This window comes from Devosia sp., assembly GCF_014860165.1.
GTDB lineage: Bacteria > Pseudomonadota > Alphaproteobacteria > Rhizobiales > Devosiaceae > Devosia.
In genome coordinates this window covers 1-106,847 of sequence record NZ_JACZKG010000063.1, presented here as the reverse complement: position 1 = coordinate 106,847, position 106,847 = coordinate 1, and the positions used below count along the sequence as shown (strand labels likewise).

The window sequence follows — 106,847 nt, the reverse complement described above, 5'->3', positions numbered from 1 at the left end:
GCCCACCCCCTACGCCCGACAAAGCCCCTACTTTCCGAGAGCGCCTCGACAATCTCCGCCATCTTGGACGCCTGGTGGCCCAGATCTGGCGCACCAGCAAGCCGCTCACATCGGCCAGCGTCGGCCTCCGCCTCGTCGCCTCGCTGCAGCCCATCGCCATGCTCTATGTGGGCAAGCTGATCATCGATGAGGTTGTGCGCCTGACGACCATTGCCGCGCCCGGCCCGGGGTTTGCCGATTGGTGGGCCAGCGGCGCGCTCTCGACGGTGCTGGTGCTGATGGCGGTGGAACTGGCACTCGTTGTCGCTTCGGACCTGCTGGCCCGCGCCACCGGACTGGTCGATTCGGTGCTGTCGGAACTCCATTCCAACACGGTCAGCGTTGAGCTGATGGCGCATGCGGCACGGCTCGACCTCATGCATTTCGAATCGGCGGAATATCAGGATCGCCTCGAACGGGCTCGCCGACAGGCGGCCGGCCGCAATGCGCTCTTGAGCCAGATGTTCGGGCAGGCGCAGGACATGATCACCGTGGTGACGCTCGCCGCGGGCCTCTTCGTCTATGCGCCGTGGCTGATCCTGCTACTGCCGCTGAGCTTCGTGCCCGCCATCTGGGGCGAGACGCGGTTCAATACGCTCGCCTATTTCATGAGCCGCTGGCGCACGCCAGAGCGGCGCGAGCTCGAATATATCCGCTATATCGGCGCCAGCGCCGAGACGGCGAAAGAACTCAAGCTGTTCGGGCTGGGCTATTTTCTCATTGCCCGCTTCAAGCAGCTGGCCCACACGATCTACCTGGAAAACCGCGCGCTCTCGACGCAGCGGGCGCTGTGGGGAGCTCTGTTCTCGGCGATTTCGACACTGACCTATTATGGCGCCTATGGCTTCATCGTCTGGCGGACGATCAGCGGTGACTTCACCATTGGTGACCTGGCCTTTCTTTCGGGCTCGTTCCTGCGGCTCAACGGGCTGTTCCAGAAGATCCTGCTCGGCTTCACCCAGATTGCCGGGCAATCGATGTATCTGGATGACCTGTTCAGTTTTTTCGAGATCGAGCCGACGATCCTGTCGCCAGCCAATCCCCAGCCGTTCCCGCAGCCGATCCGCGAGGGCATCGTGTTCGAGGATGTCGGCTTCCGCTATCCCGACACCGATGGCTGGGCCATCCGGCACCTCAGCTTTACCCTCAAGGCGGGCGAGACGCTGGCGCTGGTGGGCGAGAATGGCGCGGGCAAGACCACCATCGTCAAGCTGCTGACCCGCCTCTACGACCCCGATGAGGGACGGATCACCATCGACGGCATCGACCTGAAGGCGCTCAGCGTCGCCGATATCCACGCCCATATCGGGGTGATCTTCCAGGACTTCATCCGCTACAGCCTCAGCGCGCGCGAGAATATCGGGGTCGGCCGCATGGAGGACCAGGGCGACATGGCGCGCATCGAGAATGCCGCTGCGCTGAGCCTTGCCGATGCCGTGATCGCCAAGCTGCCCCTGGGTTATGAGCAACAGTTGGGTCGCCTGTTCAAGAAGGGGCGCGACCTCTCCGGCGGCGAGTGGCAGAAGGTGGCCATTGCCCGTGCCTATATGCGCGATGCCGACCTTATCGTGCTGGACGAACCGACGGCGGCGCTCGACGCCAAGGCCGAGGCGGAGGTGTTCAGCCGCTTCAAGAGCCTGGCTGCCGGAAAGACTGCGGTCATCATCTCGCACCGCTTCTCGACGGTTCGGATGGCCGACCGGATCCTGGTGCTGGAAAATGGAGCGATCCTCGAATCGGGCTCGCATGAAGAGCTGCTGGCCCTCAGGGGACACTATGCCGAACTGTTCGAGCTGCAGGCGGCGGGGTATCGGTGAGGCGATCTACCAATACCCCCACCACGCGTCACGACAGCCCCGGCCTCACAATCACCCTGCCCCGCACCTCACCCGCCAGGATTTCCGTCGCGGCCACCGGCAGCTCCTCCAGTCCCATCTCGCGCACCAGGCCGGCATAGGCCGCGATGTCGAAGGTTTCGGCGATCCGCTTCCACGCGGCGACCCGGGTGGCATAAGGCTGCATGACGCTGTCGATGCCGATGAGGGTCACGCCCCGGAGGATGAAGGGCAGGACGGTGGTTTCGAGGGCGATGCCGCCCGCATTGCCCAAGCTGGCAACGGCGCCGCCATATTTGACCTGCTTGAGCAGCTTCCCCAGCACCTCGCCGCCGACGCTGTCGATGGCGCCATCCCAGCGCGCCGATTCCAGCGGCTTGTCGGGCTGCGCGAGGAAGTCATTCCGATCGATGATGCTGGCGGCGCCGAGGGCCCTGAGCGCGTCGCCATGCTGCGGCCGGCCCGAAAGCGCGGCGACCTGATAGCCCAGCCTGCTCAAGAGCGCCGTGGCGATGCTGCCGACGCCGCCCGCCGCGCCCGTCACCAGCACCTCGCCGGCGCCAGGCTTCAATCCCGCACCTTCCAACCGATCGATGGCGAGCATGGCCGTCAGGCCCGCTGTGCCGACAACCATGGCGTCGCGCGTGCTCAGCCCGGCAGGCAGTGGCACCAGCCAGTCGGCATTGACGCGCGCGCGTTCGGCATAGCCGCCCCAATGGGTCTCACCGACGCGCCAGCCGGTCAGCACCACCTGGTCGCCTATCGCGTAGCGCCCATCCCGGCTTTCGCGCACCGTGCCGGCAAAGTCGATGCCTGCGACATGCGGATAGGCCCGCACGAGGCCGCCACCACCGGTGAGGCAGAGGCCGTCCTTGTAGTTGAGACCGGCCCATTCAATGTCGACCGAGACATCGCCCTCGGGCAGACGCTCTTCCTCCAGGACCTGCACGGACGAGGTGACTTTGCCGGCCGCATCCTTGTCGGTGATCAGCGCGCGGAAGCCCATGGTCGATCCCTCCATTGTTTTGGACAGCTTGGCAGAATGCGCCCGATGGGGCCACCCTCTGGCGCGCAAAGCCGAAGCGCCTTACCTCTGGGTCAGCAAGCCCCGTCGAGTCCGTTACCGTGAACAGTCCCAGCGACGCCCAGATATCCGTCATAGCAGAGACCTATCGCCTGCTGGGCGATCCAACCCGGCTACGGGTGCTGCTGGCCTGCCTGAGCGCGCCGATCGCCGTGGGCGATATTGCGAGGGCCGTCAACGCCTCGCCATCTCTGGTCAGCCATCACCTCCGGCTGCTGCGGGCAGCGCGGCTGGTGCGCGGCACGCGGCGCAACCGCCAGGTGTTCTACGAGACGGCAGACGAGCATATCGCCCGGATGCTGGCCGACATGATCGAGCACGCTATGGAAGAGCATGGCGAGGACAGCGACACCTGACCGCAGGAGGTGTGCCGCAATTGCCTTGATCCTCACATATGAATATGTATTCATATGTTAGTATCCGACGGAGAGGCGTGATGGCTTACGGCAGCAAGGAACAGGGCCCCATGGGCCACGGGCACGATCATGCGGGCCATGACCATGCCGATCTTGAGCACCCCGATCAGGATCATGCTGACCAGCCGCAATCGGGCCACGCCGATGACCACGACGATCATGACCATAGCCACGCTCCCGCGGTGAATGCCGCCAATGAACGCGTGGTCCTGATCGGTTTTCTGCTGACGGCCGGCTTCATGCTGGCCGAAATCGTCGCGGGCCTGCTGTCGGGCTCGCTGGCGCTGATCGCCGATGCCGGCCACATGCTGACCGATGCGGCGGCATTGCTGCTGGCCTGGGCGGCATTCCGCTTCGGGCGTCGCGTCTCCGATGGCAAGCGCACCTTTGGCTATATGCGGCTGGAGGTGGTGGCCGGGCTGATCAATGCGGTCACGCTCTTCGCGCTGGTCGGCTGGATCGTCTACGAGGCTATCCAGCGCTTCATGACGCCACACGAGGTGCTGGCCGGGCCGATGTTCGTCGTCGCCGTGCTGGGCCTCGTCGTCAACATCGTGGTGTTCCTGGTGCTGGCGCGCGGCGACAAGGAGCATGTCAACATCCGCGGCGCCATGGTGCATGTGCTGGGCGACCTGCTCGGCTCGGTCGCCGCGATTGCCGCGGCCGTTACCATCTGGCTGACCGGCTGGATGCCTGTTGATCCCATCCTGTCGGTGCTAGTGAGCCTGCTCATCCTGCGCAGTGCCTGGACGCTGTTCCGCAACTCGCTGCATATCCTGATGGAGGGCACGCCGGGCAATGTGGTGATCGAGGATTTGAGCAAGGCGCTGGTCGCCCAGGTGCCGGGGCTCGAGGCGGTTCGCCACGTCCATGTCTGGTCGATCACCTCGGGCAAGCCGGTGGCGACGCTGGAGATTGCACTGGCACCGGGCGGCGATGTGGCGGTTGTCACCCGCGCCGTCAAGCGCACCCTGCGGGCCGACTATGGCATTACCCACTCGACAGTCGAGATCGTCTGGGGCGCGGACGGCGCCAGCTGTGCGCTGACGCCGGATGAAGTTCCCTAGCCCTTCACCGCGCCGCCGGTCAGGCCGGAGATGATGTAGCGCTGGGCCAGGAGGAAGAAGCCGATGGCCGGCAGTATGGACAGCGTCAGGAAGGCCAGGATGCGCGGCCAGTCGGAACCGAATTGTCCCTGGAACTGCATGATGCCGAGCGGCCAAGTGTATTTGTCTTCCGAGTTCAGCACGATCAGCGGCAGCAGGAAGCTGTTCCAGCTGCCGACGAAGTTGAACACGCCGACCGTGGCGATGATCGGCAGGCTGAGCGGCAGGGTCACATACCAGTAGATCTTGACGTAGCCGCAATTGTCCATGCGCGCGGCGTCGATCAGCTCCTTTGGCAGCTCCTTGAAGAAATTGTGGAACAGCAGCACCGAGAAGGACACGCTGAACGCCACCTGCACGATGATGATGCCCCAGTGGCTGTCGAGCATGCCCAGGTCGCGCATCTTGATGAAGAGCGGCAGGATGCCGGTGGCGGTGGGGAACAGCAGGCCCAGCATGAGATAGCCCAGGATGAACTTGCTGCCGAAAAACTTGATATGGGCCAACGCAAAGGCCGTCATGGACGCCACGAGCGTGGACAGCACGACCGTGCCGGCTGCGATCAGGAACGAGTTCCACAGCGAGGAGAAATAGCGGGGTCCGCCCAGGATCTCGACGAAGCGCACCGGATCCCAGCTGGCGGGCAGCCCGAACGGATTGACCCGCAATTCGCCGATCTCTTTGAAGCCACCAAGAGCCGTGGTGTAGAAGGGCACGATAACGAAGGCGGCGACGATGGCCAGCGTCACCCATTGGATGGGCGAGATGACCGACTGGCGTTTCCTGGATGCGTCGACCATCAGTTCTGCTCCACCCTGAAGAGAATGCGACGATAGGCGAGAGCCACGATCACGCAGGCGATGAACAGGATCACGCTGACGGCACCGCCAAAGCCCAGCTTCATGCGCAGAATGCCGAACTGGTAGAGGAAGGTGACGATGGTGTGGCTCGAATGCGATGGGCCGCCATTGGACAGCGGGATGATCAGGTCGAACAGCTGCAGCGCGCCGGTGATGGCGAAGAAGACCGAGATGACGATGGCCGAGCGGATCATCGGGATCTTGATGTGCCGGACGATCTGCCATTTCCTGACGCCATCGAGGCGCGCTGCCTCGATGACTTCTGTCGGGATCGACTGCAGCCCGGCGATGAAGATCATCATGTGGAAGCCGAAATATTTCCAGGTGATGACCAGCATGATGGCGGGGATGACCCAGAGCTTGTCGCCCAGCACGAAGGGCATATCGACGCCAATGCCATCGCCGATGGCCGGCAGCAGCCCGTAATTGCCATCATAGACGAATTTCCAGATGAGGCCCGCGGCCACTTCGGCAAGCATGAAGGGCAGGAAGAACAGGGTGCGCAGCACATTGATATGGACGCCGCGCTCGGACAGAGCGATGGCGCACCACATTGCCAGCGGCAGCTGGATAACCAGGGACACCGCCACCACGATCAGGCTGTTGCGAACGGCAGTGCCGAAATTGCGGTGGGTGAGGACGTCGGCGTAATTCTCGAAGCCGACGAAATCGGTAATGGGGCCGTAGCCGTTCCAGTCGAAGAACGAGAAGGTCGCCGCATCGACCATCGGCAGCACGATAAAGAGCGTGAACAGGATCAGCGCGGGCGGCAGGAAGAGCAGCAACGCGAGCAGGCTCTTGCGCTCCATGAAGCGGCGGCGGCGCAGGCCGACTGATGTCGCTATGTCTGCACCGGTGGCGACACTGGCCATATATCGGTCCTCCCCGACCAAACGAGCCCTGCCGGAGGCGGGCATTCCTGCCTGTTGGCAGAACCTTGATGGCGACCCGGCGGACGGAAGGGATGAACCGTCCGCCGGTGCCGTCCGTGTCGAACTCAGAGCGAGTCGTCGACGGCTTCCTTGATGAGCTCGGCAGCTTCCTGCGCGCTCATGGCACTACCCGCCAGCTCAGCCGAAACGTCGTTGACGACGCCGCCGACATTGGGGCCCAGGGCCTGATCGAAGAAGTTGGCATGCCAGTGGGCATTGCCGATGTTCTGGGCGATCTGCGCCTTGAACGGGTTGGTCATGACATCGGCCGCGCCCTTGGCGATCGGGATGTAATAGGCATCCTTGGCGTATTTGGCCTGGTTCTCGACGCTGTTGAAGAACTCGATCCACTTGACGGCAGCATCGGACGCGTTCCTGGAGAACAGGACGCCACCCAGGCCACCCAGCGTGTCGGTCGGGTCGCCCTTGCCGCCTTCGATGGTCGGGAAGGGGAGAATACCGAGCTCTTCGTCGGGGATACCCAGCTTGTCGGCCGAGTTGTCCTTCATGGCGCCGTAGTCCCAGTCACCCATCAGGTGCATGGCGGCGAGGCCGTCGCCGAACTGGCCGGAGGCATCGCCATAGGTGGCGGCGAGGAAGCCTTCCTGCCAGGGATCGAGTTCGGCAAGCTGGAGGAAGTATTCGCCAGCCTTGACGAAATCCTCGCCGGCAAAGCCGTCACCCTCGCCGCGTGCAGCGGCTTCAAAGCCTTCCTGGCCGGCCAGGCGGATCACCAGCTTGGACCACCAGAAGTGGGCCGGCCACTTGTCCTTGGCGCCGATGGCAATCGGGGTGATGCCGGCATCCTTGAACGCCTGCACGCCAGCCAGGAAACCTTCCCAGGTTGCCATGCTGGCCGGATCGACACCGGCCTGCTCGAACAGGGCCTTGTTGTACCACAGCACGACTTCGCTGACGTCGCGGGCGACGCCATAGAGATGGCCATCGGGTGCGGTGAAGGCGGAAACGCCGGCGGTGCCGACATTGGCCTTGGCCTCTTCGCTCAGGACGTCCTCGATCGGACGCAGCACGCCAGCGGCGGCCTGTTCGTAGAAGACGCCGCCACCCCAGGAATGGAACACGTCAGGTGCATCGGCCGACTGCAGCAGCGTCGTCAACTTGGCCTTGAAGGCTTCGTTTTCGAGGAATGGCAGTTCCACCTTGATGTCCGGATTGGCCGCCATGAAATCGGCGGCGATGGAATTCATCAGTTCCACTTCGGCAGGGATGGAAGTGATGTGCAGATGTTTGACCACAGTCTGGGCCTGGACAGGCATGGCCAAGGCCAGTCCCAGCATTGCGGCAAGCGCAAGACGCTTCATTGGTTTCTCCTCATGTCCTCACGACAGCTTTCGAGGTGCTCTGCGGACCTTCCTGGCTGCAACAGGGAAGCGCATCCTCCGCACACTCCCCGCTTGATACTTTCTACGCATTCCGTAAAAGATAGGCAAGAGGTACGTGCCTCACTGCTAGGTCAGCAGCGCTGTCCAAACTCGAAATCATCTTTTCTTGTTTGTTATCAGAATGATGACGGGTGGCAGTGGCGAGGTGCCAGATGTTGAACGGCAAATAGACCTTGCCTTTTAGTTTTGATGGCTCACTAAATGCGGGCGAGGACGGGCAGTGCCCGAACGCCGCGCCAGGTGGCCCAGACCATCGGCGCAGACGAACTGGAGGAGACTTGATATGGCCGAGCTGAGACTGCGCGGAATCAACAAGAGCTTTGGCGCAGTGCCGGTGCTGCACGGCATCAATCTCGATATTGCCGATGGCGAGTTCGTGGTGTTTGTCGGCCCTTCGGGCTGCGGCAAGTCCACGCTGCTGCGCACCATTTCCGGCCTTGAGGAGCCCAGCGCCGGGCAGGTGCTGATCGGGGGCGAGGATGTTACCGACTTCGACCCGTCAGAACGCGGCGTCGCCATGGTGTTCCAGAGCTATGCCCTCTATCCCCACATGACGGTCGAGCAGAATCTCGGCTTTGGCCTGCGCATGGGCGGCATGCCGCGCGACCAGGTCGCGGCCCGGGTGGCGGAAGCCGCGCGCACCCTCGAACTCAACGACCTGCTCGACCGCAAGCCGCGCCAGCTCTCTGGCGGCCAGCGGCAGCGCGTCGCCATCGGCCGCGCCATCGTGCGCCAGCCCAAGGCATTCCTGTTCGACGAGCCGCTCTCCAACCTCGATGCCGAATTGCGCGTGCAGATGCGCATCGAAATCGCCAAGCTGCACCAGGAGCTGGGCGCCACCATGGTCTATGTGACGCATGACCAGGTGGAAGCCATGACGCTGGCCGACAAAATCGTGGTGCTGCGCGCCGGCCGGATCGAGCAGCAGGGCACGCCGATCGATCTCTACGACAATCCCGACAATATCTTCGTGGCCGGATTCATCGGTTCGCCGCGCATGAATTTCCTGGCCGCCAGCGTGGTCGCCACCGACGGAAAGACTGCCACGCTGCAGCCCGATGATTTCGACGGCAGCCCGGTCGTGGTGCGAACCCGCGGCACATCGGCCAAGGTCGGCGACAGGGTGACCCTGGGCATCCGCCCCGAGCATTTCCTCGAAACCGGCGGCACGGCCCTGACCGCCACCGCGCAGGTGGTCGAGCAGCTTGGCGGGGTGTCCTATGTCTATGCAACCGGCCGCAACGACGCCAAGATCACCATCCAGCAGAAGGGCCATTCGGCCATTCCGGCGGGTGCGGTGGTCAATGTCGGCATCGATCCGGCCGCATGCCTGGCCTTCGATGCGGCCGGGCAGCGGCTGTAGCGGTCCGTAGGCCAGGCTAACGGTGGATCGGCTCCTTGCGGTGCCAGTTGTCGAGTTTGCGCGCGCCCGAATGAGGCCGCATGGCCCATTCGATGCCGTTGCCGATGACGTGCTGCACCATGGGATGGTGATAGATCGGGAAGGTCTCGTGGCCGGGTGAGAAATAGAAGATGCGCCCCAGCCCGCGATAGAAGGTGAGGCCGGAGCGGAACACTTCGCCTCCCTTGTACCAGCTCATGAAGACGATCTCGTCGGCGGCGGGGATGTCGAAGGGCTCGCCATACATTTCGGACTGCGGAATCTCGAAAAAGGGTGGCACGCCCTCGGCGATGGGATGACTGGGATTGGTCACCCAGACGCGTTCCAGGTCGCCCTCGGGCAGTTCGCGCCAGGCCAGGTTACAATTAGTGCCCATCATGCGCCGGAACATCTTGGAATGGTGCCCGGAATGCAGCACCACCAGCCCCATGCCGGCAAGGATGCGCTGCTGCACCCGGTCGATGATGTCGTCCCTCACCTCATCATGAGCGACATGGCCCCACCAGGTGAGGACGTCGGTCCGATCGAGCAGTTCCTGGCTCAGCCCCTGCTCCGGGTCGTCGATGCAACGGCGCTCTATGATAAAGTCGCGATCGCTAAGGCCACCAGCAATGGCGCCGTCCATGCCATCGGGATAGATCCTGGCCACATCAGCATCGCGCTTCTCGTGGCGACCTTCGTTCCAGATGGTTAGGCGGATAGTCACTTCACTTTCTCCCTGATCGGCGCGGTCAGCGACCTTGACGCGGCTGAATGTACACGCTTACATTTTGCTGGCAAGTAGCGGTTGAATGAGTTTGTTTCATTAGCTATCCGCCATGGCTGCGTGTTCATTGGGAGGGATTATGGTTCTGCGTCTGGGTGTGATCGGGGCCGGGCTCAAGGCGGCGGACTATGCGCGGGGCTGGGCGGCAATGGACGATGTTCGCATTGTCGCAACGGCCGAGGTCAGCGATGTGTCGCGCAGGCGCTTCGCCGATACCTGTGAGGCGGCAGGCGCGGCGCGACCAGCCGAATATGGCGATGCCGATGCGATGCTCGCGGCCATGCAGGGGCAGATGGACGCCGTCTATGTCTCCACCCCGCATGTGTTCCACGGCGCCAATGCGCTGGCCGTGATCGAAGCCGGCTATGACCTGTTGCTGGAAAAGCCGATGGTCACCACGGTCGAAGAGGCGCTGGCGCTGGTCGAGGCGGAAAAGCGCACCGGCCGGACAGTGGTCGTCGCCTTCCAGGGCGGGTTGTCCCCCCTTGTCCATGATACGCGCGACCGGGCCCGGCGCGGCGAGTTCGGCGAGCTGGTCAGCGTCAATGCCTCGATCTGGGAAGGCTGGAAGGACAATTATGCCGGACAGTGGAAGCAGAACCCCGCGATTTCGGGCGGCGGTTTCATGTTCGATACAGGCGCCCACATGATGAACACCGTATGCGTGCTGGCCGACGCCGAATTCGCCCGCCTCTCCGCCTATGCCAACAATCGCGGCATTGCCGTCGACCTGGCGACGGCAGTGGCGGCGCGCCTCACCAACGGGGCGGTGGTGACGTTCAATGCCGCTGGCGAAGGTCCGCCCGGCTGCGCCTCGGCAATCACCTTGTTCTACAGCAGGGCGATCGTGCGCATCGACGCCTGGGGCAAGTGGCGCGAGGTGAGCATCGACGGCGTAGCAGAGCCATGCGAGGAAGGCGAGACGCGCGACACGCCGATGCATACATTCCAGGCGGTGCGCGACGGGCGGATGGCCAATCCGTCCACCGTGGCCAATGGACTGCGCTTTGCCAGGCTGTGGGATGCCATCAAGCTTTCGGCCTCTCGCGACGGCGAGGCGATTGCGCTAGAGGTGACCGGACCCTGACCGGGGGCGACGAGAGCGGGGCAGGATGCGGCGCAAGAGCATGACATCGGTGGAACTGGCCAGGCTCGCAGGTGTCTCCTCGGCCACTGTGTCGCGCGCCTTTGCGGCGGGCTCCAGTATGAAGCCGGCCACCCGCGCCCGCATCCTGGCGCTGGCCGACGAACATGGTTTCCGGCCCAATGCCATGGCGCGGGTGCTCAACAACAGCCAGTCACGGCTGGTGGCGCTGGTGGTCAATACCGTCGCCAACCCGGCCGAGGCCGAGGGGCTGGACCAGCTCATCATGCGCCTCCAGGAACAGGAGCGCCTGCCGCTGGTGCTGCGCTGCGCCGACCACGAGGATCGCAACCGGCTGATGCGCATCGCCTCGACCTACCAGGTCGATCATGTGGTGCTCTATTCGGACGCCGTTTCCATCGATGACGCCATCGCCATATTCCACTCGGCCGTGCCCATTATCGCCTCATCCGAGCCGCTTGCCGGCCGCGATGTGTCCGATGTGCGGCTCGACGCCCGCGCAGCCACGGTCGAGGTGGTGAGCCACCTGGTGGCGCAGGGACGGCGGCGCTTCGTTTATCTCTGCGGGCGCGCCTCGAGTCATGTCGACAAGCAACGCAGGGGCTGGTTTTCGGCGGCCCTCGAAGCGCATGGCCTCGCCTTCGACATCGTCGAGCACGGCGATTACTCGTATGATTCCGGCTACAAGGAAGCCGCCCTGCTGCTACGGCGGACTAGGCCCGATGCGGTCATCTGCGCCAATGACCTGATGGCCATCGGTGTCAAGGATGCGGCCGCGGCGCTGGGCTTTGCAGTCCCCACCGATCTCGCCATTGTCGGGCATGACGGGGTGGCGCTGGCCAGTTGGGACAGCCACGCCATCACGACCATCGCGCCGCGCCCCGGCGTGGTCAGTGCCGCGCTGGCTGATATCATCGACGAGCCCAATGACGCGCCGCCGGTGCGACGCGTCATCGAGTGCATGGTGCGCTGGGGCCGCAGCACGGGCGACCTGCCGCGCAGCTAGGCCAGGGCCAATCCCGGCGCGGCCTTGGCGCCGGTCATGAAGGCCACCGCATCGGACATGGTATAGTCCTTGGGGTCGATGACGCAGAGCCGCTTGCCCAGCCGGTGCACATGGATGCGATCGGCCACTTCGAAGACATGGGGCATGTTGTGGCTGATCAGGATGATCGGAATGCCACGCGCGCGCACGTCCTGGATCAGCTCCAGCACGCGCCGCGATTCCTTGACGCCGAGCGCAGCGGTGGGTTCGTCCAGGATGATGACCTTGCTGCCAAAGGCGGCGGCCCGGGCCACGGCCACGCCCTGGCGCTGACCACCGGACAGGGTTTCCACGGCCTGATTGATGTTCTGGATGGTCATCAGCCCCAGGTCGCTCAGCTTCTCGCGGGCGATCCGCTCCATGGCCGGGCGGTCAAGCTGGCGCAGGACCTTGCCCATGAAGCCGGGTTTGCGGAGTTCACGGCCCATGAACATGTTGTCGGCGATCGACAGAGCCGGCGACATGGCGAGGGTCTGGTAGACCGTCTCGACCCCGGCCAGACGGGCCGCGATGGGCGAGTTGAAGCTGACCGGCTGTCCATCCAGGAAGATCTCGCCGCTATCGGGCGTAATGGCGCCCGACAGGGCCTTGATCAGCGAGGACTTTCCGGCACCATTGTCGCCGATGACCGCCAGGATCTCGCCCGGCATCAGGTCGAAGTCGCAATTGTCGAGCGCGGTCACCTTGCCGTAGCGCTTGGAGAGGCCACGAGCCTTGAGAATGGGTTCCATCAGACCGATACCTTTCTGATCCACTGGTCTACCGCCACAGCGGCAATGATGAGCGCGCCGATCAGCAGGTAAGTCCATTGCGCATCGGCGCCGAGCAGGCGCAGGCCGAGCGAGAAGACGCCGACGATGAGCGCGCCAAACAGCATGCCTAGGATCGAGCCGCGTCCGCCGAACAGTGAGATGCCCCCGATCACCACGGCGGTGATGCTCTCGATATTGGCCGACTGGCCCGAGGTCGGCGACACAGAGCCGATACGGCCGATCAGGGCCCAGCCGGCAAAGGCGCAGATGAGGCCCGAGAGCATATAGACCGAGATCAGCACTTTCCTGGTGTTGACGCCCGAGAGTTCGGCCGCGTCGGCGTCATCGCCCACGGCATAGACATGGCGGCCCCAGGCGGTGTGGCGCAGCACATAGGCCAGGAGCAACACCAGCAGCACGAAGAAGATCACGCCATAGGTGAAGACCGCGCCGCCGAAATTGATGGTCTGCCCGAAAAACTGCAGCAGCGGGGCGTTGGTCTCGATTTCCTGGGCGCGGATGGTCTCGTTGCCGGAATAGAGGAAATTGGCGGCCAGCGCTATCTGCCACACGCCCAGGGTCACGATGAAAGGCGGCAGCTTGATGCGCGCGATCAGCCAGCCATTGATGAAGCCGACCATCGTGCCCACGGCCAGGCCGATGGCAATGGCCACAGCCGGCGGCAAGCCGTAGCGGAAGGTGAACTGGCCCATGATGACCGAGCTCAGCACCATGATGGCGCCGACCGACAGGTCGATGCCGGCGGTCAGGATGACCAGCGATTGCGCTGCGCCCACGATGCCGACAATGGCCACCTGCTGCAGGATCAGCGTCAGCGCGAAGGTGGAAAAGAACTTGCCGCCGAGCAGCGCACCAAAAATGGCAACCGACAGCACCAGGACGATCAAAGGCACCAGCGAGGGCGAGCTATGCAGCGCATGCTGGAGCCGCGACAGCGGGCCTGTCGGCTCATGATCGAAAGTGGCGACGGTTTCTGAGCGCGCGACATTGGCCGCGTCCAGATCGGATTCGCTCGACATGGGTTCTCCTCCCAGTTGCTAAGCGAGGGGCGAACGCGCGGTCCGCCCCTCATGTCTGTCAGACAAGCCGGACCTTAGCCCCAGCAGAGCTCCGTGCCCTTGGCGGTGTCAATGGACTCCACGCCATCGACCGGCGCGTCGGTCACCAGCCTGACTCCGGTGTCGAAGAAATCCTTGCCTTCGGTCGGGCTCGGCTTGCTGCCGTTATCAGCCCAGGTCTTGATAGCCTCGACGCCCAGCGCCGCCATGTCGAGCGGGTATTGCTGGGAAGTCGCACCGATGACGCCATCCTTGACGTTGGCGACGCCGGGGCAGCCGCCGTCGACCGAAACGATCAGCACGTCATTCTCGCGACCGATTGACTTGAGCGCTTCATAAGCGCCCGCCGCGGCCGGCTCATTGATCGTGTAGACCACGTTGATCATGGGATCCTTGGCGAGCAGGTTTTCCATGGCCTTGCGGCCGCCTTCCTCATTGCCGGCAGTGACGTCATGGCCAACGATACGCGGATCGCTTTCGTCGCCCCACTTGTTGGGGTCGCCCAGGTCGATGCCGAAGCCCTGCAGGAACCCCTGGTCGCGCAGCACGTCGACGGTCGGCTGGCTGACGGCGAGGTCGAGCATGGCGATCTTGGCATTGGCGGCTTCGGCGCCCAGCGTGCCGGCGGCCCACTTGCCGATCAGTTCACCGGCAATGAAATTGTCGGTGGCGAAGGTGGCGTCGGCGGCATCGCCGGGGGTCAGCGGCGTATCGAGCGCGATGACAAGCAGGCCAGCATCACGCGCCTGCTGCACGGCCTGGACAATGGCTGACGTGTCCGATGCGGTGATCAGGATACCCTTGGCGCCATCGGCAATGCAGGTTTCGATAGCGGCAACCTGGGTTTCATGGTCGCCATCCACCTTGCCAGCGAAGGACTTGAGCGCCACGCCGAGTTCGGCGGCCTTGGCTTCGGCGCCTTCGCGCATCTTGACGAAGAAGGGGTTGGTGTCGGTCTTGGTGATCAGGCAGGCCGAGACCTCCTGCGCCATGGCGGGAACCGAAAGGACGGCAAGGCACAGTGCCGTGCTCAGAAGCAGCTTGTTCATTTTCTCTCCCTTTGGCCGACGTGGAACTGGGCTCCTCCCCGCTCTCTCGCTGGCCTATCGCTGATTGGACGCCCCTATGGTGGCCAGTTCAAACCCCCTCGTCAATATATAAATCTACTTTATTTATTTATCTGCCTTCCGCCTCGTCGAAGCTCCCACTATGTTGCCCGCATGGGCCCAACAATCATCCGATCCCTCAGCAGCGGTGTGAACCAGAGTGGCGTTCGCGACTATAACGAACGGCTGCTGCTCACCTTGCTGCAGCGCAACGGCCCCACCGCTGGCAGCGATCTGGCGCGCATGGCCAATCTCTCGCCGCAGACGGTGTCGATCATCCTGCGCGAGATGGAATCAGAGGGCCTGCTCAGCCGCGGCATGCCGATCAAGGGCAAGGTCGGCAAGCCATCGGTACCGATGAGCCTGGCCGAAGGCGGTGTGCTGTCCTTTGGCTGCAAGATCGGCCGGCGCAGCACCGTGCTGCTGCTCACCGATTTTCGCGGCACGGTCCGCGACCAGTTGCAGCTGCACTACAAATATCCCATGCCCGAGCCCATTCTGCGCTTTGTCGAAGACGGCATGGCATCGATCCTGACCCGCTGTACACCGGCCGAAATCGGCCGCATCTGCGGCGTCGGCATCGCCACCCCGTTCGAGCTGTGGAAATGGAATGACCTGGTCGGCGCTACAACCGAGGAGTTCATTTCCTGGAAGGACGTGGATTTCCACGCCGAACTGGCGCGCTTCACCGACTTGCCGGTCAGCGTCGTCAACGATGCCACGGCGGGCTGCCAGGCCGAGCACATCTATGGTCGCGGCAAGGAATTCCGCGACTACGCCTATTTCTTCGTCGGCGCCTTTATTGGCGGTGGCGTGGTGCTCAATCACTCGGTCTATCAGGGGCACCAGGGCAATGCCGGCGCCCTGGGCTCATTGCGCAGCTTTGGTCCACATGGCGAAAGCCAGCAACTGATCGACACCGCCTCGATCCACCTGTTGGAGACGCGCCTCGCCGAATTCGGCATCGACCCGCAGGAGCTGTGGAGCCAGCCGCAAGATTGGAGCCGGCTCAGCCGCTTTGTCGAGCCCTGGCTGGGCCAGACCGCGCAGGAACTGGCCAAGGCGAGCCTGTCGGTCTGTGCGGTCATCGATTTCGAGGCAATCCTGATTGACGGCGCCTTCCCCGAGCCAGTCAAGCAGGCGCTGGTCGAGCGCACGCGGCGCTACCTGGTCAACCAGGATATGCGCGGACTGATCGCGCCCCGCATCGAAGCGGGCGTGGTCGGGGGCAATGCGCGCGCCATCGGCGCCGCGACCAGCCCGCTGTTTGATCGCTACTTCATGAATGGCAGCCAGGCCCTGTCCGCCGTCCGGGGGGGAAATGCCCGCTAGCGCCTTCCGCTGTCCAGCGCGGGCTCTGGACGGGACGCTTGCGGCATGGCACCGCTGGTGGGCAGCATGGGATTTGTGGCGGGGTCGGCATTGACGGAACAGCAAGAAATCATCGAGAGCCTGGGTGTCAGCGCCGTTTTCGACGCGGCGCTCGAGGCGCGTCGGCGCACCGAATTCCTTGGGACCTATCTGCGGGATTCGGGTCTCACAACCTATGTGCTCGGCATCAGCGGCGGCGTGGATTCGCTCACAGCGGCGCTCTTGGCACAACGCGCCGTCGGGGAGCTTCGCCAGTCCGGATACGAGGCCAGGTTCATCGCCGTGCGACTGCCCTATGGCGTGCAGGCCGATGAAAGCGACGCGCAGCGGGCCCTGGACACCATTGGCGCCGACCAGGTGCTCACTGTCGACATCAAGCCGGCCGCCGACGCCATGCTCGCGGCGCTCAAGCTGGGGGGCCTCATGATCGGCGATGCGGGCCGGGAGGACTTCATCCTGGGCAATATCAAGGCGCGGCAGCGCATGATCGCCCAATTCGCCATAGCGGGCGCCACGCGGGGGCTGGTCATCGGCACCGATCACGCGGCCGAGGCGCTGATGGGCTTCTTCACCAAGTTCGGCGACGGCGCGGCCGATATCCTGCCGCTGTCCGGTCTCAACAAGCGGCGCGTTCGCGCGCTGGCTTCCCATCTGGGTGCGCCGCCCGACCTGGTCGGCAAGGTCCCAACAGCCGATCTCGAGAACCTGGCGCCGCTCCGTCCCGACGAAGACGCCTATGGCGTCACCTACGAGCAGATCGACGATTTTCTTGAGGGCCGCCCGATCGACGAAGCGGCGCGCGCACGCATCCTGCAGGTCCATGCAGGCACCATGCACAAGCGCGCGCTGCCGGTGGTTCCCCTGCCCTAGGCGGGTGCGCGAGCAGCCCCGGTTGGTGCCAAGCTAGGCCGTCAGCACGGGAGCGAAGCCGCCACCCGGGGTCCGGAAATTGGTCGTCTGCCCTTGATAGAGGCGTGCGGCGGCCAGCAGCACCTGCCCGCCATAGGTGTAGAGGCGAACGTCCATCTTGCGTGCGACCTGCACACCGTCGACCTCGATCATCCGCTCCCCGGGCGCCGCGAAGGACTGCGCGACGTAGTCCCCTTGCACAATCTGCGCCCAGACCCCCTTGGTGACCTTGTCGCCACGGTAGACCGCCTTGCTGCCATGGCCCGAAGTGGGCTTGAAGAACAGGCCATTGCGTTGGGCCCAGAACATGTCGGCATTCTCAAGCGTGACCAGCCGGGTGTTGGGAACGCCGGCGAGAGCTTCGACATGCTTGGCTTCAAGGCCCCAGCGGGCAAGCGCCTCGCGGTCGGACAGCAAGATCAGGTTGCGCTTGTCCGCCAGGAGCGCGTGGTTGTGCGGGTTGGGCGTAACGACAACAGTGCCATCCTCATAGGCCTGCCGCATCGCCAGATGCTCGGGCAGCTGGAGCGAGAAATCCACGAGCCGGTTGTAGACGAGATCGATATCCAGGCCGTCAAATTTGATGACACCATCGGCGTAGATCAGGTCCGCCGGATCTGCGATGACGGCATCGATTCCAGCGCGGAGCAAGAGCTGCCGGGCGAGGATGAATTCGGGGTAAAGATACTGGTCCTGCGGTCGGTCATCGACGATCGCGATGCGCCGCAACACCGCTTCGCCGCGCTGCCGCTGCCATTCGCCCTGGAACATCCCGACAACAGCAGCTTCGAAGGTGTCGGGCCGGCGCAGATCAAAACCCCGCTCGACTTCGGCACAGCAGGCCCGTTGTGCCCTGGCCAGAATGGCGTTGAGGAATGCACCGCCGGCGTTGGTATTGACCTCGATCAGCTTTGGGCCGTCTGAACCCAGGTGGAAGTCGTAGCCCATGAGCGCACCGACCGGTCCGTGGTCGGGGATGGCTATAGGGGGAGCCCAGCCGAGCGATACCCTCTGGTATTCGGGGAGACCGGCGGCGGCCTCGATGGCGGAGACGATACTGGCCATCAAGGCCAGATCCTCGGGCGGCAGAAAAACCGGGACGTTGGAGAAGAGGTGCGGGCGCGTCTTGACGAAATCGTCCCAGAACCCGCCGCCGCCCACCTCGCGCGCCGCGGCATCCCGCAGGGCCTCGCGGTCGAGCGTTATGCAGAAGCAAGAGCGATTAAGGCGGTCCGACTGCAGTCGAGAGGGCTGTGGCAGTCCGGCGATTGTGGCCGTTTCCATGCGATCGTATCCAGCGTTTGGTGCGCCGGCCCTTGTTCCGCGGCCAGACGGCGCGGAACAGTGGAGCTCGGTATTCATAGATCACATTGTTGGGTCGGTTCCCAAGACCCCATCCTGCCGCAGGTCGCCAAGCATTTGCAGGTCGGTTGCCGGGCAGCCCATCGCGGGCGGCTATCGGCCGAAAGAACGCAGCATGGTCATTCTGGCGGAAGACAGGTGCCGATTGCACGCCGCCCTCACCTGGTCGCGGTCACGGCTGAACAGGGCGGCGATGTAGGCCAGATGCTCGTTGATGGCGACTTCGTTGCGATGCCGCTCGTCGCGCTTGTTCCACTGGTAGTGGTAGTGAAAGATGAAGGTGATGATGTCGTAGAAATCGTCGATGAAGCGGTTCGGCACGGCCGAGTTCACCAGCCGGTGGAAGCGATTGTCCAGGTCGGAGAAGTCGTGGAACCGCTCGTCGATCTCGCCCAGCAGTTCGTGGTGCTCCCGTTCGATGGCCCTGAGGCGGGACCAGATTGGTGCTGCAGGGCGCAGTTCCGCAAAGGCGAGGGCAGAGCGCATCTCGAACATCTCGCGGATCTCGAACAGCTCGATGGCGAAGTCCTCGGTGAAGCCCTTGAACAGCCAGCCGGCATTGGGACGTCTCTCGATGAGTCCGAAGCGCTGGAAGCGATTGAGGAATTCGCGAATGCCCGTGGTGCCCACGCCGAACAGTCGGGCCAGCTCGAGTTCGTTGATGAGCGTGCCCGGCTTGGTATCGCCCCGCAGCATCCACTCCATGAACTGCCGCTCAACCTGGCTGGACGTGGACTGCGTCTCGGCATCGGAAAAACGCGCCGATTCCGGCGGCATATGCGCAAGGGTCCGACTACGCCCCTCGCCGGCCACGAATCCGCGCGCAGCCATTTCCAGGAGCACCTTGCGGACCGTCGTCCGGCTGACCCCCAGATGGCGGCTCAGGTCGTGTTCAGGCGGCAGGGCGACGCCGACGCTGGACGTGGCCAGCAATTGCAGCATGTCGTTGAACGCAGCCTTGTAAACCGTGTCACTCTTCATGGCACACCTGTTTCGCGTGCTAATATAGCGCGCCGCGCCTGTCGACCATACCTGCGCGACGCCTCCCGGCGGCGATGGTGGGGCAGCGGGAGGCGCCTCAGAGTTCGATGAGGGCCTTGACGAGCCCCTGCTTCTGGACCGCCCAGCGCGGGAGGTTGTCGGCGGCGTCGGCAAGGGAGGTGCGGTGCGTAATCAATGCATCGACGGGAATTGCCCCTGCCCTGATGGCAGCGATGACGGCAGAGAAGTCCTCGGCCATCGCGTTCCTGCTGCCCAGCAGCGACATTTCCCGGCGGTGGAATTCGGCATCGGTGAAGCTGACGTCGCCCTTGACCACGCTGATCAGGACATAGGTTCCGCCATGAGCGACGCTGCTGAAACCAGCCTGGATGGACTGCAGGTTGCCCGTGGCGTCCAACACGATATCGTAGCCGTCCCCGCCAGTCAGTTCGGCAATCCGGGCGTCGGCATCGGAATCGGCGACGACGGCCGTGACACTGCCAAGCATGGCGGTGGCTGCCGCCAGCCGCTCGGGATCGCGATCCATGATTGTCAGGGAAGCGCCGCTGCGCGCCGCGAACAAGGCAGCGCCAAGTCCGATCGGTCCGGCGCCGACGACCAGCGCATGGTCGCCCGCCTGCATCCGGGACCGACGCACGGCATGCGCGCCGATGGCGAGGAATTCCACGGCCGCGCAGGCGTCGAGGCTCAGCCCTTCGGAGCGCACCAGGTTGACGGCTGGCAAGCTGAGCAGCTCGGTCATGCCCCCGTCGCGATGGACGCCCAGCACCTCGATCCGGGTGCAGCAATTGGGTTTGCCGCGGCGGCAGGCAATGCAGGTGCCGCAGGACAGGTATGGATTGACCACGGCAATATCGCCGGACGAAAAGTCCGAATCTTCGGGGGCCTCGACAACCTCCACCGCCAGTTCATGCCCCATGACACGGGGATAGTTGAGGAAGGGGTGCTTGCCCTCGAAGATGTGATAGTCCGTGCCGCAAATGCCGACCCGGCGCGGACGGACGAGGATTTCCCCTGGGCCCCTGACCGGCGCCGGACGGCGCACCAGCCGCAAGGTCCCTGGTTCGCTGCATTCTAGCGCGTCAACAAAGCTCATCTTGCATGTCCTGAAGTGGCGACGGGGGGCCGAGCCGGCCCCCCGCGATTGGCTACTGGAAGTCGGCGACGTTGTCGGCGGTGACGAGACCAGCGCCGGTGTCGACCAGCACCTCGACCTCTTCGCCGCGGATGGCACGGACCAGTGCATCGACGCCGAGTTCACCCATCTTGGCCGGGAACTGGGCCACGGTGGCGTCTTCCTGGCCGGACACGATCTTGTCGAGCTCGCCGCAGCAGGCGTCGAAGCCGACCAGCACGATGGCGTCATTGGCGATGCCGGCATTCTCGATCGCCTGGGCGGCGCCGACAGCCGGCGGGCCGCAGGCGGCATAGATGGCCTTGAGATCAGGGTTGGCCGTCAGCAGATCCTCGGCGGCGGAAACGCCGAGTTCCTGGGTGCAGTTGGTGGCACCCTTGCCGACGATCTGGACGTCAGGTCCGCCGGCAAGACCCTTGAGCATGCCGGTGACGCGATCATCCAGGGCCGGAACCCCGGGCACGCCCTCCAGAATGCCGAGCGTGTCGCCATCCTTGAGCACTGTCTTGAGATATTCGCCCGCGATCTTGCCGGCATTGTAGTTGTCGGTGGTGGCAAGGGCCGTCTTGCCCAGCCAGTCGGGAATGTCGTTGTCCATGAGGACGATCTTGACGCCCGCTTCGATGGCCCGGTCGAGTGCCGGGGCGACGGTTGGATCGACCGGGGTCAGGGCGATGCCCTGCACACCCTGGGTGACCATGGATTCGATAAGGGCAATCTGCCCCTCGATATCGGTGCCCGAAGCGCCCTGACCGTAGATGATTTCTACGTCAGGATTGGCAATGGCATAGGCCTTGGCCGCCTCCTCCATGGTGGAGAAGAACTCCACCGGGAACTTGGTGATGAAGCCGATCTTGATGGGGTCGGCCGACAGGGCGGGGCCGGCCAGCGCCAAGGCAAGCGCCATCCCTCCCACGATGATTGGTCGCAGTTTCATGTCTTCCTCCGATGAATGGGATGGGCTCCGGCGGAGCCTCCCTTTATCGACGTCCCTCCCGGTGCGTCGAATGTCGTGTCACGCCCCGACGATCATCGAGACGAGCTCCTGTTGGTTGGTCCTGCTGGGGATGATCTCCCCCACCTTTCGTCCCTGCCGCAGCACCACGGCGCGGCTGGCCAGTTCGGTCACATGTTCCATGTTGTGGGTGATCAGGATCACCGCATTGCCCTCGTCGCGCAGCTGGGCCACCAGATCGAGCACCTTGCGCGACTCTCGCAGGCCAAGCGCGGCGGTCGGCTCGTCGAGAATCACCACCTTGCGGGCAAAGACACTGGCGCGGGCCACCGCGACCGCCTGCCGCTGGCCGCCCGACATCAGCGCCACCGTGGCGTCTTTCCTGGGCAGGATGACCTTGAGCCGGTCGAGGACGCGGCTGGTTTCCTGGTCCATCTGGCGCGAATGGAGAAATCGCAGCCCGAGGGGAAGCCAGGACGGCCCGGCGAGCTCGCGCCCGGCATAGAAGTTCTGCGCAGGGGTCAGGTTGTCGAACAGCGCGAGGTCCTGGTAGACCGTCTCGATGCCGGCGGCGCGTGCATCGGCCGGCGAGCGTATCGCGGTGACCACGCCGTCGATGGTGATTTCCCCTTCATCGATCCGGTGCACGCCGCTGATGCATTTGATCAGCGTCGACTTGCCGGCACCATTGTCGCCCAGCAGGGCCAGCACTTCGCCGCGCCGGGCGTCCAGGCTGATGTCGTTGAGGGCCAGGACTGGCCCGAAGCGCTTGGTGGCATTGCGGATGCTGAGGATGACGTCGTTGTTCATTGCAGCCTCGCCGCGCGCAGGGTCCGCACACGCCCTTCGAGATAGGTCCGCAGCACATCTGCCTCGACCGCCAGCACGATGACGACACCGATGGCGATGAGCTGGAAGAAGATGTCGACATTGAGCAGGTTCAGCGCATTGCGGATAACGCCGATCATCACCGCGCCCACCAGGGCATGGCCGATATGGCCGCGGCCGCCCAGGAAACTGGCGCCGCCGATGATCACCGCAGCGATCGTATCGAGCTCAAGCAGGTTGCCGAACAGGGGAGAGCCGGCATCGGTGCGTCCGGCCAGCAGCACGGCGCCAATCCCGGCACACAGCCCGGAAATGATGTAGGTCGAAACCAGTACGCCACGCGTAGGAATGCCCATCCGCACGGCGGCCTCTGGCTTGCCGCCCACCGCATAGATCCAACGCCCCCAGACCATGGTCTTGGCCATCACCAGGATCAGGGCCGCGACCCCTGCCACCACGAAGAAAGAGGCGGGAATACCAAATACCGCGTCGCCGCCGATGAACCGGATCGCTTCGGGCATGCCGGGGATGGCGCGACCGTCAGCAAGCTCCAGCGCGGTGCCCTTGGCAATGCTGAGGGTAGCGAGGGTGATCACGAAGGGATGCGGCAGGCGGCCGAACACATAGACGATGCCGTTGATGGCGCCGACAGCGGCACCGCTCATCAGCATCGTCAGGATGGTCAGAATGGTGGAGCCGGTGGCCTGATAGACCAGCGCGCCGGTGACGGTGGCGAGAGCCAGGTTGGAGCCGACGGACAGATCGATGCCCCGTGTAAGGATCACCAGGTGCTGCCCCATGGCGACCACCGAGATCACCGCTGTCTGGGCCAGGATATTGGAGATGTTGCGCGGCGTCAGGAAGTGCGGCGAGGCCATGCTCAGCAGTATAATGAGGGCGAGCAGAATGGCGATCGGTCCGACGCTGAGCAGGCTCAGCCAGAGCGAAAGTACACTCGCCGGCTCGCGATGAGCCGCTGCCAGGTCCGGGTCTGCGTTGTTCATCGTGGCCAAGTGGGTTGTCGCTCCTGTGTTCTTTTATAGATAAAGAGCACCCATAACGGTGGCAAACTGTTTTTTATGAATAATAAAACCGAGCATCATAAGATAATATCATCATCATCAAAGCGCTGCTGTTCTGGGGATGCCGAGCTGAGCGCCCGGTCGGAACAGTGCGCGGCCGACCGACGGCCAGAGAGGAAAATCAAGGGATAACGGCGCCGGGAGGAAAATTGCCAAACTTGGTCATGGTGTCTGGTGACGCTGGCAAACGAGGTCGCTATGGTGGCCGAAATGCCACCTGGGCCGCAGACGCGGCACACTCGCACCCCTTCCACTTCGCCGTCCGGTGGCACCGGATGGACACCATCGACAAGGACATAAGCCCGTGACGACTTCCAAGCGACGCTCACCAACGGGGCGACCGACGATGATGGATGTCGCTGCGGCCGCGGGCGTTTCGCAGGCGACCGTGTCGCTCGTGCTCAGCGGTGGCAAGAGTGGCCGGCTGGCCGACGAGACGCGCCGGAAGGTGGTCGAGGCGGCACGGACGCTGGGCTACAAGTTCGTCCGCCGCGCCCAACGCGCCGCCCCGGGTGGACAGTCCACGATAGTCTTCATCGCCGACGAGACCATCACCGATCCCTGGACGTCACTGGCATTCGAGGGCGCCCGGGACAAAGCTCTCGAAGTGGGGATCAACATGCTCATGGGCGTCAGCCACGCCGACGCGGACGTCGAGACCAGCATTCTCGCCGGTCTCGGCAATGTTCCGATCCTGGGCCTGATCTACGGCACCATCCTGACCCGCGTTGTCCAGCTGCCGCAGGCTTTCGCCCGGCACCGGCTGGTGCTCGTCAACTGCTACGACCAAGAGCATGCCTACCACTCCGTGCTGCCCGGTGACGTTCTGGGTGGACGCACCGCTACCGAGCACCTGCTGCGCCAGGGGCGCAAGCGCATCGGCTTCATCAACGGCCAGCAGGGGGTGGACGCGGCGCGGGATCGCCTCAAGGGCTACAAGCAGGCGCTGGCCAGCAACGATGTGCCCTTCGACCCTGACCTGGTCCGGCCGGGCAATTGGGAGCCGTCCGCCGGCTATGAGATGACGATGGAACTGATGGCGCTGGATAATCCGCCGGACGGGATCTTCTGTGCCAACGACATGATGGCAGTCGGTTGCTATGACGCGCTGCGAGAACTCGGGCACAAGGTGCCCGACGATGTCGCCGTCATCGGCTTTGACGATCGCGAGATCGCGCAATACATGCGGCCGCCACTCAGCACACTGGTGCTGCCCCAGTATGAAATGGGCCGCACTGCAGTTGAACTGCTGCTCGATGACGCCGGCGGACTGCATTCCTCGCCCAGCCGCATCAAGGTCGAGTGCGAACTTGTCGAGCGAGAGTCAACGCAGTTGTCCTCGCAGGCCGTGCCAATGCGGCAATCCGCCCAATAGTGGCCACGCCAGGGGGAGGCCCTGTGACGCGGCCGCCCCTGGCGGACTGCTCTCAGTTCTGGCGGCACGCCGGCCCGGTCACGCGAACCAGGTGGTCCCCGGATACTGGTGGGCCTTGGCCACGTCTTCGTTGAGCTCGAGCCCGATGCCCGGCCGGTCGCTCATGGTGATCTTGCCGTTCTTGATGATGTCGCCGCCATCTGAAATCGTCGACCAGTAGTCGCGATGGAACCAGTGGAACTCCAGCACCAGGAAGTTGGGGATGGTGGCGCAGACATGGGCTGATGCCATGGTGCCGATCGGGGACGAGACGTTGTGCGGCGCGAAGGGGATCGAATAGAGGTCCGCCATCTCGGCAATCTTGCGGCATTCCGACAACCCGCCGCATTTTGGGATGTCCGGCATGATGATGTCGACCGCCTGCTGCTCGAGCAGCTTGCGGAAGCCGTGGCGCAGATAGAGATTCTCGCCGGCGCAGATCGGGGTTGAGGTCGAGCGGGTGATCTCGGCCATGACGTCGATATTCTCGGGCGGCACGGGCTCTTCGAGCCACATCAGCTGGAGATGTTCGAGATCCCGTGCGAGGCGAATGGCGCTGTGCTTGTCGAGCCGCGTGTGCAGGTCGCACGCCACCTCCACGCCCTTGCCCGCGGCTTTCACCACCATCTCGGCCAGTTGCACCATGCGGTCATGCTCCCATTTGTTGGGAGTCATGTTGAACTTGTCCTTTTCGTACCAGCCGGTCTCGCTGCCGGTATGGCCATAAGCGCGGATATCGAGATCAACCTTGAGCGCCGTGAAGCCGGCCGCCAGCACCTGGTCGACCTCGGCCTGCACCTCGTCCATGTTCATGCCAGGCGAGACTTCGCAGTCGCAATAGACCCGGATGTCGTCTCGGAACTTTCCGCCCATCAATTCATAGATCGGCACCTTGAGTGCCTTGCCCTTGAGGTCCCAGAGCGCGATCTCGATGCCGGTCAGGGCAGTGATCAGCGCGCCGGCAAAGCCGCCCTCGAAGACCAGGCTGCGGCGCAGGTCCTCGAAGATGGCGTCGATGGCGAACGGATCGCGACCGACCAGCTTGTGCGCCAGCTCCTGCTGGATGATGGCGATGGCCTGATGGCCTCCGTGGACGCATTCGCCCAGGCCCGTGATCCCCGCATCGGTCTCGATGCGGACCCACAGATGCATGCAATGGCCGCTCGTCGCCGCCGTCTTGACTGACGTAATCTTCAATTGACCTCTCCCGGACGGTCGCATTGGTTCGCGCCGCCTCTTGCTCAAAACTGCTCTCAGGTAGATGGAGCGACCACTGCCTGCCTGGTGTCGGGCACGGACGCTCATGCGGCGCCCGCTATGCCGGCGCCATATCCTGAGTATTCTCAAATGTCGTGATGCCCACCTGGAGGTGGGACTGCAGAGCATATTGGTATCGAATGCGATCCCGGATCGCCAACGCATCCACCACGGCGGCGTGCTGGTCGTAGGTATCGACCGTAAAGTCCTGCAACTGCTTGGCCCGCTCCATGATGCGGATAATGACGGGCTTCATGATGCGATAGACGTCGCACACGGCCCGGTTCTCCAGGATCGACACCAGGCGAAGGTGGAAGTGGAAATCCATCTCCGATGCTTCCTCGATCGACCCTGCGGCGCGCATCTGGGCATTGATGCTGCGCATCTCGGCAATGTCGTCGGGGCGCATCTGGTCAAAGATGGCATCGACCGACCCTACCTCGATCAGCTTGCGGAAGCCCTGGATATCGTCGAACGTTCGTCGCGAGATTTCCAGGGTGTTGAATGAGAACAGGTCAAGCGCCCGCTCCATCCGGTCGTCGACGATGATGGCGCCTATCTTGGGACGGACGGACACGATGCCGTAGGCCTTCATGATGCGCATGGCTTCGCGCACGGTATTTCGGCTGGCCTGAAAACGCTCGCATAGTTCGCGCTCGGTCGGGAGGCTGTCGCCGACGCCCAGACCTCCGTCGGAGATGAGGCCACGGATGTTGAGCACCATGGCGTCGACTGCCGACGGGATCGAGTTGCGCACGATGGAGGCGTTCAGCGCGCTGCCAGCTCTCCCCCTGCGAGACGGTTCGTTCATCCCTTGACTGCCCCGACGGTCAGCCCCTCGGAGAGGAAACGCTGGGCATAGACATAGAGGATGGCCACCGGAATGGCGGTGAGGAGCGATGCCGCCATCAGCTTGCCCCAGGGCAGGATGTCGCCGACCACCATCGATTGCAGCCCGATGGGCAGGGTTCGCAGGGATTCACTGGTGATGAAGACGAAGGCGAACAGGAACTCATTCCACGCATTGGTAAAGGCAAACAGGGTCACCGACAGGATGGCGGGCGCGGCAAGGGGAAGGGTGATGCGCCAGAAAATATAGAATCGGCTTGCGCCATCGATACGTGCGGCTTCTTCGAGTTCGACCGGAATGGACCTGAAGTACCCCATTAGCACCCAGGTGGCGAAGGGCAACAAGAATGTCGGATAGGTAACGATGAGCGCCGTGTGGCTGTTGATGACGCCCATTGTCGTCAGTGTCTGGTAGAGCGGAATGAACAACAGCGTGCCAGGCAGCAGGTAGGTGATCAGCAGGAGGGTGGTCAGCAAACCCGCGCCGCGAAACCGTAGTCGCGACAGCGCATAAGCTGCTAGCGACGCCAGGGCGACTGACACAAGTGTGCTGACAGCGGCGACGAATACCGAGTTCATGAGCCAAGTCAGGAACGGTGTATCACGAAGCAGCGAGGTGTACTGGTCGGTGGTGGCAGGTTCCGGCCAGAAGATCGACCGGCGTTCGCTGATCTGCGTCGTGGATTTGAGTGAGGTGGTGACGATCCAGTAGAAGGGAAAGAGCACGAAGACCAGAAGCGGCGTCAGCACCAGCAGGCGCGCAATCGGGCCAGCATTGGAACGCGCCTGTTGCCGGAAGATCGGCTGCAAGGCAGATCGGCCGGTGGCAACCCGCACCCTGCGCACGGCCCATTCCAGCCCGGCAAATACCAGTTGGATCGGCAGGAAGATAAAATCGATGATGATGTTCACCAACCCGGTTCCGCCGGCCAGCAGGCGGTCGGCAAAGCTGGGCCCACGATCGGACGCGCCGTCGCGCTTGTCATCGTGGCGCATGAAGCGGGCCAGCAGCCAGATCAGGATAGCCATCAGGGGCGCTACGCTGAAGGCGATCGCAATACCGGGGCCGTATTGCAGCGAGCCCAGAGCCTTCTCATAAGCCAGGATGGAATAGAGCTTGGTGGCGCCGCTCGGTCCGCCACCGGTCATCAGGAAGGGCAGGCCGAACTGATTGAAGGTGGAGATGAACGAGAGCAGCAGGGTGACGACGATCACATAGCGCAGCCCGGGCAGGGTTACGTTGCGGAAGCGCTGGACGGCGTTGGCGCCGTCGACCTGCGCCGCCTCGATCTGCTCGCGGTCAATTGCCTTGAGTCCCGCCAGCAGCAGCAGGACGAAGAAGGGAATGCCCTTCCAGACGTTGACCGAGATGATGCTGCCCATGGCCATGTTGGGATCGGACAGCCAACCAAGCGGACGATCGATGATCCCCGCCCCCTGCAGGATGGGATTAAGGCCGCCGAACATTGGATCGTAGATGCTCTTCCAGGCCAGAGCGGTGACAATCTCGGGAACGATCCATGGCAGCAGCATGATGCCGCTGAGCAGGCTGCGGAAGGGCAGCTTGCTATTGAGGATGAGCGCGACCGTCATGCCGATGACGAATTTCAGCAGCAGCGACCAGAAGGTGAACTGGATGGTATTCTGCATGGCCTGCAGGAAGTCGCTGCTGGTCCAGAGACGCTGATAGTTGCGCAGCCCGACATTGGCGGTCTCGCCGGTCAGGAAGTTGAGCGAGGTAGTGCTGATGAAAATGGCGCTGATGAATGGCCAGAAAATCAGCAAGGCCATGATGAGGACCATCGGCAGGACGAACAGGTAGCCAACCTTCCAGTCGCGCCCGAAGAGGTTCTCCAGACGTTTTTTGTTCGTGGTCCGCGGCCTTCTCGCCCCAAGCGCCAGGGTCATCCGATCTTCCATGCCAACACTCCAGCGGGGCCATGTCCCCGGTCGAAAATGGGAAAGCGGCTGCGCGGTCCGAAGGCGGCGCAGACGCGGGTTGGTCGATGGGCCGCGACGGAGTGGTACAACCCGACCCCGTCGCGCGCCCCTGCGGCTACATGATGCCGCCTTCTTCGAAGATCTGGACGATCTTGTTGTGCGCGTCGGTTACGGCTTCCTGGGAGGTCATGCGGCCGGCAATCACGTTGCCCATGGACTGTTCCAGCACGCCCTGGGCGCGGATGGCGTCGATCTGCGCCGCAGGCTGAGCGGGCCAGGAGGCACCGATGAAGGGCTCAGGAACACTGACCTGATCCTTGATGATCGCGTAGTTCGGGTCGGCCGCAATCAGTTCATCGGTCCACAGATTCTCGTATGCCGGCATGAACAGCCCGCCCGCAACCGCGGACATCGGGGTGAAGTTGGCCGGATCGAGCAGCTCGAGCGCCAGTTTCCTGGCAAGATCGACATTGGGTGCACCCTTGAAGATCGTCAGCCAGCCACCCACTGCACCACCGTCGCGACTATCGCCGTTGTTGGCGTTCGGCTGACGCAGCAGGATCGTGCCCGGGAAGACCGGGTTGTTGTCTCGCTTGGCCGCCGCATAGACGGAGAAGGCGTTGTGGGTATAGCCGATACTGCCGGCGAGATAGGCTTCGTTGTTGGAAATGTCCCCCCAGCTCTCGACGCCCGGGGGCAGCATGGCGGCATATTTGCCGTTGCGGTCGTAGGTTTCGCGGACGAACTCGTAGGCGGCAACAGTTTCGGGCGAGTCGAACTCCACCTTGGTGCCGGTTTCGTCGGTGAAGTGGCCGCCAAAGGCGTTGAGGATACCCGATGCCACACCCCAGCCGTCGCCGGACTGGTTGACGGTAAGGCCCCAGCCCCAGAACTCGTTGTCCGGGTCAGAGATGGCCAGAGCCGCCTCGCGCCGCTTTTCCCAGGTGTCCAGGGTCTGCGGATCGATACCCTTTTCCTTCAGCTTGTCGCCACGGAAGAACGTGCCGGTGGTGTTGGCGATGAACGGAATTGCCATCCACTTGCCGTCGATCTTGCCGATCTTTTCGGCATTGATGCCGCGCATAACGTTGCCGTACTTGCTGATGGCCTCCTCGACCACGTCGTTGACGTCTTCGAGCAGACCCAGAAGGTGCATCTGTGGCACGGAGACGTTGCTGGTATAGGCCAAGTCCGGCGGGTTGCCCGCCTGCACGGCGGCCGACATCTTGCCCAGGAAATCGCCAAACGATTCCGGGTTGGTCGTCGAGATATCGAGCTCGGAATTGTTGGCCGCGGCAAACTTGGTGACCGTGTCGCGGAACAGGTTCTGTGCCGCTTCGAAATACTCGGTCCGGTGAATCACGGTCAGCTTGCCGGCGGCGCCCTGTGGCAAGTCCATTTCCGGGGCGGCGTCCTGCGCAAAGGCGGGCAAGCCGTTGCTGGCTGCCCACAGGCCGATGCCCGCGGCACCGCCGGTCCTCAATACGTCGCGGCGGCTGAATTTATTCGACGTCATGCTTCCGTCTCCTCCTGTTGAAACATGGCCAAGCGCTCGCAAGCCCGTTGGGTGGCGTGAAAGCCCTCGCAATGCGCCTCGTCCTCCCGGGTGAGGGAGCCTCCCGCTCCGCCACACGCTTCATCCGCCGGGTGGTCTTTTGTCCCATCATTAGCGGTGAATACATCAAGAATTAGGAGATGATCGGTCGCCGAGTCAACCTTTTGTCCCACAAAAGACTTGATGAGCTCCAACCATCCCATTAGACACGAAGTCAGGATGCGACGATCCGCGCTATCCGCCGGGGAGGGCGGAGTGCTGTCGAGATGGTCGCGTCCGGTGTTTTGGGGTCACCAACCGCTCCCGGCAAATGCGGGGCGGGTGAGCGTCGACAGTCGATCTAGGGAGGACAAGATGGGTGCCGTGACGATCCGGGATGTTCGAAAGAACTATGGCAGCTTGGAAGTGCTGCACGGGGTGTCGATTGACATTGCCGATGGCGAATTCGTCATCCTGGTTGGACCCTCCGGCTGCGGAAAATCCACCTTGCTGCGAATGATAGCGGGCCTGGAGGACATTACCGGTGGCGAGATCGAAATCGCCGGCACGGTCGTCAACGATCTGGCACCCAAGGATCGCGACATCGCCATGGTGTTCCAGTCCTACGCCCTCTATCCCCACATGACCGTCGAAGAAAACATGGCGTTTTCGCTCCGCCTCGCCCGAGTGCCGAAGGAAGAGATCAAGCGCCGCGTCACCAGCGCTGCGGTTATTCTGGGACTCGATACCTACCTCGAGCGCTATCCGCGCCACCTGTCGGGCGGGCAGCGGCAGCGCGTCGCCATGGGTCGTGCCATCGTGCGCAATCCGACCGTGTTCCTGTTCGATGAGCCGCTGAGCAATCTGGACGCCAAGCTGCGCGTGCAGATGCGGAGCGAAATCAAGCTCAACCACCAGCGCCTCAAGACCACCACGGTCTATGTCACGCACGATCAGATCGAGGCGATGACCATGGCGGACCGGATCGTGGTCATGCATTCAGGCAATATCGAACAGATCGGCACGCCCCTGGAACTCTACGACCACCCCGCCAACCTGTTCGTCGCAGGCTTTATTGGCTCGCCGGCCATGAACATCGTTGATGGCTCGATTACCGGATCCAAGTTCCGCTTTGCCGACGGCACGAGTATCGATCTGGGCACCCTGCCAGCCGGCGTCACGGATGGCCCCATTACCCTGGGGGTACGCCCCGAGCACCTGCGCCTCGACCCCGCAGGAACCCTGGCAGAAGTTGTGGTCATCGAGCCCACCGGCTCTGAAACCCAGGTCACGCTAAGCCTGGGCGGACAGGACCTTGTCGGGGTCTTCCGGGAGCGGATCAGTGCGGCTCCCGGTCAAACCATCGGCATAGGCTTCGACCACAACCTGCTGCACCTGTTCGACACCGAAACCGGAAAGCGCGTCGTCCGCTGACGGCAGTCATGGCGTCGAGGTGCTCGAGCGGCGTGCCGCTCGAGTTAGCTCAATCGTTGTCGTCGTCGTCCTCGTGATCGTCGTCGTCTTCGTCATCGCCGTGTCTCGCTGCCAGCATGTTGGAGGCAGCGAGATCGGCCTCGGTGCAGAGCACCGTGCCAGTCACCCTCCCGCCGGGCAGCATGAAGGTGCCTTCGATCTCGCTGCCGACGCCGGCCGTCTTGCAGTGCTGGTAGATGAGATCGGGCGTCAATTGGCCACGGATATCGGCCGCGGCAGCGGGGAGCGCAGCGCCCAGGCTGCAAAGCGCGATGGCCAGTCGGATGGTTGGTGCGTTCATGGTCAGTCCTCCTTGGATATGGGGTGTTGGGTGGTGGTCGCTGCAACGCCTGGTGGCCGTTCGGTGAACAGGGCCTCAAGCCCGTAGGTCGATACGATCTCGCCGCTGGCGGCGGGTCCCAGGACGAGCAGAGCGGTTGCCCAGGCGTCGGCGGCCATGCAGGTCTCAGCCAACACGGTCACGGCGGCCGGCCCATCGGCAAGCGGCATTCGCCGCCGCGGGTCCATGGTGTGCGCGTAGCGGATGCCGCCGATATCGACGAAGTGTCGGTAGTCGCCCGATGTGGCGACGGCGCCATCGGTCAGCTCGATCACACCCTGCGCCGCGCGCCGTCCGACGTCAGGTCTCTCCACGGCGACGCGCCAGGGCGAGCCGTCAGGCTTGCCGCCCGATGCGCGCAGCTCCCCATCGATCGAGACGAGGAAATGGGCGATGCCATGTGCGAGGAGCACGCCGGCAAGCTCGTCAACGCCAAAGCCTTTGGCGATGCCGGACAGGTCGAGCGATATTTCGGCGCGCTTGCGGATGTGACGCTGCCCTGGGTCCAACTCCAGGCAGAGATGGGCCGGTATGCCTGCCCCTGCCCGCGCAGCGGCGACGTCGTCATTTCGGTGGTTTTGGCTCCCGCCGCCAAAACCCCATACCGCGACCAGATCGCCAACGCCGATATCGAAGGCACCGTTCGACTGGCGACCGATATCGATCGCCGCCGCCAGCACCGTGGCGAGCTGCCGGGGCACGGGAAACCAGGAGTTGGTCGGAGCGCGGTTGAAGCGCATCAGGTGGGAGTCGGGCTTCCAGGTCGACATCTGGGCGTCGACCGCATCGACCGCCGCCTGCAACTCACGGCGCAGCTCGGGTAGATCAGCAGTCGGGGGAGCGTAGAACACGGCGGAATAGCGCGTGCCCATGGTCGGGCCGCTTATGACCTGCCGGTCGAGGGGTACCGATATCGGGGCGAAACGCGGCCGCTCGCTCAACTCAGTAAGCGTCTTCAAGATAGAGCCCCTTCTGGTTGAGGGCCGCGGCCGAAAGGCCAAGCGGGGCCAGGCACAGGTCGAGCGCGGCGCGCACGCCTTCAGCCATGTCGCGCCCACCGCAGACCATGATCTGGGCACCCTGGCGGACGAGGTCGCGGAGGGCATCGGCCTCATCGATCAGCAGGCCCTGCACGTAGCCACCGCCCAGGACGCGGGAGAAACGCGTGTTCAGCGACGCCAGGCGCCCGTCGTCCAATGCCTCATTCAGGTCATCGCGATAGAGAAAATCCGAGGCCGGATCGCGTCCGCCAAAAAACAGATGCATGGGACGGCGGTTGCGGTTGTGGCGCACGAAGCCTGCCAGTGGGGCCACACCGGCACCGGCGCCGATCAGGATCAGAGGCCGGCGCCCGCGTGCGGGGCGGAAAGCGGGATTGGGGCGGATGAAGACGTCGACCGCGTCACCGGGCGACAGCGCATGCAGGAATTCCGAGCACAGCCCGCCCGATTGCTTGCGGACGCAGATTTCCAGCACGCCGTCGCGCGATGAAGAGGCGAGGGAGTAGTAGCGGGGGACGTCGCTGCCGGGCGGGATGATGCCCACCAGGTCCCCGACTTCGAAATGGGGCAGGCCACCGCCGAGCCAGGCCAGACGCGTCTGGGGAGCGGCCAGCTTGAGCACTGCGACGGGCGCCTGGACCTCCACGCCATAGAGCGTGCGATCGGCAAGCACGAGCTTGCGGGTCGTCGGCAGTTTGGCGACATGGCTCAGCGACAGGGGCAGGCCAAGTTGCGCGCCGAGCAGGTGGCCCCATTCTGCAAAGTCTCCTGCCGACTGGCGGTCGATACTACTGAACCGGACGAGGCGGCGGAGGCCCCTGGCTTCGAGTGCGCCATCAACCTGGGCGGCAAAGCCACAGAAGCGGGGGAAGCTGCGGTCGCCAAACCCCAGCACGGAAAAGCTGGGTGTCGAGGCGAAGCGTTCGAGCTTGCCCAGGAACTGGCGCGCCGAGGCCGGCGCGGCGCCGTCCCCATAGGTTGCGGCGAGCACGATCAGCCGCGTGGCGCGGGGATAGCTGCCGCGCAGGTCGTTCATCGGAGCGACATGGACACACTGGCCGTGTTGCCGCAGGGCATCGTGCAGCGTGGCCGCAAAGCCCCAGGTGCTGCCGGCCTCGCTGCCGACCAAGACAATGGTCTCCGCATCACGCCAGGGCGCGTTATGGACTATGCGGGGCGTGCTGCTGCGGCGCGTCCACCAGATGATAGTCCCCGTCAGCGCCAGCAGGGGTACTGCCAGGGCGCCGAGGCCCACCAGCAGCGCGACCATGGGGGCGCCCTGGCCGGTATGGAGCAGGTAGATGAACTCGTAGGCCTGCTGCCAGGCGTCATTGGGCGTGAAGGCGAGCATTGCGCCGGTGCCCTGGTCGACATAGCCGAGACCGGCACTCGTGGTCACCGTGAAGACATCACTCGCGTCGCCAACGGCCGGAAAGCTCAGTTCGCGAAGCGCGGAGAGCGGGGTAGCCGCGAGCGCATCGAGCGACGCAATGGGTGCAACGGTCGTGCCCACACTGGCGGGGGCGAACGAGAATGTGTCGGCCGCGCTCTCGGGCAGCAGCTCGAAATTGACCGCCGACATATAGGCGCCGCTCATCGACGTCAGGAGCAGCACGACCACCCCGATGCGGGCCAGCTCGGTGTGCAGCCGCTGCGCGCCGGTGCCCCGCGAGCTGGAGAAGAGCTTGCGCCACCCGCCCATCTTGGCGACCAGCAGCAGCATGCCGCTCACGGCGAGCGCGAGGATGGCGAGGGCGGAAAACCCGGCCATGCCATGCCCGAAGCTGCCCATGAGAAAGGAGCGATGCAGGTCGGTCACGAATGTGAAGAGGGGAGAAGGCTCGTAGGCGCCGCTCGCCAGACCGGTCTGGGGATCGACGACGACAGCGCTGCGCACCCCATCCTCCAGCGTATAGGCGACGAGTTGCCCAGAGGCCGAACGCACCAGCCGCTCGACACCAGGCAGGTCCTGCGCCACGCGATCGGCCACCGTCGCCACGCTGAGGTCACCAGTCGCGGGGGCCGTGGTCGGGGCATCGGCGATTGGCTGCAACGAGAGGATGAACCCTGTGGTCGCCATGAAAATGACGAGCACGGCGCCTGCAAGGCCGGCGAGAGAGTGGAAGCGGCGCATGGCCATACCTCGCTAAAGACCGAGGGAGACGGTGTTGACATAGCCCGTACCGGTTGCCGTGGCGGGCGTGGAGGTGAGAGCGATCACCGCGTCGTCGGCATATTGGCCGCCATTCTCGACCGCGGTATCGACGTGGATCTGATAGCCGGCGTCGAGCAGCGTGTCGGCGAGGTTGGCATGGACGGTCAGGGTCTGGCCGCCGCCGACGCTGGCACCGGTGATGCCGTCGAGATTGAGTGATCCGGCGCTAGAGGCGGCGCGGGCCCAGCCCCGCAGGTCGCCGTAATATTTGGACTTCTGGCCCGAGACCCAGAGGGTGGAATTGTAGCTTCCGTCCGGATTGGTGAGATAAACCGCCAGATAGGCCGCATGGCCAGAATATTGCACCAGGCTCGTCTCAATGGTGACGTCCCGGGCCATGGCGACAGCGGGCGCGACGAGTGCGGTTGCCAGCATCAGCATTGCGGCGAGTTTCTTCATGATCGAGCTCCTGATCCTTTATTCGATGCGGCACTGGATCATGCGAAGCTGACGGCAGGCTGAAGCGGCGGCTGTTTGTTGTTCAGCCTGGTGTAAGGTTGGGTCACTATGAGGTCTCGGGGGAGCCCGGAACGTGCGAGTCCTGTTGATCGAAGATGACCATGTCCTGGGCGCGGCAATCCGCGACCATGTGCTGTCCAGCGGGCATGCGGTCGACTGGATGCAGCGGATCGACGATGCCCGGCTGGCTCTGGCCGGCGTCCCCTACGAGCTGGTGCTGCTCGACCTCAACCTCCCCGACGGCCGCGGCCTCGACCTGCTCAAGGACCTGCGCTCCGCTGGCAACACGGTTCCGGTCATCATCACCACCGCGCAGGACCAGGTCGCCGTCCGCATCGAGGGACTCAATTCAGGCGCCGACGACTACCTGGTCAAGCCATTCGATCTGGCCGAGATGGGCGCCCGCATTGCAGCCGTCGCCCGTCGCTATGGCGGCAATCCAGCGCCGGAAATTGTCTCGGCGGGCGTCACCATCGACCTGAGCCGGCGCATTGCCAGCGTTGACGGCAAAAAGGCCGGTCTCACGGCGCGGGAATGGGCCGTGCTCGAGCGGCTGCTGGCGCGCCGCGGCGGCATCGTCACGAAGTCCGAGATCGAGGATTCCCTTTATGCCTTCGGCGCCGAAGTCGAAAGCAACGCCGTCGAGGTCTATGTCAGCCGATTGCGCAAGAAGCTCGGGCGCGACTTCGTGCAGACCATTCGCGGCCTCGGCTACCAGGTGAACGCATGAAGCGGCGCCCCTCGATTGCCCTGCGCCTGGCGCTTGGTCTCACCGCCGGTATGGCCCTGCTCTGGGTTGGAGCCGCGGCCATTTCCGTGGGCGTCATGCAGCATGAGCTCAATGAGGCCTATGACGACAGCCTGCAGCAGAGTGCGCAGCGGCTCCTGCCCCTTGCCATCCGCGACCTGCGTGAGCGGCACGATGGCGAGCGCTCGATTGTTGGTGAAGACGGTGAAGGGGACGAAGACGATGGCGACGTGCGCGGCAGGCCAGCGCCGCACGATTCCAGCTTCACCTACCTTGTGCGCGACCGGGCCGGCGCGATCGTGCTGCGCGACCAGCATGCAGCAGCGTTCTCCGTTCCGGCCAACCTGCCCGACGGCCTTGCCGACATCGATGGGCATCGCACCTTCAGCCTGACCGAGGAGCGGACCGGTTTCTCCATCCTCGTCATCGAGACCAGTGATCGTCGCCTGACTGGCCTGCGCGACAGCATCGCCGCCCTGGGCCTGCCACTGCTCGCCCTGCTGCCGCTGATGGCGGGCGGCATCTGGCTGGCCATGCGCCTCGCGCTTCGTCCGCTTGAGCGGCTCAGGAAGGACATTGGCCAACGCGACAGCCGAAACCTGCAGCCCTTGGGTTCGGACGGCCATCCGGCCGAGCTTGCCCCGATCGCGGAGGCGGTCGGGGCGCTGCTGTCTCGGCTGAAATCGGCGCTCGATGCCGAGCGCTCGTTTGCCGCGCGCAGCGCGCATGAGTTGCGGACGCCGATCGCGGGAGCCCTGGCGCAGACACAGCAGCTTGCCGTGGAGCTTGGAAGCGGGCCTGGCGCCGAACGACTGCGGGAGATCGAAGCGGCGGTGAGGCGCCTGGCGACGCTGTCAGAAAAACTGCTGCAGATGGCCCGTATCGAGGCCGGCTTCGCCCGATCGGACCTTGAAACCGATCTGCTGCCGGTGCTGACAATGGTGGTCCGGGATATCAATTCCAGCATCGACTGGCACGACCGCGTGCAGATCGACACCAAGTTAGCCCATCTGGCGGCACCCATGGACCCGGATGCCTTTGCCATTGCCGTCCGCAATCTTGTCGAGAATGCACTCAAGCATGGTGCGCACAACGAAATGGTGCACATTCTGCTCGAAGACGGGATTGTGCGTGTTCGCAATGAGGGTGGCCTGGTCGCCGAAGCGGAGCTGGCCCGCCTGGGGCAGCCATTCGTGCGTGGAGCGACCACGGCGGATGGCAGCGGCCTGGGCCTCTCCATCGCGCGCTCCATTCTCGAGCAGGCGGGCGGCGCGCTGACGCTGCATTCTCCGGCTTCGGACGCCGTTGATGGCTTCGAAGCCGTGATGGTGCTTCCCAAGGCAGGACACTGAGCAGTCATTCAGACGAAATCGCATCAAACGACCGCACACCATGGTGAAAGCAAATGCCCCTGCCCTATCAATCCGCGCATGCGGAAATCCACTTCATCAACCGCTCCGGATGGCTGCGTGCCGCCGTGCTGGGGGCCAATGACGGCATCGTCTCGGTGTCGTCGCTGATCGTCGGTGTCGCAGCGGCTGACCCCAGCCCCGGAGCCGTTCTGATCGCGGGCGTGGCCGGGCTTGCCGCCGGTGCCATGTCCATGGCGGCCGGGGAATATGTGTCGGTCAGCTCGCAATCCGATATCGAACGGGCAGACATAGTACGCGAAAAGCAGGCTTTGATCGACACGCCCGCCGAGGAGGAAGCGGAACTGGCCTCCATCTACGAATCGCGCGGTCTTTCACCGGCAACGGCGGCGCTTGTTGCCAGGGAAATGAGCGAGAAGGACGCCCTTGGGGCCCATATCCGGGACGAGCTTGGCCTGTCCGAGGTCCATAGCGCCAATCCGCTGCAGGCGGCGTTGGCCTCCGGTCTGACCTTCACCGTGGCTGCTGCCTTGCCGCTGATCGCGGCGGTACTGGCGCCCGCCGGCACGATCATTCCCGTCGTTGTCGTGACGACGCTGATCTGCCTGGCAGGGCTTGGGGCGCTGGGCGCCCAGGCCGGTGGCGCTCCAAAACTGCGCCCAACCGCACGCGTTCTGTTCTGGGGTGCGGCTGCCATGGCCGTCACGGCGCTTATTGGCCGCCTTTTCGGAGTCAGCGTCTAGTCTAGACGCGCGCCCAAGGTGGCGGGTTGCAGCTGACCATGGAAAGCCTTCGGTTGACCGCCAACTATTTCTCGGCCGCATAGGCATTGGTGTAGTAGGTCGTAAAATCCGGCGCGACGGCGAGCGCGGTCCCATTTCCATCCATGAGCATACCCGAAGCGAACATGAAGGCCCCCATCGCCTCCATCTTGGCCAGGTCGAACGTGCCCAGCACGCCCTCGCTCGTCCGCAGATAGTGTCCCTCCACGAGCGCCTGCAGCGAGGCGACGACCAGGGCGCGGTCGGTCAGCATGTCGGAATTGGCTGCCACGATGATGTCTGCGGCGGTATCCGGGTGATCGACCGCAAAGGCATAGCCGCGCCGGGTGGCAGCGATGAAGGCAGCGGCCGTTTTCTCGTTGGCATCGAGATAGGCCTGGCTGGAGCCGATCAGAGTGGTGTGCTCATCCGGCACACCGAAATCGGCATAGCGGAAAGCACGCTGAGCCTTGCCCTCGAGCTCGGCCTTCACCCCTTCCCAAGTATAGACTTCGAGGGTGAAATCCACCGCACCATTGGCCAGAGCCTCATAGGCCGAAGTGCCCAGCGTGACCGTCTCGAAGACACCTTCGCCACCGTCATGCTGGATGATAGTCTTGATGAGGGCGGTTTCCCAGGCGCTGCCGAAGCCGCCATAGGTGAGCCCGTCCAGGTCGGCGGGGCGCTGAATGTCGGCCCGATCGGCGTTGAACACCACCCGGCCGGTCTCCGTCTGCGTCACAGCGTAGGTGGCGACTAGGTCGGCTCCCGCTGTACGCTGGGTATAGAGGCTGACCGTGCCCATTATCCCGAAATCGGCCACCCTGTTGGCCACGAGCGTGCCGGCCGCCGCGTCGCTGTAGGGCAGGATCGTCACATCAAGGCCGGCCTCGGCATAATAGCCCTCGGCCTGGGCCACGAAGAGCCCGATATGGTTGGTATTGGGCGTCCAGTCGAGCGCGATGCTGACCGGCGTGTTCTGGGCAAGAACGGGCGTGGTGGCGAAGCTGGTGGCCATCGCCACGGCGATGATCTGGCGGCGGGTGAACATGCTTATGGGTCCTGCTGCTGGTTGAGGAGGGTATGGAGAATTTCGGCCTCGATCTGGCTGGCCTCAGCCGATGCCAGGTCGCGGCGTGAACGCGGAATCGGCACGGCGAATTCACGCATGACACGGGCCGGTCGGGCGGTAAGGGTATAGATGCGGTCCGACAGGTAGACGGCCTCGCGCACGTCATGGGTGATCAGCAGCGCCGTCCAGTTGTGCTGCGCCCACATCGTCATCAGCCAGCGTTGCATACCTGACCGGGTCAGCGCATCGAGTGCCCCGAACGGTTCGTCGAGCAGCAGCATTGGGCGATCCTGCACCACGGTGCGCAGCAGGGCGGCGCGCTGGCGCATGCCGCCCGAAAGCTGGGCGGGATAATGCTGCTCGAAGCCATCGAGCCCGAACTCTGCAAAGAGCGGCGTCACCCTGGCTTGCGCGGCGACGCGACTGACCCCCTGCACTTCGAGCCCCAGGGTGGTGTTGTCCACAACCCGCCGCCACGGCATCAGGGCGTCACGCTGCGGCATGAAGGCAAAGGGACTGTTATCGCCCAGGGCGGCGCCATCGAAACGAACCTGCCCTCCGTCGCGGGCAACCCCGCCGGTCAGCACCTGGAACAAGGTGGACTTGCCGGCGCCCGAAGGCCCCAGGATGGAAACGAACTCACCGTGCCGGACCTGCAGCGAGATGCGGTCCAGCACGGCCAGGCCATCAAAGCTCTTGCTGACATCGCTGAGTTCAAGCCGCGTTGCGCTCATGGCCGGCGCCCCTTGTCGCGCTGCGACCACGGCGTAGCGAGGCGCTCGATGACCATGGCGGCGCCGAACAATGCCAAGGTCAGCACCGCGCTGACCGAGACGGCCGCCAGCACGAGATCTGGCCGGAAATTGTTCTTGGCGTTGAGCATGTAGATGCCCAACCCTTTGGCCGCGCCGGCATATTCGGCAAAGATCGCGCCCACCACCGCATAGGTGATCGAGATGCGGAGCCCGGCGAAGAAATAGGGCAGAGCCGAAGGCAGGCGGGCCAGCCGGAACAGGGTCGCCCGCGACGCGCCCATCGAGGCGAGCAGCGCCTCGATATCGCGATCGGTCGCCGCGTAGCCCTGCAGCAGGGCGACCAGCATGGGAAAGAAGGTAACCAGCGCCACCAGCATGATCTTGGGTGCCAGCCCGAAGCCGAACCACAGCACGATCAGCGGCGCGATAGCGACCAGCGGCAGGGTCTGGCTCACCACGAAGACGGGCATCAGCGCCCGCCGGAGCGGCGTGAAGAAATCGATGAGAACCGAGAAAGTGAAGGCCACGACCAGCGAGAAGGCAAAGCCGAACACCGTGGCACCGAGCGTGGGAATGGTGTTTTCGAGGAGCGCGCCGCGATGTTCGATAGCCTGGCTGACGACGCGCGACGGCGTCGGCAGGGTGGTCGGCGAAATGCCGGACAAGCCGGCGTAGCCTTCCCAGGCCAGCACCAGCGCCTCCACCGCGATCAGGGCGGGAGCGGCATTGGCGAGCAGCCTCGAAAACGGTCGCGCAAAGCGCGGTGGCTTGGACATGAGGACCTGAAAGCGCGAAAAACGGAGGGCGTTAGCGCGGCGTCGGGCTGTTCGCCGACACAGTCAGGTCGATCGTCACATGGCCCTGGGGAGGCCCGAAGCGGCAGAGCGCGGCTTCGATCGCGGCAAAGACCGCGCCGGCATCGCCATCCAGTCTCGTGCAGAAGTTCTTGGCGCGGCCGAACACGCCAGACTGCTTGAGGAAATCGATGCAGCCATAGATCTCGTCCATGTGATCGTCTGTGCCCATCACATAGAGCGAAAACTGCGCGGCGGCCTGCATGGCGGTGACCGGTGCGGTGCCCACCGCATCGAGTGCCGCGGTCTTCCGCTGCTCGAGCGGCTCATGCGGGCCGCCATATTGAGTCGTATGGCAGATGGCGTCGTCCGGCTCCCCGGGGCAGCCGCGCGACAGGGTGGCATGGAGCACGCAGTGTTCGCCGCTGCGCGCGGCGGCAACGAAAAGGTCGCGCATGGCCGGGAACACCACCTCCGGCGCCCCGACCAGCAGCGTCGAGAGGTCGTCGGTATCGACCTGCAGCCGCTCCCGATAGGGGTCGAGCGCCGTCAGTGCGCCCAGGATGATGCCGACAAAATCGCCGGCCATGGGATAAAGGGAAATCTGTGCGCCAGAATACATCGCCCGCCTCGCTCCGCTGGTATTACCCAGATCAGCTGATAGGGTTTGCAAGCTTGTCGCCCGCGTCTCAGCCCCGGCTATACGGAGCACCCCTGTGGATGTCCGCATATCAAACACATGACCAGCGACCGTGCAAGTGGAGTCATCCACCAGCAGCACCGTCGCTACCCGGCATTCGACCTCGATGCAGCCGGCTGTCCTGAAAATCCATGGCACCAGGCGCGCTAGCGGCCGGTTCGCTCCCGGCCATAGAGCAGCAGCATGACGATGATGACGGCGCCATAGATGATCTGACGACCGAATTCGGCGATCTGCATCACCGACAGGATGGACTGCAGCAGGGTGATCAGGATCACCCCGGCGACGGTGCCGAGATAGTTGCCGCGGCCACCCAGGATCGAGGTGCCGCCCAGCACCACGGCGGCGATGGCGGGCAGCAGATAGGCATCGCCCATAGATTGGGCCGCCTTGCCGGCATAGCCGGCCAGCAGCACGCCGCCGAATGCTGCCAGCCCGCCGCAAAGCGCAAAGGCGATCATCACCACGCGCTGTGTCGGGACGCCCGAGAGGTAGGCCGCCGCTTCCTTGTTGCCGATGCCATAGATGGCGCGGCCAAAGGTGGTGCGGCCGAGCAGGAACACGGCAACGGCACCGGTGATGGCCCAGACGATGACGGCGTTGGGAACGCCCAGTATTGTGCCGGCTGCGAGATAGCGCATGGCCGGCGAGGCGCTGTCCTGCGGGGCGAAGCCACCGGTATAGGCCACCATCAGCCCCTGCGCGACGGCGTTGACCGCCAGCGTGATGATCATAGAGGGGATACGGAGATAGGCGACGCCGATGCCGTTGACCAAGCCCATCAGGACGCCGCAGAGCACGCCGAACGGAATGGCGAACACCTCACCCATCGGCCCATAGGCCGTGGCGGCTGACGCCATCATGGCGCCCAGCGTCACTGCCCAGGGCACCGACAGGTCGATCTGGCCGAGCAGGATCACCAGCATCATGCCCGTGGCGATGACGCCCAGGAAGGCTCCGACCTTGAGCTGCTGCAGCAGATATTCAGGCGACAGGAAGTTTGGCGAATAGAGACTGCCTACCAGCAGCAACAGGATGATGCAGCCGAAGGCCGTGGCGACCGGCAGGTCGATGCGGCTGGTCCAATTGGTGCGGGACGTCGCGGGGGCGTCGAGTTTGTCTGTGGTCATCGGCGCCTCAGGTGAACAGGTCGAGCCGGTTGCGCACCTGGAACAGACGCGCGGCACCGAGCGATACGGCCAGCAGCAGCACCACGCCCTGGAACAGCGGTTGCCACAGCGGATCGAAATCGAAGACGAAGAGCAAGTCGCCGATGGCGCGAAAGGCCAGGGCTCCGAAGATGGCGCCGATGGCGCTACCGCGCCCGCCGAACAGCGACACCCCGCCCAGCACCACCGCGGCGATGGAGCTCAGCGTATAGGTGTTGCCATTGGCGAGCGACGCTTCGCCTGAATAGGTGAAGAAGGTCATGTAGAGGCCACCCATGGCGGCCAGGAGGCCGCTCAGCACATAGGCGGTGAACTTGGCCCGCATCACCGGCACGCCGGACATATAGGCTGCCGGCTCCGATGACCCCACGGCATAGACGGCTCGGCCGATGACCGAACGGCGGAACGGGATCCAGATGACCAGCACCAGCAGGATAAGGAACAGCAGGCTTGCCGGGAACACACCGAGCACCTTGCCCGTCAGCGCATCGGCGAGATCAGATGAAAAGTCGTCCGCACTTCCCGGATAAGGTCTGATCCACAGCGCGATGCCGAAGAACACCGCACCGGTGGCGATGGTGATGACGATCGGCTGCAGCCGCCCATAGATGACCAGCAGGCCGTTGAGCGCCCCGCAGGCAAGACCGGTCAGCAGCACGCCACCTACGCCCAGCGCCACCATCGGCGGCGTGCCCACCAGCAGATAGGAGGCCAGGCAATTGGCGAGGATGAAGATCATGCCGACCGAAAGGTCGATCCCGGCCGTCAACACCACGAAGGTCTGCGCCATGGCGACCAGCGCCAGCAGCACCCCCTTGTTGGCGGCCGTTTGCACGACATTGGGCGTGAAACCGGCCGGATGATTGGCAACGTAGAACGCGAACATGATGATGAAGATGGCCAGCGCGAGGAACATGCCGCGCTGCTCGGCCAAGCTGTAGCGCAACCCGTTCATGCCACCGCCTCCTTGTGATCGATATTGAGCGCCGAGGCGATGAGCGCATGCTCGGTGATGTCAGGCCCGACCAGCTCGCGCTTGATCGCGCCGTCATAGAGGACCAGCACACGGTCGCAGCAGCCGATCAGTTCGTCATAGTCAGTCGAGTAGAGAATGATCGCCGCGCCCTCGGCCGCGAGCTTGCGCAGCAGGGCATAGATTTCCTGTTTGGTGCCAACATCGATACCGCGCGTGGGATCGTTGAGCAGGATGATGCGCGGCCCGACCATCAGCCACTTGGCGATGACCACCTTCTGCTGGTTTCCGCCCGACAATGATCCCACGGCGGCGGCAGGACTCGCCATCTTGATGGCCAGCAGCTTGATCATGCGGTCGATGGCGGCGCTTTCGGCGCGCCTGTCGATGATGCCACCGCGCGAAATCTGGCTCATGGCCGCAAAGGAGAGGTTGTCGCGCACCGACATGGGCAGCATCAGCCCTTCGGTCTTGCGGTCTTCGGGGATCAGCGCCATGCCGATATCGGGTGCCTTGGCGGTCCGGGGGCCATTGATGACCCGCTGGACGCCATCGACCAGCACCGCGCCCGAGACCCCACGCAGCACACCGAACAAGGCCAGCAGCAATTCGCGCTGCCCTTGTCCGTCCAGACCGCCCAGGCCCACGACCTCACCGGCCCGCGCGGTCAGCGAAATGCCGTTGAGCCGCTGCATCCAGTGCAGATCGCGCGCCTCCAGTACCGGGGTCGCGCTGCGGTGGACGGTGTCGAGCTTGGGCGGGAAGACGGAACTGTATTCGCGGCCGATCATCAGCTCGACCACCTCGTCACCGGTCTTGCTGCCGGCGGGATAGGTGGCGATCCTGCGGCCGTTGCGGAATACCGTGCAATCATCGGCCAGTTCGGCGATCTCGTGCATGCGGTGCGAAATGTAGAGCAGCGCGATGCCTTCGCTGCGCAGGCGCTTGAGCACGCCGAACACCGTCTCGACGTCGGCGGCCGTCAGCGCCGAGGTGGCCTCATCAAGGATAAGCACCCGCGGTTTGCGCGCCAGTGCCTTGGCGATCTCGACGATCTGCCGGCGCGATAGCGGCAGGTTCTTGACCAGTTCCATGGGGTGGATGTCGGCCCCGCCGGCACGTTGCAGGGCCTCCATGGCAATGGCATGCTGCGCCTTGCGATCGATCATGCCGAGCCAAGTTGGCGGGTTGGAAATGACGATGTTGTCGGCCACCGACAAATCGGGGATCAGCGACAATTCCTGGAAGATGCAGACGATGCCGGCGACATTGGCGGCAGCGGGACTGGCGAAGCTGACCTCCTGACCGTCCAGCAGCATGCGCCCCTCGTCAGGTGCCACCACGCCCGACATGATCTTGATCAGGGTCGACTTGCCGGCGCCGTTCTCGCCGAGAATGGCATGGACCTTTCCCGATCGGACGATCAGGTCCGCCTTGTCGAGGGCCTGGACGCCCCCATAGCGCTTGGACATGCCTTCCATGCGGAAGAGCGGAACTGCGTCGACCATTCGATTACCCCTGCCCGGCCGGCCGCGGGAGATGCCTCCCGCGGCCGCGCTCCATTCGCAAACCTACTGGTTGGCTTCCGACTGGCCCATGATCTCCTGGGCAGTGAAATTGATGCCGCAGGTGGGGAAGGCGTTGCCGACGAAGAAGTTGTCGGACTGATCGGCGTAGAAGTTCTCGCCATCCTTGAAGTCCGGGTCTTCGACGATGGCCAAAGGCAGCTTCACCGATTGTGGCACGATCTTGCCCTGTAGGGCGTCGATCGCCGTCTTGATGGCAACGGCCACCTGGGCCGGACCGGTACCGGCGGAAGAGCATTTGAGCCCTTCCGCGGCATGGGCGGCGCAGAACTTGCGGAAGCCGTTCTCGGTTTCGCCGCCAAACGGCACGAAGGCATGGCCGGCGTCGATCATGGCCTGCACCACGCCTGTATCGCCGCCCTGGGCGGTGATGCCATCGAAGGCGCCCTGCACGGCGATGGCGTCGGCCGTGGCCTTCTGCGCGGTGCCATCATCCCACTTGCCGACCACTTCGAAGATTTCGAACGGCTTGCCGCTGGCGGTCAGTGTTTCATGGATGCCATTGTGGCGGTCCGTATCGACCGAGGTGCCTGCCACGCCGCGCACTTCGAGGATCTTGCCGCCTTCGGGCAGATGCTCGATCAGCCAGTCGGCCCACAACGCGCCCAGGCCCTTCTGGTCCACGTTGACATTGATGGCGTCGGTAGTGTCGAGGATGTTGTCGAAGGCGACTAGCACGATGCCGGCTTCCTTGGCGCGCTTGATGACCGGGGCGAAGGCCTCGGGATTCTGCGCGTTGACGACGATGGCGTCATAGCCGCTGTCGATGAAGTTGTTGATGGCCGAGATCTGCGCGGCGACATCTTCGCCGGTCGAGACCACCTTGAACTCGCTCAGCAGCGCCGCGACGTCCGGCTGGGCCGCATAGGCCTTGGCCGTCTGGATCATCTGGATGCGCCAGGTATTGGCGATATAGCCATTGGCCAGCGCAATGCGGAACGGCCCTTCCTTGGCCGGGAACTGAAAGAACTGGGTGTCTTCCGCCCATGGCACATGACACTCGGGATCGCTGGCGGGTCCGGCCACAATGGCGGGTTCTGCCATGGCGACCGTGCTGAGTGCGGTCGATAGCGCCAGAGCACAAGCAGTGCCGCCGGCTAGTTTGAGCAATGCTGACAATTTCATCGGTTTCCTCCCAAGCCATTCAGGCGGAGCCATTTGCGCCGCAGCAGGGATTCCCTCCGCCGTCTGCGTTACCCCTGAATGCGCGTTATCACTAATGCGTCGCGCTGATATCATCAAGCGCATTAGTGATAATATTAGCTCTGAGGAATGTGGGCTGGCGCGATGCCCGGCCGCTAGCTTTTGCCGAGCCCCAGGCCCAGACCACGTCGCTCCGATAGAATGGAGGTCGTTGCGGCCATTTCCAGCTGCAACCAATGGATGAAGGCGTCGACGATCGGTTTTCTGGTCCTATGGTCAGGCTCCAGCAGGTAGTATCCGCGACCGGATGGAACGCGAGCGGAGTGAACCTCGACCAGAGAGCCCGCCGCCAGCTGATCTGCGATCATCGCCTCTTCGGCGATGACGATGCCCATGCCCTTCTCCGCAGCGCTGTAGGAAAGAGCGGAATTGAACAGGATCGTTCCCCGATCGAGCTGAAAATTGGGGACACCGGCACCGAGACACCAGAGGGACCAGTCATCAAGGCGCCTCATGGTGTGGATGATCGTATCGGTATTGCCAGCGAGGAACCGACCGAGGTCCGTCCTACGCGCCACAGTGGGGGACGCGACAGCCACCAGGTCGATGTCGAACAACTTGGTCGTCAGAAAGCCTTGCCACTGATCCTGGCCTGTCGTGATGGCAACGTCGCCGACGCCATCGAACTGCCCCAGCGATGACTCCACCGCCGTGACAGTCAGGCTCGCCGATGGCCAGGCGTGCTGGAAAGCCGACAGGCGGGGCAGCAGCCAGTAAGACGCGAAAGTGGGCGTCGTCTTGACCACCAGGGCATTGGGGCGAGCCAGCGCGCGAACCGTTTCAAACGCACTTTCCAGCTCTCGCAGCGCTTCGACAGTGAGGCTGTGATACAGGCGCCCCAGCTCTGTCAATTTCACATGCCTCGCCTCGCGGCGGAACAAGTCTCCGCCAACGCGATCCTCAAGCAGGCGAATCTGCTGACTGATAGCCGCCTGGGTAAGGTTAAGCTCCTGCGCTGCCTTTGAAAAACTCTCGAGGCGCGCGCTGGCCTCGAATGAACGGAGGCTAGCGAGCGAGGGCAAGGGCTGCGGCATGTGTAAGTCCGACTTATGGATCAGTGTAGTTACTTTTGCTTGAACCCAGCCAAAATGCCAATACGCTAATCAACGTGAAATTATGCCTAACAATTAGGCAGATCGGCGTTGACAAGGAGAATGGCAATGTATGGTTGGGAAAACTTCCTGAGCGAGCGCGACAAGCTGCATGACCTGCAGTGGGGCAAGAAGGAGTTGTCGGGGTTTGGCAGCAAGCCGGCCCTGGTGCTCATCGACATGTATTACAGCGTCGTCGGCCTGGCGCGGGAGCCGATCTTTGAATCGATGAAGACCTGGCCGAGCAGCATGGGCCTTGAAGGCTGGGCCGCCGTCGACAAGACCGCCGAACTGCTCGCTGTCGCCCGCGAAACCGGCGTTCCGGTCGTGCACGTCAAGGGCCTCAACAATGGCATGAAGCCCTGGGTTCACCGCAAGCCGCGGGCATCCACCATGAGCGCCGAGATGAAGCGCAAGGGCGAGCAGATCTGCGACGAGGTTGCCCCCATTGCCGGCGAAGTGGTGATCGAGAAGACGGCGCCGAGCGGCTTCCAGGGCACGCCGCTGGCCTTTCACCTGATCTCGATGGGCATCGACACGGTGATCCTGTGCGGCGAGTCGACCAGCGGCTGCCTGCGCGCCAGCGCCGTCGATGCGGCAACCCACCGCTTCAAGGTCGGCGTGCCTATGGACTGCGCCTACGACCGCACCGAGGCATCGCACTGGATGAACCTCTACGACATGCATCAGAAATATGCCGATGTCATCGACGCCGAGGCGGCCAAATCCTACTTCCGCAAGCTTGCCGCCGGGTCCGAACCCGCGCTGACCCGCATGGCCTCCTGACCCGTCCCACGTCCCCGCCGCTCCCTCGACGGGGGCGGCGCTGCCGCCCCACCCACCTCTTCGAGGAACGACAATGATTGGCAACATCCGCAAACTGCTTGCCGCAAGCCTGCCTCTGCTGGCCTCCTTCGCACTGGTCCTGAGCGCTACGCCGGCCGCCATGGCCCAGGGCAAGACGCTGACCGTCCGGTTCTATGACGATCCGGCCGGCTTTGATCCGGCAAACATCTTTCGCATCGAGAACGAGAACATCGCGTTCAATATCTTCAGCGGTCTAACCAGCTATGACGGGGTGACCGGCGAGATCGTGCCCGACCTGGCAACGTCCTGGGAAACGTCGGACAACAAGACCTGGACCTTCAAGCTGCGCGAGGGCGTCACCTTCCACAAGGACTATGGCGACTTCACCGCCGCCGACGTCATCTACAGCTTCAACCGCATCAAGGATCCGGCAACCGCCTCGCCCTATGCCGCCGAACTGGCCGGCATCGTCAGCATGGAGGCGCCCGATCCCTATACTCTCGTGATCGAGCTCGACGCCCCCAACGGCAATTTCCTGCATACCGTGGCCAACTACCACCAGGGCCAGATCGTTAGCCAGAAGGCGATCGAGGAGGCCGGCGACCAGGTGCGCTGGCAGCCGATCGGGACGGGCCCCTATTACCTGGAATCCATCGATGTCAGTTCGCAGATCGTGCTCAAGCGCCACGAGGGCTACTACAAGGGCCCGGCGCCCATCGAGACCATAGTTTTCAACATCATCAAGGATGAGGCAACGGCCACCATTGCCCTGCGCAACGGCGAGGTCGACCTAGTGATGCGCTCCAATCAGGAAGAGAATCTCACCACGCTCAAGGCCGAAGGCTTCACCATGAATGCGGTGATGAACTATGCGGTCGTGGTCGGCGTGCTGAACCCCGAATTCGAGCCCTTTGCCAACCCGCTAGTCCGCAAGGCCATGGCGCATGCAGTCGACTATGTGTCGATAACCCAAGCCATATCGCCCAGTCTCACGCAGCCGCACTCTTCCATGCTGCTGCCCTGGATGGACGTCTATACCGACGACATTCCCAAATATGAGTACGACCCGGAAAAGGCCAAGGCCCTGCTGGCCGAAGCCGGGTATCCCGACGGCTTCACCTTCAAGAACCTGGGAACCTCCGCCCAGGGCGTCACCGAACTGCAGCAGTTCCAGATCGATTTCCTGAGCCAGGTCGGCATCAACATGGAAATGGAACTGGTGGATACGCCCACCTTCAACCAGCGTCGAAATGCCGGCGAATTCGACATGGCCTCGCGCCTGCTGCCGGCAGTCAATCCGGACATGATCCTGTTCAGCTACCTGCACCCAGACAACATGGTGCCAAACGGCCTGAATGGCGCCCGCTACGACAATCCCGAAGTCACCGCCCTGCTCGAGGGGGCGCGCGCCGAGCCCGACAAGGACAAGGCCTTCGAGATGTACAAGCAGGTGCAGCAGATCGTGGCCGAAGAGGCCGTGTATCTGGCGACCTATTCGAACAACGTCTTCTGGCCAGGCAAGCCTGAGGTGACCGGGGTGCACATCAACTACCTGGCCCAGGTCAATTTCTACGACGTCGACATCACCGAATAGGAGCCTCGCCATGGCCGAATATACCGCAAAGAAACTGGCCCAGATGCTTGTCACCGTGCTCGGTGTCGTCACCCTGGTCTTCTTCACCCTCCGGCTCATTCCCGGGGATGCGGCTTCGGCCATGGCGGGCGACACCCTATCGGGGGAAGCCCTGCAGGTGCTGCGCGAGCAGATGGGCCTCGATGAACCGCTGCTGACGCAATATCTGGGCTTCCTGCGCAATCTGGCGGTGGTGGATCTGGGCGAAACCATCACAACCCGCATCCCCATTGCCGAACTGCTGCTGCGCGCCCTGCCGATCACCCTGAGCATCGCGCTGGCTACAATCGTGGTGTCGGTGGCTCTTTCCATCCCGCTGGGGACCCTGGCGGCCTACATGGCGCACAAGGGACGGAACTGGCTCGATAACGGGCTGACCGGCGCGGCCATGATCATCGACCTGATGCCCTCGTTCTGGACGGCGCTGGTACTGCTGCTGGTGTTCTCGCTCGGCCTGGGCTGGTTCCCGGCCTCCGGCCAGCTCAACTGGAGCGATCCCTGGGCGCTCGTACTCCGCCTGGCGCTGCCGGTCATCGTGCTGTCGCTCTCGCAAGTGGCGACCCTGGCGCGCATCACCCGCACTGCCGTGCTCGAAGTGCTCAACGAGGACTATGTGCGCACCGCCCGTTCGCTAGGCTGGTCCGAGCTGCGCGTGCTGTTCCGCCACGCCCTCAAGAATGCCGCCCTGCCCATAGCCACGGTGGTCGGCCTCAGCTTCGGCAACCTGCTCGGCGGCACTGTGATCGTCGAGTTCATCTTCACCATTCCAGGCGTCGGCAACCTGCTCATCGCCGGCATCAACAGCCGCGACTACCAGCTCGTGCAGACGCTGATCGTGCTCTACGCGCTGCTCTTCGTCGTCATCAATTTCGCGACGGACCTCATCTACAAGACGCTCGATCCTCGCGTGCAGTTCTAGGCAAGGACCCCTCCCATGGCTGACATCACGCTCACCGCGACACCCGTCCCCAAAGCCGGCCTGCTCGCCGCAATCGCCGCAGTCTTTCGCCACCGCGCGCTGTCGAGTGCCAAAGTGCGGCTCGCTTTGCTCATCCTGGTCCCGATCCTGGCCCTGACCATCCTGGCGCCAGTGCTGCCCATCCAGAAGCCGCTCGAAACCAACCTGCGCGCCATGATGCAGTTTCCCTCCATCGAGCATGTCTTCGGCACCGACAAGATGGGGCGCGATATCTTCAGCCGCACGTTGGCTGGTGTGCAGGTCTCGCTGCTGGTCGGCTTCAGTGTCGCCGCTATTGCCCTGGTCTTGGGCATGCTGCTGGGCACGCTGGCCGGCTTTTACGGCGGGCTCATCGATCGTGCCATCATGACGGTGGTCGATATCTTCCTCGCCTTTCCCTCGCTGCTGCTGGCCATCGGCCTGGTCTCGGTGATGGGCACGGGCATCGTACCGGTTATCCTTGCCATTTCATTGGCTGACGTACCCCGCTTCATCCGCCTGCAGCGCTCGCAGGTCCTCAGCCTGCGGTCCCGCGCCTTCATCGACGCGGCCCGCACCGTGGATGCCTCGCAATACTGGCTGATGACCCGTCACATCGTGCCCAACACCATCGCCGCCATGCTGGTGGCCGCCAGCATTGCCGCCGCGAATGCCATCCTGGTCGAGGCCAGCCTCAGCTTCCTGGGCTTGGGCATCATGCCGCCGCAGCCCTCGCTGGGAAACATCGTGCGCGACGGCCAGACCTATCTCGAACAGGCGTGGTGGATCTCGACGCTGCCGGGCGTGGTGATCCTGCTCATCGCGGTTGGCCTGCATTTCCTCTCGGACGGTGTCCGCGAGTTGCTTGATCCACGTTCGCGCTAACGGGAGGGAGGTCGCCATGAACTACCAGGCTCCGGTCAAGACTACGCTGCTCGAAGTACGCGACCTGCGCACCGAGTTTCACACCGCATCGGGAACGGTGACGGCCGTGGATGGCGTCTCCTTTGCCATTGAGCGGGGGGAGCGCGTGGCGGTGGTGGGTGAAAGCGGTTCAGGCAAGAGTGCCATGGCCATGTCCATCCTGCGGCTGCTGACCCATCCCGGCAAAGTGGCGGGCGGCGAAGTGCTGCTCGATGGCCGCGACATCACCAAGCTGAGCGAAGGCCAGCTCAATGCGATCAGGGGCCGCCTGGTGGGGACTGTGTTCCAGGACCCAATGTCCTCGCTCGACCCGGTTATGCGCATCTCCAAGCAGATGATCGAGCCGATCATGCGCAATCTGCGCCTCAATCGCGAACAGGCGCGCGCGGAAGCGATCAAGTGGCTCGGCAAGGTGGGCATTCCCGAACCGGAGCGCCGCATCGAAGCCTATCCCTTCGAGATGAGCGGCGGCATGCGCCAGCGCGTCATGATTGCCATGGCCCTGTCCTGCCGGCCGCAACTGGTGATTGCCGACGAGCCGACGACGGCGCTCGACGTCACCATCCAGGCCCAGATCGTGGAGGTGCTGAAGAACCTGACCGCCGAAGCGGGCGCGGCCATGATGTTCATCACCCATGACCTGGGGCTGGTGGCCCGCTTCGCCCACAAGGTGGCGGTGATGTATGCCGGCCGCATCGTCGAGTTCGGTCGGGTCGAGGACATTTTCGCCAATCCCTCCCATCCCTATACACAGAGCCTGCTTGGCACCATTCCGAGCACGTCCATGCTCAAGAGCGACCGCCTGCCGCAGATTCCTGGCCTGCCGCCGGACATGCGGTATCCTATCGTCGGTTGCGCTTTCAAGGAGCGCTGCGCGGCGGCCCATGATCGCTGCCTGCGGGAGGCGCCGCGCCTGACCGACCGGGGGATCGATCACCGGGCTGCCTGCTGGAGCCAGCATGGACTGGAGCATGGCGCCACGCTCAAGGTCGAAAGGCCGGAGCGCACCAACAAGCCCTTCGAACCCGATGGCAGCGTGGTGGTGGAGCTCAACGCGCTGTGGAAGCAGTTCGAGACATCGCGCAAGATGGTCGTCAAAGCCGTCAACGGCGTAAACCTGCGTGTCCACAAGGGCGAGACGCTGGGCATTGTCGGCGAAAGCGGGTGCGGTAAGAGCACCGTAGCCCGGCTGCTGCTGGGGCTGGAAAAACCGACTTCAGGCGATATCTTCATTTCCGGCCGGGCGCAGATGGTGTTCCAGGACCCGGCCTCGTCCTTCAACCCCAAGATGACGATCGGCGACATTGTCGCCGAACCCCTGGTGGTCAGGGCGCAGGGCAACAAGGCCGAGCGGCTGGAGGCTGTCAGGCGCCTGATCAGCCAGGTGGGCCTCGACCCGGCCTTTGCCGAGCGCTATCCGCACCAGTTGAGCGGCGGCCAGCGCCAGCGTGTCGCGGTGGCTAGGGCCCTGGCGCTCAATCCATCGGTGGTGGTAGCTGACGAGCCGACCTCGGCGCTCGACGTATCGGTGCGCGCCCAGATCATCAATCTGCTGGTCGATCTCAAGCAGGAGCTGGGGATCAGCTTCGTCTTCATTTCCCACGACCTGCTGACAGTCCGCTACATCTCGGACCGCATTGCAGTGATGTATCTGGGTGAGGTGGTGGAATATGGCGCGGCCGAAGAGGTCTTCGCTGACCCGCGCCACCCCTATACCAAGGCGCTGATTGATGCCGTGCCGGTACCCGATCCCGCCATCGAAAGCCGGCGCACCACCACACCCCTGCAGGGCGAATTGCCCAGTCCGCTGAACCTGCCGAAGGGCTGCGCCTTTGCGTCGCGCTGCCCCATGGCGACCGATCGCTGCCGCGCGGAGAAGCCGTCGCTGCCCAACCACGACCTTTCAAGACAGGTGGCCTGCCACTATGCCCACTGATATTGCGTCTGATGACGCCACCCGGCGCTTTGCCCGGTTTGGCGTCGTCGGCGGCGGTGTGTTCTTCACCATCCAGGGACTCGCCAACCCGTTCTTCGCGCTCTACGCCACGGAACTGGGGGCATCCACCTTCGCGGTGGGGCTGATGGTGACGCTCAAGGCCCTGCTGCCGATCGTCATCGCCATGCCCTGTGGGCAACTCATCGACTCGATCGGGCCGATGAAGATGCTGAAATACGGGTCCTGGTTCCTGCTGGCCTCGTTGGTCTGCACGGTCTTCGCCACCGGCATACCGCTCCTGGCGCTGTCGCAGGTGCTGATTGGCGCCTCTGTCATCATCATGGCTTCGTCCTTCCAGGTCCTGGTGGCGCAGGGCAATCGGGAACGGCGCAACGACGCAATCAAGCAGTATTCAATGTGGATGTCGGGTGGCGGCATGCTGGGGCCGGTCATCGGAGGGCTCATCGCCTCGGCCTTCGCCGTGCCCAATGACGGCTACCGCGCCGCCTTCGTGGCGTCCCTTGTCGCCTGCGTGCTGTTCATGCTGGTCCTGTTCTGGCTCAGCACGCGCTATCCGCATCCCGACGCCAGCCACATCCGCGTCCGCGACGCCTTCAGCCCTTCAGGCATCGTCTCCAGCTACAAGCGCGGTATTGGTCTCGCCGGATCACGCCCGGTGCAGTTCGGGCTGACCGCCACGTTCCTAGTCATGTACATCCAGTCGCTCTACATGAGCTTCCTGCCGCTCTACCTGGCACAGAATGGCTTTGCCACCTTTCTCATCTCGCTCACCATCTCGGTCAATAGCCTCGCCGGCATGCTGGCGCGCTTCGCCCTTAACGGGCTGATGAAGCGTCATTCGCTCGAACTTATCCTGCTCTCGGCCGGAACCATCGCGGCGGTGGGCGTCGTGCTGACGCCGCTGGCGGTGGTTCATCCCGTGACCATGCTGCTGCTCGTGTCCATCATTGGCGGCGCGGTCGGCGTCAATCTCCCGGTCAGCATCATGATCATGGTCGATGCGGTGGGCGAGAGCGAGCGCGGCAAGCTCATGGGCCTGCGCTTGCTGGTCAATCGCTTCTCCCAGGTGTTGAGCCCGGCCATGTTCGGCATACTGGGACAGTTGTTCGGCCTCACGGCGGCCTTCTATAGCGGGGGCGCCGTGCTGGTGGCGACCGTGCTCGGCTTTTCGGCCTTCACCGTGCGTCGTGGCCCGCTCAAAGTCCCGGAGAAATCTAGCGAGCCGGCGGAGTAGGGCATGAACGCGCTGTTTGGCGAGCTGCCGGTAAATCCTGCAAGCTGGCGTGAAACCCTGAAGGCGATGCCCTACCTGCCGATCACGCTGGTCGGGGTCGCCGGTCACATGATGCTGTTCGGCATGCTGACGCCGGTCATGGCCATCTATGCGCAGAGCTTCGCCGTTCCCGACTGGCAGATCGGGCTGATGATTACGGTCTTTGCGGCCGGCCGGCTGGCGGCGGACCTGCCCGCGGGGCACTTCGCCTCGCGCCTTGGCACGCGTCCGCTGCTGGGGTTCGGACTGCTGCTGTGTTCGGTGGGCGCCATCCTGGGCGCCGTCGCGCCCAATTACGCGATGCTCCTGGGCGGGCGGGTGATGCAGGGCGTTGGATCGGGCCTCTTCATGACAGCCGCCATGATCTACCTGGCCCAAAAGAGCGACCGCCGCACCCGCGGCAAAGTCATGTCGATGTTCCAGGGCGCGACACTGGTTGGTGGCGCCTTTGGCCCAAGCGTCGGCGGCCTGGCGGCCAACCTGTTCGGGCTCTCGGGGCCCTTCTATGTCGCTGCGGTCATTGGGCTGGTGACCGGGCTGCTGCCGCTGGTCCTGTTCAAGGATACCAGGTCGCACCTCGAAGAGCGGCAGCAGCCGGGATCTCGCGGCCTGCTCGGCCTCCTGCTGATCCTGCCGTTCCTCTGCGTCATGCTGGCCAATTTCGGCTTCTTCCTCACCCGTACCGCCGGGCAGTGGCAGATGATCCCGCTGCTGGCCGACCAGCGCTACGCCATCGGGCCCGACCAACTGGGTCTGGCCATGTCGCTGTCGGCGGTTGCCAATCTCCTCGCCCTGCCGATCGCGGCCTATATCGTCGACCGACTGCCGCGCGCGGCCATCATCACGTTCTCACTGCTTGCCACGGCGACTGCGCTGGCCGGCATCGCCATGGCTGACAGCCCCGCAATGCTCTTTGCCGGAATGATCGCGATTGGGCTCGCCACCGGCATAGGCGGTCCGGCCATCGGCGCCTATGCGGTCGATGTGGTTCCGGCCCGGCAGCAGGGCCTCGCCATGGGCCTGCTGCGCTTTGCCGGCGACTTCGGCTACCTCGTGGGCCCGCTGGCCATCGGCGCGATCGTCGATGTCGGCCATATCGGCTACGACGGCGGCCTTTTCCTCAACGCCATGCTTCTCGTTGCCTTCGGCGCCGTCTTCATGCTCGGCGGCCGGCGCCTGCTGATCACCAGACCTCACGAGCATCCCCTCCCACTCGAACCTAGGAGACTTTTGACCATGACGGACCGCATCTGGGACAAGTATCTGAGCGAAGAAGACAAAGCAGTGTTCGCATCCTCCGGCTTCGGCTCGCTGGCCGAATGGGGCAAGCGTCCCGCCCTGCTGATCATCGACGTCAACTATGCCTTCTGCGACGAGAAGCCGACGCCAATCCTGGAAAGCATCAAGAAGTGGCGCACCTCCTGCGGCGAATATGCCTGGGAGGCGATGCCGGTGCTGGAAAAGCTCATCGATACCTGCCGTGGCAAGGGTATCCCGATCATCTACACCACCGGCACGCAACGCCCGGACAAGTGGGACGCCGGCTCCTGGGCGTGGAAGAGCTCACGCCGCAAGGAAGAGGCATTCGCGTCGGCGCCGCTGCTGACCAGCGATGGCCAGGACGGCAACGAGATCGTGGCCGAAATCGCGCCCGGCCCCCGCGACCTTGTCATCCGCAAGCAGAAGCCCTCGGGCTTTGCCGGGACGCCGCTGGTTTCCTATCTGCAGCTGCTCGGTTGCGACAGCGTCATCGTCACCGGCACCACCACATCGGGCTGCGTCCGGGCGACGGTGCTCGACGCCTTCTCGCTGAACTACCGCGTTACGGTGGTCGAGGACGGCTGCTTTGACCGTGCCCAGGCCAACCACGCCATCAACCTCTGTGACATGCATGCCAAATACGCCAATGTCCTGCCATCCGGCGAGGTGATCGAGCACCTCAACGGCCTTAGCCAGGGCATGTATGACTTGCCCTCCGGCGCTGGCATGGAGCGGGTCGCCGCCGCCGAGTGAAAACTCCGGCTCCGCGCCGCCGCGACGGCGGCGCGGAGCTCGGACACCCCAATGGACGGACGTTCGACATAGAGACCAGATGACGATATCAGCCGACGCCGTCGACACCCCTGACCAGACCTCAAGGCCAGGTACCTTCACTGCACTCCGCTACCGAAACTACCGACTGTTCTGGTATGGCAATGCCATTTCCTTCATCGGCGACTGGCTGGATCAGATCGCCCTCAGCTGGCTGGTGATCTCCACCACCAACGACCCCGTCATGCTGGGGCTGGTCAATCTGGGACGTGGCCTGCCCATCATGCTGTTCGCCCTGTTCGGCGGGGTCATTGCGGATCGGGTCAATCGGCGCACCATGCTGATCTGCACCCAGCTTCTGGCGATGACCGTGGCCATCGGGCTGGCCTGCACCGTGGCCTTCTTTGACGCTTCTATCTGGCTGATCATGGCGCTGGCCACCTGTCGCGGCCTGATCGTCGCCTTCAACCTTCCGGCGCGTCATTCGCTGGTCTATCAACTGGTGCCGCGCGAGGCGATGGCCAGTGCGGTATCGATCAATTCGATCACCATCAACATGGCCAAGATCATCGGTCCGCTGGCCTCCGCGGCGATCATCTCGACCCTGGGCATCACCGCCTGCTTCATCGCCAACGCGCTCAGCTTCACCGCCGTCATGGTCATGCTGTTGCAGTTGGACCTGCCCGACCAGAAGGTCGAGCGCAAGGCGGAGTCGCTGCTGGCAAGCCTGGTCGGCGGCTTCACCTATATGAAGAGCGAGCCCGTGCTGCTGATGCTGGTGGCTGTGGCCCTGGTGCCCACCTTCTTCTGCCAGCCCTATATCCAGTTCCTTGCCGTGTTTTCCGCGCAGGTCTTCGATGCGGGGGCCAGCGGCCTCGGCCTGATGACGGCGCTTGCTGCAGCCGGCTCGATCTATGGCGGCTTGCTGGCCAGCCGGCTCCAGCGCGATGTGCGGCGCGGCTCCACCATGCTGGTCTTCATGGGCGGGTTCGGCCTCGCCCTGATCCTCTTCTCGGCGGCGCCCAGCATCTATTGGGCCATTCCGGTGCTCTTTGCCGCCGGGGCAATGCACATTGCCTATAATTCCTCCAACAACACCATCCTGCAGCTGGCGGTGGACGACGCCTATCGCGGGCGCGTCCTGTCCTCGCTGTTCATGACCCGCGGGCTGATGCCCCTGGGGACGGCAGCCATGGCGCTGCTCTCCGTCCCGCTCGGCCCGCGCCTTGCCATGGGCATGATGGCTTCCGTGGTGGTGGTCTTCGCCATCGTCCTGTGGTTCTGGATGCCGCGCCTGCGGACACTGAAAGCATAGCTCAGCGCCACAGTCGGTCACTACTCCGCGTCTGGCGTCTGCAGCCGATAGCCGATGCCCGGTTCGTTCTCGATCAGAAACAGTCGTCATCATGCTGCCATCCACCGCGATGAATTGCCCACTGAGGCCGTTCTGAATTTCGCAGCCGATCTGCTCGGCGATCTTGCTGTTGAGAGCAACCCGGGGGCTGATGAACAAGGCTCCCAGGGGGCTGAGGCGGCCGCCCGTGAATTGAACGGCGGAAAGCATGTGAGGGTTCGCCCACTAGCCCTGCCACCGGTTCCCGTTCGATTTCGCCATTGCGTCGCTGCAGCTGTTCAAGGCCGGGCCCATCCAGATCGCAGCCATTCGTGTAGAAGGTGGTCGGCCCCAATCGGAAACGAGCAGCGCCTGCTGCAGCGACATCGTCGAAACGTTCAAGACACCCAGGCGCTGCCCACTCACTTCATATCCGTGGCAATAGGGGCAATGGAGCACCGATTTGCCCCACCGCACCGACAGGCCAGAAATGTCTGGCAGAATATCGGATACACCGAGTGCCAGGTGCAGACGCGAACCGGCGACGATCGAGCCGTTGGCAAGCACGACCTTGATGTCACCGTTATCCTTCCTGGCGTCGACGGCGGCGGCGTCGAAGAAGTGCACATTTGGATACTCCGATATCTGCCGGCGCATGGTGTCCAGAATGGCTCTGGGATCACTGCCATCCTGAGCAAAAAGCCATGGGACTCCTTGGCAAATCGGTTGCGCGGTTGCCGCGTGTCGATAACGCAAACGGACCTCCGCGCCCGCCCCAGGTAGATTGCCGCAGCCAAACCGGCAAAGCTTCCGCCAACAATGATGGCGTCGCAGTGCATCGACGTATTCCTCCAGCCTGAATGGGGCTATGTGCGCGCCAACGTCGAGCCAGGGTGTCCGACTGCCAAAGCCGCACCTACCCGGTTGGACCGGATTTCGTCGAGGCTGGCGGCTACCGTAAGGACGACGCTGCCCCGCTTGCGACCAGTGTCGACATAGGCGTGAGCCTTGGCTGCCTGCTCGAGGGGATAGATGCGATCAACCACCGGCTTGAGGACGCCTTGCGACGCCAGCTTTGCGATGTAGCGAATATCTTCGGGCCTAGCGGGCACATAACCGGCAATGACCTCTTTACCGCTCACTTTGGATGGCTTGCCGATGCCAAGCGTCTGTCCGAACGAGGCCTGGATCGCGACGAGGCGCCCACCGGCCTTTAGCGACCGGTCACAGCGCACGAAAGGCACAGTCCCGGTTGTGTCGATGATGATATCCCAGGTCTCCCCGGTCGTCGCGAAGTCGGTCTTGGTGTAGTCGATAACTCGATGCGCACCCAGAGAGGCCACTAGCCCCACATTTGGGGTGCTCGTGACACCGGTGACTTCGGCGCCAAAGTGCCTTGCGATCTGCACTGCGGCGGTGCCCACGGCGCCGGAGGCGCCAACGACGAGAACGCTCTCGCCCGCCTTGATCCGCGCCTTATCGCGCAAGAATGGAAGGGCAGTCATGCTGCCGAAGGAGAGCGAGGCGGCCTCTTCGAAGGACAGGTTGGCCGGCTTGTGAGCAATCGTGCCAGCCTCCGGCATGGTGCGGTACTCGGCATGGCTGCCATACGCACCACCGGGGAAGGCTATGACCTCGTCCCCTGGATTGAAGTTCACCACGTCGGAGCCGACCGCCTCGACGATCCCGGCCAACTCCGTCCCCAGGATGGGCTGCCGCGGCCCGGCGATGCCGAAGACGAGCCGGCCAATCAGGCCAAACCCGGCAGGCAAATCGAGGCTGCGGGCCCGGTAGTCGCCCGATGTAACCGTGGTCGCGAGGATGCGGATCAGGACCTCATTGGGTTTTGGCGAAGGTTTCGCGACTTCGGCAAGAGTCACGACATCGGGGCCGCCATACTGGCGATAGGTCATGGCTTTCATTCATTCTCTCCTTGGAATTGAGTATGTGCCGGGGTGAGGACGTGTGTGTCCGTGGCGCAGGCGCGAGCTGCGGGGACGATTTTCGGAATTGTTGGGAGTTGGGGGGCGCAACAAACGCGCTGGCCGCGCCCCGCGCTCTAGAGTTCGCTTCTGACCCTGGCCAGCACCTGTTCGACGCCGTCAATCACGATGCCAGGGTCTTCAAGCTGAACGGCGTGTCCGGCATGTTCAGCAATTACGAGGGTACCCTGCGTGCTCAGTGCAGCAAGCCGCCGCTGTGCCATCGGCCAGTTCGGGATTTCGGCCATGCTCACCGCCGAAGCGATCACCAAGAGGGGCATCGCGCCGAGCGTGGCCTTGGCCAGTGTTGCGTCGTCGGCAGCCCGCGCTTGTCCCTCTCTGGTAGTTTCGTCGATGGCATCGGCCTGGGTCATCAGGAGCACCATTTCCGTGGCGGTGGCCGGCGAGAGGCGTGGTACGCCGGCAAGGTCGGAGCCAAAGGCTCGCGCCACACCGAAACGACGGGCGACCGAATAGAGGACGCCCTGAAGTCGCAACGCGACATCGAACGCTTCGGCCTCGGCCTTCGGGATCTGGGCGTCGACCAGTTCGCTTCGCGTGTCTACCAGGACCATGCCCGCCACTTCGTCAGGATGGGCTGATGCAAACATCCGGACAGTCTTGCCGGCCAGCGAATGAGCGACGAGGACATAGGGGCCCGAGAGGCCCGCATTGGTCAGGAGCAAATGCAATTCATCCGCGATATGTTCTGGGGTTCGCGGCCTGGGGCTGACCTCGCTCCGGCCCATGCCGGCACGATCGTAGGTGCAGACCCGGGCTGTCCGTGTCAGGTCCTCCTGCACAAGGATCCAGTCGAGAGATGATCCTCCCAGGCCGGCATCCATCACCACTGTGGGCGATCCCATGCCGCGGCAATCGAGGTGCATGCGATAGCCCCCGACATCCACGAGGCGCCCCGCCGCCGGATAGGTCGCAGGATCTGAGGCGCCGGCAATCGTTTCGTAGGTGGCTCCGACAGCCGCAACCAGGGTGATCAATGCGACGGTGCTGACCGTCGCGCGGATCAGGGTGCGCAGAAAACGGGGACCCTTTGCGGAGGCTGGCTTCGCTGCGTCGCTGGTTGGGGGCACAGCCACCCGGAATGGTCTCTCTGCCGTGGTTACGTTCATTTTCGGTTCCTTCCCAATCGACAACGAGAGACTAGGGCGGCTTCGGCAGGACAAGATTGAACGCAGGGGCTACCGTTGACGCGACGAGCCTAAAGCTCTGGGCCCACGCTCCCGGTGAGGAAGTCTGCCTCGGGAGACTGGACATAGAGCCGTCGCACTTCGCGGACCTTGTTCATCGGCATCGTGATGATGGTGTTGTCCTGCGCGATGAGCAGGTAGGCAGAAGTCACCCTGACAACACTGCCGCTCAGCACTCCCCTGTCAGTCTCGATCTGGGATATCGGACGGCCGGGGGCAGAGGCGGCTATGCTGTCCGACATGCCGGCAGCGGTCGGAATGTAGATCAGCGAGAACACGAGCCAGGCGAGCGGCATGTGCCGGGACTTCATCAACACGTTTGCCCCTGCGGCAAGCACACCGAGTATCAGGTAGCCGCAGGCCAGATGACCCAAGGTCCACTGCAAGGGGCCGCTGAGGAACGTGTAGAAGCCGGCGCCCCCCAGCAGGAGGATCGGCAGGCCAATGCCGATCGCAAGTATTTTGCGTTGCGGTGCCGACTGGATCAGGCGCCCGATCATCATCGCAACCCATGCTGCCGCGGCCATGGGCACGGCGGCGACGCCCGCCCCCACCAGCAGGTCCTGGACCGTCAGGAGCGAGACAAGGCTCCACTCGATCGGCGCGAAGAAGCCGAGGTTGTAGAGCGTTGACCCCACCACCGCCGCTGCACTGAGGCCCGTGGCGATCTCGGTAATGGAGCGGCGCTCAAGAGCGAGGTGCTCCTTGAGCATGGTGCGGTCGATCATGGCTGGTTCCCCTCGCTGCCGGCCTCGCTCAGCGTCCCGAGAAACGCTTCCAGTGCTGCCAGTTCCGCTTCACTCATCGCCAGTGGCTCGAGTTCGCTGTGGCCGGCCGGTGCCGCCGGCGCTTCGTTGTAGTGGCGCACGACGGCAGCCAGGGTTCCAAGCTGGCCAGCATGCATGAATGGCGCCCGCTCCGTCACTCCGCGCAGAGATGGCGACTTGTAGGCACGCACCAGATCGTGGCCCTCCCGATCCATGTAGCGCAGCTCTGCGCAATCAGTGGGCCCGGCATCGCTGTAGATCCCGAGACAATTGAAGGGATCTGCGAGAACCTGCGCGATCGCGTCGATGCGGCCGGAGTCCGCTGGCAGCCCCGGTGCAGCGGGCACGCCGGTATTGTGAAAATGCTGATCGGTGAGGAGCGGCCCATTGTGGCACTTGGTGCACTCTCCCTTGCCGACAAACAGACGCAATCCCTCGAGCTCGGTGGGCGTCAGAAGACCGGTGGTGTCGTGACCCGCCGTCAAGGCATCGGCATAGGCGTCAAAGCGGGTCGGCTGCGGCAATATCGTGCGCTCGAATGCAGCGATCGCCTTGCCGACATTGGCAAAGATGCGGTTGATCGCATCACGCTCGGCTTCTGAAAGAGCCGCCCAGGACGCACGTGCGGCGTCGCTGCCGAGGGGCGAGGCATGCTCCGCCAGGTTGCTCAAATCGGGTACTGCGCCAAACACGGCCTCGTAGTCCACGGCATAGGCCGCCGCGATGACATGGGCGACCTGCGTCCGATCAGTGCCGTGTTCAACCGCGCTCTCAAGCGGTCCAAGCGCCTGTGACCACTGGCTGTCTCGCCTGCCATCCCAGAACAGCCACGGATTGTAGGCGGTGCCGGCAATCGGCATCGTTCGACGGTTGGTCTGCCCCATGCCGCTGGCGAGTGGCGTGCCATCCTGGAACTGCTTGTCGGGCAGGTGGCAGGACGCGCAGGCGACTTGGCCGTTGCCGCTGAGGCGCGTATCGAAGAACAGCGCACGACCCAGCGCCGCTGCTGCCGGGTCGTCGCCGACCGCGTTCGACGGATCAGGCGGGAGCGGCGGCAGTGTCGACAGTGACAGCGAGGCAATGAGCTTTGTCTCCGCCGGGCTCCAGACGGGGGACGATAGAGTGAACCAGGACCAGCCTGCCAAAGCAGTGGCGGCCAAGACCCCGCCGACAACCAATGAAGCGCGCATGGACCAACTCACAGTGAAAGGTTGAACGTGGCGCTGTCGGTACCGGCGGCTGCGGACACGCTGAGCTTGATCGTCCACCAACCGGGCATGTTGAACTTCAACCCCTCGACCCGGTAACGCCCGCCGCCAAGGTCTTCGGTGACCTGCGGTTCGGTGGGGAGGCCGTGACCATGCTGGGGCATGCCACCATCGATGGAGAGGTCTGCGTGTTCGAGTGGCTGGCCATCCGGCAGGGTAACCGCGACTGTCCATGTCAGGATCTGGCCCACCGGAATAGGCGAAGCACTGGGTTCCAGTGTCCCGATATAGAGGCCCTGTTCAGTCGCCTGCGTCAGCGACAGATCAAGATCGGACGGCGGTGGCTGCAGCATGGCAGCAACCTTGAAACCACCGACACCGATCAGGAGAACGGGCAACAGCCAGAGCAGGCGGAGAGGAGATTTGGGTGCAGGACTGGACTTGGGCATGGCAGCCTCCTTCGTGAACGATGGAGCTGCAATAGACCGTCGAGTGGTCTCGGGATTGAACGTAAGGGCTAGCCCGCGTCGATCAGGCGAGCTGGCGGCGTTCCAGCTCCTCAACCCTTGCCGAGGTGGGCGCGAGACCAAACATGCGCCGGCAGGTCCGCGTCAGGTGCGCGGAGTCAGCAAAATTGGCCGCGTGGGCGGCTTCGGTCCAGGATCCGCCCGAAAAGCCGATCGACAGCGCCCTGTTCAACCTCTCCCATAGAACGAAAGATCGCAGGGACACGCCGGTCTCGGCCACGAACAGATGCCGAAAGCGCCCAGGCGAAAGGCCCGCCCGCCGCGCCAGCGCAGAAAGGAGGATCGGCTCGTCGATGCGCTCCCGGATTTCGGCGATGGCCCGGATAACCCGCTGGTCTACTGAGGCTGGCCGCAATGAGACTCCTGCGGCGGCGGCAATCGCCCGCTGCGCAAGCCCTCGCAGTTCGTCATCGTCGGCGCCTCCAAAGTAGGCCGAGGCGATCGGCGCAGCGAGTGGTGCGGTATAGGCGGCATCCAGCAGGTTGAGGCCGGGATGGGTGCACCTCGCCAGTAGCGTTCGCCCCACCGCCGATTCCGGTTCAAACAGGATGGTGGCAACAACTTCTCCGGGCGCTCGGAAGGCATGCGGAGCATCAGGAGTGATCAACGCGCCGTGGCATGTTATCCAGTCCCCATCCACGTCTGTCTGAAACTGAGCTGTCCCCCGCAGAGGCAGGCAGAGCTGGACGGCGTGGTGAGAATGCCTCGACATTGTTCCAGTGACCAGCGCCAGCCAGAGACTGCCACCCTCCCAGAACACAACTCTGCCAATGCCAGCTATCTCCATGACGCACCGTACGGCATTCTTGTTGGCGATTCTGGCTCGTGCGTCGCCGCACAGGTGGGGCCGGCCGTTCGGCATTCCGTGGAACCTGACGCAGTCAGGCACCTACATATCACGCACCAGGCTCATGGTCATAGTCCGGCCGGCCTGCTCCGACGGTCAACCGTGGCGGCGAACCGGACGCCGCACCCACGACCGCCCCAATGACCTTTCAGCACGTCCGCCATAAGCCCGGGCCGCCCAATTCTATCCGTTGCTGCTCGATATCGCGGAAACGTACGTGCAAATTGCGCGACATCGATCTACCCGACGCAGCCCTCCCTAACCATTTGCATTACATAGGAAAATTGGCGCATCCGACAGAATTCGAATCTGTGACCTCTGCCTTCGGAGGGCGCGGTCATAGTGATTTCTGGGGGTGCCTGCCGTTATCCAGCAGTGGAAAAAGCCCGGATTTCCGGGCTTTGTTGTTTTCCGGCTTGCGCTGGTGCTGCCCAGAATATTCAAATCCATTGTGAGGATTTCGTGAGTTTTTTGTGAGGGGCCAAAATGCCGACTGCCAAGCTGACCCGGAAACTGGTCGACGAGCTGCAGCCCGAGGCGAAGCCCTACACTGTCTGGGATAGCGAATTGCCCGGCTTCGGGGCGGTGGTCAATCCGGGCGGGCGCATCGCTTTCGTGGTCGACTACGTGGCGGCCGGCCGGCGGCGGCGCATGGCCATAGGCCGGTATCCCATCCTCACCGTGGACCAGGCCAGGGCACAGGCCAGAACGGAAGCCGCCAAGGCCCAGCTCGGCGCCGATCCGCTGCAGGACAAGCGCGAAGCCAAGTCGCGGCGGCTGGGCCTCACCGTTGCCGAACTATGCGACCAGTACATCGAGGCGGCCGAGGCCGGCAAAGTGCTCAAGCGCCGCAGCAAGACCCCAAAGAAGGCCAGCACCCTCGCCACCGATCGCGGGCGCATCGATCGTCACATAAAGCCGCTGCTCGGCAAGGCGCTGGTCGCGGACCTGACGCAGCGCCAGGTGCAACAGTTCGTTGACGACGTCGCCGCCGGCAAGACAGCGACCAAGGAACGATCGGGGAGACCGCGGGGCGTTGCCAGGGTCACAGGCGGCGCCGGCACGGCCGCGCGGACGGTTGGGCTGCTGGGTGGCATCCTGTCATGGGGAATCCGCCAAGGGGCGCTGGCAAGCAATCCGGCGCTGGGTGTGGAGCGCGCAGCGGACAAGAAGCGCGACCGTCATCTCTCGCCTGACGAATTCCGGGCGCTGGGGAAGGCGCTGGAGGGGGCGGTGGCCGAACCGTGGCAGGCAGTGGCCGGGATCTGGCTTCTGGCCCTCACAGGGTGCCGCCTGGGCGAGATAGTGCGCCTGCAATGGTCCGAGGTGGACCTTGACGCTGAAGTGCTGGTTTTCGGGGATACTAAGTCGGGGCGGTCCATTAGGCCGCTCGGAAGCCCCGCGCAATCAATTCTGAGGGGGTTGGAGCGGCCGAAGGGGTTCGCCTACGTGCTTCGGGGCGTCCGGAACCCCGAACGGCCCTATGGCTCGCTCGACACGGCGCTGGATCGCATCACGAAGGCGGCCGAACTGGAGGGGGTGACGGCGCATGTCCTGCGACACAGCTTCGCGTCGGTGGCCGGCGATCTGAATTACAGCGATGGCACCATCGGCACCATGCTCGGGCACAAGGGCCATTCGGTCACCAGCCGATACACGCACCGGCTCGACGCGGTGCTGATCGCGGCCGCGTCGAAGGTGGCGGGGGAGATCGAGCAGATGATGACAGGCCAGAGCGCCAAGGTGGTCGCGATGCCCCGGCGAGCCTAGACGTACTGACCTAGCCGAATTGCTATTGCCTGCGCCGACACTTGCAAACTTGTCTCTGAAGACCGAGTTTTGTTGTGCATGACTTTTAGAACAACGGTCGTCGAACTGAACCTTCGTCCTTTGTTCTCTCGTGGGCTACCACCCCAAACCACGTGTGGTCATGCGTCGCACGTAACTGCCCTCGTTGAGAAATGAGGGATGTTGCTTACCCATCGAGGTAGGCTGGTGGAAGAGGCTGCTCGCGATGAGTGCGTGCGCTCACAGCGAGGACGACCCAACATAGGAGAAATTCTATGCTGGGTTACATTGAGCTTGTTGCTGACCTCATCGCCATATGTTCAGCCGCATACTGGCTGTTCGGTGCGGTGACCGGCAAGAAGCGAAAGTAGAACGGGAGGGTCGGGAGGAATCCCGGCCCTTTTGGGATCCCCCTCGAATCGGCTCCATCGCGCGCATACGCATGAGGGGGATTTTGTGAACAGTGTTTACATGGTGACCCGCGACCCTCTTGCCGACGCTCATGACTTACTCGCCGATCTTGGCACGAGATCGCCAGCTTCGTTGCGGTAATGAAGGGTCCAAAACCTATCTATCGCACCCTCACCACGACCGGCTTCGGACTCTGCCCGGACGAATTCTACCATCTTCCGCATGTTAGCTATGATCTTTGCGTCTGGCCCAGTCTTCGCGTCCGCATTGCTGCCCTCCTCGCCCAGAAATCGGTCCCAGTACGAAATAAAGGCATCGGCTTGAGGTGTCGGGGGGAGAGGAAATGCGGCTTCAAGTGCCTGCACGATCTCCTCCGCCCTCGAGCGCCGGTGCTCAACCGCAGCGCGATTGATGCGCTCCATCAGACCGGGCGGAAAGTCCGGCACCTGATCCCTCAAAACCGTGTTTGCATGCCGCGCGTTGTCGAGATCATCCTGCAGCCGACCCACGAAGGCCGCCAGTGTCTCACCGTCGCGCAGGTTGAGGCCTTCGTATTCCTCCAATCTGGTCAATATTTCAGCGTTCATGGACCGGCCATTTTTCTCAGCCGCTTCCTTGAGACCCTCCCGCATTCCTTCAGGAAATCGCAGGACAAACTGATCCGTCCCGCGACTAGGCACCCGCGCCATCTCAACCTCCAATACCGTCATGATATGCTCAGCATATGATCGAGGTTGACGCAATGATATGCTTAGCCTAGTAATATGCTTAGCATATCACAAAGGAGATTGCTTTTGTCAGGCGTCAGTCGACAGGCAGACCAGTACCCCCTCCGTATGCCTCCGGGCATGCGAGAGCGGATCCGCCAGAGCGCGGAGACCAATCGACGTTCGATGAATTCGGAGATCGTCCATCATCTCGACCGCGCCCTGGCGGCCGAAAATGAGAATGGCCCAGCCAGCGTTGGAGCGCTGCCGGGCCAGGAACACGAAACCAACCCCCGTTAAAGGATCAAGTCAAATGCTCAACCATGAGAATAGCACCGGCTTGCCCATTGGCGCAATGTCCCGCCGCGCCCTTCTGGCCGGCCTCGGCACCGCAACGGCTTCGGCGGCCCTCGCAGTCCCAGCAATCGCGGCAATCCAGCCTGGCGAGGCTGGGCCGATCCTGACGCCACGTGAGCGATTGGACCAGGCTATCGCCGAGTTCAAAGCCGCCTACGAGGCCATCTATGACGATGTGGATGACTGGATCATGGTCGGCCACGGGGACATTCCGATTCCGCGAGTGAAGCCAAAGCCGGTCCTGTGGTCTGGTGATGGCCGCTATGAGGTCGAGAACGGAAGCAGGCGCCCGGTCTATTGGCTGACCCGCGAGCCCCGCTATGACGACAACAACGGGGAACGCTGGTTCCGCGTCTCCACCGGCTTCAAGGGGGCGCACGAACCTTCGGACTTCTTCTGCCCGGAACGCTACCTGCCAACCATCGTGCGGAGGGTTTCATGATGACCCTTCGCGCGCGCCTCGAGGCGATGATCGAAGACGCCATCACCCTGCTCGACGAGATCGACGGCGACTGTGACGACGAAGACGATGGCACCACCGAGCCAAGCCTTGACCCCAGCATAGCGACAGACGCCGCAGGGCGCTGGTTCTGGATCGGTGACGATAGGGAGGGCTGCGCAAATGACCATGCAGCTTAGCAAGCCCCGCCTGCGACGTGCCGAGGTGCCCGACTACCTGCTGGAGCGCCACGGCCTCACGGTCGCCAAAGCCACCCTGGCAAAGCTCGCCAGCGTCGGCGGCGGCCCGGCCATGCGCTATTGCGGCCGGATACCGCTCTACGATCGCACCGAACTGGACAGGTGGGCAGAAGCTCGCCTTTCCGGCCCTGTCCCAAACACTGGCGCGCGGGAGGCCAGGCCATGAGGTGGATCCGCTCGCATATAGCGCTGGTGCGGCTGGCGTTGGCCCGCTGGCACGGTGAATGCCGGGAACGGCACATGGCAGCCGTCGCCGTCTATCTGGAGGGCCTGCAGCATGAGGAGTAGCCATGCTCGCCGCCGGCGGTGGCGCACCCTGCTGCCGCCAATCAACGATAGACGCCCACGCGACCTGGACCGCGCCCGCGCCATACAGGCCGTTGCAGTCGCCTTGCGCGATGGCAGGCTGGAGAAACTGCCCTGCGAGGTCTGCCAGGCGGTGGAAGGCGTCGAGGCAGTCCACGATGACCCTGCAGCGCCTCTCGACGTGCGGTGGCGCTGCCCAGCCCATATGCAGGGGCGCCCATGACCAGTTCCCCGCGGTGGTACCGCTTCTTTCCAACCGACTGGCTGTCGCGCATCGGCAACCTGTCGCCGGTCGAGAGGGGCGTTTTGCTGACGCTGGTCTGCCTCATATTCGACCGGGGCGATCGGCTCCCGCGTGATGACGCGCGATTGGCGAGGCTATGCGGAATGGCACCAGCGTCGTTTCGCAAGGTTCTGACCGCTCTAATCGATGAGGGGAAGGTGACCGAAACCGACGGCCTGCTGTCGGCGGAATGGGTCGAGGCGGAACTGAAAAACACATTTCAGAAAGCAAATTCCGCAAGCCGGAGCGCCAAAGCGCGGTGGGACAAAAAGCCCAATGAAAACAAGGGCGCCACTCATGCGACCGCATTGCGATCGCATGCCGAACGCATATGCGAACCGGATGCTACCCAGAACCAGAAAGAATCCCCTAAAGGCCCTAAGGGCCATGAGCATGCGTTTGACCTGGCTGGAATGTCCCGCAACATCCGGGACTATGCCGCCATGGGGATCAGCCGGGATGATGCGCTGGCCGTGCAGTGCCAGCAATGCGGCGCCGAGGCTGGGGCAACATGTGCCGGCATTCGAGGCCAAGGCCGGGATGCACCGCACATCGAGCGCTACCAGCTCGTCGCCAAGCTGCGGGAAGCGCCAGCGAAGTCCGAAACCGCCACCCTGCCGGTAGTGCGAGAGGGCGACCCGCTCGTGCCGTTCCTGGCCAAGGTCAGGGGCAGGGAGATCATCTTTGGCACTCGTGGCACCGTGACCGCCACACAGGCCGAACTGGACGCCGCCAAGGCGATGGCAGGTGCAGCATGATGCGGGGGGTATGTCCAAAGCTGGACCGACCTCGGATTGCCACCGGTGACCATCCAGCGTTCGCACTGAGAACAAATTCAGAAGGGGGGGATGATCGTCATCCCCTAAAGGGGATGCAATGTCATTGACCGAACAAGACGAACGCCACGACAACCTGGTCCGCATCATCGCCGAGTCCGTTGCCGGGCTCCTACCGCAGTTCGCGGCGCGGGGCCTCACGATCGAAATGCTCGTAGAGGGGGCCGTCAAAGGCGTGACGGTCGCCATGATGACCAATAACGCCATGACGCTCGCCGAGTGCGCAGCGGTGCTCGAGGAGATCACCGAGCAGATGCGCGCCGAGGTGCCAGGCGACAACGACAACGGCCAGTGGCCGCCAAGGGCGAATTGAACCCATGCCGCCCACCCGGTTCGACAAACCCTCAGAGGCTATGCGGCTGGCGCTCGCGCAATACTGCGAGGCCATGTCCGATCTGACCAATGACGGGCGCTGGCGGTCTGCAGCGGCCATACTGTGTGGCGGCCGGCCGGGTCGGAACCAGGTCGATGATGGCGCGGCGTTGGCCTATGCCAGTGCCCTGCTGACCTCTGGTGTGGCGTCGAGCAGTCACCGTGCTTGCGTCATGGCGGCCAAGCTGTTCGCCCCGTCGCATCAGATCCCAGCGACGCGGGACCGGCTGCGAAAGAAACTTCGGACGAAACCAATTAACTCCGAGGACGCGGGGAAAAAGCGCGCATAGTTTGGGGGTCGGGAAAACAAATCACTGGAGAACACCCGACATGGACCCCGAAGAAATCGCCGGCCTCATCAGTCAGCAGGGCGATGCAATTGCCGCCTTCCGCAAGCACGTTGACACCAGCCTCGACACCGAGCGCAAGGAACGAGAGGCCCTCGAGGCCCGCATCAACCGAGGCGGCGGTCACAAGGGCGGCGGCGGCGACGCCACTCCCGAGCACAAGGCCCTGGGCAAGTTTGTTCGCACTGGTGATGATGCCGAACTGAAAACCAACAGCGTTGGCAGCGACCCGGACGGCGGGTATCTGGTGATGCCGGTCATGTCCGACCAGATGACCACCCGCCTCTACGACCAGTCCCCGATGCGGCGCATATCGCGTATCGAAACGATCACCACGGGTGATGCGTTCGAGGAGATCGACGATCGCGACGAAATCGGCGCGGAGTGGGTAGGGGAATCCGAAGGCCGCCCCGAGACCGATACCGCCGAGCTCGACAAGTGGCGGATTCCTGTCGGCGAAATCTACGCCCTGCAGCGCGTCACCCAACGTCTGCTTGATGACGCAAACCGCGACGTCGGCGCCTGGGTGGATGGCAAGATCACCGACAAGTTCGGTCGCTCTGAGGGAACGGCATTCATCACTGGCGATGGGCTCAAGGGAAAGCCGCGCGGGCTGCTGACGTACGACACGGTGACTGATGATGACTTCACCCGTGCGGCCGGCAAGATCCAGTATGTCCCGACCGGCAACGCATCGAACTTCCCGGCATCCAACCCCGCCGACGTGCTCCGCACCCTGATGTGGACCCTTCGCGCTCCTTACCGCAACGGCGCGGTCTGGCAGATGAACTCTAACACCGCATCGGTGGTCGACAAGTTCAAGGATGGGATGGGCAACTATCTCTGGCGGGATGCAATGACCGACGGAGCGGCGCCGAACCTGCTGGGCTACCGGGTGGAGATCAATGAGGATTTCCCGGATATTGGCGCCGGCGAATACCCGATCGCCTTCGGCAACTTCACCATGGCCTACATCATCGTCGACAAGGCCGGCATCAAGTTCCTGCGCGACCCCTTCACCAGCAAGCCGAACGTCTTGTTCTACGCCTACCGCCGGATTGGCGGCGGCCTGGCCAATGACGATGCGGTCAAGCTGCTCAAGGTCGCCGCGAGCTAGAAGAGAACCCTGTGAGGGGAAAGAGGCGGCACGGGAGGGTTTGCGATGGCCCGGCTTCGAAAGAGGCGGCCCGTGCCGCACAATTTCAGGCCCTGGGGCTGGTCATATCTTGCCGGCGCCTCGGATCCACACCGGTGCTGCCCTTGCGTTCGCACTGAGACCAAACCCAAACACAAAAGTTCACCCCACCCCCGAAGGGGGTGATGTGTCATGAAAGGTAACGCCATGACGAAACCAGCCGAGCCTATAAAGCTCTCCCCAGCGATGGCCGAGCGCCGCGCCGAGTTCGCAGAGGTAGTCGTTCCCATGCTTGAGGCCACAAAGCGGCGGCTGGATGGCGGTTGGCCGGCTTCCGAAGGGGAGCGGCAGCAACTGGATGAGAATCTGGCCTGGTGGTTGGGGGAGGCTGAATAGATGGCCACCCCAACCCCCTACAACGTCGGAACAGTCACGGTCGCCAATGGCGGCACCACCGTGACCGGCGTCGGCACCGCCTGGGTCGGCAAGGTGCGCCAGAACGATATGTTCATGGATCCCGCATCAGGCCTGATGGCGCGTGTCACTGCCGATCCTACCGACAATGAGGCGCTGGCCATCAATGCATGGCCGGGCGCCAGCCTGACGGGCGATGCCTACGAGATCATCCCCCATTCCGACACGACCACGAGCTCGGCCAGGCTGCGCGATCTGCTGGCCGACCTCACAGTCGTGCAAGCTAATGGCCGGGGGCTGTTCTACCGGTTCAGCGACAGCGTGTCGGATGCCGATCCGGGCTCGGGATACCTGCGGCTGAACAATGCCACCATCGGCAGTGCCACGGCGGCCTATATCGATAACCTCGATGCCAATGGCGCGACGGTATCGACAGAACTCGACACATGGGACGACAGCACGTCCCTGACCAAGGGCACACTCTGGTTGCGTTCAATTGGCGAGCCTTCGGACTTTCATTCATTCCAGGTCACTGGCTCGGTTGTCGACGGCACGGGCTATCGCAAGCTGACGCTGGCCTATGTCGGCGGTTCGGGTACTTTCGCTGATGATGACGAGCTAATGGCTTTCTTCGTGCCCAAGGGGGACAAGGGAGAGGACGGCGTAGATGGGGCCGACGGTGCAGATGGGGCTGATGGCGCCGGCTCACCGATTGGTGCGGTGATCGATTACGCCGGCACCACAGCCCCGACTGGATGGCTGTTTTGCTATGGCCAGGCGGTAAGCCGCGCCACCTATTCGGCCCTGTTCGCGGTAGTTAGCACGACATACGGGGTCGGCGACGGCTCCACCACCTTCAACCTGCCAGACCTTCGCGGCCGGGTTGTCGCCGGCAAGGACAATATGGGTGGGACGAGCGCCAATCGGCTCACAGACGCCTCTGATCGGCTCGACGGTGACGTCCTTGGTGATGCCGGCGGCTCCGAGACCCACACTTTGACCGCGGCACAGTTGCCCGATCCACTCACCACCACCGCCGGAACTGATGCTGCAGCTTCGGGGGGATCATTCACCGCCCTGACGGCAGCCTCCGGTGGCGGGCAACTGCAGAACGACGGCGGCGGCGGCGCCCACAACAACATCCAACCGACATTCATCCTCAACAAGATTATTCACGCGGGGGTATAGGAGATCCGCTGTGGGGGGGCATGTGAATGTTCGCCAGGCCGCGCCCCCTCGGACCCACGGTGCCCTCACGTGCAGATTTTTTCCTCTGGTGGGAAATCGACCCTCAATTTCATTGAAAGGACAGCCCCTATGGATCAGAAACCCGCGGAAATCCGGGCGCCTGCGCATCTCGACAGGTACGAAAAGGGCAAGTTTCGGGCGGTACTCAAGCGTATTTCGGCAGCAAAAGTCACCGCAAACGAGGGTCAAACACCTCTCATCTGCGACCTGATCGCGATCGAGGGCCGTCTGGCCAAACTGGAGGTGCTTCTCGGCAGGGTGACGGCCGGCGGCATCGGCGGCACCAGCATTCCCGACTTCCTGGCGATCAATACCCAGATCAACGCCACAATGGCCATGAGGCACAAGGTGGAGCGACGGCTGGGGCTGTAGGTTCGCCGAGCTAACTGAACTCCCGGCCCGCGGCTATAGCCCTCAGTTCCTTCTGCACCGCTAGGAACTGCCCCCAAAATGGGCGAAAGGCATCATCGAAACCATCATTAATGGTCGCAAAGTCTCCTTTCAATCGCTTGCTCGCCGCAGCGATCTGCCATCTTGTGTAGTCCCTGGCCTTCTCCTCGAGGAGATCCAGCGCCGGTAGAAGCTCCGGAAAGTCCATCATCGCAAGTGTCATTATGGATGGCAGAGGGTCGGGCTCGGCGACTGCTGGCCCCGCAAAAGCGAGTTCGCTGCGTCGATTGTTTAGCCACACTTCCAGAGATGAGAGACCTTCACCAATTTTCTGGAAGCGGTCTCTGCGTCGAGCTTTCTTTTCCGACGACTGGGCAAGCAAATGCGTGAGCAGTTGCCCCACTACAGATGGCAGCGTCGCGAGCAGTCCGCCGATGATGACCGGCCAAAGAATTGGCCAGATGTCCGGCGCGGTGGTAGCAGCAACTTGCTGCATGATGTCATGCCCTCCACTGAGGCGGATTTGTCGACGGGCGCTGAGCCGGGCGGCCTAGCGTACGATTACTAGGAAGTCCAACCCTGCCATCAGCAAGCAAATGGCAGCGAACAGTGACGCGACGATTGCAAGCGTTCTGGTGATGTTGCCATATAAGATATAGCGCTCAGTCTTTGGACCAGCTTTGATGTAGGGGTGATCCCAGTGTCGCACTCTGGAGTGCACCGCCGCTGCGAAAAATACCTGGCTAAAGTAGCCAAACAGACAGGTTAGAAGCGTGGCAAGCATCGCAAGGAACAGCATGCCCAGGAGCTTATTCACCGAGCTCAAAGCATAGGGTGTTTCGGAGAGGCGAGCGTAATTCGCGCTGTAGAAGCCCAGAACTGCGGCAACGCCGCCAGCGGATGTCAAACCCAGGGTTCGAATGCCCTGCAGCGCAAAGGCCTCTAGCTGCCCCTTGTGGTTTTCAGCTTGGGCATCCTGCCGATCGTGCTCGCGTTCGGCCTCTCGCCACCATTGCTTCTGCCACTCGGATGGAGGCGGCGGCGGGCTTGGCTGTTCTTGGTCGGTCAATCTCGATCCCCATGTCGCATCCATGTCGCATGGCGCAGCGGTACGATAGCGGACGGTGCTGGAATCACAAACGGTCACAAGAGGCGAGGCAGAAGGTTATGACCAAGGCTGCACCATTCACCCAGGCCGATATTACCAAGCTCCTGAAGGGCGCCAAGGCCGCCGGCATGACAGTGCGGCGGATCACAATCGATCGCTCGGGCCGGATCATCGCCGACTTTGCAGACACGCCAGTCGAGGCCGGGGAACCCAACGAATGGGACGTGGTGTTCAAGAAATAACGTGACAACGCCTCGTCGTGAGGATTTCGTGAGTTTGCGATCACCTCAGTTCCGAGGGGCGAAGCTAAGTCTTTGAAAGGATTGGCGCACCCGACAGAATTCGAATCTGTGACCTCTGCCTTCGGAGGGCAGCGCTCTATCCAGCTGAGCTACGGGTGCATCCGTCACGCGGGGCGCGGCCCCGGCTGAACAGGGCGCAACCTAACCAAAGCGGGCGATCCGCGCAACGGGCGTTTTTGCTGTCGTGACCGGAAGCCGGTGGTTGCCGGATGCCTAGTCCCGCGCCAGCACGATCAGCCGGTCGCCCGGCTGGTATTGCATGGCGGCGGCCTTGCCCGGGTTGACGACAATGCCGTTGGCCTTGGCGCCCGGGCGCGGGCAGTGGTAGCCGATGGCCACCTCGCCGCGCTGCCGCGCTGCCTCGGTGATGGTGTAGAAATTGACCGGCGTTCCCGGCGTCACATAGGCCTCGATGGGCCGCATGTAGATTTCCGAGCCCTCCTCGTCGAGCAGGTCGTCGAAGATGGCACCCAGCATGTCGTTCTCGGAGGCCTGCGCCAGCATCAGGCTGACCAGCTTGTTGCTGACCACGAAATCGTCGGCGCGGGTCACCTCGGCCAGTTCGCGATTGCGCACGTCCACCATTTCCGAAACCACATTGATATGGATACCGGCGGCGTCGGCGATCTTGCGCAGATGCAGCAGGGTCACCAGTGTGCTGGTATCGGTGGGTTGCGGCGCCAGGAGATCGGAATAGCCCAGCACCAGCACATGGTCGTAGGCGGGAATGTCGAGCGCCTCCAGGGCCGTCCGGCTGGTGGTATCGATGCGGCCATATTCGACCGCCAGGTTGGCGCTGGCGACGGAAAGGCCCGCCACGACGGCATCGAGATCCGGCGTATCGGCGGCGATGGTGAGCGCCGAACCGGGTGCCACATAGCGGCTGAGTTCATAGATAATGACGGGCGCGCGCCGGTTCCAACCCAGCAGCAGCACCCGCTCGGGCGCCTCGGGCCGGATACCGTCCGGACGGATCACCGATGTGTCGATGGTAATGGAGGCGGTCGAGATGGCGATGGCCGCGTCGTCCTCGGCGATGATGATGGCGCGGGCGCCTTCGGGAATGGGCGTCTGCATGGGTGGATTGAGGCTCACCTGCCCGTCCGGGGTCACCAGGCCAATCAGCGTCGAGGCCTCATAGGCCATCAGCGCGTCGCCGAAGCTGTTGCCCGTCAGGCCCGGCTGGGCGATCGTATAGATCTCGCAGCCATCGAAATCGAGCAGTTCGGAATAGACCGCCGAAAGCCCCGCCTGGCGGCTGGAATGGGCGACGATGCGGGCGATCAGGTCATCGGCCAGCACGAGCTGCGCCTCCCTGCCGCCGACCACTCGGGCGACTTCGGCATTTGCGGCGTCGCGGATTTCGGCGGCGATGCGATAGGGCGCCTCGCGACGGCGCGGATCGTTGACCAGCGCCAGGATGGTCTTGATCACCTGGCTGTCGGCATCGTCGGCGCCTTCTGGCGACAGCACGATGATGGAACGGGCCTGCTGCGGGGAGACAAGACCGAGGTCGTAGAGATCGGTCGGCGCGCCGCTGCGGCAGATGACGCGGGTATTGCCCAGGTCAGGCACCTTGGCGGCGATTTCGTCTTCCATCTCCACCTTGTCGCGCTCGGCCATGATGACGATGCGCGGCTTGCGGCGACTCTTGTTGGCCACGACCAGCTCGGAGACGATGTCGAAGATGGAGGGACTCCAGTTGAGGATGATGGTGTGATCCTCCTCCAGCACCTGGCTGCGGCCCTTGCGCAACTGGTCGAGCTTGCCCTCGATGCCCGAGGAGAGCACGCCGATCAGCGTCGAGACGATGAAGATGCCGCCGATGGTCACCGCCAGCATGACGATGCGGAACACCCAGCCGGTGTCGCCGCCCATGGTGCCAGCATCGAGCGTGCGCATCAGGGAGGCCCACATGGCCTCGACGAAGCCCAGCGCTTCCCCGCCATCGGGGGTGACGCGCAGCAGCGCGATCACTGCGCCCGCGACCACGATGACGATGAGCGACAGCACGGCGAGCCAGCCGATCAGCGCAATCGGCCCGGCCGACATGGATGTATCAAAGGCATAGCGCAGCCGCGCGCCCAAGGTGTTGCGCTTGCTCATCGGCAGGTCCCCCGGCCGTCTTTCCGGCCCTTAACGAAAAGTGAATACGGAGACGAGAGGCAAAGGCAATGTACAATCGCATCCTTGCACAGGCGATGCCCACAAATTGCCATCAGGTTGCCGCGATTGCCCCCTATCGCGCCATATCGTTGAATCCGCTAGGATGAGGGCATGGCAAAAGCGAACCTTGGCAATGGCGTAGGACTGATTGGCGCGGCGACGCTGCTGGCGCTGCTGGTTTCGGGTTGCTCGATGAGTTCGTTCAAGCCCGCGCCGGGCCCGGCCACCGCGGCCCTTGCCTCTTTCGCTGCCCCCACGGCTACCCCGGCCGGCCATGTGCCCGACGCGGCGGCGGTCCCCGCTGCCCCCGCGGCCCTCGCCTATTCCGGCAGTGCCTATGACGGGCTGATCGCCCATTATGCGCAGCAGTACAACGTGCCGGAATCGCTGGTTCGTCGCGTCATCGTGCGGGAGAGCGGCTACAATGCCGCCGCGCGCAACGGCCCCTATTACGGCCTCATGCAGATCAGCCACGCCACCGCCACCGGCATGGGCTATCGCGGCTCGCCATCAGGCCTGCTCGATGCTGAAACCAACCTGCGCTATGCCGTGCGCTATCTGGCGGGGGCCTATGTCACCGCCAAGGGCAATCCCGATCAGGCAGTGCGCTTTTATGCGCGCGGCTTCTACTACGATGCCAAGCGGGCGGGCCTGCTGGACGTGGCGGGCCTGCGCTAGAAGGGCGCCGTCTAGGCCTGCACTGCGCCGCGGCCGGTCAACAGACGCGAAATCTGCGTCGCCAATTCGGTCTGCTGATAGGGTTTTGCCAAGCGCGGCAGGTCGGTGGTCGTGCCGCTGGGCAGGTCGGCATAGCCGGTCGCCAGGAGGATCGGCAGGCCCGGATGCAGCTCGCGGGCGCGATTGGCCAATTCGACACCAGTCATGCCGGGCATGGCATAATCGGTGATCAGCGCATCGACGCGCTGGCTCCCCAGGATCTGCAGGGCTTCCTTGCCCGAATAGGCCTCGAGCACGGTGTGGCCAAGGTCCTGCACCATGTCGACAGTGCTCATATTGATCAGGGCGTCGTCGTCGACCACCAGGATAACCGAGGACGGAGGCGGTGCCAGCGTCTGTTCGAGGGGCATGTCAGGAACCTCCTTGATCGGCGATACGGCGACGGGCAGCCACAGCTCGGCCGTCGTTCCCTCGCCCACCCGACTTTTAAGCTGCAAGGCGCCGCCCAGCTGGACCGCCAGCCCATGCACCATGGAGAGGCCGAGGCCCGTCCCCTTGCCGAGCTCCTTAGTCGAGAAAAATGGCTCAATTGCGCTCTTGAGCGTCTTGTCATCCATGCCGACGCCAGTGTCCTGAACGGCAAGGCGGAGATAGGCCCCTGACAGTCCCAGCCCGCTCTGGCCGCCGTCGAGCTGGCGCAGATCGATCGACAGGCGCCCGCCCTCTGGCATGGCGTCGCGTGCATTGACCGCCAGGTTGAGAATGGCCAGCTCGAGCTGGTTGGCGTCGACGCGGGCCGGGGGCAAGCCGGGTTCGACGCTGAGGTCGATGGCGATCAACGGCCCGAGCGAGCGCTCCATCAGGCCCCGCATGCCGTCAAGCAGCTGGCTGAGATCGGTGGCCTCGGGCTTGAGGTCCTGCCGGCGGGCAAAGGCGAGCAGGCGGGAGGTCAGCGAGGCGCCGCGCTGCGCGCCCTGCAGGGCGCCATCGATGAAGCGCTGGATCTGCGGGTCGTCGGGCAGGCGCTTGCGCAGCAGTTCGAGATTGCCCTGGATGGCGGCGAGCAGGTTGTTGAAATCATGCGCCACGCCGCCGGTCAGCTGGCCGATGGTTTCCATCTTCTGGGCCTGGCGCAGCTGTTCCTCGGCCCGGCGGCGTTCGGTCATCTCGCGGAAGAAGGCGGCGCCGCCCACGATCTGGCCATCGCCGCCACGCAGCGGCGCGTGCTGGCTTTCCAGCACAACCTGGCCGCTGGCGAGCGTTGTCAGCTCGATCTCTTCGATCGGGCCGGAAATGCCGTCGAGCGCATCGCGCAGGCGCTGCTCGATACCTTCCTTCTGACCATCGCCGATCACCCGGGCCAGCGAGCGGCCCAGCACGGCCGGCGCCGGCAGGCCGAAGATGCGCTCCATCACCGGGTTCCAGATGGTGACGCGCAATTCGGTGTCATAGGCAACGATGCCGGCGGGAACGCTGGTCAGCAACAGGCCGGACAAGGCGCGTTCGCCGCGCAGGGCCTGCTGCGTGCGCTCGCGCTCGGCGGCCACCGCCTCGAGCAGCTTTTCGCGCTCGGCCTCGGCGGCCTTGCGGGCGGTAATGTCCGAGATGACGCCGACCAGCGCCTGCGGGCGGCCAAAGCGGTCCGTCAGGACGCGGGCCCGCGCGTCGATCCAGTGTTCGCTGCCATTGGGCCAGTGGACGCGGAATTCGAGCACCAGGTCGGCGCCTTCGATGGCGTCGTCGAAGGCGCGCTGTACGCGGGTCTGGTCGGATAGCCTTACCGCCTCGATCATGTCCGCGAAGGTCAGCGGCTGGTCGGAGCGACGGCCGAAACAGGCCTTGAACTGGTCAGACCCGGTCAGGACCATCTCGACCACGTCGAGTTCCCAAGTGCCCATGCGCCCGGCGAGCAGGGCCGTCTGCAGCCGCTGTTCGGCCTCGCGCATCTCCTCAAGATAGCGGCGGGCCTGATATTGGCGGCGCCGGCCGCGCAGCGCATTGTCCACCACATTGAGCAGTGCCGATGGATGGAAGGGGCGCTCCAGCACGATGACATTGCCGAGCATGGCCTGCAATTGGGTGATCAGCGAGGACTGGTCGGGGGCGACCGAGCGCTGGCTGAGAATGACAAACGGGAAATCGGACCACGGGGCCTGCTCATCGATCCAGCGCCTGAGCGGGGTCAGGTCGGCATATTGCAGGGCCTCGGTGGCAATGATGGCAAGCCCCGCCCCCTCATCCAGGCCGGACAACAGGCTGCCGACGCCGTCTCGCGGCTCGGCCATCCGGCCCGCATTGCGCAGCAGGGTGGCGGCGACCATGCCATCGCGCCCAGCCGGGGCCAGGATCAGTGCGCGTTCAGAACTGATCACACCCGGTTGTCCCCATTGGACGGACCAAACCGCCCGTCTGCTTCCGATTCCAGCAGTGGATTATGGGAGCCAGTATAGGTGGGCACGCCGCGCAATACACCCTGGAAATCTTCCAGCGGCTCGCCGATGGAAATACCGGTTCGACCGATGCGGTATTCGCGGATCGTGTCCTCGTGCGAACCCGAGCGCTTCTTGATCACCGAAATGGCGCGCCGCACGCGGCCGGCCGCCTCGAAATAGCGCAGCAGGATGACGCTGTCGGCCAGATAGGTGATGTCGACCGGCGATTTCATTTGGCCGACCAGACCGTGCTGGGCGACCGTGACGAAGGTCGTCGCACCCTGCCGGTTGAGATATTGCAGCAATTCATGCATGTGCAGCAGCAGCGCCTGCTCTTCCGGCATGGCGGCCTGGTAGCCGTTGAGACTGTCGATCACCACGGTCTTTGCCTGGGCGGCATCGACCCGCTGCCGAACGCGGTGGGCAAATTCGCCCGGCGACAGCTCGGCCGCATCCACCTGCTCGATAAGCAGGTTTCCACTGTCCTGCAGCGCCGCCAGGTCGATGCCCATGGCCTTGGCCCGGGTGAACAGCAGGCCCAGTTCCTCGTCGAAGATGAACAAGGCGGCCTTTTCCCCGCGTTCCACGGCGGCCCGGGCAAAATGCAGGGTCAGCAGCGATTTGCCCGAACCCGCGGGGCCCAGCACCAGCGCGCTCGACCCTCGCTCCAGCCCGCCGCCCAGCAGGGCATCGAGCTGGCTGATATTGCTGGTCAGCGCGGAGCGGTCATAGTGGGTTCGATGTTCATTGGCGATCAGCCGCGGAAACACCGCCACGCCACCATGCTTGATGGTGAAATCGTGGAAGCCGCCGCGATAGGCCTGGCCGCGATACTTGATGACCCGCAGCCGCCGGCGCTCGGCGCCATAGGTCGGCGCCAGCTCTTCGAGGCGGACCACGCCATGGGCGACTGAATGCACGGTCTTGTCATTGGCGTCGCTGGTCAGGTCGTCGAGCAGCAGCACGGTCGCCCCGTTGCGGGCGAAGTAGTGCTTGAGCAGCAGGATTTGCCGGCGATAGCGGAGGGAGCTCTGCGCCAGCAGCCGGATTTCGGACAGGCTGTCGAGCACGAGCCGGTCGGGTTTGATCCGCTCCACCGCCTCGAAGATCGCCTTGGTGGCCTCGCCCAGCTCCAGATCGGACGAATAAAGCAGGCTCTGCTGCTGTTCGCTGTCGAGCAGGCTTTCGGGCGGCGCCAGTTCGAAGACGTCGAACTTGGCGTCGATTTCCCAGCCATGCGAATTGGCGGTGAGGCGCAACTCGGCTTCGGTTTCCGACAGCGTCACATAGAGACCCTTCTCGCCGCGCTGATGGCCTTCGAGCAGGAATTGCAGCGCGATCGTGGTCTTGCCCGTGCCGGGGCTGCCCTCAAGCAGATAGAGGTGACCGCGGGCCAGACCACCTACCAGGATATTGTCCAGGCCGGGGACGCCGAGCCTGGCCTTGGGCTCTACTGCAATGTCGAACATGACGCTTTCTATCGATAATCAAAAGGATGGGGCCTTCCGCCCGAATTCTGGAAACGTCGCGACTTGTGCCCCGGTTCCTGCCCCCAAGGTCTTTTGAGCGCGGCAAAACTCCCCTAAAGTTCCGCTTCGCGCCCAATGGATTCGGTTTCATGCATTTGCTGCTCGTCGACGGCTCGGGTTACATTTTCCGCGCCTTTCACGCTTTGCCCCCGCTCAACCGCAAGTCGGATGGCCTGCCCGTCGGCTGCGTGCAGGGCTTCTGCAACATGCTGTGGAAGCTGATGGAGGATCTGAAAGGCGAGGACGAGCCGACGCATATGGCCGTCATCTTCGACCATTCCGGCAAGACGTTTCGCGATGATTTCTATGCCGAATACAAGGCCCAGCGGCCGCCGGCGCCGCCTGAACTGGTGCCGCAATTTCCGCTGACCCGCGCGGCAACCCGGGCCTACAATATCGAATCCATCGAGATGGAGGGCTGGGAGGCCGACGATATCATCGCCACCTATGCCTGCCAGGCGCGCGCCGCCGGTGGCAAGGTGACCATCGTGTCCTCCGACAAGGATTTGATGCAGTTGGTCGAACCCGATGGCTCGATCCGCCTGCTCGACACCATTCCGCGCCCCGGCCAGCCGCCGCTGCGCTGGATCGGGGTCGAGGAAGTGGTCAACAAGTTCGGCGTCACCCCCGACAAGGTCATCGACGTGCAGGCGCTGTGCGGCGACAGCGTCGACAATGTCCCCGGCGTGCCCGGCATCGGCGTCAAGACAGCGGCGGAGCTGATCAACACCTATGGCGATCTCGAAACGCTGCTCGAACGCGCCCATGAGATCAAGCAGAATGCCCGCCGCGAAAAGCTCATCGCCAATGCCGAGCTGGCCCGCATTTCCAAGCGGCTGGTGACGCTGGAGCAGAAGGTGCCCGTCGCGCTCGAACTCTCCGCCCTCGCCCGCCAGCCGGTCGAACCATCAAAGTTGTTCCCCTTCCTCAAGGCGATGGAATTCGCCACCATCACCAAGCGCCTGGCGGGCCTGATCGGCGCCGATCCCGACGCCTGGGAGGCCGATCCGGCCATCGCCGCCGTGCCCGCTTCGCCTGTCGGCTTCAACAACGAGGCCCGGGCCGAAGCCCGTGCGGCCCGCCAGGAGGCCGAGGGCCGCGCCGGCTCGCCCGTGGTGCTGCATGCCGCCGCCATGCACGAGGCGACCAAGGCCATTCCGTGGACACCCGAGCGCTACGAGATCATCCGCGATGCCGAGCACCTGCAGCGCTGGATCGACATGGCCTATGCCGAGGGCCTCGTCGCCACCGACGCTGAATCGACCGGCCTCGACAACCAGACCGCCGATCTGGTCGGTCTCAGCTTCGCCACCCAGCCGGGCAATGGCGCCTATCTGCCGCTCGGCCATACCCATGGCGAAGGCGACATGTTCGGCGGCGGCCGCGCCGAGGGCCAGATGGATACCCGCCAGGCGCTGGAGATGTTGCGGCCGCTGTTTGCCGACCGCTCGATCCTCAAGATCTTCCACAACGCCAAATACGACCTCGGCCTGCTCGCCCGCTACGACGTCCAGGTCAATTCCCTCGATGACACGCTGCTGCTGAGCTATTCGCTCGATGGCCCGCAATTCAACACCATGAGCGAATTGGCCGATCACTGGCTGGGGGTGCCCGGCCAGTCGATCAAGGACCTGATCGGTTCGGGCAAGGGGCAGAAGACCTTCGCCCAGGTCGAGATCGAGGCCGCCGCCCGCTATGCAGCCGAGGACAGCGACATGACCCTGCGCCTCTGGCGCATCCTCAAGCCGCGCCTTGCCGCCGAGGGCATGACCACGCTCTACGAAACCATCGAGCGGCCTTTGGCGCCCGTGCTCGCCAGGATGGAAGGCCGCGGCATTTCCGTCGACCGGCAGATTCTGGCCAGATTGTCGGGGGATTTCTCCCAGCGTGCTGCGGCCCTAGAAGCACAGGCCTATGAGCTGGCCGGCTCCAATTTCAACCTCGGCTCGCCCAAGCAGCTGGGCGAAATCCTGTTCGATCGCATGGGCCTGGAAGGCGGCACCAAGACCAAGACCGGCGCCTGGTCCACCGGCGCGGATGTGCTGGAAGACCTCGCCCTCAAGGGCATTCCGCTGGCCCGCACCATCGTCGACTGGCGCCAGCTCACCAAGCTGATGGGCACCTATACCAATGCCCTGCCCGAATATATGAACCAGCGCACCGGCCGGGTGCATACCACCTATAGCCAGCATTCCGTGCTGACCGGCCGCCTCAGCTCGAACGATCCGAACCTGCAGAACATCCCGGTCCGCACCGAGGACGGCCGCAAGATCCGCACTGCCTTCGTCGCCGCGCCGGGCAAGGTGCTGATCTCGGCCGATTATTCCCAGATCGAGCTGCGCGTCCTGGCCCATATCGCCGATATCGGGGCGCTCAAGGATGCCTTCGAGGAGGGCCTCGACATTCACGCCATGACGGCGTCCGAAATGTTCGGCGTGCCGGTCGAGGGCATGCCATCAGACGTGCGCCGCCGGGCCAAGGCGATCAATTTCGGCATCATCTACGGCATTTCGGCCTTTGGTCTGGCCAACCAGCTCGGCATCGAACGCGGTGTCGCCGGCGACTATATCAAGACCTATTTCGAGCGCTTCCCGGGGATCAAGGACTATATGGACGAGCAGCGCCGGCGGGTGAAGGCCGATGGCTATGTGATGACCATCTTCGGCCGCAAGATCAATTTCCCCAATGCCAATTCCAGCCACGCCGCCGAGCGGAGCTTTGTCGAACGCGCCTCTATCAACGCCCCCATCCAGGGCAGCGCCGCCGACATCATCCGCCGCGCCATGATCCGCATGGAGCCCGAACTGGAGAAGGCCGGCATCGAGGCCGACATGCTGCTGCAGGTGCATGACGAACTGATCTTCGAGGTCCCTGCGGGCACCGAGAACGACGCCATCCCCGTCATCAAGCGCGTCATGGAAGGCGCGGCCGAACCGGCGGTGCGGCTCACGGTGCCGATCCAGGTCGACGCACATGCGGCGCACAACTGGGACGAGGCGCACTGAACGGCCCGGCCGGAAACGACAATGCCCGCGACCAAGGTCGCGGGCACGATATGCAAAACTCAGAACCGGCGCTTAGTAGCGGTATTCGCCCGACTTGAACGGCCCGGTCTGGCTCACGCCGATATAGTCGGCCTGCTCCTTGGTGAGCTTGGTCAGCTTGGCGCCCAGCTTGGCAAGGTGCAGTTCGGCGACCTTTTCGTCGAGATGCTTGGGCAGCACATGCACCTTCTTCTCGAGCTTGTCGCCATTGGTCCAGAGTTCGATCTGCGCCAGAGTCTGGTTGGAGAACGAGGCCGACATGACGAAGCTGGGGTGACCGGTGGCATTGCCCAGGTTTACCAGGCGGCCTTCCGACAGCAGGATCAGGCGCTTGCCATCGGGCTTCTCGACCAGGTCGACCTGCGGCTTCACATTGGTCCACTTGAAGTTGCGCAAAGCCGCAACCTGGATCTCGTTATCGAAGTGGCCGATATTGCAGACGATGGCCATGTCCTTGAGATTGCGCATGTCGTCGAGCGTCAGCACATCGCGATTGCCGGTGGCGGTGACCACGATGTCGGCGCGCGGCGCGGCGTCTTCCAGCGTCACGACCTCGAAGCCTTCCATGGCAGCCTGCAGGGCGCAGATCGGGTCGACTTCGGTCACCAGCACGCGGGCGCCAGCGCCGCGCAGCGATTCCGCCGAGCCCTTGCCCACATCGCCATAGCCGCAGACCACGGCGACCTTGCCGGCCAGCATCACGTCGGTACCACGGCGGATCGCATCGACCAGCGATTCACGGGTGCCATACTTGTTGTCGAACTTGGACTTGGTCACCGAGTCATTGACGTTGATGGCCGGGAAGGGCAGCTCGCCCCTGGCATGCAGCTGATAGAGCCGCATCACACCCGTGGTGGTCTCTTCCGACACGCCGCGAATGGCGTCCTTGATGCGGGTGAAGAAGCCCGGCGTCTTGGCCAGCCGACGCTTGATGGTGGCGTGGAAGATTTCCTCTTCCTCATTGCCGGGCTTGCCGAGCGAGGCGACGTCCTTCTCGGCCTTGGCGCCGTTGAGGATATACATGGTGGCGTCGCCGCCATCGTCGAGGATCATGTTGGGGGTGAGGCCATTACCCCAGTCCATCATGCGGTCGGTGAAGTCCCAGTATTCTTCCAGCGTCTCGCCCTTATGAGCGAAGACCGGGATGCCGGCAGCGGCGATGGCGGCGGCGGCATGGTCCTGGGTCGAGAAGATGTTGCAGCTGACCCAGCGCACTTCTGCGCCCAGCGCCACCAGCGTCTCGATCAGCACCGCGGTCTGGATGGTCATGTGCAGCGAGCCGGCGATGCGGGCGCCCTTGAGCGGCTGGGCCGCGGCGAATTCCTCGCGGATCGCCATCAGGCCGGGCATTTCGATCTCGGCGATCTGGATTTCCTTGCGGCCATAGGCGGCGAGGGAGATGTCCTTGACCGCGTAATCGGTCGATTGGGTGCTCATGGAAGGCTCCGGCAACGTGAATGGGGATCGTTGCCCCAGCTATACGCAAGGCCGCGATCCGGATCAACACGGGACATAAAGAAATGTTTATATCTACTTACCGATAGGCGGCATAGCGCCGGCGCCGGAACGGCAGGCTGGCGAAGCGCCAGAGGCCCGATAGCACCAGATAGCCGAGGATGAAGCCACCACCGGCATAGAGGATGCCTTCCATGGTGACGGGCACGGCCGGCTGGTAGTTTTCCAGCGTCCGTTGCCCGATATCGCTATCGAGATAGGCGGGAAGCGACTGGAAGCGTTCGATCGGGCCGGCGTCCTCGATGCGGGCAAGCGTGGTGCTGAGCTGGTCGTAGCGCTCGAACGTCGCGGTCATCGACATGCCGCGACCAGCGAGAAAATCGTCATTGGAGGCGTTGTAGCGCGCCAGCGCCGCCGTCCGGTCCAGCCCGCCGGCCAGGGCCGCGCGGTCGAAATCCTCGGTAATGACGCGCAGCTCATCCACCGCCCCACCCAGGCGCTGGGTATATTGCTGGGCATATTCGGGAAACTGGCTGAGCACGATGGCCAAGGCCAGCCCACCGATACCGGCAATCATCCGTCGCATGCGCGTCCTCCGCTCGCCGAGACAATGTGGGAGATGGCGGAGCGTTCCGCAACCGCCCCCAAAGGTCCAGTACCGTCTCACCCGACAGGCAGGCATTTCCTTCCCGATACCGAACGCCAGATATCACGCCTTCCAGAATGGTCGGCGTTCCGGGCCGCCGGCCGCCTGCACCACCGCGTCGATGAAGGCATCCTTGCCCTTGGCATAGGCTTCGCGATCGCCGGCATGGCGGCGGGCGAGGTCCTGCTTGAGCGCCTCATAGTCCCGCCGGGTCGCGGCGTCGGCGCGCAGCTGGTCGCGAAACAGCAGGTGCCGCTGCACGTCGTCCCGGTCAGTATGGATATGCAGGTGATGGGTGCGCACACCATCGGCGCCAATGCGTCGCAGGAACAGCCGCACCGGGCTGGAAACATCGGGGCGCAGCTCATAGCCTATCCGCTCCAGCAGGGGGATGGCATCCTGCACCGGCGCCATATCGGCGATGAGAACGATGATGTCGATGACCGGCTTGGACATCAGTCCCGGCACGGCGGTCGAGCCGATATGTTCGATGAGGAGCGGCGGCGCGGGCAGGAGGCTCAGGATTTCATCGCGCGCCAGGGCGTAGGCCGCTGGCCAACCGGGATCGGGGGCCACCAGCGCAATGGCGTCGCTCACCCCGCGACACCGTCACTATCCTCGTCGAACCCGTTATTGACCAGCTCGACAATGGCTTCCAGCGCCTCGCGCGCCTGCTTGCCTGATGCTTGCACCAGGATGGTCGAGCCCGGGCCGGCGCCCAGCATCATCAGGCCCATGATCGAGTTGCCATTGACCGAAGTGCCGTCCTTGATGACGTTGACGGAGGCGTCGAAACATTCCGCGGTGCGCACGAAGCGGGCCGAGGCTCGGGCATGCAGCCCCTTGCGGTTGACGATGGTCAGCTGCTGCGCAACGGCCCGGCCCCCGCCGGCAGCGCCGTCCATCAACATGCCCCTTGCTTGGCCTGATCCACGCCTGCTGGCGCCATGCTAGCCCGCTCCCAGGATGGAATTGGCGACGGTGATATATTTCCGGCCCGCTTCCTGGGCCAGATTCACGGCCTCCCGGATCGCCATGTCGCCCCGTACGCGGCCGAGCTTGACCAGCATGGGCAGGTTGACGCCCGCGATCACCTCCACCTGCCGGTTCTGCATCACCGAAATGGCAAGATTGGACGGCGTGCCGCCGAACATGTCGGTCAGGATGATGACGCCGTCGCCATCATCGGCCTTGTCGACGGCAGCCAGGATATCGTTGCGACGGTTTTCCATATTGTCATCGGGTCCGATGGCGATGGTTTCGCAGTGGTCCTGTGGCCCCACAACGTGTTCGAGAGCCGACTTGAACTCATTGGCAAGCGCGCCATGCGTCACCAGAACCAGACCAATCATGCAACGTCCCCAGCCTGCCGGGCCGCACCAACTGAGCAGCGCGCACGACGGCATTCCAGTAATTCCTGCCCCCTGCCCACATCGCCGCCAGACAGGTGACGATATAGACTCGAACCCGGCCAAGAAGGACGAGCATGGGCCAGTTTCGGCCCGGATGGGCAGCGATTCAAGTAGTTTTTTGTCACGGAACCGGCTCGCCGCCCAGCGCGGCCATGGCTTCGATGATGAGCAGCATCTGGTGGCCCAGGCTGACCGCGTCGGCCGCCGGTACCGGTGCGCGGGCCACCCGGACGCCTGATATCTCGGTGACCATGGCGTCTTCTTCGAGCATGCGGACAAAATCGGGCACGAGGTCGACGACCAGGTGCAGCGTCACCAGGCTCTTGTGCGGCCGCTTGACGATGCCCCGCCCGCGCAGCTCGATCAGCCCCGCCAGGGTGTCAGGGGCGCGCATGCTAAGCTCGCGCCCGGTCTGCACCAGTTCCACCCGATCATCGGAAACAAGGAAAGCCGGCAGGCCGCGCCCTTCCCAGCGATCGAGCAGCGACAGCGCCAGAACCGACTTGCCCGCGCCGGAGGGGCCGCGCAGCAGCACACCGGTCGAACCCAATAACAGACCCGTGCCGTGCACGTTTTTAGGCTTGCTCATGGTGCCAATCTATTTGCGGGCGCGCGGCAAGACAACCGTGAACACGGCTCCCGAGCGATCATCGCGATTTCCCGCGCGAATGGAACCCTTATGGGCATCCACGATCTGCTTGGAGATCGACAGGCCCAGCCCGGAATGGTCGCCGAAGCTCTCGGTATCGGGACGGTCGGTATAGAAGCGCTGGAAGATCTTGCCGACATCGCCGGTTATGCCGCGCCCCTCGTCGGTCACTGTGACGGTGATCTGTTCGGGATCGGTCGAGAGCGCCACGCGCACCACGCCGCCTTCGGGCGAGAAGGATACCGCATTGTCGATGAGATTGGCGAAGACCTGGGCCAGCCGGCTTTCGTGGCCATTGACGATGGCGGCGCCCCTGCCACTGCCGGATCGCTTGACCATTTCCACGGTGACGCCGCGCCCCAGGGCCATGTCTTTCTGGATCGAGACCATGGCCTCGGCCAGTTTTTCCACATCGACCCGTTCCGAGCTTTCGCGCGCCAGTTCGGCGTCGAGCCGGCTGGCGCTGGAAATGTCGGTGATCAGCCGGTCGAGGCGTTTGACGTCGTGCTGGATGATGGCATTGAGCCGATCCTTGTCTTCTTGCCGCTTGGCCAGCGGCAGCGTTTCGACGGCCGACCGCAGCGAGGTCAGGGGGTTCTTGAGCTCATGGGCCACGTCGGCGGCGAAGCGCTCGATGGCCTCGATGCGGTTATAGAGCGCGTCGGTCATACGGCGCAGGGCGCCGCTGAGATGGCCGATTTCGTCGCGCCGATCGGAGAAATCGGGGATTTCGGCGCGGGCATTGCCGGCGGTCTGCACCCGCTCGGCCGCCGCCGAGAGCCGCCGCATCGGCCCGGCAATGGTGCCGGCCAGCGCCAGCGACAGGGCGATCTGCACCGCCGCGGCTATCAGCGCGATGCGCAATATGCCCCAGCGTTCCTGCGCCACGATGGAGTCGATGTCGCCAGGGGCGGTCGACAGCAGGATGGCGCCCACCACGGCGCGCAGCCGCTGCACCGGCACGGCGACCGAGACGACGAGCTGGTTCTGCGCATCGACGCGCACGAAGTCGGCCGGTGCGCCTGCCAAAGCCGAGGCCACTTCGGGATAGCGGCTGCCCTCGTCGACGCCATATTCCTGGTATTTGGGGAAATTGTCGCCCGGCACCCAGCTCAGCACCGAATTCCACCAGGTCCACAGGAAGAAGTCGTCGCCCTGCTTGGTCTCGATAATCTGCCGCATCACCTCGCCGCGGGCATAGATATTGTCGCTGTCCAGGATCATCAGCCCGCCCTGGTCGTAGATGCGGGCGCGGGTCCGCGTCGGGGTGATGAGGTTGCGCAGCAGCGGCGCCACCCGTTCCGGATTGATGGGGAATTCCAGCGACGGGTCGAAATAGGAGAGCGAGGACACCGTGCCGTCGCCCTGCAATTGCAGCAGGCGATCGGGATTGATCGAGATCACGTCGCTGTCCACGGTGGCCGAGGCGGCGATGGCCGCGGCGATGATTTCGCCCTGCACCCGCAACGACTGGACGCGCGCGTCGATCAGGCCGGCTCGCCACTGGTTGAGGTAGAGGATGCCCACCACCAGCACCAGCAGGCCCGCCATATTGAGCACGATGATGCGGCGGGTCAGGCTCGAAAAAATGGTGAAATCGAGAAAGCGGCTGACAGCCGCCACCACCTTGGCAAAGGGCATCACTACCAGCCGCCACCGATTGGCGGCGGTGCGTCCGGCGGGCCGCACGTCGCGCTCGGCCGGTCCCGGCAAGGCGGCACGCTCGTCCGGTCCAGGCGATGCGGCACGCTCGTCCGGTTCCGACGCGCGCCCTTGCTGGCTCACGTCGGATTTTGCATCGGGCCTGGGCTCCAGCTCCGGATCGAGAATGGCCACTTGTTGTGCCTATTGCTCCTTGAAGCGATAGCCGACGCCATAGAGCGTCTCAATCATCTCAAAGTCGTCGTCGGTCGCCTTGAACTTCTTGCGCAGCCGCTTGATGTGGCTGTCGATGGTGCGGTCGTCGACATAGACCTGGTCGTCATAGGCGGCGTCCATCAGCGCATTGCGCGACTTGACCACGCCCGGCCGCAGCGCCAGCGCCTGCAGGATCAGGAATTCGGTCACCGTCAGGGTCACGCGCTGGCCCTTCCAGGTGCAGGTATGGCGCTCCTCGTCCATCACCAGCGAGCCGCGCTCGATCAGCGCCTTGCCGCCGACCTCCTGGGTACCGGGGGGCGTGGATGGATCGCGCGGCGCCGCGCGGCGCAGGATGGCCTTGACGCGCTCAACCAGCAGGCGCTGGCTGAATGGCTTGGTGATGAAATCGTCGGCGCCCATCTTGAGGCCGAACAGCTCATCGATCTCTTCATCCTTACTGGTGAGGAAGATCACCGGCACGTCGGACTTCTGGCGCAGCCGGCGCAGCAGTTCCATGCCGTCCATGCGCGGCATCTTGATGTCGAGAATGGCCAGGTCCGGCTTGTCGGTGGTGAGGCCTTCGAGCCCCGATGCACCGTCGGTATAGGTCGCGACCTGGTATCCCTCGGCCTCCAGCGTCAGCGACACGGACGTCAGGATATTGCGGTCGTCATCGACAAGGGCGATCTTGGGCATAGGCTGCCTTTCTGGTTCGGACGCTTGCAGACATGCGGCCTTGCGGGCCGTGTGTCCTGCTTGCAGGCGACAATTACGCGTTAAATAAGGCGCGGCCAAGGGCACTACAACCGATGGTGCGACCGTTTGGCACGATGCAACTTCCGTCTTACGACCGATTTCGGGATGGTTGTACGACAAGTTCGTCCCGTATTTTCAGCTCCATAGCGGTGGCGCCCTGCCCCCGAGCGACGGAGCACTTGCCAGATGACCCAGTTCGACCACGAGGCCCTGAGGAGCCAGATTGCCGCCCGGGCCGGTTCGGTGTCGGCAAACGACATTGCACCCGTGCTGGTTGCGCGCTCGCTGATGGGTGAGGAATCCGAGCTGACGGTCGATGGTGCAGTTTCGGTGCGCACCGGCGCCTTCACCGGCCGTTCGCCCAAGGACAAGTTCATCGTACGCGACGGGCTGACCGACACCACCGTCTGGTGGGACAATTCGGGTGCCATGAGCCCCGATCAGTTCGACCGCTTGCTGGCCGACGTCACCGGGGCGATGGGCGGGCTCGCCGTGTTCCGGCAGGACCTGCTGGCCGGGGCCGATCCGCGCCACCAATATGCGGTGACGGTCATGACCCCCAGCGCCTGGCATGCGCTGTTCATCCGCAACCTGCTGATCCGGCCGGGCGAAATGGTGGAGACCGGTAGCAATGCGGCACCCGTCACCATTGTGCATGCGCCCCATTTCAAGGCGGATCCGGAGCGTCATGGCTGCCGCACCGATACGGTGATCGCGCTCGACATGAGCCGCAATATCGTGGTCATCGCCGGCACGTCCTATGCCGGCGAGATCAAGAAAAGCGTGTTCTCGCTGTTCAATTTCCACGCCCCGCGCCAGGGCGTGCTGCCCATGCATTGCTCGGCCAATCTGGGCAAGGATGGCGAGGCGGCCCTGTTCTTCGGCCTTTCGGGCACCGGCAAGACCACGCTCAGCAACGACCCCGCCCGCCCGCTGATCGGCGATGACGAACATGGCTGGAGCGAGGACGGCGTCTTCAATCTCGAAGGCGGCTGCTACGCCAAGACCATCAAGCTCAGCCCCGAGGCAGAGCCGGAGATCTTCGCGGCGACCAAGCGCTTCGGCACGGTGCTGGAAAATGTCGTGCTCGACGACGGCAAGGTGCCCGTTTTCGACGATGTGTCGCTGACCGAGAATACCCGCGCCGCCTATCCCATCCACGTCCTGCCGGCCATTGCCAAGGGCAGCGTGGGCGGGACGCCCCGGACTGTGGTGTTCCTCACCGCCGACGCCTTCGGCGTGCTGCCGCCGATCGCCCGGCTCACGCCCGAGCAGGCGGTCTACCATTTCCTCTCCGGCTACACCGCCAAGGTGGCCGGCACCGAGCGCGGCGTCACCGAGCCGCAGGCTACGTTCTCGGCCTGTTTCGGCGCCCCGTTCATGCCGCTCCACCCCACGGTCTATGGCGACATGCTGGCCGAGAAGTTGCGCGCTACGGGCGCGGCGACCTGGCTGCTCAATACCGGCTGGACCGGCGGCGGCCATGGCGTGGGCAGGCGCATCGACATCGCCTCGACGCGGCGCCTGCTCACCGCGGCACTCGATGGCACGCTTGACGGCATCGAGACGCGCCAGGACGAGCTGTTCGGCTTTGCCGTGCCGCTGGCTGTGCCCGGCGTCGATACGCGCCTGCTGACCCCGCGCCTCACCTGGGCCGATGCCGAGGCCTATGACCGGCAGGCCTTGCACCTGGCGGGGCTGTTCCGCCGCAATTTCGAGAAGTTCGGCGACGCGGCCAACGCCGCGCCCGGCCCGAGACTGGCCCAGGCCGCAGAGTAACAGTCTCCTCCCGAGACGACCAAGGGGCGCCTTTGCAGGGCGCCCCTTCTTTTTGTGGCCCATGCGGCCGCGTGCACGACGCCGCCCGGCTGCGTCGAATGCCGGTCTTACTGGTTGGCGATGAGCGCGCCACCGGCGCCGCCAGCCGCTGCGCCAACGACGGCGCCGCCATAGCCACCCACCGCCCCGCCGACAACGGCGCCGGCTGCGCCGCCAATGGCCGCGCCGCTCAGAGTCTTCTGGGTCGTGGTGCAGGCGGCAAGGGAAAGCGCGGCGACCATGACCAGCGCTACAGAAGCAGATTTTTTCATTCTCATGTCCTCCAAGGAATCAACGCGCGCATTTCAGGCTGTGCTTCGCGGCAAAAGAAGGGCTGCTGGGGGCAGAGACCATAGGCCAGTCATTCAACCGCGCGGCGTGAGCCGGAGCGGCGCCTTGGCATGCCGAAAACAGGGAGCCGCCTCAGTTGGGCGAGTAGAAGATGTGGGAGCCGATCTGGGCGACGGCGCTGTAGGTATTGGCCCAGTTGGGGCGCACATTGGTGGTGTGGTAGTAAAGGGCCGAGCCCGGCACTGCACCCACCGCGTCGCCTAGAGCGAATTCGGCATAGACGTCTTCAGCCAAGGCAGCGGAGCGGGCCCAGGCGCGGCGTTCGCCCGGCGTATCGTCACGGCCATCACAGGCGAAGGTGAACTGGCAGCGGTGATAGCCCTTGTCGGCATTCTGGTAGATGACGCCGCACAGGGTCGAGGGGAACTTGCCGGAACGGGCGCGGTTGACGATGACATTGGCCACCGCAAGCTGGCCGACTTCGCTCTCGCCGCGCGCCTCATGATAGATGGCCTGCGCCAGGCAACCGCGCTCCGCATTGGCGTGCTCGAGGCGCTTGGCCAGCGGCTGATAGCCGTTTTCGACATAGGCGGCGAGCGAATGCGGGTTGAGCGCCGGCTCGGGCTGGGCAGCGGGGCTGGTGAAGCTGGCAATGGCCGACACGGCGCTGTTGCCGCCGATCGAACCGCGCGCGATGTAGCCCATCAGTACGTCGGTGGTCAGCTCGCCCGCGGGCTCGTTGCCGAACACGTTGGCCGAGCGCAGCGCCTTCTGGCGTTCCACGTAGTTGGCGAGCAGGGCGGCGGTAAGGGGCTGCTGACCGGGCGGCACCGGCACGGCAGTCGCGCCGATGGCCGGCTGGGCGCGTACAGCCATGAGCTCGGCGGGTACGGGGAGCGGAGTTACGTCGGCAACGCGGATGGTCTGGGCATGGGCAGGAACAACCGTAACGAACAGCACGAGCGCCACCGCGCCCAGGGCCAGCACATGCGAAACGGCACGCACGGCGTTAGTCTGCCAGTTCTGCCCCAATGCCCCGTCCTTACCCCTGAGCCCATCCGGCCATATCCGGTGGGCCTTCGCTTGCTTCGGGTCCGTCGTTGCGGTCCCAAGTCACTTCCCGACCGGCACCCTATCCAAGGTTACCGATCTATGGAAGTCGAAATTTACGGCTGGTTAACTATGCCGGTTAGCTTCTTAAGGTAGGGTTAACCGAGGCGGGGACGATTGAAAACCCAGGAAAAATAAGGCCTTGCCCCGTGGTGAAGGGTGGCTTTCGGGGAAGGATAAAAGTTTACGCAGTCGACAGACGCAAATGTCGATTGCCGGGGATGTGTTGGGGCGGGCGCTTTAGGGAGAGACCTCATGGTGAGCCTGTCGAACCACGAGGTTGGGCGAGTAGAGGCCGCGCTGCCACGACCTCGTCCTTCGACAAGCTCAGGATGAGGTCTACTTAGCGCTTGTCGAAGGCGGCCAGCCTTACGTGGTCGAGGCTTTCCATCACGGCGATGCCCAGCGCGCGGATATCGTCATTGGGATGCACCAGGTCGGGGACCATCACCGTCTGCATGCCGGCGGCATGGGCGGCGCGGACGCCCGAATGGCTGTCTTCGAGCGCCAGGCAATGCAGCGGGTCGACGCCCAGGCGCCGCGCCGCCGTGAGGTAGGGTTCGGGATGGGGCTTGGGATTGACCACGTCGTCGCGCGTCACCACCGTCTCGAACAGGTCGAGCAGGCCAGCGGCCCCCAGATGGTGCTGGGCATGCGGATTGCGCGACGAAGTCGCCACTGCCGTCGGGATGCCGCGCTCGCGCAATTCGCCGATGAGCTCGCGGGCGCCGCGCTTGACCGGTACGCCGCCATGGCTGCGCTCGCGCATGATGACGCGGCAGCGCTCGTCGAACAGGGCATAGGGGAAGGTCACGCCATAGGATTCGACCAGCAGGCGGTTGGTATTCTCGTGGCTGCCGCCGACCATGGCCATGTGGACAGCGTCGGTCATCTCGAAGCCAAGCTCGGTGCAAACCTCGAAGACGATGGTCCGGAACACGCTTTCGGTATCGAGGATGGTGCCGTCCATATCGAAGATGACGGCCTGGAACGGCGCGAGGCGCAGGGTGTTGCTCTCAGGTTTCATCCGGGTCGATATAGGGCGATTTTCCCGCCTGCGCCAGACGGCAGCGCGAAAGGCTGGGTTGCGCACTGGCGAACCCCACGCGCTATGCTAGCGTTGCCCGACATGACCAGCTTCAAGCCCGCACGCAACCACGAGTCGCTGGGCGACGTCTTCTTCGATCGCGTCGCGCCCGCCGATTTTCCGCAGACCATCCTGCGCCACCGCGACCAGCGCTGGGCGCAGCGCATGGGGCTGGCCGACCTTACCGACGCGCAGTGGCTGAGCCACTTCGGCCGCTTCGAGCCCCTGCCCGGTTCGCTGCCGCAGCCCCTGGCCCTGCGCTATCACGGGCATCAGTTCCGCAGCTACAACCCTGATCTCGGCGATGGCCGCGGCTTCCTCTTCGCCCAGGGCCATGATCTCGCCGATGGGCGGCTGATGGATTTCGGCACCAAGGGTTCGGGCAAGACGCCGTGGTCGCGCGGCGGCGACGGCCGGCTGACGCTCAAGGGCGGCGTGCGCGAAGTGCTGGCCACCGAGATGCTGGAATCGCTGGGCGTCTACACGTCCAAGAGCTTTTCGCTCATCGAAACCGGCGAAGCGCTCTATCGCGGCGACGAGCCATCGCCCACGCGCTCCTCGGTGCTCGTGCGGCTCAGCCACAGCCATATCCGCATCGGCACCTTCCAGCGGCTGGCCTATCTCGAAGACAGCGAGAGCTTGGCCCAACTGCTCGATTACGCCATTGCCAATTACTATCCCGACCTCGCCGCAGCCGCGGACAAGCCTGCCGCCTTCCTCGGGGCCGTGGTCGCCAATGTCGCAAGACTGGGCGCGCAATGGATCGCGGCCGGCTTTGTCCATGGCGTGCTGAACACGGACAATATCAACATCACCGGCGAGAGCTTCGACTATGGCCCCTGGCGGTTCCTGCCCGTCTACGACCCGGATTTCACCGCCGCCTATTTCGACGAGACCGGCCTCTACAGCTTCGGCCGCCAACCCGACACCCTGGCCTGGAACCTGACCCGCCTTGCCGAAAGTCTTCTGCCGCTGTCCAGCATCGAGGCGCTCGAGCCTGTTCTCAACACGGTCTGGCCCAGCTTCCGCGCCGAACTGCCCCGGCAGATCCTGCGCCGCCTTGGTCTCCGGCCCGGCGATATCGAGCGCGATGGCGCCTTTGTCACCGCGCTGTTCGGTTTCCTGTCGGCCAGCAAGGCACCCTATGAGCAGTTTTTCTTCGACTGGCGCGGCGGTCGGCTCAGTGCCGAGCGCGCCGCGCGCAGCCCTTCGGCCCAATTCTATGCCAGCGAGAGCTTCCGACCGATTGCCGATGCGCTCGAAGGCTATCAGGCGGCCGATGACGTCAATCTCGATCACCGCTATTTCGGCCGCCAACAGCCCCGCACCATGCTGATCGAGGAGATGGAGGCCATCTGGGCGCCCATCGCCGAGAGCGACGACTGGGGCTTGTTCCAAAGTACCCTTTCGGAAATCGCCGAGATGCGCGATGCCTATCGCATAGAGCCCTGAGGAGACCGCCATGCCCATCTATGCCCTCGACGGCACTGCCCCGCAGATCGATCCCGATATCGGCTGGATCGCCCCATCGGCTGTGCTGGTGGGCGATGTCGTGGTTGGGCCGGAAGCCGGTATCTGGTTCGGCGTGGTCGCCCGTGGCGATATCGAGACCATCACCATCGGCGCCCGCACCAATGTGCAGGAAAATTGCGTGCTCCACACCGATACTGGCTATCCGCTCGTGATCGGCGACAACTGCACCATCGGCCACTCCGCCATCGTCCATGGCTGCACCATCGGCGACAATACGTTGATCGGCATGGGCGCTACCGTGCTCAACGGCGCCCGTATCGGGAAGAACTGCCTTATCGGCGCCAATGCGCTGATCACCGAGGGCAAGGAAATCCCTGATAATTCCATGGTGGTCGGTGCACCCGGCAAGGTCATCCGCCAGATCGACGAAGAGGGCGTCCGGGGCCTTGCCGCCTCGGCCGAGCGCTATGTGAGGAATGCAAGGCGCTTTGCGGCCGGGCTGGTGGACGTCACCGCGCGGCCCGGCGATTTCGATCCGGCGTGAGACAGACAGGAAAAGGCCCGGTCCATCCATGAGCGACACCACCGATCGGCACCAGGCAATTGTTGAGCTGGCGCGCGCCGAGAACCGCGTCAGCGTCGATGCCCTGGCGGCCCGTTTCGGTGTGTCGGTGCAGACCATCCGCAAGGATCTCAACCTGCTCTGCGACCAGCGCCTGCTGACGCGGGTGCATGGCGGCGCCACCCTGCCCTCGGGTATCGAAAACCTCGAATATGAGGCAAGACGGCGGATTGGTGCCGAGGGCAAGGAGGCCATTGGCCGTGCCACGGCGAAGCTCATTGCCAATGATGCGTCGCTGTTCATCAATATCGGGACCACGACCGAGGCGGTCAGCCAGGCACTGCTGGACCATTCCGGGCTCCTCATCATCACCAACAATATCAACGTCGCCAATCGCATGCGGGTCTATCCGCGCTTCGAAGTGGTGATTGCCGGCGGCGTGGTGCGCCCTTCCGACGGCGGCATTGTCGGGGAGGCGGCCGCCGACTTCTTCAGCCAGTTCAAGGTGGACTACGCCATTATCGGCGCCTCGGCGCTGGACGATGAGGGAACCCTGCTCGATTACGACTATCGCGAGGTGAAGGTGGCGCAGGCCATCATCGCCAATGCCCGCCACGTCATTCTGGTGGCCGACCAGAGCAAGTTCACCCGCTCGGCCCCGGTGCGCATTGCCCGCATCGACCAGATCACAACCTTCGTCACCGATCATTGCCCATCCGAGCGGTTCCGCGCGCAGTGCCGGACGGCAGGCGTTGAACTGATCGAGGCGCGTTAGTCCCGCGCTAACCACGCCCCCCGGTTCCGGATTGCCGTAAGCGCACATAAACCCAAGGGGCGCAGATTGTCTGCCTGGCTAGCCACGGCCGCGGCGGACAAACACATTGGATATGAACGCAACCGATATGCAGGAACACCGCCTGAGCTGGCTTGGACCCACTCTGGTGCCGGGCCTGGTGGCGCTTGTCCTGCTGTTTGCCGGTGGCGTCTATCTCGACCGCCAGAACAGCGTGCTCAACGAGGAGCGCGCGCGCGCCTCGGTCATGGCCGAGATGTCGCTGGTCCGGGCCAAGCTGGAAGGCAACATCAACGGCAATATCCAATTGGTGCGCGGCCTGGTATCGGTCATCTCCACCGAGCCGAACATGACGCAGGGGCGTTTTGCGGCGCTGGTCTCCATTCTGTTCGAGGAAAAGAGCCAGTTGCGCTCGGTCGCGGCGGCACCCGACCTGGTCGTCGCCATGACCTATCCGCTGGCGGGTAACGAAAGGGCCATCGGGCTCGACTATCGCAAGAACGAAGCCCAGCGCGAGGCGGTGCTGCGGGCCCGCGATACCAACAAGCTGGTGCTGGCGGGACCGGTCGACCTGGTGCAGGGCGGGCGAGGCTTCGTGGGCCGCTTCCCTGTTCATGCCGACACGCCGGCCGGTCGCGCCTTCTGGGGCGTGGTTTCGGCGGTGGTCGATGTCGATCGGCTCTACGCCGATAGCGGGCTGACCGATAACAATCTGGGCATCGAAATCTCCATTGCCGGCCGGGACGGTGTCGCCGACGAAGGCACGCGCTTCTTCGGGCCAGATCTCAGCAATGACAATCCGGTCACCGCACAGGTCGTGCTGCCGTCCGGTTACTGGGAAATCGCGGCCATACCCAAGGGCGGCTGGTCGACGGCCCATGGCGGCAGTTGGCTGATGCGCGCCCTGATGGTGTTGGCCGGTGCCCTGATCCTGCTGCCCATCGGCATCACCGGACGCCTGCTCGGCGAGCGGCAGCAGCATTACCGGGAACTCAAGACGCGTGAGAGCGCGCTGGAGTCGCTGTCGCGGCGGCTTGGCCTGGCGCTCGATGTTTCCAAGGTCGGTGTGTGGGAGATGGATTTGGCGACCGGCCAAGAGACCTGGGACGACAGGACCAACGAAGTCTATGGCCTGCCGGCCGATGGCGGCCCGCGCAGCCACGAGCACTGGAGGCGGGCGGTGCATCCGGACGGCCAGGCCAGCGCCGAAGACAATTTCCGTCGCATGATTCGCACTGGCCGCTATGAATCGACCTATCGCGTACTGTTGGGCGATGGCACCCTGCGTCATGTCCGCTCGGTCGCCGCGCTCTACCGCGAGCCCGGCATCCCCGACCGCGTGGTGGGCGTCAACTGGGACATCACCGCCGACGTGGTGCTGAACGAGGATTTGCGACGTGCGACGCAACTGACGGAGGCGCGTAACCACGAGCTGGAACTGGCCCGCGTTCGGATCGAGCATAATGCCCTGCATGACAGCCTGACCGGGCTGCCGAACCGCCGCTACCTGGACGAAATGCTCCGGCGTCACGCCGCCACCGGCTTTGGCGACAGCGGCAGCATGGCGCTGCTGCATATCGATCTCGATCGCTTCAAGCAGATCAACGACACCATGGGCCATGCCGCGGGCGACGCCATGCTGGTCCATGCCAGCGCCGTGTTGCGCGATAATTGCAGCAACGACGATTTCGTCGCCCGCATCGGCGGCGACGAGTTCGTGGTGCTGACCAAGGCCAGTGCAGGCGACATCTATCTGGGCGAGCTGGCGGAACGCATCGTCGAGCAGATGCGCCTGCCGGTGACCTATGAAGGGCATGAATGCCGCTTCGGCGTCAGCATAGGCATTGCCGCCGAACGGACGGCGCCGCTCGACGCCAAGCGCCTCTTGATCAATGCCGATATCGCGCTCTACCGGGCCAAGGGTCGCGGCCGCAACCGCTACGAGTTCTTCTCCGAGGCCCTGCAGGCCGAGGTGGTCAAGACCAAGCGGGTGGCCGACGAAATCCTCAACGGGCTCGAGCGCAACGAGTTCGTCGCCTGGTTCCAGCCGCAGTTCGATGCGCATACGCTCGACGTGGTCGGGGTGGAGGCGCTGGCCCGCTGGCAGCACCCGACCGAGGGGATCAAGGCGCCCGACGCCTTCATGCCCATTGCCGAGGAGCTCAACGTCGTCGCTACTGTCGACCGACTTATCCTCGAACAATCGCTCGCCGCCCTCGCCCGCTGGGACGCCATCGGGCTTGGCGTGCCACGGGTCTCGGTCAATGTATCGCTGCGCCGCCTCAATGACGAAGATCTCATCGATGGGCTCAAGCAACTCAGTATCGAGCCGGGCCGGCTGTCGTTCGAGCTGGTGGAGTCGATCTATCTGGATGAAGGCGACGCCGTCGTCGGCTGGAACATCGACCAGATCAAGGAGCTGGGCATCGACGTCGAAATCGACGATTTCGGCACTGGCTATGCCTCGATCGTGTCGCTGCAGAAGCTGCGGCCCACCCGCCTCAAGATCGACCGGCAGCTGGTGAGCCCCATCGTGGTGGATCAAGGCCAGCGCCGCCTGCTCGCTTCGATCGTGGATATCGGCAAGTCGATGGGCATCGAGGTGGTCGCCGAGGGCGTCGAGACCATGGAGCATGCCGCGATCCTGCGTGATCTGGGCTGCGATATCCTGCAGGGCTATGCCTTTTCGCGCCCGCTCGCCGCGGCCGATTTCGAGGCCTTCCTCAAGGCGCAGGCCTGGCGCCAGGCGTCGTAATCCGTTCGCGCCCTCGATCTCCCCTTCTCAAAGCCTTTCCCGTGAGGCATTGATCCGCCCATCTTGTATGGGAGATCGACATGGGCACAGGCAAGCGGTTCGGACTAGGAGTGGTGGGAGCCGGCATGGGTGCCAAGCCGCATGCGCTGGCGCTGCAGTCGCTCGCTGAGAGCATCGATGTGCGCGGCGTCTATCGCCGCAATCGCGCCGAACTCGAGAACTTCTGCCAGACCTATGGCTTTCCCACCGCCGACAGCTACGAGGCTCTCCTCGCCGACCCCGGTGTCGAGGCCATCCTCATCCTGACTACCCCCAACGCACGCGAAGAACTCGTCGCAGCCGCGGCCAGGGCGGGCAAGCATGTGCTGATGGAAAAGCCGGTCGAGCGCACGCTCGCGGCCGCCGAGCGGATCGTCGACACCTGCGACTCTGCCCAGGTCAAGCTCGGCATCATCTTCCAGCACCGCTTCCGCCGCGCCTCGCGTTACCTGGCCCAGGCAGTGGCCGACAATCGCTACGGACGCCTCGAGGCGGTGCATCTGGTGGTGCCGTGGTGGCGCCCGCAGGTCGGCTATTACGACCAGCCCGGACGCGGCACCCTGGCGCAGGATGGCGGCGGCGTGCTCATCACCCAGGCCATCCATTCGCTGGACCTGATGCTCAGCCTCTGCGGCGAGGTCGGGGCCGTGACCGCCATGGCCAAGACCACGCGCCTTCACCAGATGGAAACCGAGGATTTCGTCTCGGCCGGGCTGGAATTCGCCAATGGCGCAGTGGGCGCCGTGATGGCTACCACGGCGAGCTTTCCCGGCGGGCCGGAAAGCCTGATGCTCAATTTCGCCCAGGCCAGCGCGACGCTGACCGCCGGTAATGTTACCATCCGCACCATGGCGGGCGAAACCATCACCGAGGGCGAGGCCAGCCAGGGCGGCGGCGGCGCCGATCCGATGGCGTTTCCGTTCGACTGGCATGCGGCCCAGATCGCCGAATTCGCCGATGCGGTGCGCCATGACCGGCAACCGCTCAGCAATGGCCACACGGCTCTGCATGTCCACCGGCTGATCGAGGCGATGATGGTCTCGGCGCGCGAGGGACGGCGGGTGGTTCTGTCCTAGGGGTGGATCAGGCAGCGCCAGCAAGGTTGCTGCTTCGTTCTCGGTCAATCCCCGATATCGCTGCTTTGCCCATAATGCACAGCCATTAAGACTCTTTTAGGTGATTCCCCGGGCCGGTATGGTCATGGTGATTCGGTTGCTGGGGGACACGCAACCGGTTCGAAGATGGCCGGATTCCCTTGGGACTCCGCGTTTGGCCACTTTGCTTGAGTTGAAGCGTACCGGCTGCCTTGTGGCCGGGCTGGCAACGATAATTTTGACCTAGAGGGCAGCGCATGGCGCCGGATCGTTTCCGGAAGCATCGGGGATTCGCACTACTTGCGGCAGCCCCCCTTACCCTGATGACGGCGGTCCCGGCCCTCGCCCAGGGCATCAATGCGGCCAGCTTTGTCGGCGCCGCACCTCTTGCCATCACCGTGGGCGCCGGGGCCTTTGCCCTGCTGGCCATGGCCGTGGTCCGCACCATGCTCAAGGACGGCAAGGCGGCGCGACAGCGTGCCGCCCACCAGATCGCGGGCCTGCGCGCCCTGGTGGATGAATATGAAGCACTGCTGTCAGGCACGCGCGAAGTCACGGTGCTGTGGACCGAGAACAATTCCGGCGCGCCGAACAATATCGGCGCGCCGCGCCTGCTCGGCCAGGCCGCCTCGGTGCTGCCGCCCGGTCGGCAACCCGAAAGTGTGCTCAATTTCCCCAGCTGGCTGTCGCATGGCGATGCCGACAAGTTGGCCCGACTGCTCGAGGACCTGCGCGTCAATGGCCATGCCTTTGCCGTCAGCCTCAATGCGCTCGATGGAAGGCTGATCCGGGCCAATGGCTGGGTCCTGGGCGGCGGCGCCGCGATGCGCCTGCGGCCGGCATTCCTGCAGGCCCAGTCCGAGCCGACACTGGTGGCCGCGGCGGCCACGGGAGATCTGGCCAGTGTGCGCGCCATCCTGTCGGCGCTGCCCAATCCAGCCTTTGCCCGCAACAGCGACCAGCGCCTCATCTTCGCCAACCAGGCCTATCTGCAACTGGCCAAGGCCCTGGGCAAATCGGGCACCGAGGCCGCGCCGCCCGAACTGCTCGATACTGCCCAGCTCAAGCAGCACCTGCTCGATTGCGCCAAGAGCGACGGCCCCGGCACCATGACGGTGGGCTGGCCCGGCCAGGGGGCGTTCGAGCTGGTGGAATTTCCCATAACCGGCGGGCGTGCCGGCTATCTGCGCCCGGCCGAGGATGAATCGAACCAGCCGGTGGTGACGGGCCTGGCCCATATCGGGGGCATTATCGGCGCGCTCACCACGCCCATTGCCATTTTCAATGCCCGGCGCGAGCTGGTGCAGTTCAACGCCGCCTTTGCCAAGCTGTGGAACCTCAGCCGCACCTTCCTCGTGCCCGGGCTCGACGAGCGGGCCATCCTCGACAAGCTGCGGACCGATGGCATGCTGCCCAACCAGGTCGACTACCAGACCTGGCGCAGCCAGCACCTGCAATCCTATACCCGCAAGACGCCGCACGAGAACGAGCCCTGGCACCTGCCCGATGGCCGCACCATCAAGGTGATCTCGGCGCCGGCCGGCGCGGCGGGCGGGGTGATCTATGTCTATGAGGACATTACCGAGCGGCTGAAGCTGGAGAGTACCAACAAGGCCTTCTCCAACGTGCAGCGCGAAACCATCAATGCGCTGAGCGAAGCGGTGGCGGTGTTCGGCACCAATGGCCGGCTGACCCTTTCCAATCCGCGGCTGTCGGCGCTGTGGAAGCTGCCGATGAACGAACTGGGGCAAAACCCCCATATCGACCAGATCGCCGAGGCCAGCGGCCGCGCCATTCCCGAGGATGGCGCCAGCATCTGGCGCGATCTGAAACGCGGCATCATCGACCTCAATCCGACGCGCTCGGACCAGACCGGGCGGCTCAACCGTTCGGACGGGCGGCTGCTCGACTATACCATCACCCGCCTGCCCGACGGGCAGACCATGATGACCTTCCTCGATGTCACCGAAAGCGCCAGCTATTCCAAGGTGCTCAAGGAGCGCAACGACGCGCTGGTGGCCGCCGACCTGCTCAAGGACGCGTTCGTCGAGAATGTCTCCTATGAACTGCGCTCGCCGCTGACCAATATCATCGGCTTTGCTGACCTCCTGGCCGGATCAGAGGGCGGCAGCCTCAACGAGCGGCAGCGCGCCTATATCGACTATATCCGCGCCAGCTCGGTGACGCTGGGCGTGCTGATCGACAACATTCTCGACCTCGCTTCGGTCGATGCCGGCATTGCCGAACTGCGGCCCGAGCTGCTCGATGTCTCGACGCTGGTGGACAAGGCGCGGGCCGGGCTGTCGGCGACCTTCCCCGAGGTTTCGGGCGAAAAGCCGATCAACCTGGTGGTCGATATCGAGGACGGCATGCCGCCCTTCATCGCCGATGGCACGCGCATCGTGCAGGTGCTCTATAACCTGCTCTCCAACGCCGCCCGCTTTTCGCCGCCCGGCGGCGAAATCCGGCTCTCGGTCAGCCATCGCGCCAACCGCATGCTGTTCATCATCGAAGACGAGGGCCCGGGCGTCACCGACGAAATGCGGGCCGCCATACAGACCCGCATCGATACGCCGAGCGGCCGCCAGCGTGGGGCGGGGCTGGGCCTCGCCATCGTCAAGACCTTCGTGAACCTGCATGGCGGCACCATCTCGGCCGAGAAGCGCGAGCCGCGCGGCAGCCGCATCATCGTCAACCTGCCGCGCGACAGCGCCATGGCCGGCGTCGCGGAATAGAAGCCTGCCACGCCTGCGCCCCGTCCCCCTTGAGGGGAGGGCCGGGG

Annotated in this window: 97 protein-coding genes, 1 tRNA gene, 1 pseudogene and 1 riboswitch; of the genes and pseudogenes, 43 read left to right on the top strand and 56 right to left on the bottom strand. The window is 64.1% G+C overall.

Translation table 11 applies throughout. The features are described from left to right. The coding region (locus IH615_RS15915; protein WP_291363272.1) for an ABC transporter ATP-binding protein at window positions 1-1,856 on the top strand (1,856 nt) is incomplete at its 5' end. Between the two features lie 28 nt (window positions 1,857-1,884). Here IH615_RS15915 and IH615_RS15910 read toward each other — a convergent pair. Beyond that, on the bottom strand, window positions 1,885-2,880 hold the full coding sequence (locus tag IH615_RS15910; RefSeq protein ID WP_291363271.1) for an MDR family oxidoreductase: 996 nt from the start codon (window positions 2,878-2,880) through the stop codon (window positions 1,885-1,887). Window positions 2,881-2,999: 119 nt separating this feature from the next. On the opposite strand from IH615_RS15910, the gene IH615_RS15905 reads away from it, so the two are divergent. Both IH615_RS15905 and IH615_RS15900 read left to right on the top strand, forming a co-directional pair. Continuing rightward, window positions 3,000-3,314, top strand: coding sequence for a metalloregulator ArsR/SmtB family transcription factor (locus IH615_RS15905; RefSeq protein WP_291363270.1), 315 nt, complete (start codon window positions 3,000-3,002; stop codon window positions 3,312-3,314). 80 nt (window positions 3,315-3,394) lie between these two features. Beyond that, entirely contained in the window at window positions 3,395-4,441 is a 1,047-nt protein-coding gene (locus IH615_RS15900; protein ID WP_291363269.1) for a cation diffusion facilitator family transporter, read from the top strand. On the opposite strand, the gene IH615_RS15895 is transcribed toward IH615_RS15900, so the two are convergent. The 3 genes from IH615_RS15895 to IH615_RS15885 form a co-directional block, all read right to left on the bottom strand. Then, window positions 4,438-5,280, bottom strand: a complete 843-nt coding sequence (locus tag IH615_RS15895) for a carbohydrate ABC transporter permease (protein WP_291363268.1) — start codon at window positions 5,278-5,280, stop codon at window positions 4,438-4,440. The two genes, IH615_RS15900 and IH615_RS15895, sit on opposite strands and share 4 nt — an antisense overlap. Next, complete coding sequence (locus tag IH615_RS15890) at window positions 5,280-6,212, bottom strand: sugar ABC transporter permease (RefSeq protein ID WP_291363267.1); 933 nt, start codon at window positions 6,210-6,212, stop codon at window positions 5,280-5,282. The genes IH615_RS15895 and IH615_RS15890 overlap by 1 nt, the downstream gene beginning before the upstream one ends. Window positions 6,213-6,337: 125 nt before the next feature. After that, entirely contained in the window at window positions 6,338-7,594 is a 1,257-nt protein-coding gene (locus IH615_RS15885) for an extracellular solute-binding protein (protein ID WP_291363266.1), read from the bottom strand. Window positions 7,595-7,958: 364 nt separating this feature from the next. On the opposite strand from IH615_RS15885, the gene ugpC (IH615_RS15880) reads away from it, so the two are divergent. Further along, window positions 7,959-9,038, top strand: coding sequence for a sn-glycerol-3-phosphate ABC transporter ATP-binding protein UgpC (ugpC, locus tag IH615_RS15880; RefSeq protein WP_291363264.1), 1,080 nt, complete (start codon window positions 7,959-7,961; stop codon window positions 9,036-9,038). Between the two features lie 16 nt (window positions 9,039-9,054). Here ugpC (IH615_RS15880) and IH615_RS15875 read toward each other — a convergent pair whose 3' ends face one another. Further along, window positions 9,055-9,783, bottom strand: a complete 729-nt coding sequence (locus IH615_RS15875) for a ThuA domain-containing protein (RefSeq protein ID WP_291363262.1) — start codon at window positions 9,781-9,783, stop codon at window positions 9,055-9,057. 139 nt (window positions 9,784-9,922) lie between these two features. Here IH615_RS15875 and IH615_RS15870 point away from each other — a divergent pair, with 139 nt between their 5' ends. Together IH615_RS15870 and IH615_RS15865 are read left to right on the top strand one after the other, a co-directional pair. Beyond that, a complete protein-coding gene (locus tag IH615_RS15870; RefSeq protein ID WP_291363260.1) occupies window positions 9,923-10,930 on the top strand; it encodes a Gfo/Idh/MocA family oxidoreductase in 1,008 nt (335 codons plus the stop codon). A gap of 25 nt (window positions 10,931-10,955) precedes the next feature. Then, window positions 10,956-11,954 carry a LacI family DNA-binding transcriptional regulator gene (locus tag IH615_RS15865; protein ID WP_291363258.1) on the top strand — a complete coding sequence of 333 codons (999 nt, stop codon included), beginning with the start codon at window positions 10,956-10,958 and terminating at the stop codon, window positions 11,952-11,954. Here IH615_RS15865 and IH615_RS15860 read toward each other — a convergent pair. The 3 genes from IH615_RS15860 to IH615_RS15850 form a co-directional block, all read right to left on the bottom strand. Further along, window positions 11,951-12,724: an ATP-binding cassette domain-containing protein gene (locus IH615_RS15860; RefSeq protein WP_291363256.1), complete on the bottom strand. Its 774-nt coding sequence runs from the start codon at window positions 12,722-12,724 to the stop codon at window positions 11,951-11,953. The two genes, IH615_RS15865 and IH615_RS15860, sit on opposite strands and share 4 nt — an antisense overlap. Continuing rightward, a complete protein-coding gene (locus IH615_RS15855; protein ID WP_291363254.1) occupies window positions 12,724-13,785 on the bottom strand; it encodes an ABC transporter permease in 1,062 nt (353 codons plus the stop codon). Before IH615_RS15855 ends, IH615_RS15860 begins: the two co-directional genes overlap by 1 nt. A gap of 74 nt (window positions 13,786-13,859) precedes the next feature. Then, window positions 13,860-14,873 (bottom strand): sugar ABC transporter substrate-binding protein, encoded by a 1,014-nt coding sequence (locus IH615_RS15850; RefSeq protein WP_291363252.1) that lies wholly within the window; start codon window positions 14,871-14,873, stop codon window positions 13,860-13,862. 171 nt (window positions 14,874-15,044) lie between these two features. Between IH615_RS15850 and IH615_RS15845 the strand changes: the two genes are divergently transcribed. After that, window positions 15,045-16,262, top strand: a complete 1,218-nt coding sequence (locus IH615_RS15845; RefSeq protein ID WP_291363250.1) for an ROK family transcriptional regulator — start codon at window positions 15,045-15,047, stop codon at window positions 16,260-16,262. Between the two features lie 66 nt (window positions 16,263-16,328). Next, window positions 16,329-17,171, top strand: a complete 843-nt coding sequence (gene nadE, locus IH615_RS15840; protein WP_291363278.1) for an ammonia-dependent NAD(+) synthetase — start codon at window positions 16,329-16,331, stop codon at window positions 17,169-17,171. Window positions 17,172-17,204: 33 nt separating this feature from the next. Here nadE and IH615_RS15835 read toward each other — a convergent pair whose 3' ends face one another. The 6 genes from IH615_RS15835 to IH615_RS15810 form a co-directional block, all read right to left on the bottom strand. Then, window positions 17,205-18,494, bottom strand: coding sequence for a hypothetical protein (locus IH615_RS15835; protein ID WP_291363248.1), 1,290 nt, complete (start codon window positions 18,492-18,494; stop codon window positions 17,205-17,207). A gap of 171 nt (window positions 18,495-18,665) precedes the next feature. Continuing rightward, window positions 18,666-19,553 carry a GntR family transcriptional regulator gene (locus tag IH615_RS15830; protein ID WP_291363246.1) on the bottom strand — a complete coding sequence of 296 codons (888 nt, stop codon included), beginning with the start codon at window positions 19,551-19,553 and terminating at the stop codon, window positions 18,666-18,668. Between the two features lie 97 nt (window positions 19,554-19,650). Then, window positions 19,651-20,670 (bottom strand): zinc-binding alcohol dehydrogenase family protein, encoded by a 1,020-nt coding sequence (locus IH615_RS15825; protein WP_291363244.1) that lies wholly within the window; start codon window positions 20,668-20,670, stop codon window positions 19,651-19,653. A 52-nt stretch (window positions 20,671-20,722) separates the two neighbouring features. Next, complete coding sequence (locus IH615_RS15820) at window positions 20,723-21,646, bottom strand: sugar ABC transporter substrate-binding protein (protein WP_291363242.1); 924 nt, start codon at window positions 21,644-21,646, stop codon at window positions 20,723-20,725. A gap of 78 nt (window positions 21,647-21,724) precedes the next feature. Further along, window positions 21,725-22,474, bottom strand: a complete 750-nt coding sequence (locus IH615_RS15815) for an ATP-binding cassette domain-containing protein (RefSeq protein ID WP_291363240.1) — start codon at window positions 22,472-22,474, stop codon at window positions 21,725-21,727. Then, window positions 22,471-23,496, bottom strand: a complete 1,026-nt coding sequence (locus IH615_RS15810; RefSeq protein WP_291363277.1) for an ABC transporter permease — start codon at window positions 23,494-23,496, stop codon at window positions 22,471-22,473. Before IH615_RS15810 ends, IH615_RS15815 begins: the two co-directional genes overlap by 4 nt. 382 nt (window positions 23,497-23,878) lie before the next feature. Here IH615_RS15810 and IH615_RS15805 point away from each other — a divergent pair, with 382 nt between their 5' ends. After that, window positions 23,879-24,949, top strand: coding sequence for a LacI family DNA-binding transcriptional regulator (locus IH615_RS15805; RefSeq protein ID WP_291363238.1), 1,071 nt, complete (start codon window positions 23,879-23,881; stop codon window positions 24,947-24,949). A gap of 78 nt (window positions 24,950-25,027) precedes the next feature. Here IH615_RS15805 and IH615_RS15800 read toward each other — a convergent pair whose 3' ends face one another. The 4 genes from IH615_RS15800 to IH615_RS15785 all read right to left on the bottom strand — a co-directional run bounded on the left by IH615_RS15800 (window position 25,028) and on the right by IH615_RS15785 (window position 30,551). Continuing rightward, a complete protein-coding gene (locus IH615_RS15800; RefSeq protein WP_291363236.1) occupies window positions 25,028-26,185 on the bottom strand; it encodes a mandelate racemase/muconate lactonizing enzyme family protein in 1,158 nt (385 codons plus the stop codon). A gap of 118 nt (window positions 26,186-26,303) precedes the next feature. Next, window positions 26,304-27,056, bottom strand: a complete 753-nt coding sequence (locus IH615_RS15795; RefSeq protein ID WP_291363234.1) for an FCD domain-containing protein — start codon at window positions 27,054-27,056, stop codon at window positions 26,304-26,306. Further along, complete coding sequence (locus IH615_RS15790) at window positions 27,053-29,014, bottom strand: ABC transporter permease subunit (RefSeq protein ID WP_291363232.1); 1,962 nt, start codon at window positions 29,012-29,014, stop codon at window positions 27,053-27,055. The genes IH615_RS15795 and IH615_RS15790 overlap by 4 nt, the downstream gene beginning before the upstream one ends. A 136-nt stretch (window positions 29,015-29,150) precedes the next feature. Next, window positions 29,151-30,551 carry an extracellular solute-binding protein gene (locus tag IH615_RS15785; protein WP_291363230.1) on the bottom strand — a complete coding sequence of 467 codons (1,401 nt, stop codon included), beginning with the start codon at window positions 30,549-30,551 and terminating at the stop codon, window positions 29,151-29,153. A 393-nt stretch (window positions 30,552-30,944) separates the two neighbouring features. Here IH615_RS15785 and ugpC (IH615_RS15780) point away from each other — a divergent pair, with 393 nt between their 5' ends. Then, window positions 30,945-32,003, top strand: coding sequence for a sn-glycerol-3-phosphate ABC transporter ATP-binding protein UgpC (ugpC, locus tag IH615_RS15780; RefSeq protein ID WP_291363228.1), 1,059 nt, complete (start codon window positions 30,945-30,947; stop codon window positions 32,001-32,003). A 49-nt stretch (window positions 32,004-32,052) separates the two neighbouring features. Here the strand turns inward: ugpC (IH615_RS15780) and IH615_RS15775 are convergent, their stop codons facing one another. Genes IH615_RS15775 through IH615_RS15760 form a run of 4 tightly spaced genes read right to left on the bottom strand, consistent with a single transcriptional unit; the run spans window position 32,053 to window position 35,997 of the window. Next, window positions 32,053-32,343, bottom strand: a complete 291-nt coding sequence (locus IH615_RS15775; RefSeq protein WP_291363226.1) for a hypothetical protein — start codon at window positions 32,341-32,343, stop codon at window positions 32,053-32,055. Between the two features lie 2 nt (window positions 32,344-32,345). Beyond that, the gene (locus tag IH615_RS15770; RefSeq protein ID WP_291363224.1) at window positions 32,346-33,341 is read right to left on the bottom strand and encodes an FAD:protein FMN transferase; all 996 of its coding nucleotides are present in this window, start codon (window positions 33,339-33,341) and stop codon (window positions 32,346-32,348) included. Then, complete coding sequence (locus tag IH615_RS15765) at window positions 33,325-35,517, bottom strand: PepSY domain-containing protein (protein ID WP_291363222.1); 2,193 nt, start codon at window positions 35,515-35,517, stop codon at window positions 33,325-33,327. The genes IH615_RS15770 and IH615_RS15765 overlap by 17 nt, the downstream gene beginning before the upstream one ends. A gap of 12 nt (window positions 35,518-35,529) precedes the next feature. Continuing rightward, window positions 35,530-35,997: a DUF2271 domain-containing protein gene (locus tag IH615_RS15760; RefSeq protein WP_291363221.1), complete on the bottom strand. Its 468-nt coding sequence runs from the start codon at window positions 35,995-35,997 to the stop codon at window positions 35,530-35,532. Window positions 35,998-36,130: 133 nt separating this feature from the next. Here IH615_RS15760 and IH615_RS15755 point away from each other — a divergent pair, with 133 nt between their 5' ends. The 3 genes from IH615_RS15755 to IH615_RS15745 are packed head-to-tail and all read left to right on the top strand — an operon-like array spanning window position 36,131 to window position 38,918. Further along, complete coding sequence (locus tag IH615_RS15755; protein WP_291363219.1) at window positions 36,131-36,787, top strand: response regulator transcription factor; 657 nt, start codon at window positions 36,131-36,133, stop codon at window positions 36,785-36,787. Next, the gene (locus tag IH615_RS15750; protein ID WP_291363217.1) at window positions 36,784-38,157 is read left to right on the top strand and encodes a HAMP domain-containing sensor histidine kinase; all 1,374 of its coding nucleotides are present in this window, start codon (window positions 36,784-36,786) and stop codon (window positions 38,155-38,157) included. The genes IH615_RS15755 and IH615_RS15750 overlap by 4 nt, the downstream gene beginning before the upstream one ends. 53 nt (window positions 38,158-38,210) lie before the next feature. After that, window positions 38,211-38,918, top strand: coding sequence for a VIT family protein (locus IH615_RS15745; protein ID WP_291363215.1), 708 nt, complete (start codon window positions 38,211-38,213; stop codon window positions 38,916-38,918). 64 nt (window positions 38,919-38,982) lie between these two features. On the opposite strand, the gene IH615_RS15740 is transcribed toward IH615_RS15745, so the two are convergent. The 9 genes from IH615_RS15740 to IH615_RS15700 form a co-directional block, all read right to left on the bottom strand. Next, entirely contained in the window at window positions 38,983-39,993 is a 1,011-nt protein-coding gene (locus IH615_RS15740) for an ABC transporter substrate-binding protein (protein ID WP_291363274.1), read from the bottom strand. Beyond that, the gene (locus tag IH615_RS15735; RefSeq protein ID WP_291363213.1) at window positions 39,990-40,742 is read right to left on the bottom strand and encodes an ABC transporter ATP-binding protein; all 753 of its coding nucleotides are present in this window, start codon (window positions 40,740-40,742) and stop codon (window positions 39,990-39,992) included. The genes IH615_RS15740 and IH615_RS15735 overlap by 4 nt, the downstream gene beginning before the upstream one ends. Continuing rightward, window positions 40,739-41,539, bottom strand: a complete 801-nt coding sequence (locus IH615_RS15730; protein WP_291363211.1) for an ABC transporter permease — start codon at window positions 41,537-41,539, stop codon at window positions 40,739-40,741. The genes IH615_RS15735 and IH615_RS15730 overlap by 4 nt, the downstream gene beginning before the upstream one ends. Before the next feature lie 31 nt (window positions 41,540-41,570). Further along, window positions 41,571-42,179, bottom strand: a complete 609-nt coding sequence (locus tag IH615_RS15725; RefSeq protein WP_291363209.1) for a YkoF family thiamine/hydroxymethylpyrimidine-binding protein — start codon at window positions 42,177-42,179, stop codon at window positions 41,571-41,573. Next, window positions 42,170-42,283, bottom strand: a riboswitch (TPP riboswitch). It overlaps the preceding gene by 10 nt. 120 nt (window positions 42,284-42,403) lie before the next feature. After that, window positions 42,404-43,387: an ABC transporter permease gene (locus tag IH615_RS15720; RefSeq protein ID WP_291363207.1), complete on the bottom strand. Its 984-nt coding sequence runs from the start codon at window positions 43,385-43,387 to the stop codon at window positions 42,404-42,406. A gap of 7 nt (window positions 43,388-43,394) precedes the next feature. Beyond that, the gene (locus tag IH615_RS15715) at window positions 43,395-44,381 is read right to left on the bottom strand and encodes an ABC transporter permease (protein ID WP_291363205.1); all 987 of its coding nucleotides are present in this window, start codon (window positions 44,379-44,381) and stop codon (window positions 43,395-43,397) included. Further along, window positions 44,378-45,907: a sugar ABC transporter ATP-binding protein gene (locus tag IH615_RS15710; protein WP_291363203.1), complete on the bottom strand. Its 1,530-nt coding sequence runs from the start codon at window positions 45,905-45,907 to the stop codon at window positions 44,378-44,380. Before IH615_RS15710 ends, IH615_RS15715 begins: the two co-directional genes overlap by 4 nt. Window positions 45,908-45,970: 63 nt before the next feature. After that, a complete protein-coding gene (locus IH615_RS15705) occupies window positions 45,971-47,110 on the bottom strand; it encodes a sugar ABC transporter substrate-binding protein (RefSeq protein ID WP_291363201.1) in 1,140 nt (379 codons plus the stop codon). Between the two features lie 173 nt (window positions 47,111-47,283). Continuing rightward, entirely contained in the window at window positions 47,284-48,222 is a 939-nt protein-coding gene (locus IH615_RS15700; RefSeq protein ID WP_291363199.1) for a LysR substrate-binding domain-containing protein, read from the bottom strand. A 126-nt stretch (window positions 48,223-48,348) separates the two neighbouring features. Between IH615_RS15700 and IH615_RS15695 the strand changes: the two genes are divergently transcribed. The 8 genes from IH615_RS15695 (at window position 48,349) to IH615_RS15660 (ending at window position 59,156) form a co-directional block, all read left to right on the top strand. Further along, window positions 48,349-49,065: an isochorismatase family protein gene (locus IH615_RS15695; RefSeq protein WP_291363197.1), complete on the top strand. Its 717-nt coding sequence runs from the start codon at window positions 48,349-48,351 to the stop codon at window positions 49,063-49,065. Between the two features lie 73 nt (window positions 49,066-49,138). Then, entirely contained in the window at window positions 49,139-50,680 is a 1,542-nt protein-coding gene (locus tag IH615_RS15690) for an ABC transporter substrate-binding protein (RefSeq protein WP_291363195.1), read from the top strand. A gap of 10 nt (window positions 50,681-50,690) precedes the next feature. Continuing rightward, window positions 50,691-51,638, top strand: coding sequence for an ABC transporter permease (locus tag IH615_RS15685; RefSeq protein ID WP_291363194.1), 948 nt, complete (start codon window positions 50,691-50,693; stop codon window positions 51,636-51,638). 15 nt (window positions 51,639-51,653) lie between these two features. Then, the gene (locus IH615_RS15680) at window positions 51,654-52,541 is read left to right on the top strand and encodes an ABC transporter permease (RefSeq protein ID WP_291363192.1); all 888 of its coding nucleotides are present in this window, start codon (window positions 51,654-51,656) and stop codon (window positions 52,539-52,541) included. Window positions 52,542-52,557: 16 nt separating this feature from the next. Beyond that, window positions 52,558-54,516, top strand: a complete 1,959-nt coding sequence (locus IH615_RS15675; RefSeq protein ID WP_291363190.1) for an ABC transporter ATP-binding protein — start codon at window positions 52,558-52,560, stop codon at window positions 54,514-54,516. Further along, on the top strand, window positions 54,506-55,771 hold the full coding sequence (locus IH615_RS15670; protein ID WP_291363187.1) for an MFS transporter: 1,266 nt from the start codon (window positions 54,506-54,508) through the stop codon (window positions 55,769-55,771). The genes IH615_RS15675 and IH615_RS15670 overlap by 11 nt, the downstream gene beginning before the upstream one ends. Window positions 55,772-55,774: 3 nt before the next feature. Further along, window positions 55,775-57,823, top strand: a complete 2,049-nt coding sequence (locus IH615_RS15665; protein WP_291363185.1) for an MFS transporter — start codon at window positions 55,775-55,777, stop codon at window positions 57,821-57,823. A 79-nt stretch (window positions 57,824-57,902) separates the two neighbouring features. Beyond that, a complete protein-coding gene (locus tag IH615_RS15660) occupies window positions 57,903-59,156 on the top strand; it encodes an MFS transporter (protein ID WP_291363183.1) in 1,254 nt (417 codons plus the stop codon). A gap of 264 nt (window positions 59,157-59,420) precedes the next feature. On the opposite strand, the gene IH615_RS15655 is transcribed toward IH615_RS15660, so the two are convergent. From IH615_RS15655 to IH615_RS15625, 7 genes are all read right to left on the bottom strand, one after another. After that, entirely contained in the window at window positions 59,421-59,930 is a 510-nt protein-coding gene (locus tag IH615_RS15655) for a hypothetical protein (RefSeq protein ID WP_291363181.1), read from the bottom strand. A 110-nt stretch (window positions 59,931-60,040) separates the two neighbouring features. Then, window positions 60,041-61,096: an NAD(P)-dependent alcohol dehydrogenase gene (locus tag IH615_RS15650; protein WP_291363179.1), complete on the bottom strand. Its 1,056-nt coding sequence runs from the start codon at window positions 61,094-61,096 to the stop codon at window positions 60,041-60,043. 137 nt (window positions 61,097-61,233) lie between these two features. Then, entirely contained in the window at window positions 61,234-62,286 is a 1,053-nt protein-coding gene (locus IH615_RS15645) for an alpha/beta hydrolase (RefSeq protein ID WP_291363176.1), read from the bottom strand. Between the two features lie 89 nt (window positions 62,287-62,375). Beyond that, the gene (locus tag IH615_RS15640) at window positions 62,376-63,092 is read right to left on the bottom strand and encodes a hypothetical protein (protein WP_291363175.1); all 717 of its coding nucleotides are present in this window, start codon (window positions 63,090-63,092) and stop codon (window positions 62,376-62,378) included. Continuing rightward, window positions 63,089-64,321 carry a cytochrome c peroxidase gene (locus IH615_RS15635; RefSeq protein WP_291363173.1) on the bottom strand — a complete coding sequence of 411 codons (1,233 nt, stop codon included), beginning with the start codon at window positions 64,319-64,321 and terminating at the stop codon, window positions 63,089-63,091. Before IH615_RS15635 ends, IH615_RS15640 begins: the two co-directional genes overlap by 4 nt. 8 nt (window positions 64,322-64,329) lie before the next feature. Next, window positions 64,330-64,788: a FixH family protein gene (locus IH615_RS15630; RefSeq protein ID WP_291363171.1), complete on the bottom strand. Its 459-nt coding sequence runs from the start codon at window positions 64,786-64,788 to the stop codon at window positions 64,330-64,332. A gap of 82 nt (window positions 64,789-64,870) precedes the next feature. After that, window positions 64,871-65,392 carry an AraC family transcriptional regulator gene (locus IH615_RS15625; protein WP_291363169.1) on the bottom strand — a complete coding sequence of 174 codons (522 nt, stop codon included), beginning with the start codon at window positions 65,390-65,392 and terminating at the stop codon, window positions 64,871-64,873. Window positions 65,393-66,199: 807 nt separating this feature from the next. Between IH615_RS15625 and IH615_RS15620 the strand changes: the two genes are divergently transcribed. Next, window positions 66,200-67,483 (top strand): site-specific integrase, encoded by a 1,284-nt coding sequence (locus IH615_RS15620; protein WP_291363167.1) that lies wholly within the window; start codon window positions 66,200-66,202, stop codon window positions 67,481-67,483. A gap of 518 nt (window positions 67,484-68,001) precedes the next feature. Here IH615_RS15620 and IH615_RS15615 read toward each other — a convergent pair. Next, entirely contained in the window at window positions 68,002-68,622 is a 621-nt protein-coding gene (locus tag IH615_RS15615; RefSeq protein ID WP_291363165.1) for an Arc family DNA-binding protein, read from the bottom strand. Window positions 68,623-68,676: 54 nt separating this feature from the next. On the opposite strand from IH615_RS15615, the gene IH615_RS22270 reads away from it, so the two are divergent. The 11 genes from IH615_RS22270 to IH615_RS15565 all read left to right on the top strand — a co-directional run bounded on the left by IH615_RS22270 (window position 68,677) and on the right by IH615_RS15565 (window position 74,988). Further along, window positions 68,677-68,919, top strand: a complete 243-nt coding sequence (locus IH615_RS22270) for an Arc family DNA-binding protein (RefSeq protein ID WP_366485207.1) — start codon at window positions 68,677-68,679, stop codon at window positions 68,917-68,919. A gap of 13 nt (window positions 68,920-68,932) precedes the next feature. Then, window positions 68,933-69,418, top strand: coding sequence for a hypothetical protein (locus tag IH615_RS15610; protein WP_291363163.1), 486 nt, complete (start codon window positions 68,933-68,935; stop codon window positions 69,416-69,418). Further along, on the top strand, window positions 69,415-69,615 hold the full coding sequence (locus IH615_RS15605; RefSeq protein WP_291363161.1) for a hypothetical protein: 201 nt from the start codon (window positions 69,415-69,417) through the stop codon (window positions 69,613-69,615). Before IH615_RS15610 ends, IH615_RS15605 begins: the two co-directional genes overlap by 4 nt. After that, a complete protein-coding gene (locus IH615_RS15600; RefSeq protein ID WP_291363159.1) occupies window positions 69,599-69,841 on the top strand; it encodes a hypothetical protein in 243 nt (80 codons plus the stop codon). The genes IH615_RS15605 and IH615_RS15600 overlap by 17 nt, the downstream gene beginning before the upstream one ends. Next, window positions 69,838-69,963, top strand: a complete 126-nt coding sequence (locus IH615_RS15595; RefSeq protein ID WP_291363157.1) for a hypothetical protein — start codon at window positions 69,838-69,840, stop codon at window positions 69,961-69,963. The genes IH615_RS15600 and IH615_RS15595 overlap by 4 nt, the downstream gene beginning before the upstream one ends. A 237-nt stretch (window positions 69,964-70,200) precedes the next feature. Further along, entirely contained in the window at window positions 70,201-71,022 is an 822-nt protein-coding gene (locus IH615_RS15590) for a DUF1376 domain-containing protein (RefSeq protein WP_291363155.1), read from the top strand. A 118-nt stretch (window positions 71,023-71,140) separates the two neighbouring features. Beyond that, a complete protein-coding gene (locus tag IH615_RS15585; protein ID WP_291363154.1) occupies window positions 71,141-71,413 on the top strand; it encodes a hypothetical protein in 273 nt (90 codons plus the stop codon). A 389-nt stretch (window positions 71,414-71,802) separates the two neighbouring features. After that, the gene (locus IH615_RS15580; protein WP_291363152.1) at window positions 71,803-72,936 is read left to right on the top strand and encodes a phage major capsid protein; all 1,134 of its coding nucleotides are present in this window, start codon (window positions 71,803-71,805) and stop codon (window positions 72,934-72,936) included. A gap of 210 nt (window positions 72,937-73,146) precedes the next feature. Next, window positions 73,147-73,350, top strand: coding sequence for a hypothetical protein (locus IH615_RS15575; protein ID WP_291363150.1), 204 nt, complete (start codon window positions 73,147-73,149; stop codon window positions 73,348-73,350). Continuing rightward, complete coding sequence (locus tag IH615_RS15570) at window positions 73,351-74,556, top strand: tail fiber protein (RefSeq protein ID WP_291363148.1); 1,206 nt, start codon at window positions 73,351-73,353, stop codon at window positions 74,554-74,556. It begins immediately after the preceding gene. A 69-nt stretch (window positions 74,557-74,625) separates the two neighbouring features. Then, window positions 74,626-74,988 (top strand): hypothetical protein, encoded by a 363-nt coding sequence (locus IH615_RS15565; protein ID WP_291363146.1) that lies wholly within the window; start codon window positions 74,626-74,628, stop codon window positions 74,986-74,988. Between the two features lie 10 nt (window positions 74,989-74,998). Here the strand turns inward: IH615_RS15565 and IH615_RS15560 are convergent, their stop codons facing one another. After that, window positions 74,999-75,502 (bottom strand): hypothetical protein, encoded by a 504-nt coding sequence (locus IH615_RS15560; protein ID WP_291363144.1) that lies wholly within the window; start codon window positions 75,500-75,502, stop codon window positions 74,999-75,001. Between the two features lie 54 nt (window positions 75,503-75,556). Then, the gene (locus IH615_RS15555; RefSeq protein ID WP_291363142.1) at window positions 75,557-76,075 is read right to left on the bottom strand and encodes a hypothetical protein; all 519 of its coding nucleotides are present in this window, start codon (window positions 76,073-76,075) and stop codon (window positions 75,557-75,559) included. Window positions 76,076-76,173: 98 nt separating this feature from the next. Here IH615_RS15555 and IH615_RS15550 point away from each other — a divergent pair, with 98 nt between their 5' ends. Continuing rightward, entirely contained in the window at window positions 76,174-76,356 is a 183-nt protein-coding gene (locus IH615_RS15550) for a hypothetical protein (protein WP_291363140.1), read from the top strand. Between the two features lie 82 nt (window positions 76,357-76,438). Here IH615_RS15550 and IH615_RS15545 read toward each other — a convergent pair. After that, window positions 76,439-76,515 (bottom strand) — tRNA-Arg (locus IH615_RS15545). Between the two features lie 114 nt (window positions 76,516-76,629). After that, window positions 76,630-78,522: a hypothetical protein gene (locus IH615_RS15540; RefSeq protein ID WP_291363138.1), complete on the bottom strand. Its 1,893-nt coding sequence runs from the start codon at window positions 78,520-78,522 to the stop codon at window positions 76,630-76,632. Window positions 78,523-78,921: 399 nt separating this feature from the next. Here IH615_RS15540 and IH615_RS15535 point away from each other — a divergent pair. Further along, window positions 78,922-79,260 (top strand): annotated as a pseudogene (locus tag IH615_RS15535) (transglycosylase SLT domain-containing protein); the annotation flags it as partial. Between the two features lie 11 nt (window positions 79,261-79,271). On the opposite strand, the gene IH615_RS15530 reads toward IH615_RS15535, so the two are convergent. Further along, window positions 79,272-81,632 carry a PAS domain-containing protein gene (locus tag IH615_RS15530; RefSeq protein ID WP_291363136.1) on the bottom strand — a complete coding sequence of 787 codons (2,361 nt, stop codon included), beginning with the start codon at window positions 81,630-81,632 and terminating at the stop codon, window positions 79,272-79,274. Continuing rightward, the gene (locus IH615_RS15525) at window positions 81,629-83,161 is read right to left on the bottom strand and encodes an ATPase domain-containing protein (protein ID WP_291363134.1); all 1,533 of its coding nucleotides are present in this window, start codon (window positions 83,159-83,161) and stop codon (window positions 81,629-81,631) included. Before IH615_RS15525 ends, IH615_RS15530 begins: the two co-directional genes overlap by 4 nt. Before the next feature lie 149 nt (window positions 83,162-83,310). Between IH615_RS15525 and polA the strand changes: the two genes are divergently transcribed. After that, window positions 83,311-86,226, top strand: a complete 2,916-nt coding sequence (gene polA / locus IH615_RS15520) for a DNA polymerase I (RefSeq protein WP_291363132.1) — start codon at window positions 83,311-83,313, stop codon at window positions 86,224-86,226. A gap of 72 nt (window positions 86,227-86,298) precedes the next feature. On the opposite strand, the gene ahcY is transcribed toward polA, so the two are convergent. The 8 genes from ahcY to IH615_RS15480 form a co-directional block, all read right to left on the bottom strand. Continuing rightward, window positions 86,299-87,702, bottom strand: a complete 1,404-nt coding sequence (gene ahcY / locus IH615_RS15515) for an adenosylhomocysteinase (RefSeq protein ID WP_291363130.1) — start codon at window positions 87,700-87,702, stop codon at window positions 86,299-86,301. A gap of 97 nt (window positions 87,703-87,799) precedes the next feature. Further along, window positions 87,800-88,306 (bottom strand): DUF2937 family protein, encoded by a 507-nt coding sequence (locus IH615_RS15510; protein ID WP_291363128.1) that lies wholly within the window; start codon window positions 88,304-88,306, stop codon window positions 87,800-87,802. Window positions 88,307-88,429: 123 nt separating this feature from the next. Continuing rightward, window positions 88,430-88,963, bottom strand: coding sequence for a GrpB family protein (locus IH615_RS15505; RefSeq protein WP_291363126.1), 534 nt, complete (start codon window positions 88,961-88,963; stop codon window positions 88,430-88,432). Next, window positions 88,960-89,271, bottom strand: coding sequence for an HPr family phosphocarrier protein (locus IH615_RS15500; protein WP_291363124.1), 312 nt, complete (start codon window positions 89,269-89,271; stop codon window positions 88,960-88,962). Before IH615_RS15500 ends, IH615_RS15505 begins: the two co-directional genes overlap by 4 nt. A gap of 45 nt (window positions 89,272-89,316) precedes the next feature. Next, window positions 89,317-89,718: a PTS sugar transporter subunit IIA gene (locus tag IH615_RS15495; protein WP_291363122.1), complete on the bottom strand. Its 402-nt coding sequence runs from the start codon at window positions 89,716-89,718 to the stop codon at window positions 89,317-89,319. A gap of 181 nt (window positions 89,719-89,899) precedes the next feature. Further along, the gene (locus IH615_RS15490) at window positions 89,900-90,367 is read right to left on the bottom strand and encodes a serine/threonine protein kinase (protein ID WP_291363120.1); all 468 of its coding nucleotides are present in this window, start codon (window positions 90,365-90,367) and stop codon (window positions 89,900-89,902) included. Between the two features lie 9 nt (window positions 90,368-90,376). Further along, window positions 90,377-92,263, bottom strand: coding sequence for a sensor histidine kinase (locus tag IH615_RS15485; RefSeq protein ID WP_291363118.1), 1,887 nt, complete (start codon window positions 92,261-92,263; stop codon window positions 90,377-90,379). Between the two features lie 9 nt (window positions 92,264-92,272). Next, on the bottom strand, window positions 92,273-92,983 hold the full coding sequence (locus tag IH615_RS15480; RefSeq protein WP_056233925.1) for a response regulator transcription factor: 711 nt from the start codon (window positions 92,981-92,983) through the stop codon (window positions 92,273-92,275). A gap of 246 nt (window positions 92,984-93,229) precedes the next feature. On the opposite strand from IH615_RS15480, the gene pckA reads away from it, so the two are divergent. Then, the gene (gene pckA / locus IH615_RS15475; RefSeq protein ID WP_291363114.1) at window positions 93,230-94,822 is read left to right on the top strand and encodes a phosphoenolpyruvate carboxykinase (ATP); all 1,593 of its coding nucleotides are present in this window, start codon (window positions 93,230-93,232) and stop codon (window positions 94,820-94,822) included. Between the two features lie 107 nt (window positions 94,823-94,929). On the opposite strand, the gene IH615_RS15470 is transcribed toward pckA, so the two are convergent. The 3 genes from IH615_RS15470 to IH615_RS15460 all read right to left on the bottom strand — a co-directional run bounded on the left by IH615_RS15470 (window position 94,930) and on the right by IH615_RS15460 (window position 97,289). Beyond that, window positions 94,930-95,133: a hypothetical protein gene (locus IH615_RS15470; RefSeq protein WP_291363112.1), complete on the bottom strand. Its 204-nt coding sequence runs from the start codon at window positions 95,131-95,133 to the stop codon at window positions 94,930-94,932. Window positions 95,134-95,284: 151 nt separating this feature from the next. Continuing rightward, window positions 95,285-96,157, bottom strand: coding sequence for a cell wall hydrolase (locus IH615_RS15465; RefSeq protein WP_291363111.1), 873 nt, complete (start codon window positions 96,155-96,157; stop codon window positions 95,285-95,287). Between the two features lie 448 nt (window positions 96,158-96,605). Next, window positions 96,606-97,289: an HAD family phosphatase gene (locus IH615_RS15460; RefSeq protein ID WP_291363110.1), complete on the bottom strand. Its 684-nt coding sequence runs from the start codon at window positions 97,287-97,289 to the stop codon at window positions 96,606-96,608. Between the two features lie 102 nt (window positions 97,290-97,391). On the opposite strand from IH615_RS15460, the gene IH615_RS15455 reads away from it, so the two are divergent. From IH615_RS15455 to IH615_RS15430, 6 genes are all read left to right on the top strand, one after another. Beyond that, on the top strand, window positions 97,392-98,801 hold the full coding sequence (locus IH615_RS15455) for a protein adenylyltransferase SelO (protein ID WP_291363109.1): 1,410 nt from the start codon (window positions 97,392-97,394) through the stop codon (window positions 98,799-98,801). Window positions 98,802-98,811: 10 nt separating this feature from the next. Continuing rightward, complete coding sequence (locus IH615_RS15450) at window positions 98,812-99,366, top strand: gamma carbonic anhydrase family protein (RefSeq protein WP_291363107.1); 555 nt, start codon at window positions 98,812-98,814, stop codon at window positions 99,364-99,366. A gap of 28 nt (window positions 99,367-99,394) precedes the next feature. Then, the gene (locus tag IH615_RS15445; protein WP_291363105.1) at window positions 99,395-100,159 is read left to right on the top strand and encodes a DeoR/GlpR family DNA-binding transcription regulator; all 765 of its coding nucleotides are present in this window, start codon (window positions 99,395-99,397) and stop codon (window positions 100,157-100,159) included. A gap of 112 nt (window positions 100,160-100,271) precedes the next feature. After that, window positions 100,272-102,932: an EAL domain-containing protein gene (locus IH615_RS15440; RefSeq protein WP_291363103.1), complete on the top strand. Its 2,661-nt coding sequence runs from the start codon at window positions 100,272-100,274 to the stop codon at window positions 102,930-102,932. 80 nt (window positions 102,933-103,012) lie between these two features. Further along, window positions 103,013-104,047 (top strand): Gfo/Idh/MocA family oxidoreductase, encoded by a 1,035-nt coding sequence (locus IH615_RS15435; protein ID WP_291363101.1) that lies wholly within the window; start codon window positions 103,013-103,015, stop codon window positions 104,045-104,047. Window positions 104,048-104,388: 341 nt separating this feature from the next. Beyond that, complete coding sequence (locus IH615_RS15430; RefSeq protein ID WP_291363099.1) at window positions 104,389-106,800, top strand: PAS domain-containing sensor histidine kinase; 2,412 nt, start codon at window positions 104,389-104,391, stop codon at window positions 106,798-106,800. Window positions 106,801-106,847 lie beyond the last annotated feature (47 nt).

Coding starts and splice junctions, on each gene's coding strand:
- IH615_RS15910 (WP_291363271.1), bottom strand. CDS start 2,880: ATGGGCTTCCGCGCGCTGATCACCGACAAGGATGCGGCCGGCAAAGTC.
- IH615_RS15900 (WP_291363269.1), top strand. CDS start 3,395: ATGGCTTACGGCAGCAAGGAACAGGGCCCCATGGGCCACGGGCACGAT.
- IH615_RS15895 (WP_291363268.1), bottom strand. CDS start 5,280: ATGGTCGACGCATCCAGGAAACGCCAGTCGGTCATCTCGCCCATCCAA.
- IH615_RS15890 (WP_291363267.1), bottom strand. CDS start 6,212: ATGGCCAGTGTCGCCACCGGTGCAGACATAGCGACATCAGTCGGCCTG.
- IH615_RS15885 (WP_291363266.1), bottom strand. CDS start 7,594: ATGAAGCGTCTTGCGCTTGCCGCAATGCTGGGACTGGCCTTGGCCATG.
- ugpC (WP_291363264.1), top strand. CDS start 7,959: ATGGCCGAGCTGAGACTGCGCGGAATCAACAAGAGCTTTGGCGCAGTG.
- IH615_RS15870 (WP_291363260.1), top strand. CDS start 9,923: ATGGTTCTGCGTCTGGGTGTGATCGGGGCCGGGCTCAAGGCGGCGGAC.
- IH615_RS15865 (WP_291363258.1), top strand. CDS start 10,956: ATGCGGCGCAAGAGCATGACATCGGTGGAACTGGCCAGGCTCGCAGGT.
- IH615_RS15860 (WP_291363256.1), bottom strand. CDS start 12,724: ATGGAACCCATTCTCAAGGCTCGTGGCCTCTCCAAGCGCTACGGCAAG.
- IH615_RS15855 (WP_291363254.1), bottom strand. CDS start 13,785: ATGTCGAGCGAATCCGATCTGGACGCGGCCAATGTCGCGCGCTCAGAA.
- IH615_RS15850 (WP_291363252.1), bottom strand. CDS start 14,873: ATGAACAAGCTGCTTCTGAGCACGGCACTGTGCCTTGCCGTCCTTTCG.
- IH615_RS15845 (WP_291363250.1), top strand. CDS start 15,045: ATGGGCCCAACAATCATCCGATCCCTCAGCAGCGGTGTGAACCAGAGT.
- nadE (WP_291363278.1), top strand. CDS start 16,329: ATGGGATTTGTGGCGGGGTCGGCATTGACGGAACAGCAAGAAATCATC.
- IH615_RS15835 (WP_291363248.1), bottom strand. CDS start 18,494: ATGGAAACGGCCACAATCGCCGGACTGCCACAGCCCTCTCGACTGCAG.
- IH615_RS15830 (WP_291363246.1), bottom strand. CDS start 19,553: ATGAAGAGTGACACGGTTTACAAGGCTGCGTTCAACGACATGCTGCAA.
- IH615_RS15825 (WP_291363244.1), bottom strand. CDS start 20,670: ATGAGCTTTGTTGACGCGCTAGAATGCAGCGAACCAGGGACCTTGCGG.
- IH615_RS15820 (WP_291363242.1), bottom strand. CDS start 21,646: ATGAAACTGCGACCAATCATCGTGGGAGGGATGGCGCTTGCCTTGGCG.
- IH615_RS15815 (WP_291363240.1), bottom strand. CDS start 22,474: ATGAACAACGACGTCATCCTCAGCATCCGCAATGCCACCAAGCGCTTC.
- IH615_RS15810 (WP_291363277.1), bottom strand. CDS start 23,496: ATGAACAACGCAGACCCGGACCTGGCAGCGGCTCATCGCGAGCCGGCG.
- IH615_RS15795 (WP_291363234.1), bottom strand. CDS start 27,056: ATGAACGAACCGTCTCGCAGGGGGAGAGCTGGCAGCGCGCTGAACGCC.
- IH615_RS15790 (WP_291363232.1), bottom strand. CDS start 29,014: ATGGAAGATCGGATGACCCTGGCGCTTGGGGCGAGAAGGCCGCGGACC.
- IH615_RS15785 (WP_291363230.1), bottom strand. CDS start 30,551: ATGACGTCGAATAAATTCAGCCGCCGCGACGTATTGAGGACCGGCGGT.
- ugpC (WP_291363228.1), top strand. CDS start 30,945: ATGGGTGCCGTGACGATCCGGGATGTTCGAAAGAACTATGGCAGCTTG.
- IH615_RS15775 (WP_291363226.1), bottom strand. CDS start 32,343: ATGAACGCACCAACCATCCGACTGGCCATCGCGCTTTGCAGCCTGGGC.
- IH615_RS15765 (WP_291363222.1), bottom strand. CDS start 35,517: ATGCGCCGCTTCCACTCTCTCGCCGGCCTTGCAGGCGCCGTGCTCGTC.
- IH615_RS15760 (WP_291363221.1), bottom strand. CDS start 35,997: ATGAAGAAACTCGCCGCAATGCTGATGCTGGCAACCGCACTCGTCGCG.
- IH615_RS15750 (WP_291363217.1), top strand. CDS start 36,784: ATGAAGCGGCGCCCCTCGATTGCCCTGCGCCTGGCGCTTGGTCTCACC.
- IH615_RS15745 (WP_291363215.1), top strand. CDS start 38,211: ATGCCCCTGCCCTATCAATCCGCGCATGCGGAAATCCACTTCATCAAC.
- IH615_RS15735 (WP_291363213.1), bottom strand. CDS start 40,742: ATGAGCGCAACGCGGCTTGAACTCAGCGATGTCAGCAAGAGCTTTGAT.
- IH615_RS15730 (WP_291363211.1), bottom strand. CDS start 41,539: ATGTCCAAGCCACCGCGCTTTGCGCGACCGTTTTCGAGGCTGCTCGCC.
- IH615_RS15725 (WP_291363209.1), bottom strand. CDS start 42,179: ATGTATTCTGGCGCACAGATTTCCCTTTATCCCATGGCCGGCGATTTT.
- IH615_RS15720 (WP_291363207.1), bottom strand. CDS start 43,387: ATGACCACAGACAAACTCGACGCCCCCGCGACGTCCCGCACCAATTGG.
- IH615_RS15715 (WP_291363205.1), bottom strand. CDS start 44,381: ATGAACGGGTTGCGCTACAGCTTGGCCGAGCAGCGCGGCATGTTCCTC.
- IH615_RS15710 (WP_291363203.1), bottom strand. CDS start 45,907: ATGGTCGACGCAGTTCCGCTCTTCCGCATGGAAGGCATGTCCAAGCGC.
- IH615_RS15705 (WP_291363201.1), bottom strand. CDS start 47,110: ATGAAATTGTCAGCATTGCTCAAACTAGCCGGCGGCACTGCTTGTGCT.
- IH615_RS15700 (WP_291363199.1), bottom strand. CDS start 48,222: ATGCCGCAGCCCTTGCCCTCGCTCGCTAGCCTCCGTTCATTCGAGGCC.
- IH615_RS15695 (WP_291363197.1), top strand. CDS start 48,349: ATGTATGGTTGGGAAAACTTCCTGAGCGAGCGCGACAAGCTGCATGAC.
- IH615_RS15690 (WP_291363195.1), top strand. CDS start 49,139: ATGATTGGCAACATCCGCAAACTGCTTGCCGCAAGCCTGCCTCTGCTG.
- IH615_RS15685 (WP_291363194.1), top strand. CDS start 50,691: ATGGCCGAATATACCGCAAAGAAACTGGCCCAGATGCTTGTCACCGTG.
- IH615_RS15680 (WP_291363192.1), top strand. CDS start 51,654: ATGGCTGACATCACGCTCACCGCGACACCCGTCCCCAAAGCCGGCCTG.
- IH615_RS15675 (WP_291363190.1), top strand. CDS start 52,558: ATGAACTACCAGGCTCCGGTCAAGACTACGCTGCTCGAAGTACGCGAC.
- IH615_RS15670 (WP_291363187.1), top strand. CDS start 54,506: ATGCCCACTGATATTGCGTCTGATGACGCCACCCGGCGCTTTGCCCGG.
- IH615_RS15665 (WP_291363185.1), top strand. CDS start 55,775: ATGAACGCGCTGTTTGGCGAGCTGCCGGTAAATCCTGCAAGCTGGCGT.
- IH615_RS15660 (WP_291363183.1), top strand. CDS start 57,903: ATGACGATATCAGCCGACGCCGTCGACACCCCTGACCAGACCTCAAGG.
- IH615_RS15650 (WP_291363179.1), bottom strand. CDS start 61,096: ATGAAAGCCATGACCTATCGCCAGTATGGCGGCCCCGATGTCGTGACT.
- IH615_RS15645 (WP_291363176.1), bottom strand. CDS start 62,286: ATGAACGTAACCACGGCAGAGAGACCATTCCGGGTGGCTGTGCCCCCA.
- IH615_RS15640 (WP_291363175.1), bottom strand. CDS start 63,092: ATGATCGACCGCACCATGCTCAAGGAGCACCTCGCTCTTGAGCGCCGC.
- IH615_RS15635 (WP_291363173.1), bottom strand. CDS start 64,321: ATGCGCGCTTCATTGGTTGTCGGCGGGGTCTTGGCCGCCACTGCTTTG.
- IH615_RS15630 (WP_291363171.1), bottom strand. CDS start 64,788: ATGCCCAAGTCCAGTCCTGCACCCAAATCTCCTCTCCGCCTGCTCTGG.
- IH615_RS15620 (WP_291363167.1), top strand. CDS start 66,200: ATGCCGACTGCCAAGCTGACCCGGAAACTGGTCGACGAGCTGCAGCCC.
- IH615_RS15615 (WP_291363165.1), bottom strand. CDS start 68,622: ATGACGGTATTGGAGGTTGAGATGGCGCGGGTGCCTAGTCGCGGGACG.
- IH615_RS22270 (WP_366485207.1), top strand. CDS start 68,677: ATGCTTAGCATATCACAAAGGAGATTGCTTTTGTCAGGCGTCAGTCGA.
- IH615_RS15610 (WP_291363163.1), top strand. CDS start 68,933: ATGCTCAACCATGAGAATAGCACCGGCTTGCCCATTGGCGCAATGTCC.
- IH615_RS15605 (WP_291363161.1), top strand. CDS start 69,415: ATGATGACCCTTCGCGCGCGCCTCGAGGCGATGATCGAAGACGCCATC.
- IH615_RS15600 (WP_291363159.1), top strand. CDS start 69,599: ATGACCATGCAGCTTAGCAAGCCCCGCCTGCGACGTGCCGAGGTGCCC.
- IH615_RS15595 (WP_291363157.1), top strand. CDS start 69,838: ATGAGGTGGATCCGCTCGCATATAGCGCTGGTGCGGCTGGCGTTGGCC.
- IH615_RS15590 (WP_291363155.1), top strand. CDS start 70,201: ATGACCAGTTCCCCGCGGTGGTACCGCTTCTTTCCAACCGACTGGCTG.
- IH615_RS15585 (WP_291363154.1), top strand. CDS start 71,141: ATGTCATTGACCGAACAAGACGAACGCCACGACAACCTGGTCCGCATC.
- IH615_RS15580 (WP_291363152.1), top strand. CDS start 71,803: ATGGACCCCGAAGAAATCGCCGGCCTCATCAGTCAGCAGGGCGATGCA.
- IH615_RS15575 (WP_291363150.1), top strand. CDS start 73,147: ATGAAAGGTAACGCCATGACGAAACCAGCCGAGCCTATAAAGCTCTCC.
- IH615_RS15570 (WP_291363148.1), top strand. CDS start 73,351: ATGGCCACCCCAACCCCCTACAACGTCGGAACAGTCACGGTCGCCAAT.
- IH615_RS15560 (WP_291363144.1), bottom strand. CDS start 75,502: ATGCAGCAAGTTGCTGCTACCACCGCGCCGGACATCTGGCCAATTCTT.
- IH615_RS15550 (WP_291363140.1), top strand. CDS start 76,174: ATGACCAAGGCTGCACCATTCACCCAGGCCGATATTACCAAGCTCCTG.
- IH615_RS15540 (WP_291363138.1), bottom strand. CDS start 78,522: ATGAGCAAGCGCAACACCTTGGGCGCGCGGCTGCGCTATGCCTTTGAT.
- IH615_RS15525 (WP_291363134.1), bottom strand. CDS start 83,161: ATGTTCGACATTGCAGTAGAGCCCAAGGCCAGGCTCGGCGTCCCCGGC.
- polA (WP_291363132.1), top strand. CDS start 83,311: ATGCATTTGCTGCTCGTCGACGGCTCGGGTTACATTTTCCGCGCCTTT.
- ahcY (WP_291363130.1), bottom strand. CDS start 87,702: ATGAGCACCCAATCGACCGATTACGCGGTCAAGGACATCTCCCTCGCC.
- IH615_RS15510 (WP_291363128.1), bottom strand. CDS start 88,306: ATGCGACGGATGATTGCCGGTATCGGTGGGCTGGCCTTGGCCATCGTG.
- IH615_RS15500 (WP_291363124.1), bottom strand. CDS start 89,271: ATGGACGGCGCTGCCGGCGGGGGCCGGGCCGTTGCGCAGCAGCTGACC.
- IH615_RS15495 (WP_291363122.1), bottom strand. CDS start 89,718: ATGATTGGTCTGGTTCTGGTGACGCATGGCGCGCTTGCCAATGAGTTC.
- IH615_RS15490 (WP_291363120.1), bottom strand. CDS start 90,367: ATGAGCAAGCCTAAAAACGTGCACGGCACGGGTCTGTTATTGGGTTCG.
- IH615_RS15480 (WP_056233925.1), bottom strand. CDS start 92,983: ATGCCCAAGATCGCCCTTGTCGATGACGACCGCAATATCCTGACGTCC.
- pckA (WP_291363114.1), top strand. CDS start 93,230: ATGACCCAGTTCGACCACGAGGCCCTGAGGAGCCAGATTGCCGCCCGG.
- IH615_RS15470 (WP_291363112.1), bottom strand. CDS start 95,133: ATGAAAAAATCTGCTTCTGTAGCGCTGGTCATGGTCGCCGCGCTTTCC.
- IH615_RS15460 (WP_291363110.1), bottom strand. CDS start 97,289: ATGAAACCTGAGAGCAACACCCTGCGCCTCGCGCCGTTCCAGGCCGTC.
- IH615_RS15455 (WP_291363109.1), top strand. CDS start 97,392: ATGACCAGCTTCAAGCCCGCACGCAACCACGAGTCGCTGGGCGACGTC.
- IH615_RS15450 (WP_291363107.1), top strand. CDS start 98,812: ATGCCCATCTATGCCCTCGACGGCACTGCCCCGCAGATCGATCCCGAT.
- IH615_RS15445 (WP_291363105.1), top strand. CDS start 99,395: ATGAGCGACACCACCGATCGGCACCAGGCAATTGTTGAGCTGGCGCGC.
- IH615_RS15440 (WP_291363103.1), top strand. CDS start 100,272: ATGAACGCAACCGATATGCAGGAACACCGCCTGAGCTGGCTTGGACCC.
- IH615_RS15435 (WP_291363101.1), top strand. CDS start 103,013: ATGGGCACAGGCAAGCGGTTCGGACTAGGAGTGGTGGGAGCCGGCATG.
- IH615_RS15430 (WP_291363099.1), top strand. CDS start 104,389: ATGACGGCGGTCCCGGCCCTCGCCCAGGGCATCAATGCGGCCAGCTTT.